Genomic DNA, 109480 nt, shown 5'->3' with positions numbered 1-109480 from the left:
GCACCATGAGCTTTCTGCGCCCCAACGACCTGGTCTGGGGTCCGGCCATCCGCAGCTATATGATGGGAGAGTCGCCGCCCGCCTTCGACCTGCTGTTCTGGAACGGCGACAGCACCAACCTGCCGGGCAAGATGGCGATGCAATACCTGCGCGGCTTGTGCCAGCAGAACGCCTTCGCCACCGGGGGCTTCGAGCTGATGGGCCACAAGCTGCATCTGTCCGACGTGACGACGCCGCTCTGCGCCATCGCCTGCGAAACCGACCACATCGCGCCGTGGAAGGATTGCTGGCGCGGCGTCGCGGGCATGGGGTCGAAGGACAAGACCTTCATCCTGTCGGAATCGGGCCATATCGCCGGGATCGTCAATCCGCCAACCAAGAAGAAATACGGCCACTATCTGGGCAGCACCGATTTCGGCGGCAGCTATCAGGACTGGAAAGAATCAGCCAGCTTCGCTCCGGGCACCTGGTGGACCCGCTGGGCCGATTGGCTGGCCGAACGGGCAGGGGGGATGGTGCCCGCCCGCGAACCCGAAGCGGGGCTGTGCCCGGCGCCGGGAACCTATGTCCACGAACGGGCGGCGTGAAGTCGGGTTGAAACAACAGGTTGCACGAAGCAACCCGATTTCAACCCGGATTTTTCTGCGGCGCAGCATAAAATACTTGAAATGCCGCGACGCAGCATTCATATTCCGGTCACGAGAATGGCTTTAGCTGCGGAAACCTCTCTCATCGAAACGTCCCTTCCGCTGCGCTGATAGGAGTGATGACATGGCAAAGACCCCCGATTTCGCAAAGACCTTCCAGGACATCCTGGCCAACTTCCCGGTCGACACCTCGTCGTTCCAGGAAGCCTTCAAATCCCAGAGCGTCCTGGGCGAGAAACTGGCCCGCGTGACCCTGAACGCCGCCGAGCGTTCGACCGAGATTTCGGCCCAGTGGGCCAAGGACACCATCGCCCGCGTCGGCGAACTGGCCGCCGTCAAGCAAGAGCCTGCGGACTATGCCAAGTCGCTGACCGATTTCGCCTCGGCTTCGGCTGAAGTCGCGGCCGAGCACCTGTCGGCCTTCGCCGAAGTGGCGAAGAAAGTCCAGGTCGACACCGTCGACCTGCTGCTGACCGCCGGCAAGGACGTTGCCGCCGACGCCCGCAACGTGGCGGAAAACGTCGTGCGCGAAAACCAGGCCGCCGTGAAGAAAGCCTCGGCCGCCGCGACCACCGTCGCCGCGCAGTAATCGCGATCGGCCGACGATCCGAAGAAAGGGGCGGTTTCGCCCCTTTTTTCATGGCTGCGGCCCAGGCCCTTGGCAGGTGCGGAAAATTGCTTTGCCTTTTGCGGATGCAGCACCCATCATGGGGCGAATTCGCATGACCGGGGTCAGCCATGCCCGCACCGACCACGCCGCTTCTGATCAAACGCTATGCAAGCCGGCGGCTTTATAACACCGAAACCAGCGACTATGTGACGCTTGACGACATCGCCGCCTTCATCCGCGCGGGGCGAGAGGTGAAGATCGTCGACCTGAAATCGGGTGACGACCTGACCCGGCAATACCTGTTGCAGATCATCGCCGAACACGAAGGCCGGGGCGAAAACGTCCTGCCGATCGACGTGCTGACCGATCTGGTCCGCAGCTATGCCACCAGTGCCCATTCCGTCGTCCCCCAGTTTCTGGCCGCCAGCTTCGAGATGCTGCGCGAAAGCCAGTCGAAGCTGATGGAGAACATGGCGGTCATGCCGAACCCGATGACACGGGTGCCGGGCTTCGACGCCCTGCACCGCCAGCAGCAGGCTTTCCTCAAGGCGCTGATGGGCGGGTGGAGCGGCAGTTCCGGTCCCGCACCCGAGGATCTGGACGACGCGGCCCCGGCCGCCGAAAACGCTCCCGCCCGCAAGCCCGATCCCAAGCGCGGCGCCGCAGCCGAGGAAACCGAGGACATGACCGAAATCCGTCGGCAGCTTGCGGAACTTCAGCAGCGTATCTCGAAGCTCTGACTTGCGCCTGCCGCGGACAAGAGCTAGACCCCGCGCACGGACAGTTGGCCGAGTGGTCGAAGGCGCACGCCTGGAAAGTGTGTAGGCGGGGAACCGTCTCGAGGGTTCGAATCCCTCACTGTCCGCCATCATCCCTGTTGCGAACACGGATAGGCGCCCATAGCGGCGCGGAAATAGTCGTGTTTTCAAAGGGCTTTGCCTCCCCCATGCGTACCTCTGAGACAGCGCGCCAGGCCCGTTCCGGGCTCTGAACGGCGCTCCGTCTCTGTTCGGGCGAACCTCGCCGTTTTCGGTTCGGTCGGAAATTCCCTCGCCTTTCCAATGACCTGACTTTCAACACCGCCAAAACTTCGGGCCTTGTGTCAATCGCCTTCGAGGGGACCAGAGCCGCAACACGCAGGAGGCGCAGCCGCTGGATGCGCTGGCCGGAAGGAGCGTAGCGGTACGGGTGGTTTGCAGAGTGGCTTTCGCTCGACAATGACTATTCTCGTCAGATCACTCCCAAGCGCATCGTCATCGCTTCGAGCCGTGCTCTTCCATCCAGCCCAGATCGCCCAAGCACAGCGCAGAACCTGAGCCCATGCTGCTCTGACGCGGCTGATCGAGATGGGGATTGCGGATACCAAGGCGTATGACGTTCGACGTTCCCAGCGCACCAAGCACCGAAGCCGTGGTGGTGAGCTGGGCGAATTCGACATCGGCACAGCTTAGATCCTCGCTCGACCCGCGTCTGACAGTCCCCAGTCAAACTAGCCAATACAAAGCATGTTGACATAGCCATTTCTTGGCTCATATAAGGGGTCACGAACCGGCTAAGGATGTCGATATGCGCACAGAACACATGGAACATCGGATGCGCCAGCGTGGCATCTCCGAGGAAGAGATCAGCGTGGTCCTCGAACTCGGTGAGTGGAACGCTCGCGCAGACCGCCTTGTCTTGTCCGGAGACGCATGTGCGCGGGCGGAAAGGGCGCTCAGGAAGGAAATCGCGGCGCTCGAACGCAAAGCCAAGGAGCAGCGTGACCTGTGGAGGAATGAAGGATGAACTGCGAAGAGATCGATCGGAAGCGGATGAGGCTGAAAGTCCTTGAACGTCTGCGTCGGGCTGGTGGAGCGACGCTGGCTATCGGGGATGACGGAGCAACCCAGATCACGGTTTTCCGCAACACCAAGAGGTTCCGTCACAACGCCAAGAGGTACTGCCGTGGCTGAAAAGCATACTCGATCCTTCACGACAAAGCGTGGGGAATTCACCGTGCGTGTTATGCAGGACAAACTTGCCGCGCATGCAGAAGAGGACGTCGGGCACGCCAAGAGCGACCGAAAGTTCAACATCCGCGTAAAGCAGGATGATGTGTGCCTGCTAGACGCACTCGCCAAGACTCACGGAGTGACGCGATCAACGCTGATCAATCAGATCCTGCATGACATCCTGCGCGATGAACTAATGAGCATCGAAGAGGGTGATGCGCGGGTCCTGTTGGCTCACGTCGCAGATCTGTCCGCATCGTACGACGATCTGTCTCTGCCTTGGGTCTATGACGCATTGGGTCCCAACTTTCGACACATGCTTCACAGCATGTTGGAGTACAGCAACCCGCATGGCCAACCACCGGACGTGAGTATGTCAGCAGGGTATCAGTACACGGAAGAAGACTATCGCAGCCCCACCTATCTCGGCCTGCGTGACAAACTGAAAGGTCTGGCCAAGTGACCAACGGAATCCTGTCCAAACTGATTAATGAAATCGGCGAAGCTCAAGCGGATGCACGCACCGAGAGTTACTCCATGGTCAACGTGCGGCCCGGCGATAAGGTCGCAGCGATGCTTGACCTCCTCTCCAAGCTGGCGGGCAAGAGCCCCTCCGCGCTGATTACAGATGAGATTTCGCGCCGCCTGGCTGACTATGCTGCATCTGCGACAATCAACGCGGATGCGATCATGGATGCTGCAGAGCATGCTCTTGAGCGCGAAAATGCTTACGGTTTCCAGGAAGGCAGTGCGCTCGACTATCTCCAGAAAGCTGGCATCCTAGAAATTGAAGACCCCATCAAGAAGCAAATGCGGGAAATCCTCATTTCTCCCAAAAAGAATTGATATCGGAGCGTATATTCCAATGATTCAGCGAGCAATTTATCCGCCTCTGGTAGAACATCCCAGGCTTCGCCAAATTCTAACTGAGGGGGAAAAGAAAGTCCTCGATGTCTTTAACGATCACCTGCCGAGTGATTGGGAAATCTACATCCAGCCACACCTCAATGGCCTAAGGCCGGACTTCGTGCTCATGAATCCAAATGGTGGCATCGGAGTATTTGAGGTTAAAGACTGGGACCTTCGCGCCATGCGATATTTCACCAAAAAGGACCAATGGGGCCATACACTGTGGGCTGAGCGTGATGGCAAGGAATTCTGCATTCAGAAAGAGAACCCCATTACGAAGGTCAACCTTTACAAGAAGGAAATATTCGATCTGTACTGTCCGAGGCTTCAGAAGGGGAATGGCTGGGCCGCGATCACGGCCGGCGCAATTTTTCCTTTTGCTCGGGCGGATGACGTGAAGAAGCTCTTCGAGCCGTTCCTCAAGTCGACATCCGGTGACAGATACGCCAGGTATCAGCCTGTGAGCGGGATAGAAGAGCTCTCCTCCGGAGACTTGGAAGCTATTTTCCCGGAGTTTTCGCGGACGGGCTCACGAGTAATGTCGGAAGATCGTGCGCAAGATTTACGGGGATGGCTGGTCGAGCCAGATTTCGCGTCGACACAGAGGAAACCATTGGTTCTGGATCGGAACCAGCGTACCTTGGCAGAAACTCGCACTGACACAGGATATCGCAGGATCAAGGGCCCTGCTGGTTCCGGAAAGTCCCTAGTACTCGCTGCACGCGCAGCACGTCTTGCGAATGAGGGGAAATCGGTACTCGTCGCCACCTTCAACATCACGCTGTGGCATTACCTGCGGGATCTCATCGTTCGTGATATCGAGGCCCCTCATCGCATCAGGAACATCCAGTTCACGCATTTTCATCTCTGGTGCAAACACGTCTGCCACGAGGTTGGCTGGGAGCATCGGTATGACGACCTGTGGAAGTCAGTATTTTCGGATGGACGGAAAGAAGATGTTCTGAACGTCGCGCTTCCTCGACTAGCGGAGGAAGCGATCAATCAGCCTGGCGCGAGCAGGTATGACGCGATCCTTGTTGATGAGGGGCAGGACTATCGCCCGCTCTGGTGGAACGTGTTGCGCCAGGCGTGCAAGCCTGACGGTGAAATGCTTCTAGTGGCCGACGCCACTCAGGATGTCTACGGCACAGCAAGGGCATGGACGGACGATGTCATGAAAGGTGCCGGGTTCCCCGGTGGCCGGTGGGCACAACTAAATGTCAGCTATAGGCTGCCCCCGGACGCTCTGAACCTAGCACGGAACTTCGCCGAGGCTTTCCTGCCGAAAGAAGTGATTGATCTTCCTGAGCCGGAGCAAGGATCGCTAGACCTCTACCCCTGCCATCTTCGCTGGGTGCAGTGCGACCCAGACAACGCGGAGAAGGTCTGCTCGGACGAGATCCTCTACTTGATGCGCGAGACCGGAAAGGACGGTTTAGCCAATGCGGATATTACGATGCTGGCTGGAGATATGAAGTCCGGAGCCAGCGTCGTAGAGCGCCTTTCGGAATATCGCATTCATGCAGTTGACACCTTCGGCGTGGATCATCGCCGCCGAAAAATGGGGTTCTACATGGGCGATGCCAGGATCAAGGCAACGACCTTGCACAGCTTCAAGGGTTGGGAAGCGCGCCTCCTTGTCGTCTACGTCACCGAGGCTGCGCACGCTGAAAGCTTGGCTTTGGTATACGCTGGCTTGACCAGGTTGAAGAGAAGCCAAGAGGGGAGTTGGCTAACAGTGGTATGCTCGGCGCCCGAGCTTTCAGATTACGGGCGGACGTGGGCGCAGCATAAAGACATCACGAAGCCAAAAGCATTGGAAGAAAATCCCTACATCCAAGCAATGGAAGGTCTCATCAGGATTGGTTCGAAGACTTAATCTCTTTCGATTGAACGCTCTCGTTTCGGTCGGTCGGCATTCAGTCGAACACCCGCCCCGGCTGCTCGTCCCACGGCAGGGAGGCCACGAAACACAAATCGTAGATGCTGATTGTCGAGGGCTCGCGGTGGACGACGAGCCGCTCGAGAACCTCTGGCGCAAGCCACGCGAGGCGCAGGAGGCGGCTGACGTAGCGGTCGGAGAGGCCCTCGTCGGCGGCGAGATCGGCGAGCGTGGCGACGTCGCCGCGTTCCAGACGCTGCCGCCAGCCCCATGCCCGGCCAATGGCGCGCAGCAGGTGAGGATCCTGCCCGCGGCCCATGGCGGCCTCGACATGCTTCGGCGGCAGGATCCGGGGACGTCCACCGCGGCGGCGCAGTTCCAGCGGGATGTGGACGCGCAGGGTTTCGGGCGCGGGCATCAGGCGACTTCCTTCTTCGGCGGGGCCATCAGGGTGGCGATGGCGCCGAGGCCGTCGTGGCGCAGGTCGATGGCGAGGCCGGCCTCGCTTACCGTGATGCGCGCGACCAGCAGCTGGACGATGCGCGCCTGCTCGGCCGGGATCAGCGCCTTCCAGAGGTCGTCGAACTGCGCCAGCGCGGCGACGACGGTGGTCTCATCGAGATCGGGCCGTTCCTTCCGGACCGCCCGCGCGGTGCGCGCCGCCACCTCCGGCGTGCGCAGCATCCGGCGGATTTCGCCGATGACGGCCTCCTCGACCATGGCACCCGGCAGCCGCTGCGGCCCGCGCAACTCGGCTGCAGGACGTTTCCGGATCACGTCCATGGACGTGTAGTAGCAGTAACGCTTGCCCTTCCGCTTGGTGTGGTGCGGCGTCATGGCGGCACCGGTCTCGGTGAAGATCAGCCCGCGCAGGAGCGCAGGTTGCGCCGTGCGCGCTACCGCCGCCCGCGCCACGCGGTTGTTGGCGATGACCTCGTGGACCTCGTCCCACAGCTTCTTGTCGATGATCGCCTTGTGCTCGCCGGGATGGACCTCGTCCTTGTGCACGGCGAGGCCGAGGTAGACCTTGTTGTGCAGGAACTTCAGCAGGTAGCCCCGGTCGAACACTGCGCCGCGCTTGGTGCGGATCCCGCGGGCGTGCAGCTCCTTCAGCACCTGCGCCGTGGAACTGGATCGCGCATAGAGGCGGAAGATCGTGCGGACCTGCTCGGCTTCGGCGGGCTCGATCGCCAGCTTGCGGTCCTTGACGACATAGCCGAGCGGTACCGGGCCGCCCATCCACATCCCCTTCCGGCGGGAGGCGGCGAACTTGTCGCGGATCCGCTCGCCGATCACCTCGCGTTCAAACTGGGCGAAGCTGAGCAGGATGTTCAGCGTCAGCCGCCCCATGGACGTCGTGGTGTTGAAGGACTGCGTGACTGAGACAAAGGTCACGCCGTGGCGGTCGAAGACCTCCACCAGCTTCGAGAAATCCATCAGCGCGCGGCTGAGGCGGTCGATCTTGTAGACCACGACCACGTCGATCAGCCCGGCTTCGATGTCGGCGATAAGCTGTGCCAGCGCGGGGCGATCCAGCGTGCCGCCGGAGAAGCCGCCGTCGTCGTAGCGGTCGCGCAGGGCGACCCAGCCCTCGGCGCGCTGCGAGGTGATGTAGGCCTCGCAGGCCTCGCGCTGGGCGTCGAGGCTGTTGAATTCCATGTCGAGCCCTTCCTCGCTCGACTTGCGGGTGTAGATGGCGCAGCGCAGGCGGCGGACGGGTTCGAGCTTGGCGCGGCTCATGGGCGGGCCTCCGCGCCATGGGCGAGCCCGAAGAACTTCCAGCCGTTCCAGTGACTGCCGGTGATCGCGCGCACCGCGGCCGAGAGCGACTTGAAGCGCCGCCCCTGCCATTCGAAACCTTCTGTCAGGACGGTGACGACCTGCTCCTCGCCCTGCCACTCGCGCACCAGCTTGGTGCCGGGGATCGGGCGGCGGGGATCCGCGATCAGCGGCCCCGGCGCGCCCGAGGCGACCTCGGCCGCCAGCGCGTCCAGCGTGCGCCGCGTCGCGGGCTTGATACGGCCATGGGCCAGTTCCTGGATGCGGTAGCCGATCCGCAGCTCCAGGTTCCCACGGCTGGCGTTCGGCGCGGGTTCCCCGAACATGACCCGCCACCTGGCCTGCAGCTCCGGCACCGTCATGGCCTTCAGCGCCGCCAGCTCGGTCAGGACGTCGATCCCCTCCGCCTGGCGCGCGAGCGCGGCCTTTGCTGCTGATTTTCTTGTGTTTTTCCTCATGCCTCGTCTCCAACTCGGTTTTGCACCTGTCTCCGACGACGGCGTCTGAGGGCGAGAATGTCCAGCGAACTGTCTCCGTCGATCGGAGAAATATCGTTCGTTTCCAGTGGGTTGGTGCGCGCGATGGCGCTGGCGAGGATGGCGGCCAGCTCCGCGAGCCGCTCATCGGTGGTGAGCGTCTCGGCGGGGGGCGCGAAGGCGATGTCGTCTTGCATGGGGAGCGAACCTACTGAGGCGGTTTGCTCCGTGTTCACCGTCTGCGGCGAGGGAATGCAAGTTAAAACAAGGGGTTGTCGTAGAAGCGCGAGGCCGCGAGTATGAGGTCGTACGAGACTATAGAAGGCTGAGGTTAGCTTGAGTTCGGCCGGAATCAAGCGCCGCTGTGTGGACTGCAGGACCAGCTATAGGGTCTGAAGCCTGTTCGCCGTTCTCGTAGATCGGTTCTATTTCTCCAAATCCGACGAAAAATGCACACGCCCATCATCATCGCAAACTAATTCACCAGTCTTGAAGGGATCTTCGGCTAGGCGGTCTTCATCCCCTTCAGCCAAAGCGTCCAAATAGTCAATCAGCCGGTCGGCGTCATCCGAGTAGTGTCCCTTCAGATCATCCTTCAGCACCAAGAAATCACGGTGAATACGCCTCAGAAGATCAGTCAGGTGGGCGACAGTATCGGTGGCGGACACGAACTCATTCCAAGTCAGGGAGATCGGAAGGATCAGTTGGTCGTAGTCGATGCCTTGGTCCGTTTTTGCCTGCTCCCGCGCGTATTGCTCGAAGTCTTCATTTCGGAAGACAACTTCGACACGGAAAAGGTCGGCAGCGATTCCCTGAACCGTAAGATCGGCAATTGTCCAAGGCGTGGTGCCAAAGCTTTGAAAGACGTCATATGCGTCGAATTTTTTTATAATCCGTTGATCCTCGAACCACTCGCTCTCGACTAGATGGAGTTCGTGTCGGAGGACCGCCTGCACATAGCCCGGGCGGAAGGTCGGCAACAACGCTTCGACGAAGGCCCCGAGATCTTCGTCGCGCCCCTTAGCGACGCCCTTAAGTATGTTCTCGTGGATGCGGAATTCACCCTCGACGGTCTGATCCAAGTAATCATCCTCGAATGAAATACGGATCATTCGGTCGTCTTCGTCCCCGTCTGCTCCCTCTGGCAGATCCACGGGCCAAGCCGAAAGGAATGGCACTTCCACCCCGACAAGCGCCTCGAGCTGCTTATCCACGGCCTGAAGCACGCATTCATAGATGCTGTAATCGGATAGTTCGTGCTTCGTCTCGGTCATGTCCGTAACGGTGTGCAACAGGTTGGAACAAGTTGAAACAGGAATATTTTCGGCATACCCTGACCGCAAGCCCTCACCAATCGTCGGTCAGTGTCGCAGCTCATTTTTTCCAAGGACTTACCTGACCTGTTAGGGGGGCGACCGCAGTCAGTGCCGCGTCGCCCCTCGCACCATCCCATCCGTCTCCAGCCGCAGCGCCGCCCGCCACAGCGGGGTCTTCATGAACACCGCGTCCTCGAACCGATAGCTAGGCGTTCCACGCTCCTGCTGCAGAAGTCCCGCCCAGCAGAGCGGGCGCAGCACCTGGATGTAGAGCTGGCCCATCACATCGTCATAGTGCGGGACCGGCCCTGCCTCGGGTTCGCCGAAAAGCACGCGGCGGAGGTAGGCGCCGGTCGCACCATCCTCGGTCTCGACATTCAGCACGTTCAGGAACACGTCCCAATTGCCGAGGATCGGGGCATCGTCGAAGCGAGACATACTGGCGTGGTTGATGCGGAACAGGAAGAACGGGACGACCGTGCCGAAGATCCGGCCGGGATGACCCGCCATCGCATGGCTCGCCTTGGTCAAGCGGAACTCGCCCTTGTAGTGCCGCCCGAGCTTCATCGCGATCATCAGGTCGTGCAGCACCATGAGCGGTGCGAAGTCGGGCTCGTTCAGGACCTTGTTGACGGCGAAAAGGTCCGCCTCGGTGTGGCCGGGCCAGTCGAACTCGGCCGCGGCCCAGTGCACGAATACCCGCTTGAAGGCCTTGGACGGCGTCAGGGGAATGCCGCCATTCTCGCCGATCCAGGCGAAGGTCTTCTCCATCCCGCGCACCAGCGGCGAGAACGCAAGCGCCGGATCGGCATCGTCGATATCCCGGAACGCGATCACCTCAGATCTCCCGCGCGAACCAACGGATGCGGCCGACGATGTGGATCTCGTCGGCCGTTCTTTCGTATTCGGGGTAGTGCTTGTTGTCTGAGATGACGCGCACTGCGGGCGGGTCGCTGTTCGGGATATGCTCGAGCCGCTTGGCCACCAGCCCCATCCCGTCGTCCAGCACGAAGATGCCCGGCGGGTTGGGCGCGCGGCGGGTCATGTCGACGAGCACGGCGTCGCCGCTGAGGAGTGTCGGCGCCATGCTGTCGCCTTCCACATGCATGATGCGCAGTTGAGACGGGCTGGCCTTAAGCTTGTGGCGGATCCACGACTGGCGGAAGTGATAGACACGGCCGGGGGTGTCACCGTCTTCGGTTACCACCGCGCCGCCGCCCATCGAGGGCCGAGGTGTGGCGTGGGCGATGGCCACGAAGGTATCGTCGGGGTTCTCGACGAAGGGGGGCGTGCCCTCGACCTCGCCGATGCCGTGGATCAGCCAGTCGCGGTCCACCTTCAGCACGCGCGCGACCTCGGCCAACCGGTCGAGGCCGGGGCGGGCGGAGCGGCCGCGCAGGATGTCGTAGACGAAGGAGCGGTGCACGCCGGCCATCTCGGCGACATGGGCGGGTGTCAGGCCGAGCTGATGGGCGCGGGCCCGCAGGCGGTCGGCCAGGGTGTGCTGCTCGGTCATGTTTTCCCCAAGGGTATGTGGATGAAATAGGATAAAACAGGATTGATGCGGACCCGTCAAGCGATTAGAACAAAACCTAAACAATCGCACATGGGAAATCGGGGGTCCGGATGGAGATCGAGAAGTCGTATTTCACCCTGCCGGAGATCCTCGAGCGCTGGTCAATGTCCGAGGCCGACCTCGTCTACCTGGCCGAGAACGACCAGCTGCGGCTATCGATCCGGGTGTTCAACCTGGCCGTCGAGCTCGGCGACTACGAGGAGACGCCGGAGGGGGAGCGATTCTCCGTCCCCTTCGAGCGGGGCCCGTTCAACGGGCTGCTCGACCTCCACGCCCATGACGTCTTCCAGCTGTTCCGGCATGGCGAGGTGAAGCTCAGCCGCTTCCGCTCGCACAAGGCCGACTATGCCTGCCTGACAGGGGAGCGAGAGCTCATCACCGTGCGGCAGCGCGATCTTTTCCTCAGGCGGGACGAGCGTGACCGCTTCGAGGCCGAGACGCGATTTGCCGGAGCGGCTGCCGGACCACGACCCGGGGCGTTCCATGCCTCCGCCGACTACCAGGATGTCCGCTGCAACGGTCAGCACTTCCGGCTGGGTGCGATCCAGGCGCAGGTCGTGCGCGCGCTGCACGAGGCTGCCGGGCGCGGCGAGCCTTGGCAGAGCGGCAAGGCGATCCTCGCCGCCGCGGGCTCGCGCAGCCTCAAGATGTCCGACGTCTTCAAGTCGAAGAAGAACTGGCGCCTCCTGATCGAGTCGGATGGCCGCGGCGCCTATCGCCTGCTCGGGCTCTGAGCCCGCGCCATCCCTCCCGTCCGCGCGCCCTCCCGATCCCCGCGGTGGGATGCGCCGGGGGATGAGTGGGGGATAGCGATCCCCCACGGAGCCATTCTCCCTTGGATTGAAAGGCTCCTGACAATCCCCCTCCGCATCCCACTCCAATCCTGACGACATCCCCTCGCGGGATTTCGCATCGTGCTCCCAGCAAACGACACCGGGAGACGACGATGCAGCAGAAGACCTGCCTCACACAGAAGGAGCTCGCGCGGCGCTGGACGATCTCGCACCGCACGCTCGAGCGCTGGCGATGGGCCGGGGAAGGCCCCGCCTACATGAAACTCGGCGGCCGGGTGGTCTACCGGCTCGAGGACATCCTGGCCTTCGAGAAGGACCAGCTCACGCACACCGCCGACAGCGTTCGGGGGGCGGCATGATGGAGCGCCGTTCCGCCATCCACGGCAGCCGGGTCGTGTCGATCTTCGGCGCCGCCGGTCCCGCGCTCGACGAGGTCGGGCTCTCTGCCTGGATCGCGCAGGCCGCCCCGGGCGAGGCGCTGGTCTATCACCGCGGCTTCCTCGCCGTGGACGCCACCGGCGCCGTCTCAAACCTCACGCCCGAGCGCCAGCGCAGTCTGCGCGGTGTCGCGGCCGCCGCATTGCGCGCCGCCGACCAGCGGCTCGTCCACCTCGTGCAGGCCCGGCTCGGGCCCGACCACTTCGCCTACATCGCCGTCGCCCGCCCGAAGCCCGGACCCGCCGGCGCCGCCCTTTCGATGCGCCTCCTCGAGGCCGCATGACCCCATCCCCACCACGGAGACCCTCATGCCGTTCCCTGAGAACACCCCCTCCATCGACGAGCTGATCAACCTGCCGGCGGGCGAGATCGCCCAGCTTCCGGTCGAGCTTCTGGCCGCGATGCAGCGCGAAATCGACGCAGCCACCAAGCAGATGAAGGCCGTCACCGCGCGGTTTTCCACCGCGCTTGCAGTCCGCTACGCCGCCCGTGCCGCCGAGGTCCGCCGCGCCTGCGGCAGGGACACCGGCACCGTCCGCCTCGCCGACGGCGATTTCACCGTGGTCGCCGATCTGCCGAAGCGCGTCGAATGGGACCAGACCCAGCTCGCCGCCATGGTCGAGCGCATCCGCGCCGCGGGCGAGGATCCGTCCGAATACGTCGAGATCAGCTTCAAGGTGCCCGAGCGCGCCTATGCAGCCTGGCCCGAGGCGATCCGCCAGGGCTTCGAGCCCGCCCGCACGGTGAAGACCGGCGCGCTGAAGATCGCGATCCTGCCGCAGGAGGACCGCGCGTGAGCCTCCCCATCATCACCGCCGATCAGCGGCTGGCCGAGACGCGGGGCGTCAAGGGCGTGATCTTCGGTCCGTCCGGGATCGGCAAGACCAGCCTGCTCTGGACGCTCGAAGCCTCGACCACGCTGTTCTTCGATCTCGAGGCGGGTGACCTCGCGATCGAGGGGCTGCACATCGACGTGGTCCGGCCTCGCACCTGGAAGGAGTGTCGGGACTTCGCGGTCTTCATCGGCGGCCCGAACCCGGCGCTCCGGTCCGACCAGCCCTACAGCCAGGCGCATTTCGACGAGGTGTGCGGCCGGTTCGGAGATCCGCGCGTCCTCGCCAAATACGAAACCGTCTTCATCGACTCGATCACCGTGGCCGGGCGGCTCTGCTTCCAGTGGTGCCGCGGGCAACCGGAGGCGCACTCGGAAAAGACCGGGAAACCCGATGTCCGCGGCGCCTACGGGCTTCACGGGCGCGAGATGATCGGCTGGCTGACCCACCTCCAGCACACGCGCGGCAAGAATGTCTGGTTCGTCGGGATCCTCGACGAGAAGCTCGACGACTTCAATCGCAAGGTCTTCGTCCCGCAGATCGACGGCTCGAAGACCGGGCTCGAGCTGCCCGGCATCGTCGATCAGGTCATCACCATGGCCAGCCTTCCGGACGAGCTGAACCGGCCTCAGCGGGCTTTCGTCTGCCAGACGCTGAACCCGTGGGGCTACCCGGCCAAGGACCGCTCCGGCCGCCTCGACCTGGTCGAAGAGCCCCATCTTGGCCGGCTGATGGAGAAGATCCGCGGCCCGCTGATCCCTGCGGAACGGCGGCTGACCTATTCGCCGCCGCAGCTGCCCCCGCCGCCCGGTCCGAAGGCAACCGACACCCATTCCTATCCCACCAACTGAAAGGACCCGAGCCATGTCCGGTCTCTGGAACGACTTCAACGATGCGCAGTCCAACACGAACCTCATCCCCAAGGGCACGCTCGCCAAGGTGCGGCTGACCATCCGCCCCGGCGGCTTCGACGACCCGTCGCAGGGCTGGACCGGGGGCTATGCCACCCGCGGCTCGACCGGCGCGGTGTACCTGAACGGCGAGTTCACGGTGACCGAGGGCCAGTATGCCCGGCGCAAGATCTTCACGCTGATCGGTCTCTACAGCCCCAAGGGTCCGGACTGGGCCAACATGGGCCGCAGCCTCGTGCGCGGCATGCTGAACTCGGCGCGCGGGATTTCGGACAAGGATCAGTCCCCGCAGGCGCAGGCGGCGCGGCGGATCGGCGGCTTCGCCGATCTCGACGGAATCGAGTTCGTCGCCCGCATCGACGTCGGCACCGACGCCATGGGCGAGGAGAAGAACGAGATCCGCGCCGCGGTCACGCCCGACCACCGCGACTATGCGCAGGTCATGGGGCTGGCGGCGCAGCACGGCCACCAGCCGCCCGCGCAGACAGCGCCCCAGCAGGCGCCGGTCCAGCAGCCCGCAGCATCGCCGGTGCCGGGCCGTCCCGCATGGGCGCAGTGAGGGCGCGATGCTTCTCCGTCCCCGTCAGAAACTCTTCGTGGAGCGCAGCCTCGCTGCGCTCTCGAAGCACGGCAACACGCTCGGCGTCGCGTCCACGGGCGCCGGCAAGACGATCATGCTGTCCGCGGTCACCGGCAAGCTGGTGGAGGAGACGGAGGCCAAGGCCTGCGTTCTCGCCCATCGCGACGAGCTGACCGGCCAGAACCGCGCGAAGTTCGCCCGGGTCAATCCGGAGGTGACCACGTCCCAGGTAGATGCCGGCTCCAAGTCTTGGAACGGCCAGGTCACCTTCGCCATGGCGCCGACGCTGTCCCGGTCAGCGAGCCTGAAGGCGATGCCGAGGCTCGATCTGCTGGTGATCGACGAGGCGCATCACGCGGTGGCCGACAGCTATCGTCGGATCATCGACCGCGTCCGCGACGCAAATCCGGATGCGCGCATCTTCGGCGTCACGGCGACGCCCAATCGCGGCGACCGGAAAGGGCTGCGCGAGGTCTTCGACAATGTCGGCGACCAGGTCACGCTGGCCGAGCTGATCGCCTCGGGCCATCTCGTGCCCCCGCGCACCTTCGTGATCGATGTGGGCGTGCAGGAGAAACTGCGCGCCGTCCGAAAGACCGCGTCCGACTACGACATGGGCGCCGTCGCTGAGATCATGAACCGCGCGCCGATCACGGACGAGGTAATCCGACACTGGCGCGAGAAAGCCGGCGACCGGCAGACCGTGGTCTTCTGCTCGACGGTCGCCCACGCCGAGAATGTTGCCGAAGCCTTCAATGGCCACGGGAGTCCAGCTGGCGTCATCCACGGCGATCTCGGCTCCGAGACGCGCCGACGGATCCTTACCGCCTACGCTGCCGGCGAAATCCAGGTGATCGTCAACGTGGCGGTGCTGACCGAGGGCTGGGACCACCCGCCGACCTCCTGCGTCGTGCTGCTGCGCCCTAGTTCCTGCAAGTCGACCATGATCCAGATGGTCGGGCGCGGCTTGCGCACCGTCGATCCGGCCGAGCACCCCGGCATCGTCAAGACCGACTGCATTGTGCTGGATTTCGGGATCTCGAGCCTGACCCACGGCACGCTGGAGCAGGACGTCGATCTCGACGGCCGCGATCCCACACCGTGCGACGCGCCGACGAAGACCTGCCCGGAATGCGAGGCGACGGTCCCGCTCGCAGCTCGCCAATGCCCGATCTGTGGATACGAGTTCCTCCGCGACGGGGCACCGCCGCTCGAAAGCGTGGTCATGTCCGAGATCGACCTCCTGAAGCGCTCCAGCTTCGCCTGGGAGGATCTGTTCGACGACGACTCCGCGCTCATGGCGAGCGGCTTCAATGCCTGGGGCGGCGTGTTCTTCCTCGAGGGGCGCTGGCATGCCGTGGGGGGTGCAAAGAACGATCGGACGCGTCTTCTCGGTGTTGGCGAGCGCACGGTCTGCCTCGCGCAGGCCGACGACTGGTTGAACGAACACGAGACCGACGAGAGCGCCTTCAAGTCCCGGCGCTGGCTAAGCCAGGCACCTACCGAAAAGCAGCTGCAATACCTCTCGCCCGAGCAGCGGCAGGATTACGGGATCACCCGCTACCGCGCCTCGGCGCTGATCACCTTCCTGTTCAACCGGCGCGACATTCGCCGCCTCGTCATGACGGCCGCACCCGAGCGGAGGGCGGCGTGAACCATGTCGCGCAAGTCCCATCCCCGCCCGCAGCGGCTCCGGATCGACCGGGCCGTGATCGCCTCTGGCATCCGCGCCCGGTGCTCTGCGCCGTCTGCACCGCGCGCACCCGCGGCTTCGGCTGGTTCGATCCCTACCGGCCGCGGCCAACCCGGACCCGCCGCTGGTTCTGCTCCATGGGCTGCCAGGCGGCCTTCACCCGCAAAGCGAAAAGAGGACTGAGCATGGTCGATTTCACCGAAGAGGAAACCCAGGCGCTGCCCGCCGTCATGCGCGCGCTCGCCCCCGAGATGGAACGGATTGGCTGGAACCGGCCGCTGGGCCAGCTGACGCAGAACGACATGCATCGGCTGATCGTCACCGCCATCGAAGCCTTCCGCGCCGAGATGGCCGAGATCGCCAGCCAGTCGGAGATCCCGTTCTGATGCTGGACTTCAACAAGCGCCCCTCCATGGCCGAGCGGATGAATGCAGCCATCGACGCTGCGCTCGAGGCTGAACGCGCGGCAACCCCGCCGCGCGACTATCTCGGGGCTTCCCGGCTCGGGCACGCCTGCGAGCGCGCGCTGCAGTTCGAGTTCGCGCGCGCGCCGAAGGATGATGGCGCGGATCTCCGCGGGCAGACGCTGCGGATCTTCGCGATTGGGCATGAGCTCGAGGATCTCGCCATCCGCTGGCTGCGGGCAGCGGGGCTCGATCTGGTCACCCAGAAGCGGGACGGCGGCCAGTTCGGCTTCTCCGTCGCGGGCGGACGCATCCGCGGTCATGTCGACGGGATCGTTGCCGAGGCCCCGGCGGCGCTGGGGCTGCGCATCCCGGCGCTCTGGGAATGCAAGACGATGAACGCGAAGAACTGGCGCGAGACGGTGGCCAAGGGCGTGACCGTCGCGAAGCCCGTCTATGCAGCGCAGATCGCGCTCTACCAGGCCTATATGGAAGCGACGGTGCCGGGCATCAGCGCGAACCCCGCGCTCTTCACCGCGATCAACAAGGACACGGCCGAGCTGCACCATGAACTGGTGCCCTTCGACGCCAATCTCGCACAGCGCATGTCGGATCGCGGCGTGCGGATCCTGCGGGCGACCGATGCGGGCGAACTGCTGCCGCGTATCGCTGCCAATCGCGACTTCTTCGAATGCCGGTTCTGCCCGTGGGCCGAGCGGTGCTGGAGCCAGCCGGCATGAGCGACGACAACATCATCCACTTCAACCCCTGGCGGGATTTCAACGACGCGGCGCCCCTGGACGATCCCTTCGCGGTCGAACCGGACGCGGACCAGATCGCCCGTTTCGTCGACGTGGTTTTCGGCTATTCCGAGGGCCTGATCCCGGTCCGCGGTTTCGTGGACAAGGGTCAGGGCAAGGATGGCCGCCCGCACAACATCTGGATCGACGCGGATGCCACCGCGCCGGAGAAGCTCGCCACCTTCGCGGGCTGGGCCGCGCGCGAGGGCGCGGCGGTCTATGTCATCCCCGGCACGGTCGCGGAAACCGGCCAGGCCCGCGCCGCGGATGTCCTGCAGATGCAGAGCCTCGTGGTCGATCTCGACTCGGGGGACATCCCGGCCAAGCTCGATCATCTCGTCCACCATCTCGGCCGGCCGACGCTGATCGTCGAGAGCGGCGGGCGCACGCCCGAGGGGGCGACCAAGCTCCACGTCTGGTGGAAACTGACCGAGCCCGCCGAGGGCGCCGATCTCGCCCGGCTTTGTCAGCTGCGGGGCGAGATCGCCCTGAAGGTCGGCGGCGACACACATTTCCGCTCGGCCCATCAGCCGATCCGCGTGCCCGGCACCGTCTATCACAAGGGCGGGCTCACCAGGCTGGTGCAGGTCCGCGAGGCGACCGCGCTCGAGGTCGATCTCGCCGAGATGGCCGAGCGCGTCGCCGACATGCCGCCCATGCCCGGCGTCGGCATGGCCACGGCCGAGCCCCGCGAGAAACCCGCCATCGACGACGTGCTGGTGACGCCGGTCCACGAGGGCGGCGCGGACGACTGGTCCCGCTTCGAGGGCGCCTCGGCCGCCATCGGCTATTTCCTGCGGCTGGTCCACGAGGGCCGGATGTCGATGGACGAGGGCTGGACGGCGATCTGCGGCTACAATGCAGCGATGCTGCGCCCCGCCTGGCCGCTCGGCCGGCTGAAGCGCGAGACGAACCGCCTGTGGGAGCTGCACATCAAGCGGCACGGACCGCCGCTGATCCGCCTCGACGGCGCAGCACCGGCGCAGACCGACCTGCCCACCTTCACGCTGGGTGCGCTGCTCGACGACACGAGCCCGATGCCCGACGACATCATCGGCCCGCGCGTTCTGACGCCGGGCGGGCTTCTGGTGCTCGGCGGCGCGCCCAAGGTGGGCAAGAGCGACCTGCTGATCGCACTGCTCGTGCACATGGCGGCGGGCGTGCCCTTCCTCGGCTTCACTCCGCCACGGCCGCTGCGGATCTTCTACCTGCAGGCCGAGATCCAGTATCACTACCTGCGCGAACGAATGCAGCAGATCGGCCTGCCGCCCGAGCTGATCGCCGCCGCGCGCGACAACCTGATCGTCACGCCGAAGCTGCGCATGCTGCTCGATGCCGAGGGCAGCGCCCGCGTGGCCGAGGCCATCAGGACCGCATTCCCAGACGAACCGCTCGACATCCTCTGCATCGATCCGATCCGGAACCTCTTCGACGGCGGGCCCGACGGCGGCGGCGAGAACGACAACGCCGCGATGATGTTCTTCCTCAAGGATCGGGTCGAGGTGCTGCGCGACCACGTCAACCCGGACTGCGGCGTGATCCTCGTCCACCACACCAAGAAGCTCTCGAAGCACCAGGTGAAGGAGGATCCGTTCCTCGCGCTCTCCGGCGCCAGCGCGCTCAGGGGCTTCTACACCACCGGCCTGATCCTGCACCGGCCAGAGGAGGACTCGACCCAGCGACGCCTCGAGATCGAGCTACGCAATGGCCCGGCGCTGCCTGCGAAGCTGGTGGACAAGGTCAAGGGCACATGGGTCGAGATCAACCCGATGAACGAGCGGCTTGTGCGCCCCGAAGTCGGCGCGAAGCATGACGCCGAGCGCGATCGCAAGCGGGACGTGATCCTCTCGATCCTGCTCGAGGAGGCGGCCGAGGGGCGGCTCTACACCATCAACCAGTTCGCCGAGGCCTTCGAGAACAAGGGCGGTCTGGGCGGCAAGGACACGATCCGCGACCGGATCGCCGTTCAAGCCACCAAGGGGGCGATCAAGTTCATCCGCGACGGCGCCCCCTACGGGCTTGGGCCGTCGCGGTCGCGCTTCGGGTACCTCTGCGTCGAGGGGATGGTCATGCCCACGGGCGGCGAGGATGTCGATCCGGCGACCGGCGAGGTCACCCTCGCCAGCATCGCAGTGCTGCCCACCCATTACAAATCGCCGCAGACCGGGGCGCTGCTCGAGGTCGAAAACCCTCAGGTCTGGGTCTACCCAGAGGGGGAACGGCCATGATCGCCCCCGCAGATCGCTTCGCGCAGAATTGCGCGCGGGCCAGTTTGAACCAGATGCGGGGCCTTGCCAAAACTGCCCCGCCACCCTCACGCAGAAGCGCGCATGCGTCCGACTTGGCCAGTTTCGGCCCGCATCCGAAACTGCCCCCGCAGGATTGCGCGGATGCCGCAACCGCTACGCTGCACCCAGTTTCGGGCGAGTTAGTCGAAAGCACCCTCCCGAAACTGGAATTCCCATTTCTTGTCAGCGTGTTGATGCGGTTTTCCAGTTTCGGGGGTGAAACCACCCCCTACGGGGGTGGGGGAGAACGCCGCACGCGGGTTCTCCCACGCCCACCCCCAGGAGGTTTCGCGCGCGTGGTCTGTCCTCGCCCGAACCACCTGATCCGACGACGGCGGCCCCGTACCGCCAAGCACCAGACCGCCGTCGTCTTCCACCCGAGCAGCCAACCAGAAGAGGAGACCACCCATGGCTGACCTGACTCTCGCCACACACCGCCGCGAGGCAATCCCCGATCTGCCACCCGCCGTCCAGGCCAACCGCGCGATGCTGGCGCTCGACCTCGGCACGACGACGGGATGGGCGCTGCACGGCATCGACGGGCTGATCACCTCCGGCACGGTATCCTTCCGCCCCGGCCGCTTCGACGGTGGCGGTATGCGGTATCTCCGCTTCACCAACTGGCTGACCGAGATCGATCGGCTGTCCGGACCCGTCGCCGCCATCTGGTTCGAAGAGGTCCGCCGCCACGCGGCCACCGACGCGGCCCATGTCTATGGCGGGCTGATGGCCACGCTGACCGCATGGGCCGAACTGCGCGGCATCCCCTATGAGGGCGTCCCGGTCGGCACCATCAAGCGCCACGCCACGGGCAAGGGCAACGCACCGAAGGAGGCGATGATGGCCGCGGCCCGGGCGCGCGGCTTCAGCCCCGCCGACGACAACGAGGCCGACGCCATCGCGATCCTGCTCTGGGCGCTGGAGACCAAGGGGGGCCTGCAATGAGGCGGTTTCCCCGTGGCTATGGCGGCGAGCGCCGCAACCCCGAACAGGTCAAGCGCGACGGCTGGAAGGAGCAACGCGTGTTCGCAGTTTCCCTTGACGACCAGAGACTTACTTGGCCTGAGCGGGAGCTGGTGCGGCAACTCGGCGAGCGTCTCTACGGCGCGCGCCCAACACAACGAGAGGTGAGGAAATGACCCATTGGACACCAGCCGACGTGGAAGCGCGGCTCTCCGAGGCGGGTATGATCCTGCGCCGTCTGCCGGAGCCCCGGCGCAACGGATACTTCAGCACATGGCCGGAGATCGTCCACGGTTTCGCCGACAAGGTGGGCCAGGAGCCGAAGCCCATGCGCGTCTCGCCCTCGCCGCGGGACATCGCGCGGATGGAGGAAACTCTGACCTGGACGAACTGCCTCGAGCCCATCGACGGCAAGATCGTCTGGATGAAGGCGCATGACGAGCGCTGGAAGAACATCTGCTGGCACGTCGGTCTCTGCCACGCCGCTGCGCATCAGCACTGGCGCTACGGGCTGTCGCTGATCGCTCTCAACCTCAACAGGCGGCCCTTCAACCGGAAACTGCCGATCCTCGAGATCATCAAGCTGGCGCGCAGCCAGTAGGAAAGTCTCGTGTAGAGGGTTTTCGCGCAGACAAAAACGCCTCTCCCGGGGTAGAAAGTGGATATACTCGGGAGAGGCGCGCGCGGCGCGGCCCCGAGCGAAACCATCCTTTCGTTGGCGGGTCCGTTGGAAAAGGAAAGGCGCTGATCCTTTCCTTGCGGGCCGCTGTCCGCCCCCGCCAGGCCCCCTGAGCCGACTTCGCGGTTCCTTCTGCGCGACATTCGTATGCTGGCGGGCGAAGCGCGACGCATCGCCAGCGACAGGGCCGATTTTTTGGGAAGCCACCCGGAAGCCAGCGCCGCCTGAACCCGCCTGAAACACCGCAAAATCAAGCCTTTGAAGCTGGACACCCTTGGTGGCCGCTGGACCCCGCGTGGAGTCCAGTCTGGACCCCGGAGACCGGAAGCCAAGGGAATCCACCCTGATCCGAAGGACCGACCTGCCGATGACGCTGAGCTTTGCCCCCGAGCGGATTGAGCAATGGCCGCTTGCGCGCCTGCAGCCTTACGCGAAGAACGCGAAGCTGCACGGTGCCGACCAGGTTGCGAAGCTCGCCGCCAGCATGGCCGAATTTGGCTGGACCGTGCCCTGCCTCGTCGGCGAGGACGGCGAGCTAATCGCGGGCCATGGGCGCGTGCTGGCCGCGACACAGCTTGGCCTGACCGAAGCGCCCGTCATCGTGCTCGGGCATCTGACCGAGGCGCAGCGCTGGGCCTATCGTCTGGCCGACAATAAATTGACTGAACTCGGGACATGGGACGAAGCGCTGCTGTCGGCCGAGTTGAACGAGTTGCTGGCCGAAGACTTCGACCTGTCGCTGGTGGGGTTCTCCGATGGCGAGCTCGACAAGCTGCTGGCCTACGTCGCGGAAGACGACGGTGAAGAAGGTGGCGCCGGGGGCTCCGTGCCGCCGGTGACCATCCCCGAGCCGCCGCGCAACCCGGCGTCGCGGACGGGCGACCTGTGGATCCTCGGCGACAATCGCCTCCTGTGCGGCGACAGCACCAGCGCTGCCGACGTGCGCCGCCTGATGAACGGCGAGCGCGCGATCCTGTTCGCCACCGACCCGCCGTATCTCGTCGATTACGACGGCTCGAACCATCCGACCCGCAACAAGGACTGGTCGGCGTCCTACGGCACGACCTGGGACGACAGCTCGCAGGGCGCCGAGCTCTACGACGGCTTCATCGCGGCGGCCGTGGCCGAGGCGATCACCGAGGACGCCGCCTGGTACTGCTGGCACGCCTCGCGGCGCCAGGCGATGCTGGAGGCCTGCTGGGAAAAGGCGGGAGCCTTCGTGCACCAGCAGATCATCTGGGTAAAGGACCGCGGCGTTCTGACCCGGTCGCATTACCTCTGGAAGCACGAGCCCTGCTTCATGGGCTGGCGCCGCCCGAACCGGCCGCCGAAGGTGGCCGAGGAAACGCTCCCATCGACATGGGCGCTGCCCAGCTTCGCCAAGGACGAGCGGCCCGACCACCCGACGCCGAAGCCACTCGACGCGTTCGGGATCCCGATGCGCCAGCATGTGGCGCGGGGCCGGCTCTGCTACGAGCCCTTCTCGGGGTCCGGTTCGCAGATCATGGCAGGCGAGGCCAACGGTCGGCGGGTCTTTGCGATGGAGATCAGCCCGGCCTATGTCGATGTCACCGTGGCGCGCTGGCAGGCCGAGACCGGCAAGGACGCGATCCTCGACGGCGAGGGCCGGAGCTTCGCTCAGGTGAAGGCCGAGCGGCTGGGCGACAAGGCCGACGCCGCCGCGTGATGTCCGTCTACTACAACGATGCCGATCCCGCCGCCTGCGCCTGGTTGCGGGAACTGATCGCCGCTGGGCTCCTGCCCAGGGGCGAGGTGGACGGGCGCTCCATCATGGACGTGGAGCCGGCCGATCTGCGCGGCTTCATGCAATGCCATTTCTTCGCCGGGATCGGCGGCTGGCCCTACGCGCTGCGCCTCGCCGGCGTGGCCGAGGATCTGTCCGTCTGGACCGGCTCGCCGCCGTGCCAGCCGTTCAGCGTCGCCGGACAGCGCAAGGGACAGGACGATGACCGCCATCTCGCCCCCGCTTTCCTGCAACTCGTCGCAGCCTGCCGGCCGAACATCGTCTTCGGCGAGCAGGTCGCGAGCGCGGCAGTGCTCGGACCGGTTTGCGGCGCGGCTCGCGCAGCGGCTGAGGGTCCGGCCGGCTGGGCGTGGTTCGACGCTCTGGCGGATGCGCTGGAAGCAGCATCTTACGCCGTCGCGGCGGCCGATCTGCCGGCTGCGGGTATCGGCGCCCCGCATATCCGCCAGCGACTGTTCTTCGGCGCCGTCGCCATGGAGGGAGGCGGGCTGGGCCACGGCTTCTGCGCGGGATCACAAGGACGGATCGGAATGCCCGGCGGTGCCGATCAACGCGCTGCTCGGCCGACAGGTCTGGCTGGCGGGCTGGTCGACCACGACGCCGACCTGGCCGGCGCCAGCGCGACGGACGGCGTCTGGCGAGATCCGGATTGGCTCCTCTGCCGCGACGACCGCTGGCGGCCCGTTGAGCCCGGAACATTCCCGCTGGCTGATGGGATACCCCGCCGCATGGGGCTGCTGCGGGGCTACGGCAATGCGATCGTGCCGCCGCTCGCGGCGGAGTTCGTGAGGGCGTTTCTGGAAAGCCTGCCGGAGAGGCTGAGATGAAGCAGAGCCGGATCATGTCTATGGTCGAGGCCGTGACGAATGTCGTGGTCGGCTATGTGCTGGCCATCGCCACGCAGATCATCGTGTTCCCGTGGTTCGGCATCGAGACCGGGCTCGCGGAGCATCTGACCATCGGCCTCGCCTTCGTCGGTGTCTCGCTGGCGCGCGGCTACCTGCTGCGGCGACTGTTCGAGGCGATCCGGATCCGGAGTGCAGAATGAGACACCGCCGCCCGAGGGTGGACGGCGGCCTTCAGTCCGTTTCGGTGCGGAGCGTCAGTCGCGGATGGTGTAGACGCGGCCCCTTCCGTCAACCTTCTCGGAGGTGATGGTCAGGCCGAGCTTTTGCTTGAGCGCGCCGGCAAGCGCACCCCTCACCGTGTGCGGCCGCCAGTCCAAGGCGGTGACGATCTCGTCGATGGTGGCGCCGCCCTCGGCGCGGAGCATCTCGATCAGCTTGGCCTGCTTCGTGCCCGTGCGCGGTTTGCGCGCCTCGGGCCCGGCGTCGGCCTCGCCGGGAGCGTCCTGCGCGGCTACGGCGCTCGGCGCCGCGTCGGCGCCCGCGGGCGCGCTGTCGCCGCCCTCCGGCTCGACGCCGATGGCGGCGAGCCCTGCGTCGTTGATGTGCAGGAGGATGGCACGGCCGTCCTCGTCGTTGCGCCAGATCCGATTGAGCGCGGCGTCGGCCTTGCTCTGGCTGTCGGTCGTCGTCTCGGCGATCAGCCCGCGCGAGAGCAGCGCGCCCACCACCTTGGTTGCGGCGCCACCGCGGAGCGAGCCGGGGAGCGGCAGGACGTTGCGGTCCTCGCGCTCCGCGGCGGCGCTGAGGATCACGAGCTGGGTATCGGAAAGTTTGGTCATCGTCGTCTCCGTCGCATCGGGGCGCGCGGAATGCGGGCCCTTCTACGAGGTCGAGCCCGCCAGTTGGCGGGCGGGACCGGGAGTTGGTCATGTCATTCGGCGTGTTCGCCTTCCCTGAAGGCCATGTCGGTGATCTCGCGTAGCTTGGCGCGGTAGTGGTTCACGGTGCCGACATCGCCCCAGTTGATCTCGTCCGGGCTGGTCTCGAAATGGTCCGCGCTGAGGACGGCCAGGCGTTCCAGCATCGCGTCGATCTCGGTCTTCGCGGCGAGGAAGGCGTCGAGGGCTTTCGTGTTGTCGGTCGCGCGGCGGGTCATTGTGGTGGCTCCGGGTGAGTTTCATCGTCCTTTCAGGATGGACGTTCGCTCCGCCGCCGAGGCTTATCAACTCGATAACCACCTGTTTGTGAATGATAATCGGAGCTGTCGATGCAGGGCATGAGCGAGCGCCAGTACGCCGCGCATGTCGGGCTGTCGCGGGGCGCGATCCAGAAGGCGAAGACGGCCGAGCGGCTGGTCCTCTATCCCGACGGCAGCATCAACGCGGCCGCCAGCGACGCCCGGCGGGCGGAAACGACGGACCCGTCGAAGACGAGGAAACCGCCCGCGCCGAGGCTGAAGCCCGTCCCCGAGGCGGCGGTTGCCGCTGTCGGCGACACGCTGCGCGAACAGGGACTGGCGGTCCCGGCCGTCGGGGGCGGCACGACCTTCCTGCAGGCCAAGACGGCGAACGAGGTGCTGAAGGCGCAGGAGCGGCGCATCCGGCTGCAGAAGCTGAAGGGGGAGCTGATCGAGCGCGCCCGCGCGCTGGCGCTGGTCTTCCGCCTGGCGCGGGAGGAACGGGACGCCTGGGTCAACTGGCCCGCGCGCGCCGCGGCGCTGATGGCGGCCGAGCTCTCTGCCTCGTGCAGCGACGCGACGGGCCAGCAGATCACCGTGGAGCCCGCCGCGATGCAGAAGGTCCTGGAGAGACATGTACGCGCCCACCTCGACGAACTCGCCGAGGTCCGGCCCGATTTCCGGTGACGATGACGCACTGACGGACTTCGACGGCGCGGGCGAGATCCTGCGCGCCTGGGGCAACGGGCTGCGGCCCGACCCCGACCTGACCGTTTCGGAATGGGCGGACCGGCACCGGATGCTGTCGGGCCGCGCCTCGGCCGAGCCAGGGCGGTATCGCACGGTACGCACGCCCTACATGCGCGAGATCATGGACCGGCTGAGCCCTGGCGATCCCACGCAGCGGATCGTGTTCATGAAGGCCGCGCAGGTCGGCGCGACCGAGGCGGGCAACAACTGGATCGGCTTCGCGATCCATCAGGCGCCGGGGCCGATGCTGGCGGTCCAGCCGACCGTGGAACTGGCCAAGCGCAATTCGCGGCAGCGGATCGATCCGCTGATCGACGAGAGCCCCGAGCTGCGGGAGCGGGTGAAGCCCGCCCGGTCCCGCGACGCGGGCAACACCATGCTGTCGAAGGAGTTCGCGGGCGGCATCCTGATCATGACCGGGGCGAACTCGGCGGTCGGGCTCCGCTCGACCCCGGCGCGCTACATCTTCCTCGATGAGGTCGACGCCTATCCGGCTTCGGCCGACGAGGAAGGCGATCCGGTCACGCTGGCAGAAGCGCGGTCGCTGACCTTCGCCCACCGGCGCAAGGTGCTGCTGGTCTCGACGCCAACGATCCGGGGGCTGAGCCGGATCGAGCGCGAGTATGAGGCCAGCGACCAACGGCGGTTCTTCGTGCCGTGCCCGCATTGCGGTGCGATGCAGTGGCTGAAGTTCGACCGGTTGCGCTGGCAGAAGGGCCGCCCGGAGACGGCGGAGTATCACTGCGAGGGCTGCGACGCGGCAATCGCGGAGCACCACAAGACGGCGATGCTCGAGTGCGGCGAGTGGCGCGCGACGGCGAGACCAAGCGATCCGGCCACGGTCGGCTACCACCTCTCGGCGCTCTATTCGCCGGTGGGCTGGCTCAGCTGGCAGCGGGTCGCGCGGGCGCATGAGGCGGCACGGGGCAGCGACGAGGCGATGCGGGCGTTCCGGAACACCATTCTCGGCGAGACCTGGATGGAGACCGGCGAGGCGCCCGACTGGCAGCGGCTGGCGGACCGGCGCGAGCCATGGCCCGCGGGCACCGTGCCCGAACGCGGGTTGTTCCTGACCGCGGGCGCCGACGTGCAGAAGGACCGGATCGAGGTCGATGTCTGGGCTTGGGGCCGCGGTCTCGAAAGCTGGCTCGTCGACCACCTCGTGCTCGAGGGTGGCCCCGGCGATCCGGGCTGCTGGCAGCAGCTGACCGAGTTGCTCGGGCGCACATGGGAACACGCCTCCGGCCAGCCGATGACGCTGGCGCGGCTCGCGATCGACTCCGGGTTCGAGACCAGCGCCGTCTATGCATGGTCGCGGCAGGTGGGCTTCGCGCAGGTGGCGCCCGTGAAAGGCGTCGAGGGCTTCACCCGGACGAGCCCGGTAACGGGGCCGACCTATGTCGATGCGACCGTTGCCGGCAAGCGGCTCCGGCGCGGGGCGCGGCTCTGGACCGTCGCCACCTCGACCTTCAAGGCCGAGACCTACCGCTTCCTTCGGCAGGAGCGGCCAGCGGCAGAGGAACGGGCCGAGGGCGCGGTCTTTCCGGCCGGCACGATCCACCTGCCGGACTGGGCGGCCAGCGAATGGCTGAAGCAGCTGACCGCCGAGCAGCTGGTGACGGTCCGCACGAGGCGCGGCTTCTCCAGGCTCGAATGGCAGAAGCTGCGCGAGCGCAACGAGGCGCTCGACACCCGCGTCTACGCCCGTGCCGCCGCATGGATCCTCGGGGCGGATCGCTGGCCGGAGGCACGCTGGGCCGATCTGGAAGCGCAGCTGGGCGTGTCGGCCGCGGATGCGACAATTGCGGACAGCCCGCTGGCGAGGCCGGCCGCGCCTCGACGAAGCCCGCAACGCCGGACCGTGCACTCCAGTTACATGAGGTGATCCATGGCCACGGCCGCAGAACTCCGTGCCCGCCGCGAGGCACTGGCCGTGCAGCGCGCCTCGGGCGTGGCGCGGGTCAGCTACGACGGCAAGACGGTGGACTATCGCAGCGTCGCCGAGATCGACCGGGCCATCGAGGCGCTGGACCGCGAGATCGCGGCGGCCGAGGGGCGCCGCATCGTGCGGCAGGTGCGCGTGACGACGGTGAAGGGGCTCTGACTCCATGGGCCTCTTCGACCGCTTTCGCCGCCCATCGCCGGGCAGCGCTGGACCAGCGGCGGTGCGCGCCCGCCTCGAGGGCGCCATGGCGAAGCGCCGCCTGCGCGGCTGGAACCCGCCGCTCGAGAACATCAACGCGCTGGTCGCCTCCGGCGGCCCGCGGCTGCTGGCGCGTTCGCGCGAACTGGTGGTCACCAACGGTTACGCGGCGAATGCCTGCGAGGCGTTTGCGTCAAACCTCGTCGGAGACGGCATCAAGCCATCCTCGCTGATCGAGGATGCGGCGGTTCGCGACTACGTTCAGCGGCTCTGGCTCGCCTGGACCGACGAGGCCGATGCCGACGGGCTGACCGACTTCTACGGCCTGCAGGCCATGGTGGCGCGCGAGATGTTCGTGGCGGGCGAATGCTTCGTCCGCCTGCGCCCGCGCCGGGCCGAGGACGGGCTCATGGTCCCGCTGCAACTGCAGCTGCTGCAGTCGGAGATGCTGCCCTTCGAGAAGACGGAGGTGCTGCCATCGGGCAGCCGTATCCGCTGCGGGATCGAGTTCGACAGCATCGGCCGCCGCGTGGCCTATCACTTCCGCCGCCGTCACCCGGGCGACAGCACCGATCAGGGCGGCCGGGTCATCGGCGACGTGATCCCGGAGACGGTGCGCGTACCCGCCGCGGATGTGCTGCACATCTATCGGCCCATCGACGCCGGCCAGATCCGGGGGCTGCCGCATGTCGCACCGGCGATGGTGCGGCTGTTCCTGCTCGACCAGTATGACGACGCCGAGCTGGACCGGAAGAAGACCGCGGCGATGTTCGCGGGCTTCATCACCAAGACCGCCCCGGAAGAGCCGATGCTGGGCGAGGTCGAAGCGGACCTCAATGGCGCGGCCATCGCCAGCCTCGAGCCCGGGACGATGCAGGTGCTGCTGCCAGGCGAGGACGTGAAGTTCTCCGCGCCCGCCGACGTGGGCGGCGGCTACGAGGCGTTCCAGTACCGGACGCTGCTCGCGGTCTCCGCCTCGCTGGGGCTGCCGTATCACCTGGTCACCGGGGATGTCCGGCAGGCGAACTATTCGAGCCTCAGGGCGGAGCTGGTCGAGTTCCGGCGCCGCATCGGCCAGCTGCAGCATGGCGTGATCGTGCACCAGCTCTGCCGGGCGGTCTGGCGGCGATGGCTGGAGGCGGCCGCGCTCTCCGGCGCGCTCGGTCTCGACGATCCCGCGGCGGCGCGGCCGGTGCAGTGGATCCCGCCGCGCTGGGACTGGGTCGATCCGCTGAAGGACATCCAGGCACAGGTGCTGGCGATGGGGGCGGGCATCACCTCGCGCCGCAAGGTGGTCGAGGCCACCGGCTACGACATCGAGGAAGTGGACCGCGAGAACGCGGCCGATGCGGCACGCGCCGCGGCGCTCGGTCTCAGCTACCGCACCGGCTCCGGCGAGACGCAGGGGGCACGGGCGACGCCCGCGACGCAGCCGGATCCCGGTGATGGGGCCCGCGAGCATGAGCACGGCGACGCCGCTGCGACCGAGTCCGCCACCGAACAGGAGTGAGAGCATGGCAAGCTGGTATGCGATCCGCGCCCGGGCCACCGGCGCGGAAGTGGCGATCTATGACGAGATCGGGGCCTGCGGGGTCTCGGCCAAGGGGTTCCTTGCGGAACTCGGCGCGCTGCCCGAGGGCACGCCCATCGATCTGCGGCTCAACAGCCCCGGCGGCTCGGTCTTCGACGCCGTGGCGATCCACAACGCGCTGAAGCGGCATGCGGGCACGGTCACCGTCTGGATCGACGGCGTCGCCGCCTCGGCGGCCTCCTATGTCGCCATGGCGGGCGACGAGATCGTCATGCCGGAAAACGCCTTCCTGATGATCCACGATCCCGCGGGGCTCGTGATGGGCACCGCCGCCGACATGCGGGCCATGGCCGAGGCGCTGGACAAGGTGGGTGGCAGCCTTGCTGCCGGCTATGCCGCCAAATCCGGCCAGTCGATCGACGAGATCGCGACGCTGATGGCCGCCGAGACCTGGCTGGATGCGCGCGAGGCGCTGGCGCTCGGCTTTGCCGACCGGCTTGCCGAACCGGTGCGGATCGCTGCGCGCTTCGATGTCGCGCGCTTCCGCAACGCGCCGCCGGCGCTGGCCGAAGCGGTCGCGGCTGCAACCGACAGCGGCGACGACAACGATGGTGACGACAACGACGGCGCCGGCACCGGCACCGATGCCGCCGAGACCACCGGCGCTGCCGCGGAGAGCGATGAGGCCTCTGGCGCCGGGGAAGAAGAGATCGGCGACACCGACGCCGAGCAGCCGCCGGTCGGGACGCCACCACCCGGCGGCGCACCGCCCGATCCCGCGGCGATCCGCGCCGAGGCCATCTCGCACGCCCGCGCCGTCGTCGACCTCTGCCGCCTTGCCGGACAGCCGCGGATGGCCGGCCGCTTCCTCGATGAGGACGCCGGCCTCGACCACGTCCGCGCGGCGCTCCTGGCCGCGAAAGCCGAGGCTGAGCCCGAGATCGCCGGCCATCACGCGCAACCGGGCCGCCCATCGGGCACCCGCCCCTGGAGCGAGATCGTCGCCCGCACCTTCAGGCTGAAAGGATGACTCATGACCACGCTCACCGAAACCCCGCACGCGGGCGGCTTCCTCGTCTGGGAGGCGTTCCGCGACTACACCCGCGAGACCATCACCATTGCAACCGGCACGCTCGATCCCGGCACCGTGCTGGGCAGGATCACCGCCTCCGGCAAATACGCCGCCCACGATCCCGCGGCCGTCGACGGCACCGAGACCGCCGTCGCGGTGCTCTGGGGCAAGGCGGATGCGAGCGCGGGCGATGCGCCTGCCGTCGCCGTGGTCCGCGGCCCCGCGATCGTCAACCGCCATGACCTCGTCTTCGCGGGCACCCTCAGCGCAGCCGAGATCGCGGCCGCCCATGTGGCGCTCCTCGCCGCGGGCATCCTCGTCCGCTGATCTCCGCCAGCGGTCCCACAAAATCCATGCACCGGAGGCATTCCCATGGCCACCATGGACATCTTCGAAGGCGATGCCTTCACCATCATCGAACTCACCCGCGCGCTGGAAAACATCCCCTTCCGGCCCGCGATCCTGTCGGGCGCTGGCCTGTTCTCGCCGCGTGGGGTGCGGTCCCGCACCGTCGTGATCGAGAGCCGCGACGGCACCCTCTCGCTGATCCCGTTCTCCGAACGCGGCTCGGCGTATGAACAGCAGGTACCCGAGCGGCGCGAGATGCGCGCTTTCGTCTGCCGCCAGTTCAAGAAGCAGGACGTGCTCTGGGCCTCCGAGATCCAGGGCATCCGCGACTTCGGCTCGGAAACTGCGGCCCAGCAGGTGCAGAGCGAGGTCGCGCGCAAGCTCGGCCGCCTGCGCCAGGATGCCGAGGCCACCTTCGAGTACCACCTGCTGAACGGCATTCAGGGCATCGTGAGGGATCCGAAGGACGGTGCGACGGTGATCAGCTACTTCACCGAGTTCGGCATCACGCCCAGCCCCGAGATCGACTTCGACCTCGACAATGCGAGCCCGACCTCGGGTGCGCTCCGGAAGCGCTGCCAGGCGCTGATCGAGGACGTCGAGGCGTCGATGGGCGGGCTTGCGGCAGGTGCGGTGCAGGTGCGCGCGGAATGCGGCTCGGCCTTCTTCGCCGATCTGGTGGCCCACAAGGAGGTGCGCGAGACCTATCTCAACACCGCTGCCGCAGCCGATCTGCGCGGCCGGGTGGCCGACGAGGTCAGCTTCGGCGGCATCACCTTCCGGCGCTACCGCGGTGGCGCGGGCTTCGGCGTGCCGACCGACAAGGCATTCTTCTATCCCGAAGGCGTCGAGGGGCTGTTCGAGATCTACCACGCCCCTGCGGACACCTTCGAGACGGTGAACACGCTGGGTCTGCCGCTCTACGCCCGCACCATCCCCGATCGGGATCGTGACGAATGGGTGCGGCTGGAGATCGAGAGCAATCCACTGCCGATCTGCACCCGGCCGCAGGTGCTGCGCTCGGCCCGGCGCACGTGATGTCCGCCTTTGCCGCTGCTGTCGACACGTTCTTCGCCGACCCGAACATCGGCCGGGATGCGGTCTATATCGCCGACGGCGGCGCGCCCCTGCTGGTGCGCGTCGTCGCCCGGCGGGCCGATGCCGTCACCGACCTCGGCGATGCGAGGCTCTGGTCCGAGACCACCCGGATCGACCTGCGCGTCGTCGAGGTGGCGGACCCACGCCCCGGTGACCGCGTCGAGATTTGCCACGAGGCCTTCCTCATCGAGGGCGAGCCGGTCCGCGACCGCGAACGGCTCGTCTGGACCGTCGATCTGAGGCCTGCATGAAGCTCGGCGTCAACATCATCGGCGACATCGCCCGGATCATGGAGACTGAGACCCGTGCCGGCGAGAAAGCCGTCACCACGGCGATGCGCGACGCCGGGAGCGGCCTCAAGACCGCCTGGCGCGCGCAGATCACCGGCGCGGGTCTCGGGGCGCGGCTCGCCCGCACCATCCGCTCGGAGCAGTTCCCGAAAGGCCGGGACAGCCTGAACGCCGCCGCGCTGGTCTGGTCGAAGGCTCCGGTCATCGTCGGCGCTCACGACACCGGCCCGCTGATCCGCTCCAAGGACGGGTTTTGGCTGGCGATCCCCACAGCCGCAGCCGGCAAGTCCCTCCGGGGTGGCCGGATCACCCCCGGCGAATGGGAGCGTCGCACCGGCCTGCGCCTGCGCTTCGTCTATCGGCGCACCGGACCGAGCCTGCTCGTGGCCGAGGGGCGGCTGAACACGAAAGGGCGCGCAGTGGCGTCGCGCTCGAAGACCGGCCGGGGGCTCACCACCGTGCCGATCTTCCTGCTGGTCCCGCAGGTCAGGCTGAAGAAGCGGCTGGACCTCGCGCGGGATGCGGAGCGGGCGCGAGATGCCGTGCCGGGGCTGATCGTGACGAATTGGGCTGGGGGCGGGTTTCCGGAATGAACTTGGCTGGCCAAGTCCCCATCACCCTTACAGACTGATGGGGGTGCTCCTGGCAAGCTTGATGTCCATCCGCTCAGCGTGCGCCAAGTTGATAACGACCGTATGGCCGAATGGATCGACACTGCTCGGCGCGACCAAGACATCCGACTGACCACGCCTAATCCAGTCGTCTCCTACTTGTCTTGAAGCCTCATAAGAATCATCAATCAGGATTTTCGAACGATCCCTCGGAAGGATCTCTGCAAGCGCTGAGACCCTAATTTCATGAAGAACAAAGTTTTTAAGAGAGTTGAGTGGTAAATGCGGACGAAGCTCTTCGATGGCCGTGAGAATGCTGTCCGATGTGTAGAGAAGGCGTGGACCGGGAGAGTTCCATCTACCACCGAAGCGAGAAGGCCCAAGACCATCTAAAGGATCGTATCGGGGGTGCGCAAGACGATAGACCCTGACGTCAATGTTCGTGATGCCTGCTGCGACAGTAATCATCTGTCCAACGGCTGGGGCTAGAATCGCATGTGGGTAGATTGGGTCAAGCCTTTCGGGACCTCGCTCTGGAAGAAATACAACCATCCTCTGGCCGAGCGCAATGGCAGTGTTCTCAATCACACCAATGTACGGCCGTGCATATTCAATACCGGCTCTAATTGGTGGTGACCAAAAATCAATGAGCCCGCTTATGCCCGGAGGCACAACAATGATTGCGATCAGAAGGCCGCGACGCGATTTCCACATCCACTTTTCGAGCCCCACTGTGCCAGCAATCCTCTCAAGCCACGACTCTCTTTCGACTACCTCTTCGGCACTCGGGATACGGTTAATAATCGGAACGTTCGCGCCAAATCGGCGCCGCAGCTCATCGACCTCTTGGTTGCTCGGTGCCAAGCAGCGCTTCCCTAAATCGAGTTGAGCACGCCTAAGACCTCGCTGTCCGAGCGTTTCGTCAGTCAAATTAGCCGATGATTTATCCCATGTCCCCCCGCGAAACCATCGTTGCCGCGCTGCACGCGCGGCTCTCGGCGCTGTCCGCCACCGCCCTGCGCGGCGAGGTGCTGCCCGAACGCGTGCCGGCCGCAGGTCTCCTGATCCTGCGCGACGGGGAGCCGGGGGAGCCGGAGGTCACGCTGTCGCCGCTCCGCTATCACTACCAGCACCGCGCCGAGATCGAGGCGGTCGTGCAGGGCGCGGCCCGGGACACGGCCTTCGACACGCTCTGCGCCGGCATCGGCGCGGCGCTTGCCGCCGACCGCACGCTGGGCGGGCTTTGCGACTGGGTCGAGGCTGAGGCACCGCAGCCGGTCGATCTGCCCGTCGCCGGGGCGGCCAGCCTGAAGGCGGCCGTGATCCCGGTCGTCCTGCATTATTCCACAGCCGACCCGCTCGGCTGATCCACTTCGACAAGGAGACCGACATGGCACGTGCCCAAGGGGCGCGGGCGCGGATGGCGCTCGCGTTCGAGACGACCTATGGAACGCGGCCAGCCGGCGGTTTCACTCGGATGCCGTTCGCCAGCACCTCGCTTGGAGCAGAACAGCCGCTGCTGAACTCGGAGCTTCTGGGCTACGGCCGCGATCCGCTGGCGCCGGTCAAGGATGCGGTGACAGCCGATGGCGACGTCGTGGTGCCGCTCGACGCAGAAGCGTTCGGCTTCTGGCTGAAGGCGGCGTTCGGCGCGCCGACCACGACGGGAAGCGCGCCGGGCCCGTTCACCCATACCTTCCAGTCCGGCGCCTGGACGCTGCCGAGCCTCTCCATCGAGACTGGAATGCCCGAGGTGCCGCGCTACGCCATGTATTCCGGTGTGGTGCTGGACCAGCTCAGCTGGCAGATGCAGCGCTCGGGCCTGCTGACCGCGACCGCGCTACTGGTGGCGCAGGGCGAGACGGTTGCCACGACCAGCAGCGCCGGCACACCGGCCGAACTGGACCTGATCCGTTTCGGGCATTTCAACGGCGCGATCAAACGCAACGGCACCGCCTTGGGCAACGTGATCTCGACCGAGATCACCTATGCCAACAATCTCGACCGGATCGAGACCATCCGCGCCGACGGCATGATCGACGGCGCCGATCCCTCGATTGCCGCGCTGACCGGCCGGACAGAGGTGCGCTTCGCCGACAGCACGCTGGTGACGCAGGCGATCAGCGGCACGCCCTGTGAACTGGAATTTTCCTACACGCTCGTCTCCGGCGAAAGCCTGACCCTCGCCGTCCACGCCGTATATCTGCCCCGCCCGCGCATCGAGATCGGCGGGCCGCAGGGCATTCAGGCCAGCTTCGACTGGCAGGCCGCCCGCGACGCCACGCTCGGGCGGATGTGCACCGTCACTCTCGTCAACGACATCGAGGAATACTGACCATGATCCGTCTCGAGCTTTCCGGCGACCCAAAATGGCTCGATCTTGGGGCCGGCCTGCGTCTGCACGTCCTGCCCGTCACCACCGCGATCATGGTCGCCGCGCGCAACGACCCGGCCATCGAGGCGCTACCCGAAGGGGCCCGGCAGGAGGACATGGCGCTGGCAATGGCCAAGGCCGTCGCCCGCCGCGTGGTCACCGGCTGGGAGGGCGTCGGCGATGCCGACGGCAGGCCCGTTCCCATCACGCCGGAAGGCATCGACGCCCTTCTGGACATCTGGCCGGTGTTCGAAGCCTTCCAGGCCCACTGCCTCGCGCCGCATCTGATGCTGGAAGCGGAAAAAAACGCCTCCACGCTCTCGCCGACTGGCACTTTGGCGGGGGCGACGCCTACTGCAAAGCCTGCGAGCCCTGCGAGGGCCGCGAACAAGCGTGCCCGGACTGCCCGGCGCGGCTGAACCGGCCCCTGACGTTTGAGGGCTGGCAGGTCTGGGATCTGGCGCAGCGCCTGACCGGACAGCTTCGCCTCGCGAGCGGCATGGGCGGCGCCACGGTGCTTGGCTGGGACATGACGGCGGCGATCGCCATGGCGCGGGCGCTCGGGATGGATCCGCTGATCGCTGCCGAATGCCTGCCCGAGATCGAGGCCGTGATGGTCCGCAAGCTCAACGAACAGATGGCGTCAGGCGACCGGTCCTCGCCGGGGCCGGAGCGATGAACCGGGCCCACAAGCCTCGATCCCTTCGTCAGGAACACTGATCCATGCCCCAGAAGAAGGTCTCCGTCCGCCTCGTCGCCGAGGGCGGGCGCCAGGTGAAGGCCGAGTTCCAGGGGATCGGCGACGCCGGCGAGGCAAGCTTCAGGCGCATCGAGCGGCAGGCTGATGTCACCGGCGCGGTGCTGCGCCGCCTTGCCGGCATCGTCGCCGGGGCACTGTCGGTTCGGCAGATCGTGGCCTATGCCGACAGCTGGACCGATCTGCGCTCGCGTGTCGATCTCGCCACCGGGTCGCAGGAGCGTGGTGCGGCGGTGATGGAGCGCCTCGCCGCCATGGCGCGGCGGACCTATTCCGGGATCGAGCAGACGACCGAGTCCTGGCTGGCCAACGCCACCGCACTGCGCGAACTCGGCCTTTCCACCCGCGAGAGCCTCGATTTCACCGAGGCGCTGAACAACGCCATGGTGGTCTCGGGCGCCAAGGGCGAGCGTGCCGTCTCGGTGCAGACCGCGCTGGCCCGCGCCATGGCACTGGGAAAGCTCTCGGGCGACAACCTCAACACCGTGATCGCGCAGGGCGGGCGCGTCGCGCAGCTCCTCGCAGCGGACCTCGGCACCACCGTCACTGGGTTGCGGCAGGCGGGCGCCGAGGGCCGCATCACCGGCGCGGTGATCCAGACGGCGCTGATCGGCAATCTCGAGCGGCTGCGCGAGGAAGCCGACGGCATGCCCGCCACCATCGGCGACGCCTTCACGCTGATCGGCAATGCCGCGATGCAGCTTGTCGGGACGTGGGATCAGGTGTTCGGGGCCTCGTCGCTGGTGGCCACGGCGCTGATCGCGGTGGCCGACAACATGGAACGCCTCGCCGCCATCGGCATCGCCTTCGCCGGCTTCATGGCCGGGCGCTGGGTCGCGGCGTTCCTCGCCGCCCGTGTCGCCACGCTGACGCTTTCCGGCGCATTGACCGTGCTGCGGGGCGCCATCGTGCGCACCGGCATCGGCGCCCTGATCGTGCTGGCGGGCGAACTGATCTACCAGCTGATGAATGTCGTGCAGAAGGTGGGCGGTTTGGCCGAGGCCTTCCGCCTCGTTGCCGAGTTCGCGGCCGAGGCATGGAACCGCATGGGACTGCGCCTCGACGCGGTGATGGCCCGCATCGGCGCCGCCTGGGAGGGGCTGAAGGCGACCATCTTCACCCTGCTCGACGAAACCGTCAGCGGCGTGGTGAGCTTCGGCGACCGCAGCATCGCAGTGTTTCAGGGTGCCTATGACGGTGCCGTGGCGATCTGGGGCAGCCTGCCCGGCGCCATCGGCGACTTCGCCTTCCAGGCCGCGAACGGCCTGATCTCGGGCGTCGAGGCAATGCTGAACGGCGTTGTCAGCCGGATCAACAGCTTCATCCGCGGGCTCAATGCCGCGCTGGAGCTGCTGCCTGACTGGGCGGTCGGCGACGGCGGGGTGCGGATCGGCACGCTCGATCCGGTGGCGCTGGGGCGGGTCGCGAACCCGTTCGAAGGGGCGGCGACAGCGGCCGGCACTGCGGCGGCCGATGCTTTCACCGCCGCCATGGGCCAAACCTATGTCACCGCGCCCGACACCGGACTGGGCGCGATGGCCGAGGCCGCGCGCGGACGTGCCGATGCTTATCGCGAGGCGGCGGGCATACTCTCTGACGCGGCCTCGCGGCCGATGGCCAGCTGGCAGGCGCTGAAGGATGCGGTGACCGGCACCGGTGACGAAGCCGGGGATGCGCTCGAGGATGCGACGGGCAGCGCCCTTGAGTTGGGCGATGCGCTGGACGGCGCGACCGGTGCCGCGGGTCGCGCCGGCGCCGCCGGTCGGCAGGCCGGGGCGGAGGCGGCTGCGGGGGCGGAAACGGCCGTCACCGGCTGGGCCGCCGTCAGCGCCACGCTCGCCGATTATGCCGCCAAGGCGCGCGAGATCGGCGGCGATATCGGCAATGCGCTGGTCGGCGCATTTCAGGGTGCCGAGAACGCCGTCGGCGAGTTCGTGAAGACCGGCAAGCTGAGCTTCCGCGACCTCGTGACCTCGCTCATCGCCGATCTGGCGAAGCTCGCGGCGCGGCGATTTATCCTCGGTCCCATCGCCAATGCGCTCTCCGGTGCGCTGAGCGGTGCGGGCGGGATCTTCGCCGACGTCCTGCATGCGGGCGGTGTGGTGGGCGCACCGGGTTCCGGCCGCATGGTCCCGGCACTCGCCTTTGCCGGAGCGCCCCGCATGCATTCCGGCGGCTGGGCGGGCCTCAGACCCGACGAGGTGCCCGCGATCCTGCAGCGCGGCGAGCGCGTGCTCTCGCGCCGCGAAGCCGCGGGCTACGGCGGGGCAAGCGCGCCTACGGTCCACGTCACGATCAACGCGCGGGATGCCGAGAGCTTCCGCCAATCCCGCACACAGATCGCGGCCGATATCGCCCGGGCAGTTTCGCTCGGGCGAAGGGGGATGTGAGGAGCAGTCATGGCGTTTCACGAGGTCCGGTTTCCGGACGATATCAGCCGCGGTGCGCGCGGCGGACCGGAGCGGCGCACCCAGATCGTCGAGCTCGCCTCTGGCGACGAGGAGCGCAACGCCAGCTGGGCCAACTCGCGCCGCCGCTACGATGTGGCCTATGGCATCCGCCGCGCCGACGATCTCGCCGCCGTCGTGGCCTTCTTCGAGGCGCGGAACGGGCGGCTGCACGGCTTCCGCTTCAAGGACTGGGGCGACCACAAGTCCTGCCTGCCCTCGCAGACGCCTACGCCGACCGACCAGCCAATCGGCACCGGCGACGGCACGACGACCGCCTTCCAGCTGCTGAAGCGCTACGCCTCCGGCGCGCAATCCTGGACGCGTGCGATCACCAAGCCGGTGGCAGGCAGCGTGCGCATCGCGCTCGCCGGTGTCGAGCAGCCCTCGGGCTGGTCGGCCGATACCACGACCGGTCTCGTCACCTTCGCTGCGCCCCCAGCCGCGGGCGTCGCCATCACCGCCAGCTTCGCGTTCGACGTGCCCGTTCGTTTCGACACCGATGCGCTCGACGTGACGCTCGACCTCGAGCGGTTCGGCTCGATCACCTCCATCCCGCTTCTGGAACTGCGCCGATGAAGATACTCGACCCCTCACTGCAGGCCCATCTCGACGACGGCACGACGACGCTCGCTTGGTGCTGGCGCATCAGCCGCGCCGACGCCGTCACCTTCGGCTTCACCGACCACGACCGGACGCTCGCCTTCGATGGGACCGACTTCGAGCCCGAGAGCGGATTGACGGCCTCCGAGGTGCGGTCGGGCTCGGACCTGTCGGTCGATGCGCAGGACGCCGAGGGCGTGCTGACCTCCGACCGCATCACAGAGACCGACATCCTCGACGGCCGCTGGGACAACGCCGAGGTCGAGGTCTGGCGGGCGAACTGGGCCGACCCCAGCCAGCGCGTGCTGATGCGCCGCGGGGCCATCGGCCAGATCCGGCGCGGCCGGCTGGCCTTCGTCGCGGAGGTCCGATCGCTCGCCCATGTGCTGGGCCAGACGGTCGGGCGGACATTCCAGGCGAGCTGCGACGCCGCGCTCGGAGATGCGCGCTGCGAGGTCAATCTGGAGGATCCCGCCTTCAAGGGCACTGGCAGCGTCATCGATCTCCTGCGCGATCGGGCCTTCACCGCCTCGGGCCTCGGTGGGTTCACCTCCGGCTGGTTCACCTTCGGCACGCTGGAATGGACGAGCGGCGCGAATGCGGGCCGGCGCACCGAGGTGCTGGGCCATGACGTCACGGACGGCGTGGCGATCCTGACCCTGCTCGAGGCGCCGGTGCGCGCGATCGCCGAGGATGATGCCTTCACCATCCGTGCGGGCTGCGACAAACGGATGGAGACCTGTGGCGCGAAGTTCGCCAACACCGCCAACTTCCGAGGCTTCCCACACATCCCCGGCCAGGATGCCGTGCTGCGCTACGCCACGAAGGATGGCGGCCACGAAGGGTCCGTGCTGTGACCTCCGCTGATCCCACCCGCGTCATCATCATCGGGCGGTCTTGGCTCGGCACGCCGTATCACGACCAGGCCAGCCTGCGCGGTGTTGGCTGCGACTGCCTTGGTCTCGCGCGCGGCGTCTGGCGCGAGGTCGTGGGTCCAGAGCCGTTCCCGATCCCGCCCTACAGCCGGGATTGGGGCGAGACCGGGCCGCGCGAGGTTCTGGCCGAGGGCGCACGGCGCATGATGATCGAAGTGGAACCCGCGGCGGCCGGTCCCGGCGGGCTGGTGCTCTTCCGCATGAAGCCGCGCGCCATCGCCAAGCATGTCGGGATCCTCACAGGGCCCGGCACCTTCCTCCACGCCTATGAGCGGCTCGGCGTGATCGAGGAACCGCTCACGCAACCCTGGCGGCGGCGCATCGCCTTCGCCTTCCTGTTTCCGCAAACCTGAGACCCACCCATGGCCACCCTCGTTCTCGGTGCCGCTGGCGCCGCCATTGGCGGCAGCATCGGCGGTGCGATCCTCGGCGTCAGCGCCGCGACCATCGGCGGCTTCATCGGCTCGACCATCGGCTCGGTCGTCGACAGCTGGATCATCTCGTCGCTGGCGCCCACCCAGCGCATCGAGGGCGCGCGGCTCGACACGCTGCGCATCACCTCGGCCACCGAGGGCGCGGTGATCCCTCGGCTCTACGGCCGGATGCGGATGGGCGGCAACATCATCTGGGCGACCGATTTCCGCGAGGAGACGAAGACCACCACCCAAGGCGGCGGCAAGGGCGGCGGGGGCGGCAAGGTCAAGACGACCGAGTATCTCTACTACGCGAGCTTCGCTGTCGCCTTGTGCGAAGGCCCGATCACCGGCATCGGCCGCATCTGGGCCGACGGCAAGCCGATGGACCTCTCCGGCGTCACGTGGCGCTGGCATCCCGGCGACGAAGCGCAGACCGCCGATCCGTTCATCGCCGCGAAGATGGGGGCGGTCAACACGCCCGCCTATCGCGGCACCGCGTATGTCGTCTTCGAGGAACTGGCGCTCTCGACCTACGGCAACCGCCTGCCGCAGCTCTCCTTCGAGGTGTTCCGGCCGCTCGCCGATCCCGACACCGCCGAGGGGCTGACCCGCGCCGTCACCATGATCCCGGCCTCGGGAGAGTTCACCTACGCCACGCAGGCGATCCGCAAGACCGATGGCGGCGCGACGCAGGCGGAGAACCTGAACGCGCTGGCCGATTCCACAGACATGGTGGAGGCGCTGGACCGGCTGAAGGCGATGGCGCCCGCGGTCGAGAGCGTTAGTCTCGTCGTGGCCTGGTTCGGCGACGATCTGCGCGCGGGATCGTGCAAGGTGCGGCCGGGCGTCGAGGTCTCGGCCAAGTCGACCACGCCCGCCAGTTGGTCGGCGAACGGCGTCAGCCGCGCCGATGCCTTCTTCGTCAGCCGCGACGACGAGGACCGCCCCGTCTATGGCGGTACGCCGGCCGACTTCGCCGTGGTGCAGGCGATCCAGGAGATGAAGGCGCGCGGGTTGCGCGTGACATTCTACCCCTTCATCCTGATGGACGTGCCGCCTAGCAACACGCTGCCGAACCCTTACAGCGACAACGCCGCAGAGACCGGCCAGCCGGTCTTCCCCTGGCGCGGGCGGATCACCTGTTCGCCTGCCGCAGGTTTCGCCGGGACCGTGGACAAGACCGCCACGGCCGCCACGCAGGTGGCGTCACTGTTCGGCACGGCCACGCCCGCGAGCTTCAGCGTCTCGGGTCAGTCGGTTTCGTGGACCGGCCGGGCCGGCGACTGGGGCCTGCGCCGGATGATCCTGCACTATGCCCATCTTTGCAAAGCTGCCGGCGGCGTCGATGCCTTTCTGATCGGGTCGGAGATGCGCGGTCTGACCACCATCCGCAGCGGCGCCGCGAGTTATCCCGCGGTGCAGGCCTGTCGCGAACTGGTGGCGGATGTCCGGACGATCCTCGGGACAGGCACGAAGATCGGCTATGCCGCCGACTGGTCCGAGTACTTCGGCCACCAGCCGGGGGACGGCAGCGGCGACGTGTTCTTCCACCTCGATCCGCTCTGGGCGGACCCGGAGATCGATTTCGTCGGCATCGACAACTACATGCCGCTCTCCGACTGGCGCGACGGGTTCGAGCATGCTGACGCCGCCGATGGCTGGCCCGCGATCTACGATCGGGCATATCTGCAGGCGAACATCGCGGGTGGCGAAGGCTTCGACTGGTTCTACGCCAGCGCCGCCGACCGCACCGCGCAGCTGCGGACCCCGATCACCGACGGTGCCGCCGGCAAGCCGTGGGTCTTCCGCTACAAGGATCTGCGCGCCTGGTGGTCGAACCAGCATTACAACCGCCCGGGCGGGGTGCAGAGCGCGACGCCGACGGAATGGGTGCCGCAGTCGAAGCCGATCCGGTTCACCGAACTCGGCTGCCCGGCCATCGACCGCGGCACCAACCAGCCGAACGTGTTCTTCGATCCGAAGTCCTCCGAGAGCTTCACGCCGTATTTCTCGCGGGGCTGGCGCGACGATGCGATCCAGCGCGCCTATCTCGAGGCGACCTATCTCTGGTGGGGCGTTCCGGCGAACAACCCGGTGTCCTCGGTCTACGGCGGCCGGATGGTGCATGTGCCCGAATGCGCCGCCTGGACCTGGGACGCGCGACCGTATCCGTTCTTCCCGGCGCTGACCGACGTCTGGACGGACGGTGCGAACTGGCGGCTCGGCCACTGGCTGACGGGGCGGCTCGGCGCGGTGTCACTGGCGGCGCTCGTGCGGCACCTCTGCCTGCGGGCCGGGATGCCCGGGTCGAGGATCGACGTCACCGGCCTCTGGGGCGCGGTCGAGGGCTACGCCATCACCGCGCTCGAAAGCCCGCGCGCCTCCATCACCACGCTGTCGCGGCATTTCGGCTTCGACGCCGTCGAGTCCGAGGGCGTGATCCGCTTCGTCATGCGCGGCCGGGCCGCGGTGGCGAGCGTGACGCCCGACGATCTGGTAGCGGCCCGCGAGGGCGACGTCCTCGAGCTGACGCGCGGCCAGGAGACCGAACTGCCGCAGGCGCTGAAATGGCAGGTCGCGCGCGCCGACGAGGATTACGGCGCGGCCCTCGTCGAGGCGCGGCGCATCACCGTGGACACGACGCGGATCGCGTCCGAGTCCTTCCCGATGGCCGTGCCGCCCGAGGAAGCTGAGCGCCGCTGCCGCCGCGCGCTGATGGAGGCGTGGGTGGGCCGGGAGACGGCGGCGTTCCGTCTGCCGCCCTCGCGTCTCGCGCTCGATCCGGCCGACGCGATCCGGCTGGAGCATGACGGACGGCTGGTCGATCTGCGGCTCGTCTCCATCGCCGACGCCGAGGCGCGCGGCATCGAGGCGGTCCGCCAGGACCGCGCGACCTACGATCTGCCGCCCGGCGATCCCTGCGCGGCATCGCTGACGCGGGCGGTGGTGTTCGGCGCACCGGATGCGGTGCTGATGGACCTGCCGCAGCTGACCGAGGACCAGCTCGCGCATCGGCCGCTGGTCGCGGCACACGCCGTGCCGTGGCCGGGCGAGATTGCAGTGTTCCGCAGCCCCGCGACCGATGGCTTCGAGCTGCTGACCACGTTCGGCAGCCGCGCCCGGATCGGGGCACTGGTCTCGGACTTCTACACGGGGCCGACGTCGCGCTTCGACCTCGGTAATGCGCTAGTGGTCGATCTGCTGACCGGAACGCTGGAGAGCGTGACCGACTTGACGCTGTTCGGCGGGGCCAACGCGCTCGCCATCGAGAGCGCGCCCGGCGTCTGGGAGATTGTGCAGGCGGGTGCGGCCAAATTGCTGGCGCCGGGCAGGTATCGGCTGACACGTCTCCTGCGCGGCCAGCGCGGCACGGAAGGCGCCATGGGCAACCCGGCGCCTGCGGGCGCGCGGGTCGTGGTCCTGGACACGGCGCTGGCGTCCCTACCAATCGCCGAGGCCGATCTCGGCATCCCGTGGAACTGGCGCATTGGTCCGGCGAGCCGCCCAATCAGCGACGAGACCTATGTGGCGCAGGCGTTCACGCCCACGGGCGTCGGGCTTCGGCCGTTCTCGGTCGCCCACGTCGAGCAGCCGTGGCGCAAGGCGCGCAGTCCCGGCGATCTGACGATCCGCTGGACCCGCCGGTCCCGGGCACTCGCGGCCGACAGCTGGGGCGGGTTGGAGGTGCCGCTGGTCGAGGAACTGGAAGCCTACGAGGTCGAGATCCTCGACGGCCCCATAGTGAAGCGGGTGCTGAGCACGGCCACGGCCAACGTGGTCTACAACGCTGCCGCCCAGACCGCCGACTGGGGCGCGCCGCTCGGCCTCGGCGACACGCTCGACATCCGCATCTACCAGCTCTCCGCCCTCGTGGGGCGGGGGGCGCCCAAGACCGTCACGCTGATACTTTGAAGGCCATCCCATGTCCGACGCCACGACCCATCTCCTGCTGCCCTACATCATGGCGGCGCAGGCCCAGAAGCACGTCACCCACAACGAGGCGCTGCGGCTCCTCGACGGGCTCGTCCAGCTTTCCGTCCTCGACCGGGATCTGACGGCCCCGCCCGGCAGCCCTGCGGATGGCGACCGCTACATCGTCGGCTCGGGCGCAACCGGCGACTGGGCGGGCTGGGACCTGAACGTCGCGCTCTGGACGGACGGCGCCTGGCTGCGCCTGCCGCCACGGACCGGGTGGCGTGCATGGGTCGAGGATGAGGGCCTGCTGCTGGTCTATGACGGCGCGGGCTGGGTCGGCACAACACCCACGGCGCTGCAGAACATGGCGCTGCTCGGGGTCGGCACGACGGCGGATGCGTCGAACCCGTTCTCGGCCAAGCTCAACGCCGCGCTCTGGTCCGCGAAGACCGTGGCCGAGGGCGGCACCGGCGATCTGTTCTACACCATGAACAAGGAGGCGGCCGGCGACGATCTCGGGCTGACCCTGCAGACCGGCTTCGTGACCAAGGCGCTGGTCGGCCTCTTCGGCTCGGATAGGTTCCGCCTCGCGGTCTCGGCCGACGGCAGCACCTTCTTCGACGGGCTGAGCGTCGACAACGCCAACGGCATCGTCGACCAGCCCCGTCTGCCCCGGTTCAAGGCTTACACCAACTACGACAATTACGTCGGCGTCGGGACCTGGACGAAGATCGGCCTGAACAACACCGACACCAACGATCAGGGCGCGTTCGACGCCGCGAACAACCATTTCGTGGCCCCGGTTGACGGCACCTACCTCTTCGGCGCGACGCTGCTCTACAAGATCAACGCCAGCGCCACGGCCCGCATGCGCGGGCGGCTCGTCCTGAACGGCACGACGGAAATCCGCGGCTCCCTCGGTGAAATCTCCGCCACCCATGTCTCGCTCGCCACCGCGATCTGGCTGCAGACCATGGTCCCGCTGACCGCGGGCGATACCGTCGAGCTGCAGGGGTATTTCCGGGTCGCGGACGGCTACTTCGCGGCCGATCACACGTCCTTCTGGGGCTGCAAAATCGGCTGAGCGGCGGAAGGAGGATCCGATGAACCCACCCCGATCCGAGGGCTTCGTGCGTATGCCCGACGCCGAGTTCGAGGCGATCCTGACGCGGGCCGCCGAGGAAGGCGCCAAGCGCGCGCTCGCCGATGTCGGTCTCGACGGCGACGAGGCCGCGCTCGACATCCGCGATCTGCGCTCCCTGGTGGACTGCATCCGGCTGGTGCGCCGCACGGCGATGCAGACCGCCGTCCGCATGATCACCACCGGCGTCATGCTGGCGCTGCTGGCGGGCATCGCCATCAAGCTCAGGATCTTCGGCGGCAGCCCGTAGCTGCACAACACCCCGAACCATCAGCTCAGCCACACCCGCCCTCGAGGCGGGTTCTTCATTTCTGGAGGCCCCCCATGACCACGACCTTCCACCGCCACTGGCGCGACGTGCCGAAGAATGCCTGGCGCTGGCCGAACTTCTCGCCCGCCGAGATCGCCTGCCGCGGCACCGGCAAGCTGCTGATCAACGAACCCGCGCTCGACAGGCTGCAGGCGCTGCGCGACCGGCTGGAAAAACCGCTGATCGTGCGCTCGGCCTATCGCAGCCCCGAGCACAACCGCGCCGTTGGCGGTGCACAGCGGTCGAAACATCTCGGCGGCGCCGCCTTCGACATCGCCATGGCGAACCACGACCCGGTGGCCTTCGAGGCCGCGGCGCGGGCGGTCGGATTCCTCGGCTTTGGCTTCTACCCGCGCTCGGGCTTCATCCATGTCGATCTCGGCCCGGCACGGCAGTGGGGCGAGCGCTTCCCGGTCCGGCCGACTCCCTTCGCTGCCGAAACCCCGCCGGCGCGCGAAGTGCTGGCGCAGAGCCGCACCATGAAGGGTGGCGGAGCGGCCGGTGTGGCGACGCTGGGCGCGGCGGGCGTCGAGGTGGCACAGAACGTTCTGGCCGAGACCCAATCCGCTATCCTGCCGCTCGTACCCTATCTCGGAACGCTGCGCTGGGTGTTCATCGCCGTGGCGCTCGGGGGCATCGCGGTCACGATCTACGCGCGGCTCGATGACTGGAAGCGGGGGCGTCGATGATCGCCGCGCTGCTAGGCGGCATTGCCGCCAGCCCATGGATGCGGGCCGCGCTGCGCTACGGCGCCGTTGGCTTCAGCGTGCTTTTCTTCCTGCTCGCGCTCCGGCGGTCCGGCGAGCGAGCCGGCCGCCTCGCCGAACGCTATGAGACCACGGAGAAGACCAATGACGTGCATCGCCGGATGCTGGAGGCTGCCGCTCGTCGTCCTCGGTCTCGTGACGAGCTTACTGAGCGGCTGCGCAACGGTCGGTTCTGAAAACGGCGGCCTCGCGATGTGCCCGCCGGCTGTGGAGTACAGCCGTGAGCTTCAGGGGCGGGCCGCCGACGAACTGGCGTGGTTGCCGGAAGGCTCGATCATCGCGGAAATGCTGAGCGACTACGCAGTGATGAGAGAGCAGGCTCGGGCCTGCTCTCTTGAGACAAGCTAGCAAGAGCCTGAGCGCCTGCGGTCTGCAATCCGCACCAATATGGCGGCAGGCAGCATGCCGATCGATCGCTGGACGCAGCGGCCAGGTGGTGTCCCTCACCGAACGAACCAGGACGATGCACCCGCCTCCAGGCAGGTCCGGCACCGTGATCGACCGCATCGCGCCATTCTGCTGGACCGCTGGCGGGCTCCGCCGCCCCGAGCTGCGCGGCCGAGCCCTTGTAATCGCCGGCGCTCCTCTGGCTTCTCGCCTTCTTGCTGATCCCGTTCCTTGTCGCCAGGATCAGCGTCGTGATCCCGAGGATCGCCGGGTCAGTACGTCCTCAATCTCGCGCGCCACGTCGTCGATGCCCTGCATTCCATCAACCGTAATGAGCTCATTCCTTCGGCGATAGTAGTCCAGTAGCGGCTCCGTCTTGTTCCGGTATGCGTCGAGACGTCTGACAAAGGTATCCCGATTGTCGTCGCTGCGAGCGGTGCCGCCAGCGGCCACCGTATCGGCGACGCGCTTTTCCATTCGCTCGACCAGCGAGGTCTCATCGACCTTCAGTTCGATGACTGCGTCAAGCCTGACACCCCTTTGCTCCAGCATGGCTGTCAGGGACTCCGCCTGCGCGACTGTCCGGGGAAAGCCGTCGAGAACGAACCCCTTGCGGCAATCCTCTTGATCGATCCGGTCGGATACCATCTGGTTGACCACATCGTCGGGTACGAGTTCGCCGCCATCCATGATCGTCTTGACCCGCCGCCCGGTTTCGGTGCCTTTGGTCACAGCAGCGCGCAGCATATCTCCTGTAGAAAGCTGCGGGATCGAGTGGCGTTCCGCCAGACGCTGCGCCTGCGTTCCCTTCCCTGCTCCCGGTGGTCCGAACACTATCAGTCTCATTGTCTCTTCTCACCTCTTGGATCGCCACGAGGGCGATGGCGGCGGCAATTCCGATGCACCCAGTACCGTTCGGAGAAGCCCTGCACTTGCGCGCAGACCGCCGCTGGCCGTGTAGGCGAACATGATATCCCTGCCTTCAGGTCTGACGCCGGAGCGGGACCGCTCCGGCGCCGAACTCCTTAGCGGCTCGATCCTCCGTAGACGATGCCATTGGGCCGATCGCCGACCGGCACCGTCCTGACCACGTTCTGGCTCTCGACGTCGATGATCGACACTGTGTCGTCCGCGATGTTGGTCACGAACACGTTAGCCCCGTCCGCCGACGCCGACACGCCATGGGCGCCCCCTCCGGTGGTGATCGTTTTCACGACCGCTCCGGTCGCCGTGTCGATCACGGACACCGTGTCGTTCGGCTCCGCGTCAGTGCCCTGGTTGGCCACGTAGACGTAGGCTCCATCGGGGGTCGCGAACATCTGAATCGGGTTCGGCCCGACGTCGATCCCGTTCGTCACCTCGCGGGAGGCGGTGTCGATGACGTCCACCCGGTTCTCGTCCCGCAGCGAGACGTAGACCTGATCGCCAGACGGCGTGAACCCGACCTGAACGGGGGCTGCGCCCACCGGAATGCGCGCAACTTCCGTCAGCGCCTGCGTATCGATAACGGAAACCGAGCCGTCCTCGACATTGGCCACGTAGAGCTCGCTCTCATCCGGGCTGAGGCGAAGGCCGTGCGGATAATCCCCCGTCGCGATGCGCCCGATGACCTCGGCTTGTTCGAGGTCAACCACGGCGATCTCGTCTCCGCCAGCCAGCGAGACATAGGCGCGGCCAAGCCGGTCAGCGACAACGTGGGCCGGGTGGGAGCCCACCGCCACGGTCGCCTTCGGCGTGGAGATGTTCTGCGGATCGAGAATGACCAGCAGACCTTCGGCCGCGTCTTCCGCGCCGTGCCCGTGGCCGTCCGATCCGTGATCCCCTTCCGTGGCAGGATCTCCGACTGCCAGCAGCAGCTTGCCGTCGGGCGTCAGATCGACGTTGTGGGGCGCGACTGGGATCGAAACCGTGTCGATCGCTCCGGTGCCGAGATCGATGGCGCTGATCGAATTGCCGCCTTCATTGGCGGAATAGACGATCCAGCCGGTCTGACCCAGCACTGCCGGCGCCTCGCCGGCGTTCGTCTCCAGCCATGCCTGCATTTCGGCGATCTCGCCTTCCTGCGCCGCGATGATCTGGTCCGCCCATGCCTTGGTCTGCGGATCGTCGCCGTATTGCTGGACGATCTTCGCCATGTCGATCGCACCCTGATGATGCGGGATCATGCCCCGCACGAAGGCGACGTCCGGATCGTCGGCCATGACGCCTTCCATCATCGGTCCGTGCATTTCATTCATCGAGGCGACGTAGGCCTGCGTGAAGTCGGGAGCGCCGGAAAGGCTCGTTGCGGCGCCGTCAGTGCCGGGTGCGGCCATTCCGCCGTGCATGCCCCCCTGCATCATCTGCTGCATCGCCTGCATCATGGCTTGGCCATGCTCGGGCATCCCCTGCATGCCCGGCATCTGAGGTCTGGGCACGGGAGCCGGTTCCGCCTGGGCGGGCGGGGTTCCCGGGTGGTGGGTGTCATGTTCGGCCTGGGCGAGAGCAGCGCCTGGCAGGCCCGCCAGCAGGCTGACGGAAAGAACAATTGCAGTTCGGTTCATGGGTTTTCATCCTTTGGCACCGGAGCGCCGGCGTCCCATTCGCGGACGCGGCCTCCGAAAGTTCGTCTGAGATCGAGATGCGCACTTTCCGGCGATTGCGCCGGAGCGGCCGTCACGCAGCGATCAGACGAGGCGGCCTCAGGATTCCTTCGGGGGATCGTTCCCAGGGGGCACGGTGCATGACCCTGAACGGTTCGCCATTCACGGACGGCCCGAACGTCGGCGGTTGGGCGGGAACGGCAGCGATCAGACAGGTCTGACAGCAGTCCGCCAGCATCTCGCCGCCGTCATCACTCTCGCAGCCTGCAGATGTCTCTGCCCCGTGATCGCCGGGCAGGTGATGTTGAGCGCATTGGCTCGCCGTAGCAGCGCTCTGGTGGAGAGCGTGTCCGGTCGGGCTGGCATGCGCCATGCCCTGCAGAACGAGGGAGCTGATGGCAAGCAACAGGAGGCCGACCGCGAACTGCCGCAATCGGCCGCACCTCTTCGCGAACGCAACTCTCGAGCGCCCGCTCATGAGCCACCTGCCTTCTCGGTATCGAGCCGGGGCAATGCGCCGCTGACGCGGGTCGGTTCGGTGGCAAGGTGGCCGGTCATCTGGAGGCGCCTGGCTCAGATTTCCTGCGCGCCGAGGTAGCGCCCGAAGGTCTGAGTGGTCGGGCCGAACAGGAGCACTTCATAGGCTCCGGGGTCGGCGCCGGAAAAATCCATGCCCGGCGAGCCGGCAGGCATTCCGGGAACGGCAAGTCCCGTCCCGGAGGGCCGCTCGGCCAGCAGGCGGCGGATCGCGGCAGCTGGCACATGACCCTCCACCACATAGCCCTCCACCTCGGCCGTATGGCAGGAGCTCAGCTCGGCCGGCACGCCGAGCCGCTCCTTGAGACTGAACACGTCGTCCGAGTCCACCACCCGGACCGGGAAGCCCGCGGCTTCGATATGCTCGATCCAGCCACCGCAGCAGCCGCAGGACGGATCCTTGGTGACGGTCACGAGCGGCAGGGCCTCGGGCCGCGCCCAGGCCGGCATCGACAGCAGGACCGGTAGTGCGGCAGCCGCCGCGAGAACGGCGCGCCGGCCGATGGTGTGATCGTTCCGCATCGTCAAACCTTTCTTCGTGGGCTCCATGATCTCACCGGCCCGTTCGGAACGCGACCCACGAACGGTTGAGAATGCGCCTGCGTGCCGCGGCATGATGTCGCCTGTCCGATGCGCTCGCGGGATCGGCCGGCGATGCCACCCGGTCATCACAGCTTCACCCCTCGCAGCCGTGACGCGTTCGCGATCACGCTGACCGAGGACAGCGCCATAGCAGCCGCGGCAATGATCGGCGACAGCAGGATGCCGAAGAACGGATACAGCAGGCCGGCCGCGATCGGGATTCCCAAAGCGTTATAGATGAAGGCGAAGAACAGGTTCTGGCGGATGTTGCGCATCACCGCCTGCGACAGTCGTCGCGCCCGGACGATGCCGGTGAGATCGCCCTTCAGCAGCGTGACGCCCGCGCTCTCCATCGCGACGTCGGTGCCGGTGCCCATGGCGATGCCGACATCCGCCGCGGCCAGCGCCGGCGCGTCGTTGACGCCGTCGCCCGCCATCGCCACCACCTCGCCCGCCGCCTTGTGCCGCTGCACGACCTCGCTCTTCTGGTCAGGCAGGACCTCGGCCTCGACCTCGTCGATGCCGAGCTGGCGGGCGACCGCCTTCGCTGTGGTCCAGTTGTCACCGGTGAGCATGACGACACGGATCCCTTGCGCCTTCAGCGCGGCCAGCGCCTCGGGCGTCGAGGGCTTGACCGGATCGGCGATCGCGAAGATCGCGGCGACCTCTCCGTCCACACCCATGAAGATCGCGGTCGCCCCGTCCTCGCGCAGCCGGTCGGCCTGCGCGGCCAGCGGCGCGACATCGACCCCCTGTTCGGCCAGGAACTTCGCATTGCCGAGGGGAATGCGCTTGCCCTCGACGGTGCCGTAAGCACCCTTGCCGGTCGGCGAGTCGAAGTCCTCGACTGGCGCCATCGCGATCCCGCGTTCCTCGGCTGCCCGCACGATGGCGAGCGCCAGCGGATGCTCGCTCGCCCGCTCGACACTCGCGGCAAGGCGCAGGACGTCCGCCTCGGCCCAGCCGGATGCCGGAACGATGGCGGTGACGGCGGGCCGGCCCTCGGTCAGCGTGCCGGTCTTGTCGACGATGATCGTGTCGACCTTCTCCATGTGCTCCAGCGCCTCGGCGTTCTTGATCAGGACGCCGTTCTGCGCGCCGCGCCCCACGCCGACCATGATGGACATCGGCGTTGCCAGCCCCAGCGCACAGGGACAAGCGATGATGAGAACGGAAACCGCGGCAATGAGACCGAAGGAGAAGCGCGGCTCCGGGCCCCAGATCGACCAGGCGATGAAGGCGACCACCGCGACCACGATCACGGCCGGCACGAACCACCCCGAGACCTGGTCGGCCAGCCGCTGGATCGGGGCACGGCTCCGCTGCGCCTCGGCGACGAGCTGGACGATCTGCGACAGCATGGTGTCGCGTCCGACCTTGCGGGCCTCGATCACCAGCGCGCCGGACTGGTTCATGGTGCCGCCGATCGCCTTGGCGCCGACCTCCTTGGTCACCGGCATCGACTCGCCCGTCACCATCGATTCATCGACGGCGCTGCGGCCTTCCAGCACCTCGCCATCGACCGGCACCTTCTCGCCGGGCCGCACCCGCAGCCTGTTGCCGACATGGACGGTGTCGAGTTGCACCTCTTCTTCGGTGCCGTCATCACGGATGACCCGTGCGGTTTTCGGGGCGAGATCGAGCAGCGCCCGGATTGCGCCGCTGGTGCTCTCGCGCGCCCGGAGTTCCAGCACCTGTCCGAGCAGCACGAGCACGGTGATCACCGCCGCCGCCTCGAAATAGACTGCGACCGACCCGTCCGCCTGCCGGAACGCATCCGGGAAGATGCCGGGCGCGAGCGTCGCCACAGTGCTGTAGATCCAGGCTGTCCCTGTACCCATGGCGATCAGAGTGAACATGTTCAGGTTGCGCGTGACGAGGGACTGCCAGCCGCGCTGGAAAAACGGCCATCCGGCCCAGAGGACAGCCGGCGTGGCGAAGACAAGCTGCCACCAGTTGGAGGTCCGCAGACTGATATAGTGGTGCAGACCGAAAAAATGGACGCCCATCTCGAGGATCACCACCGGGATCGTCAGCGCCAGCCCCACCCAGAAACGGCGCCGCATGTCGATCAGCTCAAGGTTGGGCTCAGCTTCGAGACTGACGAGGACAGGCTCCAGTCCCATGCCGCAGATCGGGCATGATCCGGGGCCGACCTGCCGGATCTCCGGGTGCATCGGGCAGGTGTAGATCGTCCCCTCGGGAACCGGCTCTGCCTTGGCCGCCGCGGCGGCCGGATCGAGATAGCGTTCCGGCTCTGCAAGGAACTTCGCGCGGCACCCGCCCGAGCAGAAGTAATAGGGATGGCCGGCATGTTCGGCCCTGTGCGCGGCCGTGTGAGGATCGACCATCATTCCGCAGACCGGGTCCTTGACCTTGTGCGTGTCGTCCTGGGCGACGGCCGCGTGATCATGCGCATGACCGTGGGCGAAATGAGCGGGAGTCTGGTTCTGGTGATCGTGTTCGGTCTTGCTGGTCATGTTCACGCCTCCTCGGCGCTTCCTGAGTTCGTGTTTTATCCGTTCTGCACTTTCCAATCGCTGGAAGGTCAGGGGGTGATCGGAAACCGGAGTTCCGGCCCGTCAGGGATTGCCATGGACCTTTCCGACGCTGGCCTGTCCTGGCTCGGCATGTGACCGCATGATGTCGATGTCGACGGCGGCCTCCTCACCGTCGAGACAGTATTCCTCGATCTGGATCGTCGAGAAGTAGATGTTGAATCGCTCGCGCAGGAGATTGTTCGCCTGCCGCAGCACCCGCTCGCCGTCCTGCCAGTTTCGAACGCAGATGTGGCTCGAGAAGACATTGCGCCCGGATGTCAGGCTCCAGGCATGGACGTGATGCACATCCGTAACTCCCTCGAGCTGTCGGATGGCCTCGATGGCGGCTTCCAGGTCGAGGTCTTCCGGCGTGCCTTGCAACAGGATGTGCAATGCCTCGCGCAGAATGCCCCAGGAGGCCCAGAGCAGCACCAGCCCGAAGGCCATGCCAAGCAGCGGGTCGATGGCCAGAAAGCCCGTAAACCGGATCACTAGTGCCGAAATGATGATGAGGAAGCTGCCGACGAAGGTCTGCAGGATGTGCCAGTAGGCCCCCCGCATGTTCAGGTTGCCCTTCTGGCGCTCGTAGAGCAGCCAGAGCGCGACAAGCTCGGTGGCGATCCCGCCCGCAGCGGCAAACAGCATCGGCGTCGTGGCCAGCTCGATCGGCTCCACGAGACGCATCGCACCCATCCACAGCACGAAAAGGGCCATCGCGACAAGAAACAGGCCGTTGAAAAGGGCGCCGAGGATCTCGGCCCGGACATAACCGAAGGTGCGCGCCGGGCTGGATTTCCGCTCGGTCAAGCGGAGCGCGACCAGCGCGATGAGCACGCCGCCCACGGCCGAGAAGGTGTGGAAGGCATCGGAGATGACGGCGACCGAGCCCGTCCAGATGCCGATCCCGAGTTCCACGATGAAGTAGAGACCGGTGAGCCAGCCCGAGATGACGAGCGCCTTGCGATCACCGCTCGCGGGCATGTGGCCCGTATGGCCGCCGTGAGACATCGACATGGGTTCAGTCTCCTGCTGACCGCGCACCATGCATCGTTGCGGTCGTTGAGGGCCGCCGCAGCTTCAAGCTCCGGCGGCCCGAGTCCTTACTGCTGGCCCGCGTTCTCCTCGACCCAGGCGGTCATCTCCTCGATTTCCGGGCCTTGGGCGTCGATGATCTTCTGAGCCATCGCCTTCGACTGCTCGTCATCGCCGTACTGGAGTTCGACCTCTGCCATGGCGATGGCGCCCGCATGATGCGCGATCATCCCGCAGTGGAAGGCGAGATCGGGGTCTTTGATGGTGTGGGTGGCCATCATCGGGCCGTTCATCTCCATCATGGCCCGCATGGAGGCCTGCTGGGCCTCATCCATGCCCTCCATGCCGCCCATCATGGCGGACATGTCCATGCCCTGCGTCATCCCCGGCATCCCGGACTGCTGGATCGCGTCCTGGCAGCCCTGCGGCAGGATCGACAGGTCGGTCATGGGACCTCCCTGTCCCGCCATGTGGCCTGCCTGCCCGCCTGTCGCGCTCTCCTGGGCGAAAGCCGCGGGCGCGGCGAGAAGGGCAGCAACGACGGCGGCGAGTTCAAACTTGCGCATAAGGGTTCTCCTTTGATGTAACTGGTTTCGGTCGCGGTCACGCGGCCATCTTCCGGCAGCTCTCGGCGCACCGGCGGCAAGCATCCACGCATTCCTGCATGTCGCCGATCTGCTCGCAGCTCCGGGCGCATTCCTCACAGATCTCGGCACACTCACGGCAGAGATGCTTGTGATGACTGGTGCCGATCAGCATGAAATTTGCCGCGGTCTGGCAAATTTCGGCGCAGGCGATCATGAGCCGGAAGTGCTCCGGCTCGACATGCCGGCCACCTGCCTCAAGACAATGGTTCATGGCCATGCTGAGGCAAGTGCTGTGGCAGCGCAGGCATTCGTCGATGCAGCCCTGCATTTCAGGGGACATCTGGTGCATCTGGATTCTCCATCTTCGGAAAGGCGCCGGGAAGAGAAGCAGCGAGCATGGCGCTCGGCACTCGCAGCCAGCGATGACACGAGACGACTTTCCTCGCGTCCACAGACCGTCTTCCCATCCCTCGGCGCGAGCGACGCCAGGCAGCAAGGCGCGACACGCGCTCTCGATGGGTAACGATCAGATCAGATGGACGTCCCGCGGGGGACGGCGCGGCCCATCCGGGGCAAGCCCGCTGAGCAGCGAGACCGGCATCACAAACTTCTGATCGTTCCTGCGCGGCTCTTTCAGATCAGGCGTTCGGCCGGGGATCAGCGCTGCCAGGCACGCATCTCCGCAACAGGCGAGCGTGTCATGGTTGTCATTGCTGGGCTCCTCCCCCACAGCCATCGAAGGAGCGTGATGCGGGACGGGGTCCGCCACGTTCGTCGCGGTCGGCGAAGATTCGGCGTGGACGGAGATGTGGGCATGACTGTGGGGCACCAGACTTCCGGCCGCCGCTCCATGGGCGATGAGCATGGCAGTTGCGAGAAGCGCCAGTGCACTCGCAAGCTTCTGCCAGACGAATCCGGCTTTCGTCCGGGGAGTCCACCGTTGCATCCTGTGGGAACGGCCGAGAGGGCGAAGTGTTCCGCTGATCATGGTGCTGCCGACATGCGTTCAGACCGTTTCTGCCTCCAGTTTGCCAAAGTCACCGGCGACGAACTGCGCGCGCGGATCGTGTTCCTGCAGGACTGGCTCGCCCAGCATGCCAAATGATGCTCCGGATACCAACCATCATCGGCCTCACCGCCTCCGCGCTCATCGCCACCTGGATCCTTGTCGAGTTGCGGGCGCACGCCGAGAATGCCGAGACGATGGCGCTGGGCCGCAGTATTTACGAGGCCCAGTGCGCCGCATGTCATGGCGCGGAGCTCGAAGGGCAGCCGGACTGGCAAATGCCTCTGCCCTCCGGGCGCCTGCCGGCTCCCCCGCACGACGCCACCGGCCACACATGGCATCATCCGGACGACATGCTGTTCCGGATCGTCAAGGAAGGCACCGCCGCCATCGTGGGAGGCGGATACGAGAGCGACATGCCCGGGTTTGCCGATGTCCTCAGCGACGCCGAGGTCCGGGCCGTGCTCGCCTACATCAAGAGCACGTGGCCGGAACGCGAGCGGAGCTATCAGGAGAAGATCACAGCAACGCGCTGAGAGGGAGGCGCCCTCGGGCGCAGGCAACTGGCATTCGTATCCGCACGGGGGAACCGCCGATAAGGTCGGCAGCTGGTTCATGTAGCCGTCCAGGCCGAGGAACTGCCCGCCCATCTCCAGATCGTTCCTTCGGGCGCCGGCTCGGCCGATGCCACCGTCACCGCCGGATCGAGATGACGCTCCGGCTCGGCCAGGAACTTCGCGCGGCACCCCGCCGAACAGGAGTGTCGGCCATCGCCGAGATGCTTGCCGACCACAGCGTCATGCGGGATCAGGCACGGGCTCGCGGGTGAGAAGCCTTCAACAGCACCGAAGGAGGATTGCGTCGTGTCCTTTATTTCTGATATCCACGAAATATGGAAGAAATGATTCCCTCCCGCCTGTCGACCTTGGGCCACCCGCAGCGTCTCGCCCTCTTCCGGCTGCTCATGCGGCGCTATCCGGACAGGGTGCCAGCGGGTGAGATCGCCGATGCGCTGGACCTCAAGGCGTCGACACTGTCGGCCTATCTCTCCGCGCTGATGCAGGCGGGGCTGGTGACGCAGGAGCGGGTGGGAACCTCGCTCCGCTATTCCATCGCCATGGCCGAGGTGCGCCGCACCTTCGACTATCTCATCCTCGACTGCTGCCGCGGTCGACCCGATCTCTGCGCGCCCGTCTCCCTGCCAACGATATCAGGAACCACCGGCATGTCCGACCGCAAGTACAAGGTGCTGTTCATCTGCACCGGAAACTCCGCCCGCTCGATCTTCGCCGAAGCCATCCTCCGCAAGGAGGCAGGCGATCGGTTCGAGGCATATTCCGCCGGTACCCGGCCCCACTCGGAGCTGAACCCGTTTGCCCTCGAGGTGCTGGAGCAGAAGGGGCACGATGTCTCGGTCCTGCGATCGAAGAATGTGGGTGAGTTTCAAGGGCCGGCCGCAGCGAGGTTCGATTTTGTCTTTACGGTCTGCAATCAGGCCGCGAACGAGGAGTGTCCGGCATGGAGCGGCCAGCCCGTCAGCGCGCATTGGGGCATGCCCGATCCGGTGAAGGCCGAAGGTACTCACGCAGAAAAGAGCCTCGCGTTCCAACAGACCTATGGGGCGCTGCACAACCGCATCAAGGCATTTTCGGCGCTGCCCGTCGCCTCGCTGGACCGCATCTCGCTGCAAAAGGCCGTGGACGACCTCGGCCGTAAGGATGCCGGAGCGCCCGCATGACCGTCTATGCTCTGAACGGCCTCGGCCGCATGGGAAAGCTTGCCCTCAAGCCGCTTCTTGAACGCGAAGCGGAGATCGCCTGGATCAATGACGCGGTGGGCGACCCAGCCATGCATGCGCATCTATTCGAGTTCGACACCGTGCATGGGCGGTGGGATGCGGCGTTCTCGCACGACGCGGAGAGCGTCACCATCGACGGCACGCGGCTGCCTTTCATCGGAAGGAAAGACCTGTCCGAGTTGCCGCTCGCGGGAGTTGATGTGGTCATCGACTGCACCGGCGTCTTCAAATCCGAAGCGAAATTGGCTCCGTATTTCGAGGCGGGGGTGAAGAAGGTGGTTGTCTCGGCCCCGGTCAAGGACGGTGGCGCGGCAAACATCGTCTATGGCGTCAATCACGACATCTACGATCCGGCCGAACACCGGATCATCACGGCGGCAAGCTGCACGACCAACTGCCTCGCCCCGGTCGTGAAGGTGATCCACGAAGCCATCGGCATCCGGCATGGATCGATCACCACGATCCATGACGTGACCAATACGCAGACCATCGTGGACCGCCCCGCCAAGGATCTGCGACGAGCGCGTTCGGCGCTCAATTCGCTGATCCCGACCACCACGGGGAGCGCCACCGCGATCACGCTGATCTATCCGGAACTGAAGGGCAGACTGAACGGCCATGCCATCCGCGTGCCCCTGCTGAACGCCTCGATCACCGATTGCGTGTTCGAGGTGGAGCGACCGACGACGCCGGAGGAGGTCAACGAACTGTTCAAGGCCGCCGCGAGAGGTCCGCTCAAGGGCATCCTCGGCTATGAAGAGCGCCCGCTTGTCTCCGCCGATTACACCAACGACACACGATCGGGCATCATTGACGCGCCCTCGACCATGGTCGTGAATGGCACCCAGGTGAAGATCTACGCCTGGTACGACAACGAGATGGGCTACGCGCACCGTCTGGTGGACGTGGCGCTGATGGTCGGGGCCTCGCTGTGACCGTTGCCCGACCGCGCCCGGAGGGCCTGTCAGCCTATATTGCAGTCACTGCCGCATATTGGGCCTTCATGCTGACCGACGGCGCCCTGCGGATGCTGGTCCTGCTGCATTTCCACAGGCTGGGGTTCAGCCCGGTGCAGCTGGCCTATCTGTTCATCCTTTACGAAATCGCGGGCATGGTCACGAACCTGTCGGCTGGATGGATCGCGGCTCGGTTCGGGCTGACCTCGACCCTTTATGCTGGACTGGGCTTGCAGGTCATCGCGCTGGTGGCGCTGGCGCAACTGGATCCCGGCTGGGCCATCGGGTTCTCGGTCGCCTATGTCATGATCGTGCAGGGCGGGAGCGGCGTAGCAAAGGATCTGGCCAAGATGTCCTCAAAATCTGCCGTGAAGCTGCTGGCGCCACGGGAAAATGGCGGGCTCTTCCGCTGGGTCGCGCTGCTGACCGGATCGAAGAACGCGGTGAAGGGGCTGGGCTTCCTGCTGGGTGCGGTGCTGCTCGCCACGCTGGGCTTTGTCCCGGCGGTCCTTGCGATGGCAGCGGAGCTTGCGGTCATTCTGCTAGCCGTCCTGATCGCCATGCCGCAAGGACTGCCCAAGGGACGCAAAGGAACGAAGTTCTCCGAGGTCTTTTCGAAGTCCGCGAACGTGAACTGGCTGTCGGTAGCGCGGGTATTTCTGTTCGGTGCACGCGACGTTTGGTTCGTCGTCGGCATTCCGATCTATTTCTACGCTGTGCTGTCGGACGGCACCGTCGAGGGCAACCGGGCCGCCTTCTTCATGATCGGTAGCTTCATGGCGGTCTGGACCGTCCTTTATGGAGCGGTGCAGGCGGCAGCACCCCGGCTCCTGCGTGCGGCGCAAAGATCCGACGGCGATTTGATCGACGCGGCGCGTGGCTGGGCGTGGTCGCTGGCCGCCATTCCGGCCGGGTTGACCGCCGCCGCCCTGATCTCGCCCGGGCCGCAGCCATGGCTGACGGCAACGCTGGTCCTGGGGCTGCTGGTCTTCGGCGCGGTCTTCGCGGTGAACTCATCCCTGCATTCCTATCTGATCCTCGCCTTTACCAAGGCCGAACGGGTGACGATGGATGTGGGTTTCTACTACATGGCCAATGCGGGCGGGCGCCTCCTCGGCACGCTGCTTTCGGGCCTGACCTATCAGATCGGCGGGCTGGTGCTGATGCTGGGAACGGCGGCGGCGATGGTGGCGGCGTCTGCGCTCGCTGTCGGCCGCCTCAGCCCGGACCGCCCGCAGGAGAGCCTGGCATGAGTGTCTTCGAACGTTATCTCACCCTCTGGATTGCACTTGCGATCGCCTTGGGTATCGGAATCGGGGCCACGGCGCCCGGGCTCGTCGAGGCCGTGGCAGCAGCAGAAGTGGCCAGCGTCAATCTGGTGGTGGCGGTGCTGATCTGGGCCATGGTCTATCCGATGATGGTCGGCGTCGACCTTCAGGCTGTTGCTGGCGTCGCCCGCCAGCCGAAGGGCCTTTTGATCACGCTGGCGGTGAACTGGCTGATCAAGCCGTTCACTATGGCGTTTCTGGCGGTTCTGTTCTTCGATTACGTGTTCGCGCCCTGGATCGAGCCGGAGGATGCCGCTCAGTATACCGCCGGGCTGATCCTGCTTGGTGCTGCGCCCTGCACGGCGATGGTCTTCGTATGGTCTCAGCTGACCCGCGGCGACGCGACCTACACGCTGGTGCAGGTCTCGGTCAACGATCTCGTCATGGTGGTCGCCTACGCGCCGCTCGTGGCCTTTCTTCTCGGCGTGACCGATATCGCCGTGCCTTGGGAAACGCTGGTGCTGGCGACGGTGCTCTACATCGTCCTGCCGTTGATCGCGGGCCTGCTGACCCGGCGCCGGCTTGGCTCGCCCGAGGCGATCGACGCGTTCTCGGCCCGGATCAAGCCGTGGTCGATGATGGGCCTGATCACGACCGTGGTGATCCTCTTCGGCCTGCAGGGAGAGAAGATCCTCGCGAACCCCGTGGTGATCGCCATGATCGCGGTGCCGATCCTGATCCAGAGCTATGGCATCTTCGCGCTGGCCTATGCCGCCGCCTGGACGATGAAGGTCCCACACCGGATCGCCGCACCCTGCGCCATGATCGGCACCTCCAACTTCTTCGAACTCGCGGTCGCGGTGGCGATCAGCCTCTTCGGCCTGGGCTCGGGCGCGGCGCTTGCCACGGTGGTGGGGGTGCTGGTCGAGGTGCCGGTGATGCTGACGCTGGTCGCGTTTGCGAACCGCACCCGCAAGCGCTTCCCGCAGTCCGAAGAAGACGTCGTGCATTCCAGTTCGAGAATTGTGGAATTAGATTGACAGGAAGGCTGTTCGGCGTCAATCTATTTCCATGGAACTCGAAACAGCAGCTCATCAGCTCGAGGCGCTCGGCAATCCGAACCGCCTGCAGATCTACCGGACGCTGGTGCGTGCCGGGCGAGCCGGTCTGGCGGTCGGTCAGGTTCAGGAACAGGTCGGACTGCCCGCCTCGACGCTGTCGCACCATCTGAAGCGATTGATCGACCGTGGACTTGTGCGACAGGATAGGGCGGGCAACAGCCTCATCTGCCACGCCGAGTATCCGGCCATGAGCGCGCTGCTGGGGTTTCTGGCCGACGAATGCTGCGCCGATGAAACGTGTGGACCGTCTTCGGATCGCGCGCCCGAGAAGGTGGCGGGGTGATCTCTCTTTTTGCCTTGCCCTCCCACGAATCTAGAACAATGGAATGAGGTGGCGATATGCTGATTTCCGAACTTCCAGTGGCCGTGATCGGCGCAGGTCCTGTGGGGCTCGCGGCAGCCGCCCATCTGCTTCGGCGCGGGCTCCAGCCTCTGATCTTCGAACGAGGCACCTCGGCTGGCGCGACGGTGGCCCAGTGGGCGCATGTCCGCGTGTTTTCGCCTTGGGAATACAACGTCGACGCAGAGGCGCGCGTGTTGCTCGAAGAGAACGACTGGATCGCGCCAGTACCCGATTACATGCCGACTGGCGCGGAGCTGATCCGCGACTATCTCGCTCCACTCGCCGCACATCCGGCGATCGCCCCGAACCTGCGGCTTGACGCCGAGGTTCTGGCGGTCACCCGGAAAGGGCATTCGAAGCTTTCGGGCGAGGGCCGCGACGCGGCGCCCTTCGTCGTTCTCTGGCGGGATGCTGCGGGAGAGCGGCGCCGTGCGCTGGCAAGGGCGGTCATCGACGCCTCCGGCACGTGGGTGAAGCCGAATCCGATCGGACTTGACGGGCTGCCCGTCGAGGGGGAGATCGAGAACCGCGACCGCATCCACTACGGCATTCCCGACGTACTCGGCGCAACGCGCGAGGACTATGCCGGCAGGCATACGCTCGTGATCGGCGCGGGCCATTCGGCGATCAACGCCGCCCTCGACCTGATGGATCTGCAGGAGCAGGAGCCGGGCACGCGGATCACCTGGGCCACGCGCTCGGGCGGCATCGAGCGCGTGCTAGGCGGCGGCCTCAACGACCAGCTTCCCGGCCGCGGCAGGCTCGGACTGCGGGCGGCCGAGGCAGTGCAGTCGCGACGGGTCAGCTTCCATTCGCCTTTCTCCGTCGAGCGGATTGCGGCCGAAGGCGAGGCCCTGCGGGTCCTCGGCACAGAGGACGGGCGTCCGGCAGAACTGACGGTGGACCGCATCGTTGTCGCCACTGGCTTCCGCCCCGATCTGACGCCGCTGTCCGAGTTGCGCCTGTCGCTCGACCCGTCGGTCGAAGCTACGCCGGCGCTGGCGCCGCTGATCGACCCTAACCTCCACTCCTGCGGAACCGTCCGGCCTCACGGGGTGGTCGAACTCGCACATCCCGAGCGCGACTTCTACATCGTCGGGATGAAGAGCTACGGCCGCGCCCCGACCTTCCTGATGACCACAGGGTATGAGCAGGTTCGCTCGGTCGTCGCCGAACTGGCCGGCGACGCCGTCGCTGCTCGGCAGGTGCACCTGAAGCTTCCCGAGACGGGCGTTTGCAGGACCAGGTCCACAATCGACGCAACGGCGGATGCTTGCTGCGCACCTCCGAAAGCGCCGGCGAAGGAGGCGACCTGCTGCGGCGGCCCGCCCAAGGCGAATGCCGCCGCGTGCTGCGTCGCCGACGAGCTCGCCAAGGCCGAGGGGGAAAGTGGCTGTGGCTGCAATACGGCTGCGCGGGCCAGCCTCCCGGCATGACCCTTCCTGCAAGGACCCGTACCGTCTCTGCCCTCGGTGTGATTGAGATCTTCGCTTGGGGCAGCACTTATTACCTGATGGCGGTTCTGGCGGGTCCGATTGCCGCTGACACGGGTTGGAGCGTCGGCATGCTATCCGCCGGCGTATCCGGCGGTCTCTTGGTGGCGGGCTTCGCCGCGCCGACCGTGGGCCGGCTGATCCAAATTACCGGCGGCCGGCGAGTGCTGGCGACCGGGATGGCGCTGATTGCAACGGGCCTGGTTTTGCTTGGCAGCGCCCGAAGCCTGCCGGTGTATTTCGCCGCCTGGGCCATTCTCGGTCTCGGCATGTCGGCGGGCCTGTATGATGCGGCTTTCTCGACGCTCGGGCGGCTCTTCGGGCGAGACGCGCGGGCGGCGATCACCCAGCTCACCCTGTGGGGCGGTTTCGCCAGCACGGTTTGTTGGCCGATCTCGGCATGGCTGGTCGAGATCGTCGGCTGGCGAGGGACATGTTTCGCCTATGCGGCGCTACATCTGACGGTGACGCTGCCGATCAGCCTCTGTCTCCTGCCGCGGAGACCGCCCGCGGAAGAGAAGGCGCAGTCGACCGGAGCAATGCTGCCCGACCTGCCGGGTCTTCTCGATTTGCGCTTCCTGTGCATCGTTGCGGCTGGCGTGAGCCTGTCGATGCTGGCGACCATCTGGTCGATCCATCTGATCAGGATCCTGACCGCCGAGGGATACGCATTGGCCACTGCGATTGCGCTCGGCACCTTGATCGGGCCGGCACAGGTCGGCGCCCGCGTCCTCGAGATGCTGGGCCGCGGGCGCCATCATCCGATCTGGACAATGGGTTCGGCGGTCGGTCTGGTGCTTCTCGGTTTTCTGGGTCTGCAGCTCGGAGCTCCTGCCTCCGCGGCGCTGGTCGCCTATGGGGCGGGAAATGGTCTTTGGTCGATCGCTCGCGGCGCTTTGCCGCTCACTCTCTTCGGGTCTGACCGCTACGCGCAGACGATGGGGCGCCTCGCCATGCCGATGCTTTTCGCCGCCGCCGCCGCGCCGATGATCGGTGCGTTTCTGATCGAGGCATTCGGAGCGGATGGCACCCTCGCGATACTTTCCGCCATGGCGGCCGTACCCTGCGTTGCCGCTCTGGTCCTCGCGGCCTCGGTTCATCGGCAACGAAGAATACCCGCTGTCTAGAAGATCAGACGGAGCATTCAAAGAATAATGCCCGGAGATGGGGGTGGATGCTGGCCCCCGTTTCGATCGGACACTGGGCATAGCCATGGAAGCTTGGGCATATGCCTGAGCACCTCGCCGACGAAGAGCGCGCCGAGCGTTGCCGCCAGCGTGATCAAGAACGCGACCGTGAGGGGCAGATCGTCGCGGGACAGGGCCTGTGCGTCAGTGTCGGTCAAGAACAGGCTCCTTTCGGCGGCGTGAGGAAAGAGAGGTTGCGAGGATGCACACCGCGCCCAGAGTGATCGCGATATCCGCGACATTGAACGTGGGCCAGTGCCAGTTGCGCCAGTAGAGGTCGAGGAAGTCGGTCACGGCGCCCTGCCGCAGCCGGTCGATGATGTTGCCAAGCGCACCGCCTACCACCAGGACGAAGCCTGCGCGCTCCAGCGGATGGCGCGCCCGAACTGCCATGACGGCGAAGATCAGGGTCAGTGCCCCGGTCAAGGCGGCCATCAGCAGCGGCTTACCTGCCATAACGCCGGACAGCATGCCGAAGCTCGACCCTTCGTTGAAGCCAAGCGCAAGCCCGAAGCCGGGAAGAACTGGAACCGCGTCACCCAGCGAAAGCAGCGAGAGGGCGGCCGCCTTGGTCAGCTGGTCGGCCAGCACCGTGGCGGCGACCAAGAGAAGCATCATGGGATTGGTCATGGCGCGGCCTTCCTCGGGATGCCGATCCAGCGCGGAACCGATGCGACATAGCGGTCATAGTCTGGCCCCAGGGCTTCGCGCAGCACAGCTTCCTCCGACCGGACCTGCGTGGCTGCCGACCAGAGGAACAGGATCGGCGCAAGGATCGTCGGGACGGCAGGCACCGCCAGGGCGACACCGGCCAGCAGCGCGAATTGCCCGACGAAGGTCGGGTTCCGGCTGAACTGATATAGCCCACCTGAGACGAGGCTTCCCGTTGCACCGCTCACCACACCGACGCGCCAGGATGAGCCCATCGACATCTGAGCTGCAAAGGCCACCATCGCGCCAAGGCCCGCGATGAAGATACCGATGATGCCAAGCGCAACGGCTCTTCCTTCGGTCCAGAAGGGATCGACCTTGTGCAACATCGGCCAAACTATCCAGAGGAGGGGTCCGAAAAAAGCGAGGATGAACGCGGCGCGGAACCCGAAAGCGGCCGCGCGGTCGCGTCCTGAGGCGCGGGCAAACAGCCAGACCGGTTTCCCTGCCGCCTGTGCCGCGACGGCGCTGCCCCAGAAAAAAAGCGCGAGATAGCCGAAAAGGACGGCGAGCGCCGACCAGCCGAACGGAGACAGCATCTCAGGTCTCCTCCGGATCGAAAGCGAGAAGCCGCAGTGCGTTAAGCGTGACGAGTACAGTCGCGCCCGTGTCGGCGAGAATGGCAATCCAGAGCCCGGTGATGCCAAGGATGGTGGTAACAAGAAACACCGCTTTGAGGCCGAGCGCGATCGCCACGTTCTGCCGAATGTTCGCCATGGTCGCCCGGGAAAGTCGTATTTTGCTGGCGACATCAGTTACCCGATTGCGCAGAATTGCGGCGTCGGCGGTCTCGAGCGCAACGTCGGTTCCGGAGCCCATCGCGACGCCCACATGGGCGGAGGCGAGCGCGGGGGCGTCGTTGATGCCGTCACCCACCATCATCACGTGACCCCTCGAGGTCATCTCGCGGATCGCTGCAACCTTGTCTTCGGGCATCAGCTCGGCGCGATAGTCAATGCCGAGACCGTCGGAAATGGCTGCCGCCGTGCGTCCGTTGTCTCCGGTCAGCATTACCGAACTGACGCCGAGCGCCTTCAGCTGCTTCACTGCGCGGGCGGCATCCTCTCGGGGCTCATCCCGGAGCGCGATGAGCCCGACAAGCTTGCTCAGACCGAAGACCGCTACGACCGTCTTACCCTCTTTCTCGAGGCTGGCCGCCCTCTGCCGCGCGCCATCGTCAAACACGCCGCGCTCCTCCGCGAACCGAGGAGAGCCCACCCAGGCGGGCTCGCCCTCGATGACCCCTTCGACCCCCCGGCCGGGGAGCGCCTTGGCGGCCGATGCGGCCAAGGACGTGATTCCCGCAGCTTCTGCGCGCGACAGGATCGCCTCCGCCAGTGGATGGCTCGATCCCGCTTCAACGGCCGCAGCTAGCGCCAGCACCTCCGTCTCCGATCCTGAGACCGACACCACATCCGTGATGCGCGGCCTCCCATGGGTCAGGGTCCCCGTCTTGTCGAATGCAACATGCGTGGTCGCCGCTGCGGCCTCGATCACGGCGCCTCCCTTCATCAGGAGGCCACGTCGCGAACCGGAGGAAAGCGCGGAAGCGATGGAAGCCGGTACGGATATCACCAGCGCGCAGGGGCATCCGATCAAGAGCAGCGCGAGCGCGCGGTAGATCCACGTGTCCCAGGCTTGACCGAATGCGAGGGGCGGGATGATCGCCACCAGCACCGCAACTCCGACCACGGCGGGCATGTAGATGCGGCTGAACCGGTCGATGAAGCGCTCCGTCGGCGCGCGGGCGCTCTCCGCTTCCTCGACCAGACGAATGATGCGGGCGATGGTGTTGTCCTTGGCCGACTTGGTGACCCGGACTCGCAGCGCCGCTTCAGAATTGATTGAGCCAGCAAAGACTGGCGCTTCGGGCACCTTCAGCTTCGGCATGCTCTCGCCCGTGACCGCGCTCTCATCGACGCCGGAGGTGCCCTCGATGACCTCGCCGTCTGCCGGGACCCGGTCTCCGGGGCGCACCAGAACGATCTGGCCCACCTGCAGCCGGTCGGCCGGGATCACTCGCGTCCTGCCATCCACTTCCAGTAGAGCCGTCTTCGGCACGAGGCGCGCGAGCGCACGGATCCCGTCGCGGGCCTTGTTCGCCGCGACGCCCTCGAGAACCTCCCCGACTGCGAAGAGGAAGACCACCAGCGCCGCTTCTTCCGCGGCATTGATGACAAGCGCGCCGGTGGCGGCGATAGTCATCAGCATCTCAATCGTGAATGGCATGCCCGATCGGGCGGACGCCACGGCGCGCCGCGCGATTGGCGCAACACCGATAATCGTGGCGAGGATGAAGGCCCAGTTCGCTACGTCCTCGGAGGCGAACAGATTCACGGCCCATGCCGCCGCGAGGAGGAGCCCGGTGCCGATCACCAGACTGCCCTTCGCGGTCCGATACCAACGCGAACCGGGCGCTGGGCCGCTGTCAGGCCTTGTCGATCCAGTGTCGGGCGCGACTCCTGCGGCATCCCGCGAGCCGTCCGTACGGGATTCTTGCTGGCCGTCCGGCAGCACGAAGGGTTTCCAATCCGGGCTCAATCCTTTCGCCGCGATCCCGTAGCCGAGCCGTTTGACGATCGCCTCAACCTGGTCGCGCTGGGTCTGCCCTTCGTCGAGGGTCAGCCGAAGCCGCTCGGTCATCAGCGCCACGTCGACGTCGCTCACGCCCGGCAGGTGTTGGACGGCGCCTCGCACCTTGCCGGCGCACGACGCACAGTCCATCCCGGAAACCGTCCACTCGTAGGTTGCACTGCCGTTCGCCGTCATCACGCCCTTCCACCCCGCTCAGCGGGCAACGTTGTATTCGCTCAGCCGGGAACGTAGTGTCTCTAGTAACTATAGCTTCAAGAGGGAATCTGATGCTCACCATCGGAAAATTGGGTGAAGCGGCCGGCGTGAAGGTTCCGACGATCCGCTATTACGAGCAGATCGGCCTCCTGCCGGAGCCAGAGCGCAGCGCCGGGAACCAGCGGCTCTACGGGGGCTCGGCGCTGGATCGGCTGGCGTTCATCCGCCACGCGCGCGAGCTTGGGTTTCCGCTGGACGCCATACGCGACCTTCTGAGCCTCTCCGATAAGCCGGATCAATCCTGCGCAGCCGCCGACGTCATCGCGAAGAAGCAGCTCACCGCGGTCAAGGCCCGGATCGCGCGTCTCACGGCGCTGAAGGCAGAGCTCGAGCGCATGATCACGCAGTGCGCACAGGGTACCGTGGCCGACTGCCGCGTGATCGAGGTGCTGAGCGACCATTCCCATTGCGCGCAGAACCACGGGGCGTCCGAGGCCGCCGGATGACAGCGCTGCCGACCCTGGCAGTCTATGCCGCCGCGGCTCTGGCCGAAATCGCGGGCTGTTTCGCCATCTGGGCGTGGTGGCGCCTCGGCGCCTCAGCGGTTTGGCTCGTTCCAGGCGTTGCGAGCCTGATCGCCTTTGGCTGGCTCCTGGCGCAGATCGACTCGGCCTTCGCCGGGCGCGCCTACGCAGCCTACGGGGGCGTCTACATCGTGGCGTCCGTCCTCTGGATGTGGCTGGCCGAAGGCGAGCGACCCGATCGCTGGGATCTCATAGGCGGCGTCGTTTGCCTTGCGGGGGCGGCCCTGATCCTGCTCGCCCCGCGCAGCGTCTAGACGTTAATCAGCGCGCAGCCCTTGAACCTCTAGCGACTACAGCGACTAAGATTATGTCTCGGCCGATTCTTGAGGCAGCAGGCTGCTTCTTTTCTGGCGAGGATCGAGTGCCTTTCGCATGCAGGGCAGATGAGGCCGCCTTGATCCGACGGGCAGCACAAATGGAGGCGAACCTGATGACCAAAGAACTGCCAAAGAATCCGGATGAACGTCAGCGCCGTACGCTCTGGACGGTTCTGCTGCTGAATGCGGCGATCGCCATCGGCTTTTTTGCGACAGGCGCATTGGGCGACTCCAGCGCGTTGATTGCCAACGGTCTGGACAACACCTCCGACAGCTTCGTCTACGCCATCAGCCTTTTTGCCCTGTCTCGTTCGGACAAATGGAAGCGCGGAGCCGCCAACGTGTCAGGAGGGCTGCTGCTGCTCTTCGCGGCTGGCATCCTGATCGACGCTGTTCGCCGCTACTACACAGGCTCCGAGCCGCTCGGCCCACTCATGATTTCCATGGCCCTCATTGCCGCGGTTGTGAACGGCATCTGCATCTGGCTCCTTGGTCGGCTCGAGGACCCGGACGTGAACGTCAGAGCGGCCAACACCTTCAGTCTGAACGACTTCATTTCGAACGGCGGTATTCTCGTCGCGGGCGGTCTCGTCTGGTGGCTGGGCAGCAATTGGCCCGATCTCGTGGTCGGTGTCGCGGTCGCCGGCGTCGCCGCTTGGGGCGGCATCGGAATCCTGCGCGACGCGCATGGCGAAGGCAGGAGGGCTCAAACAAATCAGTAGCTTGAGGTGGAGAAGGTTGTCTTTCAGGCCCTTCCCCTCCGCCATTTTTCCCTAATGGGTTGGATGGAATAGCGATCTGCATCAAAGGGTTAGGTGGAAGGCGGGGCCGCGGTAGGCGGAAAATCGCTCGGTTTTTGCTCGGTTTTTGCTCGGGCCGCTAAAAAATCAGATCGCCCTCTGCATCGGCTGAGTCGCAATCGATATCCCGCAAGAGCTCCTCCATTCGCGCCCACCGATCGGCGTCAAAGCCCACCAGGCTGACGCAAGGCCGCCCACCCTGGGCTGGGGGCTGCGGCGGGAGGGTTTTGCTCGTGGGCGTGCTCATGCCGCACCCCCTTCCAGCACCTCTTCCCGATGCAGAACAGTGTGCGCGACGTGGTTTATAGCCAGATCCACAAACCAATCGGTAGCGTCGCCCCAGGCCCGAGTGCCGACCTGGCGCCCATCGGCCAGGGTGCAAGACACCAGAACGCCCTCTCGCCCATCTTCATCCTTGATGGGGGATTGGTTGATGCGCGCGCGGATTTCCGCAATGCGCTGCTCTTTGGTTTTGTCGTCGATGTCTTCCTCCCTGCGGCCCATCGGCCATTGTTTTTCCTTCGCAGAGGGAAATAGGTCCAAAAACAGCCATGCAAAAATCGGGTGTCAATTAGGCGCCACGCCATAAAAAAAAGGGGCGCCCGAAGGCGCCCCATACTCGTTAAACACCCTGCGCCGCCTGCCATTGCTCCAATGCAACCCGCAGACAGACGATCATCTGCCGTTCATGCGACTTGGCGTCCTTGAACGCCGCTACGGTGCGCGGATCCTCGATGCCCAAAACGGTAGGCAAGCGGCTTGGGGGTAGACCGGGCACTGCCGCATCATCTGCGATTTTTCGGCGTAAGTGGCCCCGCGGTCGAACGCCAGCACCCGGTCGTGCATGTCCTGCCGACACGCCGCCGTCAAAGCCCCGCCTGTGTGCTCCCACGTCCGCCAAAGCAGCATCAAATCAGCCATCCGAAAATTCCTTTGCAATATCTACTATTTTTGGCACCTCCCTGTCGAATAGGGCAAGCGCCTCTGCGCTAGGCATACGCATGACCGGGGGCGTTTCTTCCACCGCCGCGCGCGAAACACGCCGGAGGGCGAAACGCACATCCAGCCGGCACTCCAGAGCGGCACCCAGGCGGCGCCACGGTGCGAGGCTACTCATCGTCCAGGACCCCTCGTCATTGTGCCGGCGGCGGCGGGGCGCGTGTCCCTGGACCTGGACATCGTAGATGAGCGCACGACCGGTGATCGCGGTGTAGAGCAGATTCACGATTTTCAGGGCGATGCGCAGCAGAATCACCAGAATCCAAACCAGCGCCAGAAGCTCCCAGGTTTGAGAAATGATGGCGATAAACGAACCGCCAAACGCGAAAATTGCCAGCAACGCGTTGATACGACCCCACCAAAACATGGCGGCCCTCCTATGATATGGGTGAAATAAGAAGTGCGACTCCATCGGAACCGCCCTCTCGCGCGACACTTCACTCATGCGTTCGCGCCAGCATGTCCGCCGCAAACCCGACGGTTGGTATGACACCCGGCGGGAACCGGGCTACTCGTCTCGTGAGCTACTCGCGCTTTCATCACTTGCCGCTAACATGGTGCGCTTGGGGCGCGGACTTCAGTGATGCTGGTTGAGCCAGGCGCTGTTTCCCGGCCAGAAAGGTGCCCCATGCATTGGTTAGAACGGGATTTCGTCCCGGTCGTATGGATCGGTGACCGCCGCCCCGTTGAAACCGGCCTGACGGCCTGTGTTTTGTGTGGGCCCGGGCTCGGTGGCGCGGCGGTCATCGGCCGTCGCTGCGCCACGAGGCCCGAGGTCGAGGCGATCGACGCGGATTTCGAGATCCTGCCGCTTTTCGCCCTGGTATTCGTATTCGCGTGTGCTGAACTCGCCGGTGAAGAAGATCAGGCCTCCCTTTTGCAGCAGGCCCTCCATCGTCCGGGCTTGCTTGCCCCATATGCCGAGGTTGAAAAAGTCGGTCTTCTTACGGTCGCCCCAGCCGTTATCGACGGCCACGCGGACATTCAGCACTTCGGTGTTGCCGGCGGCGCGGACTTCTCCCATGCGGGCGACACGGCCCATGGCGGTGATGGTTGCAGACATGCTCTCTCTCCTTGCTTGATAGGGAAATAGGTTCGTTCTGGCCGATCCAAAAAATTAAGCGGCCAGATCGACCTTTTCCTCGACGGCTTGGGAGGCCAGCAGGAAATCCGCCGCTTTTGTCGCTGCCGAAGCGGCAGTGAATATCGCGCGGGAGTCCGATTTCAGGACCTGCAGCCAATTCGCCACATATTCGGCATGGTCCATGCGGGGCTGGTTCGACACCCCCAGGTCAGCACAGAGGAACGCGGCGGTCAGTTCAGCGACGAGTTCTTCCACGGCGTATGCGGCGTCCCCGAACCTTTTGCCGAACTCCCTTTCCAAGCGGCTGGCATGGCCTGTCCAATGGGCGGCTTCGTGCAGCAGCACGCTCTGGAACGCGGGCACGCTCACGAAGTCGGCCAGCGGCGGCCTCTGCACATAGTCGAGCCGGGGATGGTAGAACGCCCGATCGCCACCAAAGCGGACATCCACGCCGGCAGCGGCCACCAGGCGCTCGGCCGCGCTTGGCTCGTGCGGCGGGGCATCCACGGCGCCGGGGGCCTCGTAGCCCTCTGTTTGGGCCAGGTTGAAAGCGTAACTGGTCTTCAAGACGAACCGCTTGCCAGCCTCTTCCTCATCGCCTTCCGCCCGGTCTTTCGCGGGAAGGTCTTTCCAGAAGACGATGAGGCTCGCTTTTTCCCCTTTGCGCACCTTGGCGCCGGCGGCTTGCCATTGCTTGAAGGTCCCCCACAGCGGGCTGGAAAAGCCCTTATCCTGGGCCTCCCCCCACAGCATTAAAACATTGATGCCACGATACGCCCGGCCCGAAGCCACATTGACGGGCCACCCGCCTTGGGAATGCCACGGCATCCCATACCCTTTGCCGGTTGACCTGCCACTGGTCTTTCATCCAGTTGCGACCGGAGCCCAGTGATCATTTGTGGGTGTCTTCGATGTAAAAGCAATGGCTCGGCTTGCATGGGCCTCCATTCGCGCAACGGGGCGGTCGATTGCGGTGATCAGAGCCCGGGCAAAGTCTGCCGGCGTCTGATAGCCGAGCGCCGAGTGGGGCCGCTCTGTGTTGTAGTCCCGGACCCAGGACGCGATCAGATGGCGAGCATGGGCCAAGCTATGGAACAGCGTTTCGTTGAGGAATTCGTCGCGCATCCGGCCGTTGAAGCTTTCGACGAAGCCGTTCTGCATGGGCTTTCCCGGCGCGATGTAGTGCCACTCGATCCGATGCTCGCCGCACCATTTCAGGATGGCATTCGAGGTCAGTTCCGTGCTGTTGTCGGAGACGATCATGCCCGGGCGCCCCCGCCGTTCGATCAGTGCCGTCAGCTCCCGCGCGACACGGCGGCCCGAGATCGACGTGTCGGGGATGGCGGCAAGGCATTCCCGGGTCACGTCATCGACCACATTCAGGATCCGGAACCGGCGCCCGCAGGCGAACTGGTCGTGAACGAAGTCGAGGGACCAGCGTGCATTGGCCCGCGGCTCGACCAGGATCGGCGCGCGGGTGCCAAGCGCCTTGCGGCGGGCGCTGCGTTTACGGACGGTTAACCCCTCTTCGCGGTAGAGCCGATAGATCCGGTTGATGCCAGACGGCTCTCCTTCCCGCCGCAGCAGCACGAACAGCCGCCGGTATCCGAACCTGCGCCGCTCGTTGGCAAGCTCGCGCAATCGTCCGCGCAGCGCCCCATCTGCCGGGCGCCGCGACCGATAGCGGACCATCCTGCGATCGGCGCCCGCGATCCGGCACGCCCGCCGCTCCGAGACCCCGAACCGGGCCTGCAGATGCGCGACCGCCTCGCGCTTCACGACGGGCGTCACCATTTTTTTGCCAGCAGATCCTTCATCGCGGCCATGTCGAGCATCTGCTCGGCCAAGAGCCTCTTCAGCTTGGCATTCTCATCCTCGAGCGCCTTCAGCCGCTTCGCCTCAGGCACCGTCATGCCGCCGAGCTTGGCTTTCCAGTTGTAGAAGGTGCCTTCCGACATCCCGTGCTTCCGACACAGATCGGCGCACTTCGCGCCCGCGTCGTGCTCGGCCAGAATGCCGATGATCTGCTCGTCCGTGAATCTCGTTCGCTTCATTGTCCGTCCTCAGGTTGGGCCGGACTCTAATCGACGGTGGAGGAAAAATCCCGTGGCAGGTCACGGTCGCCAAGCCGGACTCGATTGCGGCAACGATTTTCGCGGTGATGTCGTCGTAGGTGCTCATGTCGGCCTCCTGTTCCTCATCAGGGGGAACAGGGGCGACTGGGGGCCTATAGACTTACGGACTCCAACCTGGATACGATCCGGCACGCACTGCTGGAGAGAAGAATGCCGTTGCCTGATTTAAGCAAATTGACAGAATCCCAAATCAAATGGATTGAAGCGATGTGCGGACAGTTTGAACTCGAATCCACCAACCATCGCGAGGACGACTCCGACATCATTGACGAAACGGTCCTCGAAAGCATCAGCGATCTTATCAAGGTCCATCACGCATTCAGCCGGCAAGCGCTCTCGAAAGACCGATTTGAATATGCCTTGGAAGGGGCGGTCAAGGTCAGCAACAGGCGGGCAGAACTCGCGCCGCGCGGCAACGCCGGGCACGACATCACCATCGACAATGCACGGTTCTCGCTGAAGACAGAGGCGGCCGCGGCGTCGAAAGAGGACGTGATCCACATCTCTAAAATCATGGAGCTGGGCAAGGGCGACTGGACCCTGGAAGACCTGCGGGACAAGATGTTGGCCCATATGGAGAAGTACGAGCGCATCCTGGTCTTCCGATACCTGCCGAAGAAGGAAGGCAAGAAGGACAATCAGGTGGTGGTCGCCCACCGCTATGAACTGGTGGAAATCCCAAAAGAGCTGCTGATGCGCGCAAAGACCGCACAGCTCATTGTCTGCACGGACAGCAAACAGAACCCACAGCCTGGCTACGGTATTGTCTACGGCGATGACTGGACTGCCCCCACGGAGTGGTCCGGGTTGATTGTTAGTGCATCGTCGGCCGCTGGTCTATTGGGATGAGGGCTTCCGGTGCGGGCGGGCGGTATCCCAGGGAGCTGTGCGGCCTGACAGTGTTGTAGTGGCGGCGCCATCGCTCGATGAGGATCTGGGCCTCCCTAAGCGAATAGAAGACTTCTGCGTCCAGGAGTTCGTCGCGGAATCGAGCGTTGAAGCTCTCGCAATACCCGTTCTCCCAGGGTGAACCCGGCTCGATGAACGCGGTCTTGGCACCAACTGCGCCGATCCAGCCCTGCACCTTCTTGGCAATGAATTCCGCGCCATTGTCGGACCTTATGAACGCAGGCGGGCCACGCAAGATGAACAGCTCCGTCAGGGCGTCGATTACGTCGGTGGAATTGAGCTTGCGGTTTGCACGGATCACCAGCGCCTCCTTCGTGAATTCGTCGATGATATTGAGCGTCCGAAACAGCCGTCCGTCATGTGTCCGGTCCTGAACGAAATCATAGGACCAGACGTGGTTCGGGTGCTCCGGTCGGAGACGGACGCAGGACCCGTCGTTCAACCAGAGCCGACCCTTCTTTGCCTGCTTTTGTGGGATCTTCAGCCCTTCACGCCGCCATATCCGTTCCACGCGTTTATGATTTACATGCCAACCGGCGTTGTTCAGCAGTCCGGTGATCATCCGATAGCCATATCGCCCGTAGGTGCGAGCGAGCGCGATGATGTCCTCCGTCAGCCGTTCTTCGTCCGGGGCGCCGCAAGGAACCTTGCGTTGCGTTGAGCGGTGCTGCCCGAGGGTGCGGCAGGCGCGGCGCTCGGATATGCCAAGCGCCTGCCGCACATGATCGATGCACTTGCGACGGCGCGAAGGGCTTAGAAGTTTCCCCGTGCAGCCTCGCTCAGGATCATCTTGTCCAAGGTCAGATCTGACACCGCGCGCCGCAACCGCTGGTTCTCCGCCTCAAGCTCCTTGAGACGCTTCAGCTGATCCCGGTTCATGCCGCCATACTGCTTGCGCCAGCGATAATACGTCGGCTCGGTCACGCCGATCTGCCGCACCGCGTCGGAAATCGCCATTCCCTGTCCATGAAGCACTTCGATCTGTCGAAGCTTCAGAACGATGTCTTCCGGTTTGTCTCGCTTGCCTGCCATCTGATGGTCCTCCTGAACAGGATATTTGTATCCCAGTTGGCGGACCACTTCAGTGGGGGCACTCCATCACCGCCAGCGACACTCCCAGCAGAGATGGGGGGCTAGGCTGCGCGAGCGGCGACTAGCCCTGCGAAAGGCCCCACCTTACGGGTGGGGCTTTTTTTACTCGGCGGCGATCTGGGCGTTCAGATCGCCCAGCACAGCGTCGTCGCTCGTTGCGTGTGCGGCGGCGGCTTTTTCCAGTTCGATGAGCTGCTTGTAGAACGCGTCCCCGCCGAGCTCTTTCCGGATCTCGGGCTTGACCTGCGCCCAAGCCCAGTCGACGGTCTTCTCGGGGTCCTGGGTGACAGCAAGCAACCGTTCGCGCCACGCGTCGGCAGGGCCTTTACGCTCCACCACCAGCGGTTGGATCCGGTGCTCCTTCTTTTTCCCGCGCGAAACGGTGAGGTTCAGGCTGCGCGGGCCAGCGATGCCCTCGACGTGGGACACACGGATGCCGCCAACCGCCTTGCCGCCATACACCACCGTTTCGTCGCAGAAGACGGTGCAGGAAAGGCCGAGCCACTTCGACGGGTCATCGCCCCAGCAGGCCGCCAAAATGCGCAGCGCGGTCTTGGAAAGCACCCGCGGCCGTCCTTGGTCGCCGTCGTAGTTGAGCCGGATCCGGCCGTCCGCCTCGGTGCCGCCGGAAATGCGGATGGTGCGCGGGCCGGCGACAAGATCTTCAGCGTTGAGCTGGTCGCTCTTTGCTTGCATCGCGCGGCGGATGCTGTCGATGTTCATGTTCGTCATGGCCCTCACCTTCGCGCCCCAGAAGGACGTGTGATCGGCGGCGAAATAACCGTCTGCTGCGCGAAATGTACCCTGCAGCTCGACCGTGTCGCCCTGGACGAGCGGGACCATTGTCTGCAGCCAGAGTGCCGTGGCCTCGGAAGCATGCGCTCCGGAGACCTCGCCCCGCGATCCCCGGATTTCGGTTGACCCGTTTAACACCAGCCGCCCGCGCATGCGGGCATTGGTGCTGGAATTGAACTTGAAGAGCAGCGTCGCGCCGAAGTGGTAGGTGCCGACGACCGGCGCAACGAACCGGTTGTTGCCGGCATCGAACGCCCCTTGGTCGTTATAGTCGGTGTTGTTGATGCCGATCTTCGTCCAAGTGTCGACGGCGGCGTAGTTGTCGTAATTGGTGTAGCCCTTGAAGCGCGGCAGCCGGGGCTGGTCGACAATGCCGGTGGCGTTGTCGACGATCAGCCCGTCGAAGAAGGTGCTGCCGTCGGCCGAGACCGCCAGCCGGAACCTGTCCGAACCAAATAAGCCCATCAGTGCCTTGGTGACATAGCCGGTCTGGAGGGTGAGCCCGAGGTCGCGGCCGGCGGCCTCCTTGTTCATGGTATAGAAGAGATCGCCGCTGCCCCCTTCAGCGACGGTCCTGGCGGTCCAGAGCGCGGCATTGAGCTTGGCCGAGAACGGATTTGCCGGTGGTCTCGGACCGGGCGGCGGCGAAGCCTCCGCGCATGGCGTCGGGCCAGGCCCCGAAGCGGCGTTCCGGCACACGGTAGGCAATCTCGAGATACTGGGTCGGATCGTCGCCCGCCTCGCGGATCCGGGTCGCCATCGCGGCCAGCCGGTCCTGATCCCACGTGACCTTCTTCGGCAGATCGGCGATCACCACCACGCCCGCATCCTCGATCCGGACGGTGCCGGAGGTCTTGCCTTGGGCGGAACGCTCGGCCTCGGTCGCCGCGCCATAGCGCTGCGCCAGTGCCGCCTCGAAACGGTCCTTCAGGCGCTTGACCCCGGCGGTCTCGGCCGCTGCTTCGTCCTGCAGCGCGAGCAGCAGCGCAGGCGGCATGTCGGCGATCTCGCTGATCGACAACCGGTCGAGGTCATCGAACGTCGGCATGTTGCCGGCGCGCCCCTCGGTCGGCGCATCGGTGCTTGGGAACGGCATGGCCATCAGCGCCCCTCCCGCTTCAGGGCCGCATTGACGGCGCGGTCCGTGCCGAGTGCCCCGGCCTCGCGGGCCAGGCGGTGGAGCCGTTCGAGCGCCGAGGAGCGGCGGATCGCGGCCGACACGTCGGCATTCGCCGCCACGACGGCGAAGGCGATGTCGTCGATGGTCGCCATCTCGATCAGCAGCGGCTCGGTCTCGTTTCCCTCGCGCCAGGGCGCGGGGATCGCATCCGGCAAGTCGTCAAGGCTGTGGAAGGCACGGCGCAACCGCGTCATCAGGTTCGGCAGCCGGGCGGGGTGCGGCTCCGTTATGGCGGTCTCGGCCGGTTTTCCGGCGATGGCGAAGTAGAGGGACGGCGGGAGCCGATCCCCGATCCAGGCAAGCACGGCGCGCATCAGGCGGCCTCCTCTGTAGCGATGATTTGGGAAAGCGGGATCGGCGCATGGCGCGGTTTGGTCCGCGCGATGGCCAGATAGGCGAAGCGGTCGGGGCCGACCCGGACCTGCACCAGATGCACCAGCGCAGCCTCGAAGGCGCGGTGAGCGGCACTGGCCAGTGCCCCCAGCCTGCGGCGATCCGGTTCCGGAAGGGTCGAGATCACCGCCGTGGCATCAATGCCGAGGAACCCGCGATGATACTCGAGGCGGTCGCCCGACATGGCCTGACCGATCCACGCGCAGAACTCGATGTCGGTGAGCGGCCGGGGCTTGGCCGGGATGAAGGCGGTGGGGTGCATGACGAACATCTCCATGTCGGTCCTCTACTCACGCCGCCTCGGAACCGTCCCACCCGGCCCCGAACCCGCGCATCGCGAGGTCGAGCCGAAGGCGGGCGATGTGGCGGTAGAGGGCGGAACGGGAGATGCCGGTGCGGCTGACGATCTCGGGAACGGCACAGGCGCCAAGTGCTGCGCAGAGGCCACGCATGTCGTCAGGCAGATCGCCCAGCGCCCGGGCGAGATCGTGATGGGTCTCGGCATCATCCACGGCGGAGCGGTCCTGACCATGCCAAGCGGCCAGACCGTCGGCCTCTGCCAGCATGCAACCCAGCGGCTCGGTGCTGCCGGAGATAGATGCATCCAGCGAAAGCACGGCGCCACCCTGCGCGCGGCGCTGGCGGTGATGACGGATGGCGATGCGCGAGGACTGGTTGCGAAGGACGATGTTGGCGAAGGCACCGATGCTGCCACGGCGGGCGTCGAAACCGGGCAGCCGGCAGATCAGGTCGACCAGCAGGTCCTGGCGGAGATCGTCGAGATCGGCGGCAGGCAGCATCAGCTTGCGATGCAGGCGGCGCGCGGCAACGGCCGCCTCGTCGATCAGCGTGGCAAGGTCGTCGGGGGAAATTGGCGGAAACATTCGGGAGCACCTCGGAACATGTTGCTGTTGTTCCGAATGTGCCGCTCAGCGCGCCGCTGCCGGTGTGATTGCCGGAACTGGGGAAGGCCGATCAGCGGGCCGCTGACAAAGCGGGGCGGGGGTAGCCGGTTCAGGCCCGAGAATATCGCTCAGATCAGTGTTGATAATTGAACAGTCGTTCATTTACTCGGCCTCGTGAATTGAAAATTTTTGTGCAGACAAAAGCGTCGGGGTTCCGTGTCCCCGCGGCCCGGCCCCATAGGGAAGAACCTAGACCCCGCATCGCAGAAACCGATGATCGGCTGCGCTGCATCCCCGCGACCAGGGCCACGAAGCCCGGATGCCCATGATCCATCTGCCGCCCGCTTCCGCCCACCGGGAAATAGGTCGGGGAAATGGACCGGGGGAATGGACCGGGGAAATAGGTCGGGGAAATAGACCGGGGAAATGCGGCAGAAGCGATGATACGGCAGAAGCGAACGAGTCCCGGAGTCCCATGCTTTCCGTATGAAGCCCTTACGCGCATACGCGCGCCCGCGTGAGCGAGAGAACCGGAAGGGATGGGACCAGATGGGACTCGTTCAGCCAATCCTTTGCATTTCAATGGGTTGTCTTGGGTCAAGCGCCGTGCTGATGGGACTGGCGTTTTTCCGTGAAGATGGACAGCGATCAACGATGCGATAGACGCTATGATAGGCTGCGGCCTATGATGGACCGCAGCGCATTTGCTCAGTGGGTAAGACATTGCGTCACCTCATCACCTCGGGCGGGCAGATCGTCGAACGGATCACGAAGCGGCATGAGTTTCAGCCCGCGCCACCCACGCCCGCGCATCCCAGCCGTGTTCTGGATCGGATCAAAGCCGCGATCCTTCATCCGCTGCGGGAAGTCGCCGCGCTTATTGCCGGGTTCGTCACCATTCGACCGGGCATAAGATGACCAGGAGTCGAACAGGCTTTCGGTCGTCGCAGCGAAACCTTGACCAATGATGCAGCGATCAGCGATCCAATTTGCGAAGGTATCCTGTTCCTCAAAATAGGCTTCTGTCGTTTCCACCATGACAGCAGGGCGGATCAGCCCATGCCTTTGCCAATCGAGGCAACCTTGCACCGCCCAGGACAGGATGCCCGGAAACTCGGCTTCCAGTGCCCCTTTCAAGCCGAAGTCAGGCGCGGCAGGCTTCCGGTCGAACGGCATCACGTTGAACCGCCACTTGATCGCGCCGTCGACGTCGCTGAATGCCGGTTTGTTGTTCCCGACGATGACCAGCTTCAACTGTGGCTTGAACGAAAAGTCATCCTGCCGCATGAAGCGCGCGGTCATCACGTCGCCGCCTGTCAATTGCTTGATCCGGTTTTCCGCCCAGGCGCGGCCCGCTTCGGTTTCGTTGGCATAGGCCATTCGCGCGCCGTGCAGCCGGGCTATCTCGGTTGAATGGCGGGCGTGTTTCTGGGCGGTGATCGTCTCGGTATCGACAGCAACTGCATAATCAGCCATCAGCGCGCCAAGGGTGTTCATCGCAGTCGATTTGCCCGATCCGCCCGGCCCATGAACGAACAGCAGGGCTTCTTCGCGGGTGTCGCCGGTCAGGCCGTAGCCCGCCCATTGCTGAATGAAGCGGATCGCATCGGCATCGCCGCCCGTGGCATGGTCGAGGAAGGCCAGCCAGCGCGGGCAGTCGCGGGCCGGATCGAACGAATCCAGCGGCACGGGCGCGGCAGCCGTGACCTTGGTTATCATGTCGGTTTGCTGCGCAGGCCGCAGTTCCCCGGTGCGCAGGTCCACGGTGCCGCCTGGCGTCCCCAGAAGCCAGTGATCGCGGTCCCAAGCCTCGGCAGTCACGGCAAAAGCCCGGTCGGCTTGTGCGAAGCGTTCGACCGCAGAGGCCGTGGCAGCCTTCGCCAGCGCCTTGGCAGCCGACGAACGCGGATCGGACGCAGCGCGGGCGCGGCAGATTTCCCGTGCCCAGGTGAAGGCCAGCTTGGTTTCTTCCTTGCGCCAATGGGTGCCGGTCCAGACATGCCAGCGGCCCGACGAATGGCAGAACCGCAGCCGGTCGGCATGGGCCGCAGCGAAAGCGCGGGCGACTCCGTCCTCGGTCATCGGGAAGCCGTTGATGTCTTCGGGCACATCGTCAAAATCGGACAGGTCAACTTCCAACCCGCCTGCGTTGGCCCAGGCCCGCTGCACCTGCCGGGCATCCTTCGCCCAAGCGGCAAGGTCCGGGTCTTTCGCCAGTTCCGCCCGGAATCCGTCCAGGTCCATGCCCGCACGGCGGCATTCGCCCGCGATGCGGAAGGCCCGGCCCGAACGGGATTCGTCCTTCGGCGCTGCCTTGGGCGCGTCACTCTTGAAGCGTGGCCCGGCGTCTTCAATCAGCCAAGTCAGCGCGGCGCGGTCGACTGGCTGAATGGTGGCGGGCGCTTGGTCCAGGCGATCACCGGTCACGGTGAAGTAGCGGTTGCCCAGATGCAGGGCGATTTCATGGTGGCTGCCCCGCGAGAAAGACTTGCCCCATAGGGTGCCCATGATCGCCCGAACCGCGTCCAGATCGGCGGCGGCATAGCAGAAAAACACCTTCACGCCGGTTCCGCTGGGGCTGACCTCGGCATAGGATGCAAAGCGCGCCGCGATCTCCGCCGCCCACGGTTCAAGCTGTCCGGTCAGCAGGTCTATGCAGGAGTCCAGATCGACGCCGCCCAGCCGTTCAGCAGCATCGCCGCCCAGCATAAGCCCGACGCCGCCCTTCCGCCCGCCCGCCAGCAGGTCACGGGCCACAGCCTCTGCTTGCGGGCGTGTCAGCCACGTTGCCGGATCATTAGCCCGCGCCATGTGCTGCGGCGTGACATAGGGAACCTTTGTCGGGGTGCCCTTGCGATCATCTTCGCGCCACGCGACCCATTTTCGCGCCGCGTTCAGCGCAGCCCATACTTGATTCGGGTTGCTCGATTCGCTATATTCAGTGCAGGCGCTTTCGTGAGCCGCCGAAGTTTCAACGCCGTTCCGGGGACCAGCCGGGGCGGCGTTCTCCGTTTCAGCGCGCGGGGTCCAGCCCAGCAAGTCGCCCAAGTCCGTTGTCATATCGTTCATTGCAGTTCCTCGGTGTGAGGCCCCGCAAACGGTTTGACCTTAGCGGAAAATTTTCAAGGATTTCAGCGGAGGCATTTCGGGCTGTTTGACAGAGCAAGCAACTGATTTTGCTTGACTCCGACAGACCCTCACTGTCCGCCACTTGCCGTCGCGAAAGCGTTCTCCCCATCCGGCTGCGGCCGGATTTTTCCGTTGTTTTCGAGGGTTATCCGGGAGCGGCTGAGCACCGGCGCCAGCGTCAGGAGGCGCAAAGGCGGTCTGTCTGGGCCGATATTCTCCGGACCTCATGACTGCTCCTATTTGGTGAATTTCCACCAAGCTGTTGAGAATGCGTTGGATAATCACGTGTCAGCTGAACACTTCGATTTCAGGGGCACGTTTCGAGAAGGAACAGAAACCCAACTTCCACCAGTTCTGGATCGAAGTCTATGAAGTTGGATGCTGTGACGCCAGGGCGATTTCGGAACGGCCCCTGAGCGTGGCGTAGAGGTCCTGCAACTCGCCCAGATCGTCTTCGGAAAGGCCCCGCTCGAACAGCTGATGGAATCGGCTCCGAACAGGAACCTCTTTGAACTGGGATCTCTCAAGGCGATAGCCAGTCTTCAGGCGCTCTTCGCCGCCAAGCCAGGCGTTGACCTCTTCCAGTAGCTTGCCCGAGGGGTCCGTGTAGAGCAAATCCCACGCGGCAAGGCCCTGTGCCCAGCGAGATTCATCCGGAGACAGGCGCGCGCGATACTTTCGGCTGGGAATTTCGCGCAGCGGGCCGACATATGTCATCGCGGCGAGATAGTCGCGAACCAGTCGGAGATGGCCCCGACACCAATCGCCAGTGCCGCCAGGGCAAGGCCGATGTTGTCGCGCGCGTCGTGGGGATCGCGGCCGAGGCCATGACGGACGCGCAGGCCCGCCCATGTGTCGGGCATCACCTGCATCAATCCCATCGCCCCGGCCGATGATATGGCGCGCACATCGCCCGTGCTTTCGGCGCGCAGCACGGCGCGAATCCAGTGCTCGGGGATGCCGAAACGCTGCGAAGCCTCCGCGATGTGAGCCGCATAAGGATTGCGGCGACCGGGCGCTCGACCGACGCGGATTGCGCGACAGCGACGCCTGATCCGGCGCAGACGGAAGCCGCGCCCAGGATGCGCGTTCACGTGCCTCGTTCAGGCTCGTGGCAGGAAAATCTCCGACGGACACCCAGACCCGGCGCGGCATGCCGGCCTCCGCAAGAAGAAGAACCTGGAAGATCTTGCTCCCCGGGGATAGAGCCTGAGAAACAGGCCCGATCCATCGCCGAGGCGTTCCTTGCTCCTGCCGAATGTCGCGGCTTCGATCTGCTTTACTGTCAGTGGCATGGCTTTCCTTTCAGGAGCTACCCTGGTCAGGAAAAGGTAACAGGCGGCGGTGGGCTGGGCTAACGAGCCATGAGAGCCTGCGAGGGCCCATGGCCCATGATGAGGTCGGATGATACCCGGTTGGGGGCGATTGCTGACTTCTCACTGTCCGCTACTTGCCCCAGTCACGATTGCCGTTCTCAACGGCGTGGTCCTTGACCTGTTTGACAAGCCGTGGGGCGTGGAACCCTTTCGCGGGTTGGCGGTTGAGGGCGACGGTCTCTTTATGCGTCTTCCTGCAAAGAATATCGGCAAAGTTTTCAGAGCATTTTCCGCAAGGAATTTGCCTCACCAAGTGCAGAATTATTGCCAAATCGTTGATGGGGGTTTCTAATCCATGAACCAGTTCCGGGAGGAGTGCGCTCATGCCCTACGATTTTGCCTATAGGCAGCTGTTGACCCTGATTGCCGCGCGCAGCCAGCAATGGCTGCGTCATCGGATCGACCTGATGCCTCGGACCGCGATCCCCGAAGATCAGATCGACGATCTGGCGGACATGGTGGCCGCGGCCCATATCTGCTCTGGCTTGAGGGGAACGCCGGCGCCGTTGCAGGCTTTTGTCCAAAGCCGATTTACCCCGGAGTTTACAGATTCGTTTATCGCCAGATTTCAAAGCGATATGACAGAAGGCACCTATCGCGGCGGCGCCTTGCTGCGCTGTCTGCCGGCCGATCAGCGCGGCGGGATCGCGCTGCCCGAGACCCGGTCCCTGGCGGATCGCCTTGCGGCAAGCGACGCGCCCGACCCGGCGCTGTGGGCCGAGGTCGAAGCCGAACTGCGCCGCCCCATCCCCGAGGAGCGGCTGGACGACAGCGCCGTCGAATCCTATGCCGGGGTGCTGACGCTTGCCTATCGTTTCGGGGCCGAGCGGCCGCACTTTGCCAGTACGCAGACCTATGGCGACGCCTTCGCGAACTGCCTGCGCTTTGCCGACTGGGCGCAGCGGAAGGGCAGGCTGGTGCCGCTGGCGCAGATGATCTTCTGCCTGTGCCTGATCGACCCCGACCATGACGTGACGCCGATGCTGGCCGAGGCCATATCAAGCCAGCGGCCCGACGGATCATTTCCCGCGCGGATCGGTTTTGGAACCGCCGACCAGGACGGCGCGGCGCTGCGGCCGACGCTGGCGGTCCTTGTCGCGCTGCACATGGCGATCCATCGCCGTTGGCGCGCGCCGCGACCGACCATACCGATGGCGGCCTAGAACAGCCCCTCGATCTGGCCCAGGTCGTTCAGGCCGATGGTTTCGGCGGCAGGATGGCGGGGCAGGCCGGGCATGGTCATGATCTGCCCGCAGATCGCCACGACAAAGCCCGCGCCCGCGTTCAGGCGAACCTCGCGGACCGGGATGACATGGTCCTCCGGGGCGCCGCGCAGGTCAGGATCGGTGGAAAAGGAATATTGCGTCTTGGCGATGCAGACGGGGAGGGCGCCATGACCCTCGGCCTCCCAGGCCTCAAGTTGCGGGCGAACGCCGGGCAGGGCCTCGACATGGGCGGCGCGGTGGATGCGGGTGCAGATCGTTTCGATCTTCTGCCAGAGGGGCATCGAATCGGGATACAGGGTGTGGAAATCGGCCGTCCCGCTTTCGACCAGCTCCACGACGCGGCGCGCCAGATCCTCGGCCCCCGCGCCGCCCTGCGACCAGTGTCGGCACAGGATCGCGTCGACGCCATGGCGCGCGCAGTAATCCTGTAGGGCCGCGATCTCGGCGGGGGTGTCGCCGTCGAAATGGTTCAGGGCCACGACCAGCGGGACGCCGAAGCCGCGCAGGTTCTCGATATGGCGGCCCAGATTCGCGCAGCCGCGCGTGACGGCGCCCGCATCCTCGGACCCCAGCCGGTCCTTGGCCACGCCGCCGTTCATCTTGAGCGCGCGGATGGTGGCGACCAGAACCACGGCGGCGGGGGACAATCCGGCCAGGCGGCACTTGATGTCCAGGAACTTCTCGGCCCCCAGATCGGCGCCGAAGCCTGCCTCGGTCACGACGTAATCGGACAGCCGCAGCGCGGTGTCGGTGGCGATGACGCTGTTGCAGCCATGGGCGATGTTGGCGAAGGGTCCGCCATGGACCAGGGCGGGGTTGTTTTCCAGCGTCTGCACCAGGTTCGGCTGCAAGGCATCGCGCAGAAGGACGGTCATCGCCCCGTCGGCTTTCAGGTCGCGGGCGGTGACGGGGCGGCGGTCGTGGGTATAGGCCACGACGATCCGGCCCAGCCGGGCGTGCAGGTCGTCCAGGTCGCGCGCCAGACACAGGATCGCCATCACCTCGGACGCGACGGTGATGTCGAAGCCGGTCTGGCGCGCGAAGCCGTTCGACACTCCGCCCAGCCCCACCACGATGTCACGCAGCGCGCGGTCGTTCATGTCCATCACCCGCCGCCAGGTGATCCGGCGGGTGTCGATCTGCAAGGCATTGCCCCAATAGATATGGTTGTCAATCATCGCCGCCAGCAGGTTATGGGCTGCCGTGATGGCGTGGAAATCGCCGGTGAAGTGAAGGTTCATCTCCTCCATCGGGACGATCTGGGCGTGGCCGCCCCCCGCCGCGCCGCCCTTCATGCCGAAATTCGGCCCCAGGCTCGCCTCGCGGATGCAGATCGTGGCGCGCTTGCCGATGCGGTTCAGCCCGTCGCCCAGGCCCACGGTGGTGGTGGTCTTGCCCTCGCCCGCCGGGGTGGGGTTGATGGCCGTCACCAGCACCAGATGGCCGCGCGGGCGATCTGCCAGCCGGGCCAGAGTGTCATGCGAAATCTTGGCCTTGTCAGGGCCATGGCGCAGGATGTCGTCCTCGCCCAGGCCCAGCCGGCCGGCGATCTGGGCGATGGGCAGCTTGCGCGCGGCGCGGGCGATCTGGATGTCGGTCGTCATGCCGCCCCGGATGGCCCGGCCCGCAGCCCCTGTCAACAGGCAGGATGGCGGCGTCAGTCGTTGCGGGTCAGTTCGGCCCGGACGGCGGCGCGCAGGGCCGGCAGCAGATCGGCCTCGAACCAGGGATTGCGGCGCAGCCAGCCGGTGTTGCGCCAGGACGGATGGGGCAGGGGAAAGACCCCCGGCGCGTGATCCCGCCAGGACGCCACGGCGGCCGTCACCTCGCGCAGTCCAAGATGCCAGCGGATCGCGTGGCCGCCGACCAGCAGCGTCAGGCCCGGGCGCAGGGCCGCCAGCACGCTGGCCCGCCAGGTCCGCGCGCAGATCGGCGGCGGCGGCAGGTCGGACCCGCGTTGGTCATAGCCTGGAAAGCAGAAGGCCATCGGCACGATGGCGATCCGGTCGCGGTCGTAGAAGACGGAGTCCCCCACCCCCATCCAGTCGCGCAGCCGGTCGCCCGACCGGTCGGTGAAGGGCCGCCCGCTGAGGTGGACGCGCATTCCGGGCGCCTGTCCCACCACCAGGACGCGCGCCTGGGGCCGGAACCAGGTGACGGGCCGGGGTTCATGCGCCGTGGCGGTCGCGGCAAAGCGGGGCGCGCACAGGCGGCAGTCCTGAATGGATCGTTCCAAGGGCGACATGACGAACAGATAGTGAAAATACGCCGCGAATGAAGAGCGACAAATCTTTGTTGAACAAGCATCGCCAGAGGGGAAAACCGGACATGACGCGGCGCAAGCTGATCCTCGACCGGGCATCCTTTCGGGTCGAACCGGGCAATTCCCTGGGCATCCTTGCGCCGAACAAGCCGGTCCGCTATCTGTCGCTGTCGGCCGCCCCCGTCGCCCCGCATGAGGCGACCTATCCCAAGACGCTCCGGAATACCCTGCTGGCCTTTCCGATCTTTTCGGGTATCTATCTGATGCTGTCGCTGACGGCGTCCTTCCTTCGCGAACAGGTATCCACATGACCGAAGCCAAGCATATCCGCATCCGCGACCTGTCCTGCGGCAACGATCTGCCGCTGATGGTGATCGCCGGTCCCTGCCAGCTGGAAGCGCTGGACCATGCGCTGATGATCGGCGAACGGATGGCCGAGGCATGCGCGCGCGCCGGGGCGGGCTATGTCTTCAAGGCCAGCTACGACAAGGCCAACCGCACCTCTTTGTCCGGGCGCCGGGGCGTCGGCATCGACGAAGGGTTGAGGATTCTGGCCACCGTCCGCGAACGGCTGGGCTGCCCGGTGCTGACCGATGTGCATGATGCCGAACAGGTGGTGCGGGCGGCGAAGGTCGTGGACGTGATCCAGATCCCGGCCTTCCTGTCGCGCCAGACCGACCTGCTGCTGGCGGCGGGCCGGACCGGGGCGGTCGTCAATATCAAGAAGGGCCAGTTCCTGGCGCCCTGGGACATGGCGAATGTCGCGGGCAAGGTGGCCTCGACCGGGAACGGCAATATCCTGCTGACCGAACGCGGGGTCAGCTTCGGCTACAACACCCTGGTGGCTGACATGCGGTCGCTGCCGATCATGGCGCGCACCGGCTATCCGGTGATCATGGACGCCACCCATTCGGTGCAGCAGCCGGGCGGGCAGGGCGGATCGTCGGGCGGTCAGCGCGAATTCGCGCCGGTGATGGCGCGGGCGGCGGTGGCCCTGGGCGTGGCGGGGGTGTTCATCGAAACGCACGAGGATCCCGATTGCGCGCCGTCGGACGGGCCGAACATGGTCCCGCTGGACCGGATGCCCGCCTTGGTGGAATCGCTGATGGGTTTCGACCGGCTGGCCAAGGCCGACCCGGTGATGGGCTAATCCGCGCGGCCCGCGGCATCGGCCGAGGCCCAAGCCCACTGGAAATTGTATCCCCCCAGCCAGCCCGTCACATCGACGCATTCGCCGATGAAGAACAGCCCCGGCACCTGGCGCGCCTGCATCGTGCGCGCGTCCAGGTCGCGCGTGTCGATCCCGCCCAGCGTCACCTCGGCCGTGCGATAGCCCTCGGTTCCCACCGGGCGGACCTGCCAGCGGTTCACCCGCGCCCCCAGGGCATCCAGCCGCGCGTTCGGCTGATCGGCCAGCCGCGCCTGCGCCAGGCCCATCTCCTCGCAGATCGCGGCCGCCAGGCGGGCGGGCAAGGCATTGCCAAGGACGGACGCAACACCGGCCCGCCCCGCCCGCGTCCGCTGGGCCTTCAGAAGGGCGGCGATGTCGCGTCCCGGCGCAAGGTCGACCTGCAAGGTCTCTCCGGCTTGCCAGAAGCTGGAGATTTGCAGGATCACCGGCCCGCTGAGACCGCGATGCGTGAACAGCAGCGCATCGCGGAACCGCCCGCCATCGTGGCGGATCTCGGCCTCGACCGAGACGCCGGCCAGCGGGCGGCACAGCGCCAGTTCCTGTTCGGCGAAGGTCAGCGGAACCAGGCCCGCGCGCCTGTCCACCAGCCGCAGCCCGAACTGCGCCGCGATGTCATAGGCGATGCCCGTCGCGCCGATCTTGGGGATCGACTTGCCCCCCGTCGCCACGACCAGCCGCGCCGCGCGGATCGTTCCGCCCCCGGTATCCACCACGAACCCGGTCCCGTCATGGCGGACCGACTGCGGCGCGGATAGCATCCGCAAATCGGCGCCCCGCATCCGGTCCAGCAGCATCCGGGTGATCTGCGTGGCCTTGCCGTCGCAGAAAAGCTGCCCCTGGGTCTTTTCGTGCCAGGCGATCCCGGCCCGATCCACCAGCCGCACGAAATCCGGCGCCGTGAAGCGCGCGAGGGCACTGGCCGCAAAGCGCGGGTTCTGCGACAGGAACCGGTCCGGGGCGGTGGCGAGGTTGGTGAAATTGCACCGACCGCCGCCCGATATGCGGATTTTCTCGCCCGGATGGACGGCATGATCCAGAACCATCACGCGCCGTCCGGGCCGCAAGGCGGAGCCCGCGCAGAACAATCCCGCCGCCCCCGCGCCCACTATCAGAAGATCCACCTGTTCCATCCGGGCGGCATAAATCGGCCTGGCGCGGGGCACAAGTTTTGCGATTTTCGACTTGCACCCCCCCACGGCCTTGGCTATTCACCCCCTCACAGTTGGGGCGTGGCCAAGTGGTAAGGCATCGGTTTTTGGTACCGTGTACCGTAGGTTCGAATCCTACCGCCCCAGCCAAATCCGCAGACATCCTTGTTTTTTCGTAACTTTCGTTGCTTTCGGGCAGTTGAGGGGACTGATGTCCTCCATGACTGTCCATCAGATGCGCCGCGCCCCAACCTTAAGGGGCTTTCGAATGGGCATCGTCAACTTCGTCTTTCGTCGCGGCGCGATTTATACTTGGCGCCGCCGCGTCCCCGCTCGTGTTCAGTGCGAGGCGGTTCACCTGCAGGTCAGCCTGGGCACAGCGTGCCCGTGGACGGCGCGTCGTTTGGCGGGCATTGTGACCCAGGAAAGCGAAGAGGTTTTTGAAGCGATGGCTCTGGACGGTCTTCCGCGAGACGCGGCGAGAAAATGGCTTGAGCGCGTCGTGCGGGAGGAACTGCAGCGTATCGAACGCCGCAACCGCGCCCAATCGGACAGTTCCGAGCGTGGCTACGCCCGTGCCAATGCCGGTGAAGATCGCGCCATGGCTCATGCCTTGCGTCTTCTGGCGCGAGACGGCATCGGTGCCGATCTAAGCGAGGCAGAGTGCGCTGAACTCGCGTCGGAAGGTGTGCCCGACCGGGATTTGCCCAAAGTCGAAGCTTACATGCAGCAGGCCGCTGGCGAGGTCCTCAGCGAAACTGTCGAGCGCAAAATTCGCGAGGGCGCGTCAGAGGCCGCCAATCTCACTCATCTGGACGCACATCAGTTCCTCGATGCACGCCGCATCTATCTGCGGGGGCGTGCCGCTAGGCCGTGTTGACAAAAGGGATTCACAGGACGTGCTGAACGTGATTCAAGCTGGTATCTGCGATGGAGACCAGCTTGGCACGAGACCTGATGTCTGACGAGGAATGGGCGTTTCACGAACGCTTCATTCTGGCCGTCCGCGCACCGAACGGGCGCAAACCCATGAACCATCGTCTTGTTCTGGATGGGATTTTCTGGATAGCCCGCACAGGTTCGCCGTGGCGTGACCTGCCGGAAGAGTTCGGCAAGTGGTCGTCGGTCTACCGCCAGTTCCGGCGCTGGACCCTGGCCGGGCTGTGGGAAGGGATACTGGAGGCCCTGAACGAGAGCGGGGTGGTTCCAGCGGCCTTGCAGATGATCGACAGCACCGTGGTCCGCGCCCATCATCAGGCAGCGGGCGCTAAAGGGGGACTCCGCGACAGGGTTTTGGCCGTTCGCGAGGTGGCTTCACGACAAAGATCCACCTCCGCGTCAATGGCGCAGGCCTGCCCATGAGGTCGGACATCACGCCGGGCCAGACATCGGACTATCTGGGCTTTGACCTCATCATGGACGACAACCTGCCAGAGCCCTCCGTCCTGCTGGCGGATCGCGGCTATGACTCTGACAGGGTTCGAGAAACCATGGAGGCGCGCAACGTCGTGCCGGTGATCCCGATGCGAAAGTCCCGCAAGCTGCGCGTGGCCGTGGACCGAACCCTTTACCGGCTGCGCAACCTCGTCGAGCGCTGCTTCAACAAGCTCAAGAATGCCCGCCGCGTCGCCACCCGCTACGACAAAACCGCAGAGAGCTTCCTGGGCTTCATCGACATCACCTCGATCCGCATCTGGCTCCGCCATTTGTCAACATGACCTAGGTTCGTTACCAGCATACACCCCGCCGCAGAAGCCGTCGACGACGACCAGTTTTAGTTGACCTGAGAGAGGGCTCTTACACCGTTCATAAATGTAGCGCCTAAAATATTCTTCGAGGATTTTGTGCTTACGTTTCGAGTGCGTCCCGAGAGCCGCGCCCTCCTGCCATCGATAACCATCCGTTCTCGCCACGCCGTAATCTCCGCCATACTCACATCAGATAGGAGCCGGCATTTCATTCCAGACTTGCCCACGATAAGTTCGGCCATTCAATTTCTTGGAGCGGCGCTTGTTATCCTTGCCCCACGTTCCCCATTGCTTGAAGAAGAACGCCGTTCCAGATCGTCGGCAGGCATCATGAACTTCGTCGATCCAGCCTTCCAAAATCGGTCGAGCCTTGGGGCCACTTTCTCCGCCAACAATGGCCCAGTCAATCCCCGAGAGATCGACATCGCCCACCGGGCCAATCAGAGGTTCGAAGGAGATAAAGCGGATCGCTGCACTTACTTCACGGAGCGATTCAATTCGATGTAACACGGCGGCATTTTCAACGCTCGTCCCCAACCAGACATTCGGCAGTGTTCTGAATCCATCCAACGCTGCGAACTCTGCCATCCTGTCCGGGCGCTTTGTCAGGATCTGATAACTGTGATGGGGGGTTTGCGCCATCACATCCCAAACCTTGGAGACGAAGGAAGGTGAGACATCGCTATGGAAGAGATCGCTCATAGAGTTTACGAAGACCTTGCGTGGCTTTTTCCACCGGAGCGGGATATCCAGCGCGCGCTCGTCTTCGATGATCTTGCCGTTCCAGATCGTCCGGCTTCCGGATTGCCGCGTCAAGCCTGTGTATTTGTCGACGCCCATCGCTTCGAGGCGACGTGCCATCTGCATGGCATAACAATTGGTGCATCCGGCCGACATGATGGTGCAGCCAGCGACAGGGTTCCAGGTGGAATCCGTCCATTCTATTGCGGTTTCACTCATCACTCGGCCTCAGGCTTTTCGACCAGCTTACCTTGCCGCTGGCCCGGTCGCAATCGGCTCGTGTCTGCCGGATTTTCTTATGGGTCTGCACCTTTCGGACGAATTCTAAGCGGAGCGCCGCCTTCGCGTGATAGGCAATCGAGCGGACCTCTCGCGCGGTCAGTTTCCGGCTTCATCAGTCGGGACAGGATGGGGATAACCGCCTCAAAAAGCAGGTGCCCCTTGCTCGATCTCGTCCGCGAACGCCTGCGCCATGCCGTGCATCTTCAGGCTCCGCAGCATAATGTCGATGGCGCCGCTAGCGGGGTCATGACGCATGATGGCCTCCTGAGTCTTCCACGCCCCCTATTTTACCCACATGCTGGTGACCTGCGGTGTGCCTCAAGCAATTCGCATCTATCACCATCGTCTCGGGTGCGGCCGCTTCAGCAGCAAGTCCTTCCATGATCCGCGCAAAGACCCCCAGATAGCTCCTTCGTTTCCAGTGAGTGTGGAGCATCCTGGCAGGCCATACGCCCGCGGCGCTGCAAGCAATTGAGATTGATAAAGATTATGCCGCTCAGCACACGGCGGTCATCTACCTGCGGACCGCCGTTTGATTTCGGAAAATAGGGGCGCAGCCGCGTCATCTGCTCGTCGGTGGTTAGGAAGATCGTTCATCTAGACGAAACTCCTGATCATCGTTTGTTGTTGCGACTGAAATTATCTGCAATGATACAGTCATCCAAAGCGCGGCAATCTTTGTCTTCTGCGCCGGAAGTTACTGAAGTGCCAAGATGTTACGGATTTCGCTGGGGATCCTACCGCCCCAGCCAAGTCAATCTTCTCAAGGACTTACGCGGCTCTTTTCGGAGCCAGGGACAGATTGTCCAGAACCTGACGCGTCCCCGATCTGCCGGGAGCACGACATCTTGGGACTTTCTCCATTCCTCATCCGCCGCGGCCGCCGCTACTCTTGGCGGCGCGAGGTCCGCGGAATCACCATCCAAATCCCTCTCAACACGGACCAGCCCACCGGAGCCCGGGCCATAGCGGCGGCGGCCACTGCGACGTCCGTGTCCGCTTTCGAGGCCATCGCCGAAGCGCGGCTGGATCCGAAAGCCGCACGCGCTATGATTGAGCAGGCCGCCCGGTATGAGGCGGCCAGGCAGACAATGAGAAAGGGGCCGAGCCCATTGTTCTTTTTCTGGCATCCGCTGAAATCGCCTCGCGAGATGCGAGAAGAGGGCCTCACCACGGCATCGCCATCCACCGCGTCTCGGTCTGGCGATTCCTGCGCGGTCTCAGGCTGACACATAAAAAAAGACCTGCAAGCTCTCGAACAAAAGCGGCCTGAGGTCCGGCGGGCGCGCCATATCTGGATCACACGACGTCAGCCCTTCATGCGCAACCTGTCGCCACGCATCGGTTTCATCGACGAGACCTCGCTGAAGACGAACATGGCCAAGACCACGGGATGGTCCCCCAGAGATGCGCGTCTGATCGGCCCTGCGCCCTTCGGCCACTGGACTACCCAGACCTTCATCGCCGCCCTACGCCAAGACCGGCTCGACGCGCCCTGGGAGATCGAGGGCGCGTCGAGCCGCGCGTTGTTCGAGCTTTATGTCGAGACCCAACTGACCCCGACCTTGCTGCCCGGCGACGTGATCATCCTCGACAATCTGTCATCCCACAAAAGCCCCAAGGCGGCCGGGGCCATGAAGGCCGTTGGCGCGTGGTTTCTCTTCCTGCCGCCCGGCAGCCCCATCTGAACCCGATCGAAAGGGCCTTCGCCAAACTGAAGGCCCTGATTCGCAGGGCAGCGGCACGGACCTACGAAGACCTCTGGCGTGCTGTCGGCCATGTCTGCGGCCTCTTCACCGAGGACGAAGGCTACAACTTCTTCATCGCCGCAGGACATGAAACCGATTAGACGCAACACGCTCTATATTACCAACCGCGAATTCATCATTGCGGAAGAGGACTTTCCGTCGCATCGGACTTTTGCCAGGGGGCTGGACTTTCTCGCGCACAATCATGCCGCCGACCACTGACTGCTGCAGATTGAGACGTTCGATCCGCATGAACCCTTCCAGGCGCCGGATCGGTTCAAGGACGCCTTCCGCACCGGCTGGAACGGACCGATCCGGGACTGGCCGAGCTATGGCGGGGCAATGACGATCCGGGCCAAGCCGAAGAACTGCACGCCAACTATCGCGCCACGCTGGCGCATTGCGACCATCTTTGGGCCAGTTTCTCCCACTGGCCTGGTTTTACGCCGCCGCCTTGGCCGGATCTTGCTCCGCCTTTGACAGAATCGGCCGTGAACGACAGGATCAGGCGCCGCGTTGTTCCAGATAGTCGATGATCGCGTCGGACAGCCGGCCTTCGGCCGTGCGGTCGAAGGCCGCGAACATCGGCTGCGAGTTCAGTTCCAGAAACAGCGGCTCTCCCGAATCACCGGTCATGAAATCGGCCGCCGCGAAATCGAGGTTCAGCCGGTCGCACAATTGCACCAGCAGGTCGGCCAGATCGGCGGGGACCGGCGCCGTGGTCAGCGTGGCCGTCTGCGCCAGGCGATAATCGAGATCGGGCGAGGTCAGCCGGAACCCCATGACGGCGTCGCCGATGCGATAGACCCGCATTTCTGGCCGGTTCAGGCGAGGCTGGACGAATCGAGGGCAGCGGGAATCCGCCGGCAGGTCGCGCAACAGCGCGGTGTATTCGCCACCCGCGACCGGCTTCTGGATCAGCGAATCGTCATGGCGCAGGTCGGAAAAATCATTGGTCACAAGGGTATGGGGCACCGCAAGGCCGATCTGCCGGGCCGCCAGCAGGTTCTCGATCTTGTTGTTTTCGCGCATGATGGACTGGCGGTTGAACAGGCGGATGCCGGGCTGCGCCGCGCACCAGCCGCGAATCGCCTGATACCAGTTCAGCGCGCGGGAATGGGCCGCCGCCGGATCCGGCGTATCGTACAGGAACACGTCATGGCGGATGAAGCACCCGCCGGGCCGGATCACCCGTCCGTCGATCGACAGGCTGTTCGATTGCAGGTCGATCCGCAGGTCGAAATCCCGGTCCGACCCCAGCAGCAGGTTGAGATGTCCGGTCCCTCGCCGCGCCATCCTGTCCACAAGGACCGCCATGCTGGGATCCCCCTGTCCGCCCGCCACCAAGATCATCCGGGATTCCTTTTCTTTGGGACGCCGGGCCGGGGGCCTGCCCCGGCCCGGTGGGTTCACGCGCCCTGGCGCAGATGGAATCCTGCGTCCAGCAGCAGGCGCCGGTCACCGCCGTCTTCTTCGCCGACGGCCAAGGTGGTCGCCCAGCCTCCGTCCTCCTCGCCAAGGGCGAGCGTGGTGGCCGCCGGGGGGCGGCGGAGGGTGCCGCCGGCGACGCTATCGACCTCGGCGGTTTCCAGCGGGCGGATATCGTTGGTGTCGGTCGTCATGGGATCCTCGTTGGATTCAAAACACGCGGGATTGCGTGTGAAAAAAAGATCGCAACCGGTTCCCGCTGCGGCAATTCGGTCAGATGTGCTAGACGCAGGCCGGATCGAAAAAGCGGCGGGCGCCCCATCGGACGCCCGCCCCCTGCGATCGCGGAGCCCCAATGCCGGGGCAGAAGATGACGGTGCTACAGCGTGACGGACTGCTGCCGTTGCTGCGCGATGGTCCCGGCCGCCAGGGCGGCGGCCGCGGTCCGGGAACTCACGCTCAGTACGCGCAGCACGGCCGATACATGCACCCGCACGGTCGAGGGCGAGATATCGAGGCTGCGGGCGATGTCCTTGTTCGACCGACCCTCGACGAGAAGGGCGAGGACGGCGCGCTGACGCGGCGACAGCCGGTCGAAGCGGTCGTCGTCGGGCGCGGGCGCGAGGGCATCCCCGCCGCCGCCGGACGCAGGGGCCGCCATGACGATGACATCCGCGTCCGGCTTCAGCTGGCGGATGATCTCTCTTATGTCGTCCTGATAGGCTGGATTGGCGTTGGCGACGATGATGGTGGTTTTAGAGGCGCCGGTTTTAACAGGCGTTATCAAATCCTTCACCGGAAACTCCTTGAGGTTCTGCGGCTCTTGAATGTCAAGTTCCAGAGTGACACGAATCCGCAGGGCTGCAATCAGCGAATAGCCCGTGGGGACGCCTCTTGCGTGTTTCGGCGAATCCCTGCGCGAGCCGCCCCGCAGCGGACGCGGGTTCCCGCCGCACCCAAACAATTCCGTGCGTGTTTAGTGCACCTGTTCGAGGCGCTTAGATCATCCGTCCAGATTTTCCGGGGCCGGTTTCGGTGGCTTGATGCTGATGTTCGCAAGAACGAAATCCCGATCCGGGAAAATCCACAGCAATCCGAGGAGAAAACCATGTTTGCTGAAAAAACCGAACTGAAGCTGGTCGATGACCTGAACGAAACCGCCCTGGTCGAACTGAACGCCGCCGAGGTCGACGACGTTTCGGGTGGCTTCCTGCCGCTCGTCTTCGCTGCGGGTTTCGTGGCCGGCTACGTCGTCGCCAAGAACACCTGATACCGTGAAGGAAAGTCTCATGTTCGCTGAGAAGTTCGAACTGAAACTGGTCGATGATGCCAGTGAGAACGCGCTGGTGGAGCTGAATCCGGCCGATGTCGAGGACGTCTCGGGTGCCGCCATCCCGCTGATCGTCTGGGGCGCCATCGCGATCGCCTCGGGCGGCGCGGCCGGTGTCGGTCTCGGCTACCTGGTCAACCGCTGACGTAACCGAAAGGCAGGAAAAATGTTCAATCTCTCGTCCGAAACCATCATCTGGCTCGCTGTTCTGGCGGTGCTTTCGATGGTCTTGGGCTACGGGATCGGATCGGATCTGGCCGCTCGCTGAAACCAATCTCTGAAAGGATCAAGAAATGAACGCTCTTGAAAACGAACTGCAGTCCTTCGAACTGAACGACCAGGACATCGACGCCATCGCCGGTGGCGCCTTCCCGCTGATCCCGCTGCTGGCTCTGGGTGTGGCTTCCGCTGCCTTGGGCTATCAGGTCGGTCGTGACCTGGCCCAAAAATAAGAGGTCGGCCCGGTAAAGGGCCGACCCGCATCGCAGGCGTCAGAGGGTGCAACCTCTGACGCCACCTCTATCACAGGAGCAATGGTCAGGCAATGAGCGATAAGGACGCCCCGCTGTCTCCCGATCCCGTTCCGCTGTTTCGCAAGCAGGCCGTCGCCTATCAGTCCCGCTCCCTCGACGGAGAGGTTCTTGTGTCGCTCTCCATGCGGATGCGGGTGCTGATCGTGCTGGCGACCGTTGTCGTCTGCGGCGCGGTCATCTTTGCCGCCACGGCAAGCTATGCCCGCATCGAGACCGTCGTCGGATGGGTCGTGCCCGAAGGCGGGCTGATCCGCGTGACCGCGCCTCAGGGCGGGGTGATCCAGACGCTGTCGGTATCCGAGGGCGACGAGGTGCGGGTCGGGCAGTCGCTGGCGCAGTTGCGTCTGTCCGCCGATCTTGAGGACGGCAGCGCCGGGCAGGCGCTTCAGCTTCAGCTGTCGGCCCAGATCGAGGCCGTCCGCGCCCAGGCTGAAGCCGAGCGCGAAAAGCTGCTGGCCGAGGAAGCCAGCCTGGAAACGCAACGCGCCGCTCTGCTGCGCGAACTGGAGCAGGGCCGCAGCCGTATCGAGACGATGACTCGCCATCTTCAACTGGTGCAGTCAAACGCCGAACGGGTCCGCACCGTCGCCGGTCGCGGCTTTGCCAGCACCAAGAGCGTCGAGGAAAGCGAGATGAGCGTGCTGTCCGCCCAGCAGGAACTGTCGAACGTCCGCAGCAGCGTGATGTCGATAGAACGCCAGATCAGCGACATTGACGCCCAGTTGCGCAGCCTGCCGATCTCGATCCGCGCGGCCGAGGCCGCCGCCAGCGCCAGCCAGGCGCAGCTTGCCCAGCAAGGCACCGAAATGGCGACCCAGAACGTCTATCACGCGGGCGCCACCGTGGCGGGGCGCGTCGTCGCCGTGCCGGTATCGCGCGGCCAGACCGTCGCCCCGCAATCCGTCGTGGCCGTCGTCACGCCCGAGGGATCCACGTTGCAGGCCGAGCTTTACGTCCCTTCGCGCTCCGCCGGGTTCATCCAGAAGGGGCAGGAGGTGCAACTGATGTACCAGGCCTTTCCCTATCAGAAATTCGGCACGGCCCCCGGCGTGGTGCACAGCGTGTCGCGCACTGTCCTTGCCCCGGCCGAGGTCGCCATTCCCGGCCTGGACATTTCCGAGCCGGTGTTCCGCGTCAAGGTCCAGATGGAAAGCGACCAGATCCGGGCTTACGGCCAAGGCATCCAGATCCAGCCCGGCATGCTTCTGACCGCCGGGATCGTCATCGACCGGCGGACGCTGGTCGAATGGCTTCTCGATCCGATCTATGCCGTGGGGCGCCTGGGATGAGCATCACTGAGCTGAACTTTTCCGGGCATCGCCGCCTGCCCGAGATCCGGGCCGCCGAAGCCGCCGAATGCGGCCTGGCCTGCATGACGATGATCGGCCGCTATCACGGCCATGACATCGACCTGAACGGGTTGCGGCAGCGATTTTCCCTGTCGCTCACCGGGGCCACGCTGCGCAACCTGATGCAGCTGGCGGAACAGCTGTCGCTGGCGCCCCGCGCGCTGAGGGTCGGGATACAGTCGCTGGGGCAGGTCAAGCTGCCGGCGATCCTGCACTGGGATCTGAACCATTTCGTGGTGCTGAAGTCGATCAGCCGCCACAAGGCGGTGATTCACGATCCGGCGCGCGGCGCCCGCACCCTGTCGATGGAGGATCTGTCCAACCATTTCACCGGGGTGGTTCTGGAACTGTCGCCGATGGGCAACTTTCAGAAGGCGCAGGCCCGGATGCCGGTCAGACTGTCCAGCCTCTGGTCAAAGACCCAGGGGATGGGCGCCGCGATCTTTCAGGTGCTGGCCCTGTCGCTGGTGTTCCAGGTCGTGACCTTCGCCATCCCCTTCCACATCCAGCTTGTCGTGGACGAGGCGATCAGCCGGTCCGACCGCGACCTGCTGACCGTGCTGGCCCTGGGGTTCGGCGCGCTGAGCGTGCTTCATGCGGCGCTTGAGGCGCTGCGGAACTGGGTGCTGAGGCTGCTGGGGTCGATGATGTCCTTCCAGATCGTCGGCAACATCGTCCGCCACCTGCTGCGCCTGCCCGTTTCCTTCTTTGAAAAGCGGCATGTGGGGGACATCATGTCGCGCATCGAATCCACCTCGGCCATTCAGGACGCGCTGACGCGGGGCATGATCTCGGCCATCGTGGACGGGTTGATGGCGGTGGTCGCGGCCTTCATCCTGTTTCTTTACTCGCCACTTCTGGGGGCGGTCGTCGTCGGCTCGCTGCTGATCGTGCTGGGTCTGGGCTTTGCCTTTTACCCCTTCACCCGGTCCTCGACCGAGGAAAACATCGTCGCCATGGCGTCCGAGCAATCCCATCTGATCGAGACCGTGCGCGCCATGCCCACGATCCGACTGATGGGGGGCGAAACCGACCGCGAGGGGAAATGGCGCAACCGCTATGCCTCGGTCATCAACAGTTCGGTCAGGGTGGGGAAGTACGAAATCAGCCTCGGCTTCCTGCAAACCGCCGTCATCGGGATCCAGACCGTGCTGGTGATCTATCTGGGCGCCAGGATGATCCTGAACGCGGACGGGCTCTCGGTCGGGATGCTGATGGCGTTCCTGTCGTTCCGGCAGACCTTCAGCGACCGCGCCCTGTCGCTGGTGGGCGAGGTGATGCAGTTCCGGTTGCTGAAGCTGCATCTGGAACGCCTGTCCGACATCGTGACCGCCGAGGCCGACATCAGCGAAACCAACGACGCGCCCCCGCGCATGATCGACGTGCAGGGCGGCATTTCGGTGCGCGGCGTCAGCTTCCGCTATGGCAATGCCAGCCCGCTGGTGCTGGACGACGTGTCGCTGGAGATCGCGCCGGGCGACTTCCTGGCGGTCACCGGCCCCTCGGGCGGGGGCAAGACCACGCTGGCCAAGCTGCTTCTGGGGTTGAACGCGCCGGAAAACGGCCAGATCCTGCTGGACGGCCAGCCGGCCTCGCCCGAGCTGTGGCGCGCATGGCGCGGGCAGGTCGGTGTGGTCGCGCAGGACGACCAGCTTCTGTCGGGCTCGATCGCGGACAACATCGCCTTCTTCGACCCGGACATGGAGATGGAGCGCGTGGTCGCCGCAGCCGCGGCCGCGCAGATCCACAACGACATCACCCGGATGCCGATGCAATACCTGTCGCTGGTGGGCGACATGGGATCGGCGCTGTCGGGCGGCCAGCGCCAGCGGGTGTTGCTGGCCCGCGCGCTGTACCGCCAGCCGCGCCTGTTGTTTCTGGACGAGGGGACGGCGAATCTGGACGAACAGACAGAACGCGCCATCGCCGATCTGATCGCCGAACTGCCGATCACCCGCATCGTGATTGCCCATCGCCCGGCCCTGATCGAACGCGCAACGCGCCGCCTGCTGGTGCATGGCGGCGGGATCGAGGAACTTCCCACCGGTCCGCGCAGGACGGTGTATTCAGCCAGCTAGAGCTTATCGTGGGCATTGAGATTCCGATTCCCAGATTCGATCTGCGGTGATTCCCTTCTGTTAGAGCGGTTTGCCATTGATGTGAATCGGGATTCACAGGACCGGGGAGGCCTGCTTCACTCCCTGTAGGAGGTGGATCATGGGCGAGCCCTACTCGTTGGACCTTCGGGAGCGGACCGTGGCCTATGTCGATGCGGGTCATTCGGCGCGGGCGGCGGGCCGCGTGTTGGGTGTGAGCGCCAGTACTGCGGTGCGCCTGGTTTAAGACACTTAAGTGATTGTTTGAAAGCGATAATTTGTTGCATTGTCTGGTCTCTGCAACCGTCAGAAACAACCAGCAGGAGGCAGCACGACCATGCGCCAGCCAGACCGTATCGCCCGCCTGAAGACGTTCTCGCCCGCACTGGCATGTCCCGGTCCACCATCTACCGCAAGATCAACGAGGACACCTTCCCGCCCCAGATCAGGATCAGCACCAACGGCGCGGGATGGAAGGAATTCGACATCAATCGCTGGGTCACCAACCCCGCCGGATGGCGGCAGCGTTCGTTAAACGAATTGGACTTCCTCGATGGCTTCTGACCGTAGCGACGACCATAAGTTGCTGACGGCATCCCGTTCCCGGCGCACAAAACGACCGCCTACGACGTCGGAACAGCCCGGTTCATGGAGGGGTGAGGTCGTGATCGGTCCCCGGAGGCTCGGCCTGGCTCGTCCCCTGCCGGTTTCGTTCTTTCGCCATCGGCAGGTGCATCCATCGTCTGAGAGTCCCTTGCCCGAGGGAAAACCGTCGCTGCCGCCGTCACCGACATCTTCGACGCCCTCGTCGCGACGCTCTGCGACACCCGCCTAGGGCCCGATCTCGAAGAGCTGCTCTGGGGGACCGTCATCTCTTCCACCGTGCCACCGGCCGGGTAGAGCGCGACTTCGACGACAACGAGCAGGCGCAGCGCCGGATGCAGCGGGAACAGGACGGCAGCGAGGTGAAGTCGGTCGAACTCAAACGCCTCACGGCCGAGGGGCAAACCCTTATCGAACGGCGCGCCAGCATGGAACGCTTCCGCGACCTCGTCGCCGAAGCGTTCGAGCACCACACCGGCAGCGCCTGGCGGGGCTCGATCCTCGACGCCTTGAGGGCGGGACGGGCCGAAATGGCGGCACGGGTGCTCGCTCGGCACGTTCAGATGAGCGGGCAGAAAAAGCCGAAATAGTGCGGCAACAGCTTGTTCAACCCGGACCGGAAGCAGCGTCACGAGCGAGGCTATTGCCATGATCATGGTTCTGTGGATTCATTTAGCGATAGATTCGAAAAATTATCTATAATATGGCGCTAAGGAGAAACAACATGAATGATGCCGCCACGAGACCCGTCGAGACCGGATTTGCACAATCGGCCCGCACGGCGCTGACCATCATCGCCGGTACGGCGCTGATGACCATTGCCGCCAAGGTGCAGATTCCGTTCTGGCCGGTTCCGATGACCCTGCACACGATGGCCGTCATGGCTTTCGCCGTGGGGTTCGGGCCGCGCATCGCTGTCTCGATCTTCCTCGCCTATCTCGCGGCCGGTGCTGTCGGCCTTCCAGTATTCTCGGGTTCGCCCGAGCGCGGCGTAGCCTTTGCCTATATGGCCGGACCGACTGGCGGCTATCTGCTCGGCTATCTCGTCGCCTCATGGCTGGTCGGCATGCTGGCGGCCGGCAAAGGCACGCTCGGACGGATCGGTGCGATGCTCGCCGGAATGGTGCCGATCTATGCCATCGGCATGGCATGGCTGGCGGTCTATGTCCCGGTCGGCCAACTTCTCGCTGCCGGCGTCGTGCCCTTCCTTCTCGGTGATCTGGTCAAGATCGGTTTCGTGGCGGCGGGCAGCATGGCTCTTCCGGCATCTTTCACTCGGCTGCGGGGCAAAGTCGAATGATTGCCGCCGAGGGGGGAATCCGGCACGATTGGACGATCGACCAGATCGTCGCGATCCACGAACTGCCGTTGCTTGAGCTGGTGGGACGGGCCAATGCCGTCCACTGCCAGCACCACGACCCGAATAAGGTGCAGAAGGCGAGCCTGCTTTCCATCAAGACCGGGGGGTGCCCGGAGAATTGTGCCTATTGCCCGCAGTCGGCGCATCATCGCGAGGTCGATCTGACCCGCGACAGGCTGATGGACCCGGCAAAGGTTATCGCAATGGCGGCGACCGCCAAGGCGGCGGGGGCCGAACGCTTCTGCATGGGTGCGGCATGGCGTCAGGTGCGCGACGGCGGGGAGTTCGATGCGGTGATCGAGATGGTCGAGGGCGTTCGCGCCCTCGACATGGAAGCCTGCGTCACGCTCGGCATGCTGAAACCGCATCAGGCCGAACGCCTCGCAGCCGCCGGCCTAACTGCCTATAACCATAACCTCGATACCAGCCCGGAGTTCTACGGGCGGATCATCACCACCCGCACCTATGAGGACCGACTGGACACGCTCGCAACGGTGCGATCGTTCGGCATTGACCTGTGCTGTGGCGGCATCATCGGCATGGGCGAGACCGTCCGGGATCGGGCTTCCATGCTGCAGGTTCTGGCCGGAATGGACCCGCATCCCGAAAGCGTGCCGATCAATGCGCTGGTCCCTGTCGAAGGCACGCCGCTCGCCAATCGGCCACGCATTGATTCGCTGGACCTGGTGCGGATGGTGGCGACGGCTCGTCTCGTGATGCCGGCCTCGACCCTGCGCCTATCGGCAGGACGCTCCGCTCTCAACCGCGAGGCGCAGGTTCTTTGTCTCGTGGCTGGCGCTAATTCGGTCTTCTACGGCGACACGCTGCTGACCACATCCAACGCCGGCATCGGCGAGGATGCCGAACTGTTCGCGGCGATCGGCGAACCGGAGCGTATCTGCATGTCTGAGTCTGCTTCCTGAGCACGAGAGCAACCAGCATGGCACTCGACATGGCGAGTCCGTATTCTCGCGCTGAACTGGCAGGTCGTTCTCCCGCTTCCAAGGCGAAAACTCGATAGCTTGCGCCGGCTGCTCGCGCCCGGTTTGTCCGATACCCAAAGCGTGCGCTGCCCGATGGCGTCGAAAACGGATTGGGCAACCTCGCGCTTGTCCTCGGGGCCGGCGGCGAGAATGACCAGCTTGCCTTGCTCGGCCGGTTGGCGTGTTCCCTGAACGGGAGCATCGTAGAAAACGATGCCATTTTCTTCGGCGAACGCGGCGAGCTTGTCTGTCGCCTCATCGCCCACGGTCGAGAGCTGCAACCAGATAACCCCTTTCCGAAGACCGGGCAGCGCAGCGGCAACTGCTTCGGTGACGGCGGGGCCATCCTTGAGCATGGTCACGATGATGTCGGCGTCGCGGGCCGCATCGGCCGGTGTATCGAAAGCCTGGATGCCATCGGTTTCGAGGGCCTGCGCCTTTTCCGCTGTGCGGTTCCACGCGCGAACCGAGAAGCCCTTGCGGGCGAGATCAGCCGATGAAAAGGTCTTCGCAGCACCGCCCCAGCCAAACAATGGGGGAAGCAGCCGCCGCTTACACATGGTTTTCCTTTCAGGGATTCGATCCGGCCGAGACTGGATCGCCCTTTTTGGATGGGAGGCCAGGCACGTGGTCAGCGCGTTGACCTATCCAGATGCTCCCGATCTCGAGCACGACGCCGTGGACATGATACACCTTCATGCCGCTCTCATCGGCGCGCTCGATCAGCCGCTTGGCGTTTGCCAGCGCCTTCTCGCCATCCGGGATCGGCATCCTGCCGGTGAAATATTCGTTCTGGAAATCGATCGCGAGAACGGCGGTTCTGCACGGATCAAGGCTCTGCGGTGCACTCGCGCCGGAAAGTGCGCGGATCGTTGGATGCTGTGTCATTCGATGCTCCTTTCGCATTGTTTGGCAACGGCGCCAAAAAACGAAAAGCGCCGCATGGCGAAAGTGGCCTGAATGACAATATATGACAGGTTCTGGCCAATCTTGTCTGACCAGGAGCGCCAGCCCGATGCACACCATCGCCGTCATCGCCTTCGAGGGGCTCAGCCCCTTCCATCTGTCCGTACCCTGCATCGTGTTCGGGGATGACCTGCTGAAGCTTGGAGCGCCGCGCTACCCACTGCTTATCTGCGGCGAGCGGACGGGGCCGGTGCGCACGATGTCGGGCTTCAACATCGATGTGGAACACGATCTCAGCCTTCTCGATGAAGCCGACACCGTGATCCTGCCTGCCTGGCGCGATCCGCACGAACGGCCGTCAAAGGCGCTGACGGAGGCGCTGACAGCAGCTCATGCGCGGGGCGCACGGATCCCGGTTCATGCAAAACGCCCCCAGCGGCCTCGGAGGTCGGGCGTCAGGCTGGCAAGATCATGCTCCTATGCTTCCGGGAACGGATCGATCTGGTCTCCAATCGGGGCCTATCGTAGACCTTAGGCAGAGCGTTTTCAGGGGATTACGGCAGGCCTGCCCACAGGCGGGCCCTCTGCGGGGCTGGCACAGCATTGCCATCGTCGCCGGGGCGGCGCATCTCATCGCCGCAGCGTCACCACGTTGCTGCCACTCGTGATCTCGACCGCCACGATCCGCGACAGTTGCACCGACGAAATCGCCATCGCCGCCGTGATGTCATCGACGCCGGGGCGGGCGGGCAGGGCGGCGGCGCTGCCGGGCGCGGGTGGGACGCCCACCAGCCGCAGGCGCAGCACCCCGTCCGCATCGGGCGCAAGCCGGTCGCCCGGTTGCGGGCGCGCCGTCACAAGCGCGACCGAGGAATAGCCGCGCATCGGCGCGAAACCGGTCACGACCAGCAAGCGGCCTTCGTTCAGCGGCTCCCAGCGGGCGGCGGTGATCTGGGGAATGGCGGGGCGGGTGTCCGAGATCCGGGCATAGCCGCCCTCGGGCTCCAGCGTCCGGGTGGGGGCGGATCCCCAGGACAGCGGGTTCCAGCGGCTGTCGCCAAGCCGTCCGCAGCCGACAAGGACCATCGTGGCGATCAACAACGGCGCGGTCAGTTTGCTCATGTCACCATCCCTTGGGCGTTTCGGCCCGTGTTAGGCGAAATCCGCGCGCGGATAAAGGCACTTTGACCTTGCCGCCCCGGCGCGCTAACCACAGGCAAAAGGACCGCGCCATGGCAACCCAAGCCTTCGAAGACATCGCCGACACCTTCGACTTCCTCGACGACTGGGAGGAACGCTATCGCCATGTGATCGAGCTTGGCCGCGCGATGCCGCCCATGGACCCGGCGCTGCAAGTGCCGGCCACCAAGGTCGAGGGTTGCGCCAGCCAGGTCTGGATCATGCCGATGATCGAGAACGGCCGCTTCGACTTCCAGGGCGACAGCGACGCGATGATCGTGCGCGGGCTGATCGCGGTGCTGCACGCGCTGTATTCCGGCGTGCCGGTGGCCGAGGTCGGCAAGATCGACGCCCAGGCCGAACTGGCGCGGCTGGGCCTGGACGAACACCTGTCCTCGCAACGCTCGAACGGGCTGCGGGCGATGGTGCAGCGGATCAGGCAGCTTTCCGACGCCGCAGCGTGATCCAGCCGCCGCCCAGCACGCGGGTGCTGTCGGGGGCGTAGAAGACGCAGGCCTGGCCGGGGCTGACGCCTTCCTCGGGGTCCAGAAGCTCGACCTCGGCGCGGGTGGCGTCGATGGGGCGAAGGATCGCGGGGCGCGGCGGCCGGGTGGAGCGGATGCGGACCATCACCGGGATCTCGCCGGCGAAGGGCTGATCGCCCAGCCAGTTGACCTCGCTGATCGGGACGACCGTGGTGGCAAGCGCCGATTTCGGGCCGACGACGACGCGGCGCGCCTCCGGGTCCAGCCGCACGACATACAGCGGATCGCCCAAGCCGCCGATTCCCAGCCCGCGCCGTTGGCCGATGGTGTAATGAATCACACCCCGGTGCTGGCCCAGGATGTTGCCCTCCATGTCCGCGATCTCGCCCGGTTCGGCGGCGTTCGGGCGCAGCTTTTCGATCACGGCGGCATAGTTGCCGTTCGGCACGAAGCAGATGTCCTGGCTGTCCGGCTTGTCCGCCACCGCCAGCCCGTATTCCGCGGCCAGGGCGCGGGTTTCCGCCTTGCTGGCCAGATGGCCCAAGGGAAAGCGCAGGAAATCAAGCTGTTCCTGCGTGGTCGAGAACAGGAAATAGCTTTGATCGCGATTCGGATCGGCCGCCATATGCAACTCGGCCCGCGCAACGCCGTCCTTGCGCTGGATATAGTGGCCGGTCGCCATGCAGTCGGCGTCCAGGTCGCGCGCGGTCTCCAGCAGGTCGCGGAACTTGACCCGTTCGTTGCAGCGGATGCAGGGCACCGGAGTCGCGCCCGCCAGATAAGCATCGGCGAATTCGTCGATCACCGATTCGCGGAACTTGTTTTCGTAATCAAGGACGTAATGCGGAAAGCCCATGCGCTCGGCGACCCGCCGGGCGTCATGGATGTCCTGTCCGGCGCAACAGGCACCCTTCTTGGCAAGCGCGGCGCCGTGGTCGTAAAGCTGCAAGGTGACGCCGATCACGTCATAGCCCTCGGATTTCAGCTTGGCGGCGACGACCGAACTGTCCACGCCGCCCGACATCGCCACCACCACGCGGGTCTGCGCGGGCGGCTTGGCAAAGCCCAGGCTGTTCAACGAAGGCGCGCCCGCCGTGGCGCGGTGATGAAGGGTCATGGCAGGTCCAAGGATAAAGATTGCATCGAAATATAGGCAAATGCCGCCTATTCTCAAGCGGCCAGCCCCGGAAAAACCTGTCACGCTAGGCCGTGTTGACAAAAGGGATTCACAGGACGTGCTGAACGTGATTCAAGCTGGTATCTGCGATGGAGACCAGCTTGGCACGAGACCTGATGTCTGACGAGGAATGGGCGTTTCACGAACGCTTCATTCTGGCCGTCCGCGCACCGAACGGGCGCAAACCCATGAACCATCGTCTTGTTCTGGATGGGATTTTCTGGATAGCCCGCACAGGTTCGCCGTGGCGTGACCTGCCGGAAGAGTTCGGCAAGTGGTCGTCGGTCTACCGCCAGTTCCGGCGCTGGACCCTGGCCGGGCTGTGGGAAGGGATACTGGAGGCCCTGAACGAGAGCGGGGTGGTTCCAGCGGCCTTGCAGATGATCGACAGCACCGTGGTCCGCGCCCATCATCAGGCAGCGGGCGCTAAAGGGGGACTCCGCGACAGGGTTTTGGCCGTTCGCGAGGTGGCTTCACGACAAAGATCCACCTCCGCGTCAATGGCGCAGGCCTGCCCATGAGGTCGGACATCACGCCGGGCCAGACATCGGACTATCTGGGCTTTGACCTCATCATGGACGACAACCTGCCAGAGCCCTCCGTCCTGCTGGCGGATCGCGGCTATGACTCTGACAGGGTTCGAGAAACCATGGAGGCGCGCAACGTCGTGCCGGTGATCCCGATGCGAAAGTCCCGCAAGCTGCGCGTGGCCGTGGACCGAACCCTTTACCGGCTGCGCAACCTCGTCGAGCGCTGCTTCAACAAGCTCAAGAATGCCCGCCGCGTCGCCACCCGCTACGACAAAACCGCAGAGAGCTTCCTGGGCTTCATCGACATCACCTCGATCCGCATCTGGCTCCGCCATTTGTCAACATGACCTAAACCTGGCCTTAGGGGATTTGGGCCAAGTTGCCTGGAACGCGACATAGGACAGGTGGGATGTTCTTGAAAAAAACCGACGCACCTCGCACCGTAATCCTGCCCGACGGCAGGATCCTGACCCTGGCCGACCTGCCGCCCGACACGACGCGATGGGTGGCCAGCCGCAAGGAAACCGTGGTCAACGCCGTGATCCACGGCCTGATCACCAAGGACGAAGCCCTGCGCCGCTATGGCCTGTCCGAGGAGGAGTTCGACGGCTGGATCAAGGCGGTGCAGGATCATGGCCCGGCCGCCCTGAAAGTCACCTCGATTCAGAGATTCCGGCAACCATAAGTTGCGCAGGATCAATCAATAGATCATGGTAACACCATATTAACCTTATGGGTCGATGGTTGATCGCAGCGAATACACGAATCGGGGCTTACATAGATGAGAATTCTGTTGGTTGAGGATGATCCCAGCACCGCTCGGGCCATCGAATTGATGCTGACCGCCGCCAGCTACAATGTTTTTCGGACGGATATGGGCGAGGAGGGGATCGACCTTGCCAAGCTCTACGACTATGACCTGATCCTGCTGGATCTGGACCTGCCCGACATGCACGGGATGGAGGTTCTGCGTCATCTGCGCCTGGCGCGCGTCGATACGCCGATCCTGATCCTGACCGGTTCGGACGACACCGAAAGCAAGCTGCGCGGCTTCGGATTCGGCGCCGACGACTACATGACCAAGCCCTTCAACCGCGAGGAATTGCAGGCCCGCATCCAGGCGATCATCCGCCGGTCCAAGGGCCACAGCCAGGCGATCATCAAGACCGGCGAGATCGTGGTGAACCTGGATGCCCGTTCGGTCCAGGTCAAGGGCAAGGCCGTCAACCTGACCGGCAAGGAATACCAGATCCTGGAACTGCTCAGCCTGCGCAAGGGCACGACCCTGACCAAGGAGATGTTCCTGAACCATCTCTATGGCGGCATGGACGAGCCGGAGCTGAAGATCATCGATGTCTTCATCTGCAAGCTGCGCAAGAAGCTTTCCGAAGCCATCGGCGGCGACAGCCATATCGAGACCGTCTGGGGCCGGGGCTATGTCCTTCGCGAACCGACGCCCAATGCCGAACGCCTGGCGGTCGGCGCCTGACCGGGCGGCTGCCGCGCGATCCTTGCGGCAGCCCCTGTAAAACCCTTCGCCGAACGTCGTATAGAAAGGACAGACGGAAGGCGGAGGCGGCGATGACGGATGCAAGGCAGGATGACGGCGTGACGGCGCGGCCCGACCCGGCCGTGCTTGACGAACGGCGCGCGGGCGATGAAATCGCCGATCTTTCGGCCCGCATCGC

The 109480-nt window shown here is 65.4% G+C and carries 124 protein-coding genes, 2 tRNA genes and 2 pseudogenes (2 of these 128 running past the window's edge); 81 read left to right on the top strand and 47 right to left on the bottom strand.

Going from position 1 to position 109480, the window contains the following annotated elements:
* The 8 genes from phaC to PXD02_RS08415 all read left to right on the top strand — a co-directional run.
* On the top strand, positions 1 to 587 hold the end of the coding sequence (gene phaC, locus PXD02_RS08450; protein WP_473092076.1) for a class I poly(R)-hydroxyalkanoic acid synthase. The gene continues 1201 nt to the left of window position 1, outside the view; 587 of the gene's 1788 nt are visible here — the last part of the coding sequence; its start codon lies beyond the left edge, outside the window; its stop codon occupies positions 585 to 587.
* Positions 588 to 771: 184 nt separating this feature from the next.
* Positions 772 to 1236, top strand: a complete 465-nt coding sequence (locus tag PXD02_RS08445; RefSeq protein ID WP_275103485.1) for a Phasin — start codon at positions 772 to 774, stop codon at positions 1234 to 1236.
* A 149-nt stretch (positions 1237 to 1385) separates the two neighbouring features.
* Positions 1386 to 1997 carry a polyhydroxyalkanoate synthesis repressor PhaR gene (phaR, locus tag PXD02_RS08440; RefSeq protein WP_275103484.1) on the top strand — a complete coding sequence of 204 codons (612 nt, stop codon included), beginning with the start codon at positions 1386 to 1388 and terminating at the stop codon, positions 1995 to 1997.
* Positions 1998 to 2035: 38 nt separating this feature from the next.
* Positions 2036 to 2125: transfer RNA gene (locus tag PXD02_RS08435), tRNA-Ser, on the top strand.
* A 698-nt stretch (positions 2126 to 2823) separates the two neighbouring features.
* Positions 2824 to 3042 (top strand): DUF4258 domain-containing protein, encoded by a 219-nt coding sequence (locus PXD02_RS08430; protein ID WP_275103483.1) that lies wholly within the window; start codon positions 2824 to 2826, stop codon positions 3040 to 3042.
* 159 nt (positions 3043 to 3201) lie between these two features.
* Positions 3202 to 3711 carry a hypothetical protein gene (locus PXD02_RS08425; protein ID WP_275103482.1) on the top strand — a complete coding sequence of 170 codons (510 nt, stop codon included), beginning with the start codon at positions 3202 to 3204 and terminating at the stop codon, positions 3709 to 3711.
* The gene (locus PXD02_RS08420; RefSeq protein WP_275103481.1) at positions 3708 to 4094 is read left to right on the top strand and encodes a hypothetical protein; all 387 of its coding nucleotides are present in this window, start codon (positions 3708 to 3710) and stop codon (positions 4092 to 4094) included. The genes PXD02_RS08425 and PXD02_RS08420 overlap by 4 nt, the downstream gene beginning before the upstream one ends.
* 19 nt (positions 4095 to 4113) lie before the next feature.
* Positions 4114 to 6036, top strand: coding sequence for a UvrD-helicase domain-containing protein (locus tag PXD02_RS08415; RefSeq protein ID WP_275103480.1), 1923 nt, complete (start codon positions 4114 to 4116; stop codon positions 6034 to 6036).
* Positions 6037 to 6076: 40 nt separating this feature from the next.
* On the opposite strand, the gene PXD02_RS08410 is transcribed toward PXD02_RS08415, so the two are convergent.
* The 7 genes from PXD02_RS08410 to PXD02_RS08380 all read right to left on the bottom strand — a co-directional run bounded on the left by PXD02_RS08410 (position 6077) and on the right by PXD02_RS08380 (position 11126).
* Positions 6077 to 6457 carry a hypothetical protein gene (locus PXD02_RS08410; RefSeq protein ID WP_149590033.1) on the bottom strand — a complete coding sequence of 127 codons (381 nt, stop codon included), beginning with the start codon at positions 6455 to 6457 and terminating at the stop codon, positions 6077 to 6079.
* Positions 6457 to 7779 (bottom strand): recombinase family protein, encoded by a 1323-nt coding sequence (locus tag PXD02_RS08405; RefSeq protein ID WP_275103479.1) that lies wholly within the window; start codon positions 7777 to 7779, stop codon positions 6457 to 6459. Before PXD02_RS08405 ends, PXD02_RS08410 begins: the two co-directional genes overlap by 1 nt.
* Entirely contained in the window at positions 7776 to 8276 is a 501-nt protein-coding gene (locus tag PXD02_RS08400; RefSeq protein ID WP_275103478.1) for a DUF2924 domain-containing protein, read from the bottom strand. The genes PXD02_RS08405 and PXD02_RS08400 overlap by 4 nt, the downstream gene beginning before the upstream one ends.
* Positions 8273 to 8491, bottom strand: coding sequence for a hypothetical protein (locus PXD02_RS08395; protein WP_275103477.1), 219 nt, complete (start codon positions 8489 to 8491; stop codon positions 8273 to 8275). The genes PXD02_RS08400 and PXD02_RS08395 overlap by 4 nt, the downstream gene beginning before the upstream one ends.
* Positions 8492 to 8719: 228 nt before the next feature.
* A complete protein-coding gene (locus PXD02_RS08390; RefSeq protein ID WP_275103476.1) occupies positions 8720 to 9568 on the bottom strand; it encodes a hypothetical protein in 849 nt (282 codons plus the stop codon).
* A 147-nt stretch (positions 9569 to 9715) separates the two neighbouring features.
* A complete protein-coding gene (locus PXD02_RS08385) occupies positions 9716 to 10447 on the bottom strand; it encodes a hypothetical protein (protein ID WP_275103475.1) in 732 nt (243 codons plus the stop codon).
* A gap of 1 nt (position 10448) precedes the next feature.
* Positions 10449 to 11126: an XRE family transcriptional regulator gene (locus PXD02_RS08380; RefSeq protein WP_275103474.1), complete on the bottom strand. Its 678-nt coding sequence runs from the start codon at positions 11124 to 11126 to the stop codon at positions 10449 to 10451.
* A gap of 110 nt (positions 11127 to 11236) precedes the next feature.
* Between PXD02_RS08380 and PXD02_RS08375 the strand changes: the two genes are divergently transcribed.
* The 15 genes from PXD02_RS08375 (at position 11237) to PXD02_RS08300 (ending at position 24382) form a co-directional block, all read left to right on the top strand.
* Positions 11237 to 11920, top strand: coding sequence for a hypothetical protein (locus PXD02_RS08375; RefSeq protein WP_275103473.1), 684 nt, complete (start codon positions 11237 to 11239; stop codon positions 11918 to 11920).
* A 212-nt stretch (positions 11921 to 12132) separates the two neighbouring features.
* Positions 12133 to 12339: a helix-turn-helix transcriptional regulator gene (locus tag PXD02_RS08370; protein ID WP_036707919.1), complete on the top strand. Its 207-nt coding sequence runs from the start codon at positions 12133 to 12135 to the stop codon at positions 12337 to 12339.
* Positions 12336 to 12701: a hypothetical protein gene (locus PXD02_RS08365; protein ID WP_275103472.1), complete on the top strand. Its 366-nt coding sequence runs from the start codon at positions 12336 to 12338 to the stop codon at positions 12699 to 12701. The genes PXD02_RS08370 and PXD02_RS08365 overlap by 4 nt, the downstream gene beginning before the upstream one ends.
* 25 nt (positions 12702 to 12726) lie before the next feature.
* A complete protein-coding gene (locus tag PXD02_RS08360) occupies positions 12727 to 13215 on the top strand; it encodes a hypothetical protein (protein WP_275103471.1) in 489 nt (162 codons plus the stop codon).
* Complete coding sequence (locus PXD02_RS08355) at positions 13212 to 14102, top strand: ATP-binding protein (protein WP_275106330.1); 891 nt, start codon at positions 13212 to 13214, stop codon at positions 14100 to 14102. Before PXD02_RS08360 ends, PXD02_RS08355 begins: the two co-directional genes overlap by 4 nt.
* Before the next feature lie 13 nt (positions 14103 to 14115).
* Entirely contained in the window at positions 14116 to 14721 is a 606-nt protein-coding gene (locus PXD02_RS08350; protein ID WP_275106329.1) for a hypothetical protein, read from the top strand.
* 7 nt (positions 14722 to 14728) lie between these two features.
* Positions 14729 to 16396 (top strand): DEAD/DEAH box helicase, encoded by a 1668-nt coding sequence (locus PXD02_RS08345; RefSeq protein WP_275106328.1) that lies wholly within the window; start codon positions 14729 to 14731, stop codon positions 16394 to 16396.
* Positions 16397 to 16620: 224 nt separating this feature from the next.
* Positions 16621 to 16821 (top strand): DUF6511 domain-containing protein, encoded by a 201-nt coding sequence (locus tag PXD02_RS08340; protein ID WP_275106327.1) that lies wholly within the window; start codon positions 16621 to 16623, stop codon positions 16819 to 16821.
* Complete coding sequence (locus PXD02_RS08335) at positions 16821 to 17579, top strand: PD-(D/E)XK nuclease family protein (protein ID WP_275106326.1); 759 nt, start codon at positions 16821 to 16823, stop codon at positions 17577 to 17579. The genes PXD02_RS08340 and PXD02_RS08335 overlap by 1 nt, the downstream gene beginning before the upstream one ends.
* A complete protein-coding gene (locus PXD02_RS08330) occupies positions 17576 to 19867 on the top strand; it encodes an AAA family ATPase (RefSeq protein ID WP_275106325.1) in 2292 nt (763 codons plus the stop codon). The genes PXD02_RS08335 and PXD02_RS08330 overlap by 4 nt, the downstream gene beginning before the upstream one ends.
* A gap of 468 nt (positions 19868 to 20335) precedes the next feature.
* Complete coding sequence (locus PXD02_RS08325; protein ID WP_275106324.1) at positions 20336 to 20872, top strand: hypothetical protein; 537 nt, start codon at positions 20336 to 20338, stop codon at positions 20870 to 20872.
* A gap of 190 nt (positions 20873 to 21062) precedes the next feature.
* Positions 21063 to 21491 carry a DUF6362 family protein gene (locus PXD02_RS08315; protein WP_085378160.1) on the top strand — a complete coding sequence of 143 codons (429 nt, stop codon included), beginning with the start codon at positions 21063 to 21065 and terminating at the stop codon, positions 21489 to 21491.
* Positions 21492 to 21936: 445 nt separating this feature from the next.
* Entirely contained in the window at positions 21937 to 23256 is a 1320-nt protein-coding gene (locus PXD02_RS08310) for a site-specific DNA-methyltransferase (RefSeq protein ID WP_275106323.1), read from the top strand.
* Positions 23256 to 24161 (top strand): DNA cytosine methyltransferase, encoded by a 906-nt coding sequence (locus PXD02_RS08305; protein ID WP_272857931.1) that lies wholly within the window; start codon positions 23256 to 23258, stop codon positions 24159 to 24161. The genes PXD02_RS08310 and PXD02_RS08305 overlap by 1 nt, the downstream gene beginning before the upstream one ends.
* Positions 24158 to 24382, top strand: coding sequence for a DUF7220 family protein (locus PXD02_RS08300; protein WP_272857930.1), 225 nt, complete (start codon positions 24158 to 24160; stop codon positions 24380 to 24382). The genes PXD02_RS08305 and PXD02_RS08300 overlap by 4 nt, the downstream gene beginning before the upstream one ends.
* A gap of 54 nt (positions 24383 to 24436) precedes the next feature.
* Here the strand turns inward: PXD02_RS08300 and PXD02_RS08295 are convergent, their stop codons facing one another.
* On the bottom strand, positions 24437 to 25021 hold the full coding sequence (locus tag PXD02_RS08295) for a DUF3489 domain-containing protein (RefSeq protein ID WP_275106322.1): 585 nt from the start codon (positions 25019 to 25021) through the stop codon (positions 24437 to 24439).
* 92 nt (positions 25022 to 25113) lie between these two features.
* The gene (locus PXD02_RS08290) at positions 25114 to 25338 is read right to left on the bottom strand and encodes a hypothetical protein (RefSeq protein ID WP_275106321.1); all 225 of its coding nucleotides are present in this window, start codon (positions 25336 to 25338) and stop codon (positions 25114 to 25116) included.
* A gap of 111 nt (positions 25339 to 25449) precedes the next feature.
* Between PXD02_RS08290 and PXD02_RS08285 the strand changes: the two genes are divergently transcribed.
* Genes PXD02_RS08285 through PXD02_RS08245 form a run of 9 tightly spaced genes read left to right on the top strand, consistent with a single transcriptional unit; the run spans position 25450 to position 33184 of the window.
* Positions 25450 to 26046, top strand: a complete 597-nt coding sequence (locus PXD02_RS08285; RefSeq protein ID WP_275106320.1) for a hypothetical protein — start codon at positions 25450 to 25452, stop codon at positions 26044 to 26046.
* Complete coding sequence (locus PXD02_RS08280; RefSeq protein ID WP_275106319.1) at positions 25994 to 27994, top strand: phage terminase large subunit family protein; 2001 nt, start codon at positions 25994 to 25996, stop codon at positions 27992 to 27994. The genes PXD02_RS08285 and PXD02_RS08280 overlap by 53 nt, the downstream gene beginning before the upstream one ends.
* Before the next feature lie 3 nt (positions 27995 to 27997).
* Positions 27998 to 28213: a phage head-tail joining protein gene (locus PXD02_RS08275; protein WP_114077109.1), complete on the top strand. Its 216-nt coding sequence runs from the start codon at positions 27998 to 28000 to the stop codon at positions 28211 to 28213.
* A gap of 4 nt (positions 28214 to 28217) precedes the next feature.
* Complete coding sequence (locus tag PXD02_RS08270; RefSeq protein WP_114077108.1) at positions 28218 to 29762, top strand: phage portal protein; 1545 nt, start codon at positions 28218 to 28220, stop codon at positions 29760 to 29762.
* Between the two features lie 4 nt (positions 29763 to 29766).
* Complete coding sequence (locus PXD02_RS08265; protein ID WP_275106318.1) at positions 29767 to 30813, top strand: head maturation protease, ClpP-related; 1047 nt, start codon at positions 29767 to 29769, stop codon at positions 30811 to 30813.
* A 3-nt stretch (positions 30814 to 30816) separates the two neighbouring features.
* Positions 30817 to 31182 carry a head decoration protein gene (locus PXD02_RS08260; protein WP_272857924.1) on the top strand — a complete coding sequence of 122 codons (366 nt, stop codon included), beginning with the start codon at positions 30817 to 30819 and terminating at the stop codon, positions 31180 to 31182.
* A gap of 45 nt (positions 31183 to 31227) precedes the next feature.
* On the top strand, positions 31228 to 32241 hold the full coding sequence (locus tag PXD02_RS08255; RefSeq protein ID WP_275106317.1) for a major capsid protein: 1014 nt from the start codon (positions 31228 to 31230) through the stop codon (positions 32239 to 32241).
* A complete protein-coding gene (locus PXD02_RS08250) occupies positions 32241 to 32552 on the top strand; it encodes a head-tail joining protein (RefSeq protein WP_275106316.1) in 312 nt (103 codons plus the stop codon). The genes PXD02_RS08255 and PXD02_RS08250 overlap by 1 nt, the downstream gene beginning before the upstream one ends.
* Entirely contained in the window at positions 32549 to 33184 is a 636-nt protein-coding gene (locus tag PXD02_RS08245) for a DUF6441 family protein (RefSeq protein ID WP_275106315.1), read from the top strand. The genes PXD02_RS08250 and PXD02_RS08245 overlap by 4 nt, the downstream gene beginning before the upstream one ends.
* Before the next feature lie 27 nt (positions 33185 to 33211).
* Here PXD02_RS08245 and PXD02_RS08240 read toward each other — a convergent pair whose 3' ends face one another.
* The gene (locus tag PXD02_RS08240) at positions 33212 to 34066 is read right to left on the bottom strand and encodes an RES family NAD+ phosphorylase (RefSeq protein WP_275106314.1); all 855 of its coding nucleotides are present in this window, start codon (positions 34064 to 34066) and stop codon (positions 33212 to 33214) included.
* Positions 34067 to 34152: 86 nt separating this feature from the next.
* Between PXD02_RS08240 and PXD02_RS08235 the strand changes: the two genes are divergently transcribed.
* From PXD02_RS08235 to PXD02_RS08175, 13 genes are all read left to right on the top strand, one after another.
* On the top strand, positions 34153 to 34569 hold the full coding sequence (locus PXD02_RS08235; protein ID WP_275106313.1) for an acyl-CoA transferase: 417 nt from the start codon (positions 34153 to 34155) through the stop codon (positions 34567 to 34569).
* A 23-nt stretch (positions 34570 to 34592) separates the two neighbouring features.
* On the top strand, positions 34593 to 35537 hold the full coding sequence (locus tag PXD02_RS08230; protein ID WP_275106312.1) for a phage tail tube protein: 945 nt from the start codon (positions 34593 to 34595) through the stop codon (positions 35535 to 35537).
* A 2-nt stretch (positions 35538 to 35539) separates the two neighbouring features.
* Positions 35540 to 35995: a hypothetical protein gene (locus PXD02_RS08225; RefSeq protein WP_275106311.1), complete on the top strand. Its 456-nt coding sequence runs from the start codon at positions 35540 to 35542 to the stop codon at positions 35993 to 35995.
* Between the two features lie 80 nt (positions 35996 to 36075).
* Entirely contained in the window at positions 36076 to 36255 is a 180-nt protein-coding gene (locus tag PXD02_RS08220) for a DUF7697 family protein (RefSeq protein ID WP_275106310.1), read from the top strand.
* 44 nt (positions 36256 to 36299) lie between these two features.
* Positions 36300 to 38723, top strand: a complete 2424-nt coding sequence (locus PXD02_RS08215) for a tape measure protein (protein WP_275106309.1) — start codon at positions 36300 to 36302, stop codon at positions 38721 to 38723.
* Positions 38724 to 38732: 9 nt separating this feature from the next.
* Positions 38733 to 39359, top strand: a complete 627-nt coding sequence (locus tag PXD02_RS08210; RefSeq protein WP_275106308.1) for a DUF2460 domain-containing protein — start codon at positions 38733 to 38735, stop codon at positions 39357 to 39359.
* Positions 39356 to 40240, top strand: a complete 885-nt coding sequence (locus tag PXD02_RS08205) for a DUF2163 domain-containing protein (protein ID WP_275106307.1) — start codon at positions 39356 to 39358, stop codon at positions 40238 to 40240. The genes PXD02_RS08210 and PXD02_RS08205 overlap by 4 nt, the downstream gene beginning before the upstream one ends.
* Positions 40237 to 40671: an NlpC/P60 family protein gene (locus PXD02_RS08200; RefSeq protein WP_275106306.1), complete on the top strand. Its 435-nt coding sequence runs from the start codon at positions 40237 to 40239 to the stop codon at positions 40669 to 40671. Before PXD02_RS08205 ends, PXD02_RS08200 begins: the two co-directional genes overlap by 4 nt.
* Positions 40672 to 40680: 9 nt before the next feature.
* Positions 40681 to 44646, top strand: a complete 3966-nt coding sequence (locus tag PXD02_RS08195) for a baseplate multidomain protein megatron (RefSeq protein ID WP_275106305.1) — start codon at positions 40681 to 40683, stop codon at positions 44644 to 44646.
* 10 nt (positions 44647 to 44656) lie between these two features.
* Positions 44657 to 45733, top strand: a complete 1077-nt coding sequence (locus PXD02_RS08190) for a DUF2793 domain-containing protein (RefSeq protein WP_275106304.1) — start codon at positions 44657 to 44659, stop codon at positions 45731 to 45733.
* A gap of 19 nt (positions 45734 to 45752) precedes the next feature.
* A complete protein-coding gene (locus PXD02_RS08185; protein WP_275106303.1) occupies positions 45753 to 46040 on the top strand; it encodes a DUF6127 family protein in 288 nt (95 codons plus the stop codon).
* Between the two features lie 74 nt (positions 46041 to 46114).
* Positions 46115 to 46789 (top strand): YcbK family protein, encoded by a 675-nt coding sequence (locus tag PXD02_RS08180; protein ID WP_275106302.1) that lies wholly within the window; start codon positions 46115 to 46117, stop codon positions 46787 to 46789.
* A complete protein-coding gene (locus PXD02_RS08175) occupies positions 46786 to 47043 on the top strand; it encodes a hypothetical protein (protein WP_275106301.1) in 258 nt (85 codons plus the stop codon). Before PXD02_RS08180 ends, PXD02_RS08175 begins: the two co-directional genes overlap by 4 nt.
* Before the next feature lie 454 nt (positions 47044 to 47497).
* Here the strand turns inward: PXD02_RS08175 and PXD02_RS08165 are convergent, their stop codons facing one another.
* From PXD02_RS08165 to PXD02_RS08135, 7 genes are all read right to left on the bottom strand, one after another.
* The gene (locus PXD02_RS08165) at positions 47498 to 48100 is read right to left on the bottom strand and encodes an adenylate kinase (RefSeq protein ID WP_275106299.1); all 603 of its coding nucleotides are present in this window, start codon (positions 48098 to 48100) and stop codon (positions 47498 to 47500) included.
* A 179-nt stretch (positions 48101 to 48279) separates the two neighbouring features.
* Positions 48280 to 49797 (bottom strand): CopM family metallochaperone, encoded by a 1518-nt coding sequence (gene copM, locus PXD02_RS08160; RefSeq protein WP_275106298.1) that lies wholly within the window; start codon positions 49795 to 49797, stop codon positions 48280 to 48282.
* Between the two features lie 612 nt (positions 49798 to 50409).
* Positions 50410 to 50922 carry a DUF411 domain-containing protein gene (locus PXD02_RS08155; protein ID WP_275106297.1) on the bottom strand — a complete coding sequence of 171 codons (513 nt, stop codon included), beginning with the start codon at positions 50920 to 50922 and terminating at the stop codon, positions 50410 to 50412.
* Between the two features lie 119 nt (positions 50923 to 51041).
* Positions 51042 to 53435: a heavy metal translocating P-type ATPase gene (locus tag PXD02_RS08150; RefSeq protein WP_275106296.1), complete on the bottom strand. Its 2394-nt coding sequence runs from the start codon at positions 53433 to 53435 to the stop codon at positions 51042 to 51044.
* Between the two features lie 102 nt (positions 53436 to 53537).
* Complete coding sequence (locus PXD02_RS08145; RefSeq protein WP_275106295.1) at positions 53538 to 54509, bottom strand: cation diffusion facilitator family transporter; 972 nt, start codon at positions 54507 to 54509, stop codon at positions 53538 to 53540.
* A gap of 86 nt (positions 54510 to 54595) precedes the next feature.
* Positions 54596 to 54976, bottom strand: coding sequence for a CopM family metallochaperone (copM, locus tag PXD02_RS08140; protein WP_275106294.1), 381 nt, complete (start codon positions 54974 to 54976; stop codon positions 54596 to 54598).
* 154 nt (positions 54977 to 55130) lie between these two features.
* Entirely contained in the window at positions 55131 to 55463 is a 333-nt protein-coding gene (locus PXD02_RS08135) for a four-helix bundle copper-binding protein (RefSeq protein ID WP_036700231.1), read from the bottom strand.
* 399 nt (positions 55464 to 55862) lie between these two features.
* Here PXD02_RS08135 and PXD02_RS08130 point away from each other — a divergent pair, with 399 nt between their 5' ends.
* The 9 genes from PXD02_RS08130 (at position 55863) to PXD02_RS08090 (ending at position 64226) form a co-directional block, all read left to right on the top strand.
* Positions 55863 to 56219, top strand: coding sequence for a hypothetical protein (locus tag PXD02_RS08130; protein WP_162784795.1), 357 nt, complete (start codon positions 55863 to 55865; stop codon positions 56217 to 56219).
* Positions 56216 to 56656 (top strand): c-type cytochrome, encoded by a 441-nt coding sequence (locus tag PXD02_RS08125; RefSeq protein WP_114077099.1) that lies wholly within the window; start codon positions 56216 to 56218, stop codon positions 56654 to 56656. The genes PXD02_RS08130 and PXD02_RS08125 overlap by 4 nt, the downstream gene beginning before the upstream one ends.
* Positions 56657 to 57012: 356 nt before the next feature.
* A complete protein-coding gene (locus PXD02_RS08120; protein ID WP_114077098.1) occupies positions 57013 to 57858 on the top strand; it encodes an arsenate reductase/protein-tyrosine-phosphatase family protein in 846 nt (281 codons plus the stop codon).
* On the top strand, positions 57855 to 58853 hold the full coding sequence (locus tag PXD02_RS08115) for an ArsJ-associated glyceraldehyde-3-phosphate dehydrogenase (protein ID WP_114077097.1): 999 nt from the start codon (positions 57855 to 57857) through the stop codon (positions 58851 to 58853). The genes PXD02_RS08120 and PXD02_RS08115 overlap by 4 nt, the downstream gene beginning before the upstream one ends.
* 68 nt (positions 58854 to 58921) lie before the next feature.
* Positions 58922 to 60127, top strand: coding sequence for an organoarsenical effux MFS transporter ArsJ (gene arsJ, locus PXD02_RS08110; RefSeq protein ID WP_473092065.1), 1206 nt, complete (start codon positions 58922 to 58924; stop codon positions 60125 to 60127).
* Positions 60124 to 61182, top strand: coding sequence for an ACR3 family arsenite efflux transporter (gene arsB / locus PXD02_RS08105; protein ID WP_114077095.1), 1059 nt, complete (start codon positions 60124 to 60126; stop codon positions 61180 to 61182). The genes arsJ and arsB overlap by 4 nt, the downstream gene beginning before the upstream one ends.
* Positions 61183 to 61213: 31 nt before the next feature.
* Positions 61214 to 61546 (top strand): ArsR/SmtB family transcription factor, encoded by a 333-nt coding sequence (locus tag PXD02_RS08100; RefSeq protein ID WP_114077094.1) that lies wholly within the window; start codon positions 61214 to 61216, stop codon positions 61544 to 61546.
* Between the two features lie 56 nt (positions 61547 to 61602).
* The gene (locus PXD02_RS08095) at positions 61603 to 63042 is read left to right on the top strand and encodes an FAD-dependent oxidoreductase (protein WP_275106292.1); all 1440 of its coding nucleotides are present in this window, start codon (positions 61603 to 61605) and stop codon (positions 63040 to 63042) included.
* Positions 63039 to 64226 carry an MFS transporter gene (locus PXD02_RS08090; protein ID WP_275106291.1) on the top strand — a complete coding sequence of 396 codons (1188 nt, stop codon included), beginning with the start codon at positions 63039 to 63041 and terminating at the stop codon, positions 64224 to 64226. Before PXD02_RS08095 ends, PXD02_RS08090 begins: the two co-directional genes overlap by 4 nt.
* 17 nt (positions 64227 to 64243) lie before the next feature.
* Here the strand turns inward: PXD02_RS08090 and PXD02_RS08085 are convergent, their stop codons facing one another.
* The 4 genes from PXD02_RS08085 to PXD02_RS08070 are packed head-to-tail and all read right to left on the bottom strand — an operon-like array spanning position 64244 to position 67766.
* A complete protein-coding gene (locus tag PXD02_RS08085; protein ID WP_162784794.1) occupies positions 64244 to 64444 on the bottom strand; it encodes a hypothetical protein in 201 nt (66 codons plus the stop codon).
* A complete protein-coding gene (lspA, locus tag PXD02_RS08080; protein ID WP_114077091.1) occupies positions 64431 to 64916 on the bottom strand; it encodes a signal peptidase II in 486 nt (161 codons plus the stop codon). The genes PXD02_RS08085 and lspA overlap by 14 nt, the downstream gene beginning before the upstream one ends.
* Positions 64913 to 65536: a methyltransferase family protein gene (locus tag PXD02_RS08075; RefSeq protein WP_114077090.1), complete on the bottom strand. Its 624-nt coding sequence runs from the start codon at positions 65534 to 65536 to the stop codon at positions 64913 to 64915. Before PXD02_RS08075 ends, lspA begins: the two co-directional genes overlap by 4 nt.
* A 1-nt stretch (position 65537) precedes the next feature.
* Positions 65538 to 67766 carry a heavy metal translocating P-type ATPase gene (locus PXD02_RS08070; protein ID WP_241963298.1) on the bottom strand — a complete coding sequence of 743 codons (2229 nt, stop codon included), beginning with the start codon at positions 67764 to 67766 and terminating at the stop codon, positions 65538 to 65540.
* Between the two features lie 92 nt (positions 67767 to 67858).
* Between PXD02_RS08070 and PXD02_RS08065 the strand changes: the two genes are divergently transcribed.
* From PXD02_RS08065 to PXD02_RS08055, 3 genes are all read left to right on the top strand, one after another.
* Positions 67859 to 68293, top strand: a complete 435-nt coding sequence (locus tag PXD02_RS08065) for a MerR family transcriptional regulator (protein WP_114077089.1) — start codon at positions 67859 to 67861, stop codon at positions 68291 to 68293.
* Positions 68290 to 68625 (top strand): YnfA family protein, encoded by a 336-nt coding sequence (locus tag PXD02_RS08060; protein WP_114077088.1) that lies wholly within the window; start codon positions 68290 to 68292, stop codon positions 68623 to 68625. Before PXD02_RS08065 ends, PXD02_RS08060 begins: the two co-directional genes overlap by 4 nt.
* 176 nt (positions 68626 to 68801) lie before the next feature.
* Positions 68802 to 69410 carry a cation efflux transmembrane domain-containing protein gene (locus PXD02_RS08055; protein WP_114077614.1) on the top strand — a complete coding sequence of 203 codons (609 nt, stop codon included), beginning with the start codon at positions 68802 to 68804 and terminating at the stop codon, positions 69408 to 69410.
* Between the two features lie 321 nt (positions 69411 to 69731).
* Here PXD02_RS08055 and PXD02_RS08050 read toward each other — a convergent pair whose 3' ends face one another.
* The 5 genes from PXD02_RS08050 to PXD02_RS08030 all read right to left on the bottom strand — a co-directional run bounded on the left by PXD02_RS08050 (position 69732) and on the right by PXD02_RS08030 (position 73625).
* Entirely contained in the window at positions 69732 to 69992 is a 261-nt protein-coding gene (locus PXD02_RS08050; RefSeq protein WP_275106290.1) for a hypothetical protein, read from the bottom strand.
* 409 nt (positions 69993 to 70401) lie between these two features.
* Positions 70402 to 70854, bottom strand: coding sequence for a hypothetical protein (locus PXD02_RS08045; RefSeq protein ID WP_275106289.1), 453 nt, complete (start codon positions 70852 to 70854; stop codon positions 70402 to 70404).
* Between the two features lie 270 nt (positions 70855 to 71124).
* Positions 71125 to 71550 carry a single-stranded DNA-binding protein gene (locus tag PXD02_RS08040; RefSeq protein ID WP_275106288.1) on the bottom strand — a complete coding sequence of 142 codons (426 nt, stop codon included), beginning with the start codon at positions 71548 to 71550 and terminating at the stop codon, positions 71125 to 71127.
* Between the two features lie 54 nt (positions 71551 to 71604).
* Positions 71605 to 72399 carry an ArdC family protein gene (locus PXD02_RS08035; protein ID WP_275106287.1) on the bottom strand — a complete coding sequence of 265 codons (795 nt, stop codon included), beginning with the start codon at positions 72397 to 72399 and terminating at the stop codon, positions 71605 to 71607.
* Between the two features lie 36 nt (positions 72400 to 72435).
* Positions 72436 to 73625, bottom strand: a protein-coding gene (locus tag PXD02_RS08030; protein ID WP_275103585.1) for an IS3 family transposase whose coding sequence is annotated in 2 segments (ribosomal slippage) — positions 72436 to 73373 and positions 73373 to 73625 — 1191 coding nt in all. Because the reading frame shifts where the segments join, the coding sequence is not laid out codon by codon here.
* A gap of 231 nt (positions 73626 to 73856) precedes the next feature.
* On the opposite strand from PXD02_RS08030, the gene PXD02_RS08025 reads away from it, so the two are divergent.
* Positions 73857 to 74555: a hypothetical protein gene (locus PXD02_RS08025; RefSeq protein ID WP_275106286.1), complete on the top strand. Its 699-nt coding sequence runs from the start codon at positions 73857 to 73859 to the stop codon at positions 74553 to 74555.
* Here the strand turns inward: PXD02_RS08025 and PXD02_RS08020 are convergent.
* From PXD02_RS08020 to PXD02_RS07980, 9 genes and pseudogenes are all read right to left on the bottom strand, one after another.
* Positions 74521 to 75647, bottom strand: a protein-coding gene (locus PXD02_RS08020; protein WP_275103593.1) for an IS3 family transposase whose coding sequence is annotated in 2 segments (ribosomal slippage) — positions 74521 to 75383 and positions 75383 to 75647 — 1128 coding nt in all. Because the reading frame shifts where the segments join, the coding sequence is not laid out codon by codon here. The genes PXD02_RS08025 and PXD02_RS08020 overlap by 35 nt on opposite strands.
* A gap of 162 nt (positions 75648 to 75809) precedes the next feature.
* Positions 75810 to 77036: a complement C1q domain-containing protein gene (locus PXD02_RS08015; RefSeq protein ID WP_275106285.1), complete on the bottom strand. Its 1227-nt coding sequence runs from the start codon at positions 77034 to 77036 to the stop codon at positions 75810 to 75812.
* 28 nt (positions 77037 to 77064) lie between these two features.
* Positions 77065 to 77604 (bottom strand): hypothetical protein, encoded by a 540-nt coding sequence (locus tag PXD02_RS08010; protein ID WP_275106284.1) that lies wholly within the window; start codon positions 77602 to 77604, stop codon positions 77065 to 77067.
* Complete coding sequence (locus tag PXD02_RS08005) at positions 77604 to 77996, bottom strand: hypothetical protein (RefSeq protein WP_275106283.1); 393 nt, start codon at positions 77994 to 77996, stop codon at positions 77604 to 77606. The genes PXD02_RS08010 and PXD02_RS08005 overlap by 1 nt, the downstream gene beginning before the upstream one ends.
* Positions 77996 to 78352: a hypothetical protein gene (locus PXD02_RS08000; protein WP_275106282.1), complete on the bottom strand. Its 357-nt coding sequence runs from the start codon at positions 78350 to 78352 to the stop codon at positions 77996 to 77998. Before PXD02_RS08000 ends, PXD02_RS08005 begins: the two co-directional genes overlap by 1 nt.
* Positions 78353 to 78365: 13 nt before the next feature.
* On the bottom strand, positions 78366 to 78959 hold the full coding sequence (locus PXD02_RS07995; RefSeq protein ID WP_275106281.1) for a sigma factor: 594 nt from the start codon (positions 78957 to 78959) through the stop codon (positions 78366 to 78368).
* Positions 78960 to 79688: 729 nt separating this feature from the next.
* Positions 79689 to 82049 (bottom strand): phage/plasmid primase, P4 family, encoded by a 2361-nt coding sequence (locus PXD02_RS07990; RefSeq protein WP_275106280.1) that lies wholly within the window; start codon positions 82047 to 82049, stop codon positions 79689 to 79691.
* A 426-nt stretch (positions 82050 to 82475) separates the two neighbouring features.
* Entirely contained in the window at positions 82476 to 82826 is a 351-nt protein-coding gene (locus PXD02_RS07985; protein ID WP_275106279.1) for a hypothetical protein, read from the bottom strand.
* Between the two features lie 71 nt (positions 82827 to 82897).
* Positions 82898 to 83193: pseudogene (locus PXD02_RS07980) on the bottom strand (lytic transglycosylase domain-containing protein); the annotation flags it as partial.
* 870 nt (positions 83194 to 84063) lie between these two features.
* On the opposite strand from PXD02_RS07980, the gene PXD02_RS07975 reads away from it, so the two are divergent.
* On the top strand, positions 84064 to 84648 hold the full coding sequence (locus PXD02_RS07975) for a hypothetical protein (protein WP_275106278.1): 585 nt from the start codon (positions 84064 to 84066) through the stop codon (positions 84646 to 84648).
* On the opposite strand, the gene PXD02_RS07970 is transcribed toward PXD02_RS07975, so the two are convergent.
* Entirely contained in the window at positions 84645 to 86315 is a 1671-nt protein-coding gene (locus PXD02_RS07970; RefSeq protein ID WP_275106277.1) for a formate--tetrahydrofolate ligase, read from the bottom strand. The genes PXD02_RS07975 and PXD02_RS07970 overlap by 4 nt on opposite strands.
* A 53-nt stretch (positions 86316 to 86368) precedes the next feature.
* Positions 86369 to 86956, bottom strand: coding sequence for a uracil-DNA glycosylase family protein (locus PXD02_RS07965; protein ID WP_275106276.1), 588 nt, complete (start codon positions 86954 to 86956; stop codon positions 86369 to 86371).
* An 83-nt stretch (positions 86957 to 87039) separates the two neighbouring features.
* Between PXD02_RS07965 and PXD02_RS07960 the strand changes: the two genes are divergently transcribed.
* Both PXD02_RS07960 and kdsA read left to right on the top strand, forming a co-directional pair.
* A complete protein-coding gene (locus tag PXD02_RS07960) occupies positions 87040 to 87285 on the top strand; it encodes a hypothetical protein (RefSeq protein WP_473092064.1) in 246 nt (81 codons plus the stop codon).
* Entirely contained in the window at positions 87282 to 88124 is an 843-nt protein-coding gene (kdsA, locus tag PXD02_RS07955; RefSeq protein WP_275106275.1) for a 3-deoxy-8-phosphooctulonate synthase, read from the top strand. Before PXD02_RS07960 ends, kdsA begins: the two co-directional genes overlap by 4 nt.
* On the opposite strand, the gene PXD02_RS07950 is transcribed toward kdsA, so the two are convergent.
* Positions 88121 to 89296 (bottom strand): BaiN/RdsA family NAD(P)/FAD-dependent oxidoreductase, encoded by a 1176-nt coding sequence (locus PXD02_RS07950; RefSeq protein WP_275106274.1) that lies wholly within the window; start codon positions 89294 to 89296, stop codon positions 88121 to 88123. The genes kdsA and PXD02_RS07950 overlap by 4 nt on opposite strands.
* A gap of 93 nt (positions 89297 to 89389) precedes the next feature.
* Here PXD02_RS07950 and PXD02_RS07945 point away from each other — a divergent pair.
* From PXD02_RS07945 to PXD02_RS07935, 3 genes are all read left to right on the top strand, one after another.
* Positions 89390 to 89464 (top strand) — tRNA-Gln (locus tag PXD02_RS07945).
* Positions 89465 to 89582: 118 nt separating this feature from the next.
* Positions 89583 to 90194, top strand: coding sequence for a DUF6538 domain-containing protein (locus PXD02_RS07940; RefSeq protein WP_275106273.1), 612 nt, complete (start codon positions 89583 to 89585; stop codon positions 90192 to 90194).
* A 50-nt stretch (positions 90195 to 90244) separates the two neighbouring features.
* A protein-coding gene (locus PXD02_RS07935; RefSeq protein ID WP_275103592.1) for an IS5 family transposase occupies positions 90245 to 91032 on the top strand; the annotation gives its coding sequence in 2 pieces (ribosomal slippage) (positions 90245 to 90584 and positions 90584 to 91032; 789 coding nt in all).
* A gap of 219 nt (positions 91033 to 91251) precedes the next feature.
* On the opposite strand, the gene PXD02_RS07930 is transcribed toward PXD02_RS07935, so the two are convergent.
* A complete protein-coding gene (locus tag PXD02_RS07930; RefSeq protein WP_275106272.1) occupies positions 91252 to 92022 on the bottom strand; it encodes a phage Gp37/Gp68 family protein in 771 nt (256 codons plus the stop codon).
* 1382 nt (positions 92023 to 93404) lie between these two features.
* On the opposite strand from PXD02_RS07930, the gene PXD02_RS07920 reads away from it, so the two are divergent.
* Positions 93405 to 93773: a transposase gene (locus PXD02_RS07920; protein ID WP_275106271.1), complete on the top strand. Its 369-nt coding sequence runs from the start codon at positions 93405 to 93407 to the stop codon at positions 93771 to 93773.
* 132 nt (positions 93774 to 93905) lie between these two features.
* Here the strand turns inward: PXD02_RS07920 and PXD02_RS07915 are convergent, their stop codons facing one another.
* From PXD02_RS07915 to PXD02_RS07900, 4 genes are all read right to left on the bottom strand, one after another.
* Positions 93906 to 94085 (bottom strand): hypothetical protein, encoded by a 180-nt coding sequence (locus PXD02_RS07915; RefSeq protein ID WP_275106270.1) that lies wholly within the window; start codon positions 94083 to 94085, stop codon positions 93906 to 93908.
* Between the two features lie 252 nt (positions 94086 to 94337).
* Entirely contained in the window at positions 94338 to 95186 is an 849-nt protein-coding gene (locus PXD02_RS07910; RefSeq protein WP_275106269.1) for an ATP-grasp domain-containing protein, read from the bottom strand.
* A gap of 56 nt (positions 95187 to 95242) precedes the next feature.
* Positions 95243 to 95455 (bottom strand): hypothetical protein, encoded by a 213-nt coding sequence (locus tag PXD02_RS07905; RefSeq protein WP_275106268.1) that lies wholly within the window; start codon positions 95453 to 95455, stop codon positions 95243 to 95245.
* 185 nt (positions 95456 to 95640) lie between these two features.
* A complete protein-coding gene (locus tag PXD02_RS07900) occupies positions 95641 to 96057 on the bottom strand; it encodes a helix-turn-helix domain-containing protein (RefSeq protein ID WP_275106267.1) in 417 nt (138 codons plus the stop codon).
* A 312-nt stretch (positions 96058 to 96369) separates the two neighbouring features.
* On the opposite strand from PXD02_RS07900, the gene PXD02_RS07895 reads away from it, so the two are divergent.
* The 10 genes and pseudogenes from PXD02_RS07895 to bioB all read left to right on the top strand — a co-directional run bounded on the left by PXD02_RS07895 (position 96370) and on the right by bioB (position 103455).
* On the top strand, positions 96370 to 96531 hold the full coding sequence (locus PXD02_RS07895) for a class IIb bacteriocin, lactobin A/cerein 7B family (protein ID WP_275106266.1): 162 nt from the start codon (positions 96370 to 96372) through the stop codon (positions 96529 to 96531).
* A gap of 19 nt (positions 96532 to 96550) precedes the next feature.
* The gene (locus tag PXD02_RS07890; protein ID WP_275106265.1) at positions 96551 to 96736 is read left to right on the top strand and encodes a hypothetical protein; all 186 of its coding nucleotides are present in this window, start codon (positions 96551 to 96553) and stop codon (positions 96734 to 96736) included.
* 148 nt (positions 96737 to 96884) lie between these two features.
* On the top strand, positions 96885 to 97043 hold the full coding sequence (locus PXD02_RS07885) for a hypothetical protein (protein ID WP_275106264.1): 159 nt from the start codon (positions 96885 to 96887) through the stop codon (positions 97041 to 97043).
* A gap of 92 nt (positions 97044 to 97135) precedes the next feature.
* On the top strand, positions 97136 to 98413 hold the full coding sequence (locus PXD02_RS07880) for a beta-barrel domain-containing protein (RefSeq protein WP_275106263.1): 1278 nt from the start codon (positions 97136 to 97138) through the stop codon (positions 98411 to 98413).
* Positions 98410 to 100551 carry a peptidase domain-containing ABC transporter gene (locus tag PXD02_RS07875; RefSeq protein WP_275106262.1) on the top strand — a complete coding sequence of 714 codons (2142 nt, stop codon included), beginning with the start codon at positions 98410 to 98412 and terminating at the stop codon, positions 100549 to 100551. Before PXD02_RS07880 ends, PXD02_RS07875 begins: the two co-directional genes overlap by 4 nt.
* A 139-nt stretch (positions 100552 to 100690) precedes the next feature.
* Positions 100691 to 100816, top strand: coding sequence for an IS630 transposase-related protein (locus PXD02_RS16860; RefSeq protein ID WP_473092063.1), 126 nt, complete (start codon positions 100691 to 100693; stop codon positions 100814 to 100816).
* A 143-nt stretch (positions 100817 to 100959) separates the two neighbouring features.
* Entirely contained in the window at positions 100960 to 101133 is a 174-nt protein-coding gene (locus PXD02_RS07870) for a helix-turn-helix transcriptional regulator (RefSeq protein ID WP_275106261.1), read from the top strand.
* Positions 101134 to 101322: 189 nt separating this feature from the next.
* A pseudogene (locus PXD02_RS07865) lies at positions 101323 to 101663 on the top strand (hypothetical protein); the annotation flags it as partial.
* Positions 101664 to 101896: 233 nt separating this feature from the next.
* Positions 101897 to 102472, top strand: a complete 576-nt coding sequence (locus PXD02_RS07860; protein ID WP_275106260.1) for a biotin transporter BioY — start codon at positions 101897 to 101899, stop codon at positions 102470 to 102472.
* Complete coding sequence (gene bioB / locus PXD02_RS07855; RefSeq protein WP_275106259.1) at positions 102469 to 103455, top strand: biotin synthase BioB; 987 nt, start codon at positions 102469 to 102471, stop codon at positions 103453 to 103455. The genes PXD02_RS07860 and bioB overlap by 4 nt, the downstream gene beginning before the upstream one ends.
* Here the strand turns inward: bioB and PXD02_RS07850 are convergent.
* Together PXD02_RS07850 and PXD02_RS07845 are read right to left on the bottom strand one after the other, a co-directional pair.
* Entirely contained in the window at positions 103344 to 104075 is a 732-nt protein-coding gene (locus PXD02_RS07850; protein ID WP_275106258.1) for an NAD(P)-dependent oxidoreductase, read from the bottom strand. The two genes, bioB and PXD02_RS07850, sit on opposite strands and share 112 nt — an antisense overlap.
* Before the next feature lie 10 nt (positions 104076 to 104085).
* Entirely contained in the window at positions 104086 to 104403 is a 318-nt protein-coding gene (locus PXD02_RS07845; protein WP_275106257.1) for an isochorismatase family protein, read from the bottom strand.
* A 127-nt stretch (positions 104404 to 104530) separates the two neighbouring features.
* On the opposite strand from PXD02_RS07845, the gene PXD02_RS07840 reads away from it, so the two are divergent.
* Positions 104531 to 104956 (top strand): type 1 glutamine amidotransferase family protein, encoded by a 426-nt coding sequence (locus tag PXD02_RS07840; RefSeq protein ID WP_275106256.1) that lies wholly within the window; start codon positions 104531 to 104533, stop codon positions 104954 to 104956.
* Between the two features lie 95 nt (positions 104957 to 105051).
* Here PXD02_RS07840 and PXD02_RS07835 read toward each other — a convergent pair whose 3' ends face one another.
* Complete coding sequence (locus PXD02_RS07835) at positions 105052 to 105543, bottom strand: hypothetical protein (RefSeq protein WP_275106255.1); 492 nt, start codon at positions 105541 to 105543, stop codon at positions 105052 to 105054.
* Positions 105544 to 105653: 110 nt separating this feature from the next.
* Here PXD02_RS07835 and PXD02_RS07830 point away from each other — a divergent pair, with 110 nt between their 5' ends.
* Positions 105654 to 106064, top strand: coding sequence for a SufE family protein (locus tag PXD02_RS07830; protein WP_275106254.1), 411 nt, complete (start codon positions 105654 to 105656; stop codon positions 106062 to 106064).
* Here the strand turns inward: PXD02_RS07830 and mnmA are convergent.
* Positions 106036 to 107202: a tRNA 2-thiouridine(34) synthase MnmA gene (gene mnmA, locus PXD02_RS07825; protein WP_275106253.1), complete on the bottom strand. Its 1167-nt coding sequence runs from the start codon at positions 107200 to 107202 to the stop codon at positions 106036 to 106038. The genes PXD02_RS07830 and mnmA overlap by 29 nt on opposite strands.
* A 149-nt stretch (positions 107203 to 107351) precedes the next feature.
* Between mnmA and PXD02_RS07820 the strand changes: the two genes are divergently transcribed.
* The 4 genes from PXD02_RS07820 to ligA all read left to right on the top strand — a co-directional run.
* Positions 107352 to 108139, top strand: a protein-coding gene (locus PXD02_RS07820; protein WP_275103592.1) for an IS5 family transposase whose coding sequence is annotated in 2 segments (ribosomal slippage) — positions 107352 to 107691 and positions 107691 to 108139 — 789 coding nt in all. Because the reading frame shifts where the segments join, the coding sequence is not laid out codon by codon here.
* A gap of 62 nt (positions 108140 to 108201) precedes the next feature.
* Complete coding sequence (sciP, locus tag PXD02_RS07815) at positions 108202 to 108477, top strand: CtrA inhibitor SciP (RefSeq protein ID WP_275106252.1); 276 nt, start codon at positions 108202 to 108204, stop codon at positions 108475 to 108477.
* A gap of 96 nt (positions 108478 to 108573) precedes the next feature.
* Complete coding sequence (gene ctrA, locus PXD02_RS07810; protein ID WP_126155114.1) at positions 108574 to 109281, top strand: response regulator transcription factor CtrA; 708 nt, start codon at positions 108574 to 108576, stop codon at positions 109279 to 109281.
* 92 nt (positions 109282 to 109373) lie between these two features.
* A protein-coding gene (gene ligA / locus PXD02_RS07805; protein ID WP_275106251.1) for an NAD-dependent DNA ligase LigA crosses the window boundary here: on the top strand, positions 109374 to 109480 show its beginning. It continues 2080 nt past the right edge of the window; the window shows 107 of its 2187 coding nt (coding positions 1-107); it begins with the start codon at positions 109374 to 109376; its stop codon lies beyond the right edge, outside the window.

The sequence above is a fragment of the Paracoccus sp. S3-43 genome (assembly GCF_029027965.1).
Lineage (GTDB): Bacteria > Pseudomonadota > Alphaproteobacteria > Rhodobacterales > Rhodobacteraceae > Paracoccus.
This window is presented reverse-complemented; position numbering and strand designations above follow the sequence as displayed.

Coding starts and splice junctions, on each gene's coding strand:
- PXD02_RS08215 (WP_275106309.1), top strand. CDS start 36,300: ATGCCCCAGAAGAAGGTCTCCGTCCGCCTCGTCGCCGAGGGCGGGCGC.
- PXD02_RS08380 (WP_275103474.1), bottom strand. CDS start 11,126: ATGACCGAGCAGCACACCCTGGCCGACCGCCTGCGGGCCCGCGCCCAT.
- PXD02_RS08125 (WP_114077099.1), top strand. CDS start 56,216: ATGATGCTCCGGATACCAACCATCATCGGCCTCACCGCCTCCGCGCTC.
- PXD02_RS08190 (WP_275106304.1), top strand. CDS start 44,657: ATGTCCGACGCCACGACCCATCTCCTGCTGCCCTACATCATGGCGGCG.
- PXD02_RS07920 (WP_275106271.1), top strand. CDS start 93,405: ATGCGCAACCTGTCGCCACGCATCGGTTTCATCGACGAGACCTCGCTG.
- PXD02_RS08400 (WP_275103478.1), bottom strand. CDS start 8,276: ATGAGGAAAAACACAAGAAAATCAGCAGCAAAGGCCGCGCTCGCGCGC.
- ctrA (WP_126155114.1), top strand. CDS start 108,574: ATGAGAATTCTGTTGGTTGAGGATGATCCCAGCACCGCTCGGGCCATC.
- PXD02_RS08305 (WP_272857931.1), top strand. CDS start 23,256: ATGTCCGTCTACTACAACGATGCCGATCCCGCCGCCTGCGCCTGGTTG.
- phaR (WP_275103484.1), top strand. CDS start 1,386: ATGCCCGCACCGACCACGCCGCTTCTGATCAAACGCTATGCAAGCCGG.
- PXD02_RS07960 (WP_473092064.1), top strand. CDS start 87,040: ATGACGCGGCGCAAGCTGATCCTCGACCGGGCATCCTTTCGGGTCGAA.
- PXD02_RS08185 (WP_275106303.1), top strand. CDS start 45,753: ATGAACCCACCCCGATCCGAGGGCTTCGTGCGTATGCCCGACGCCGAG.
- PXD02_RS08405 (WP_275103479.1), bottom strand. CDS start 7,779: ATGAGCCGCGCCAAGCTCGAACCCGTCCGCCGCCTGCGCTGCGCCATC.
- PXD02_RS08365 (WP_275103472.1), top strand. CDS start 12,336: ATGATGGAGCGCCGTTCCGCCATCCACGGCAGCCGGGTCGTGTCGATC.
- PXD02_RS08335 (WP_275106326.1), top strand. CDS start 16,821: ATGCTGGACTTCAACAAGCGCCCCTCCATGGCCGAGCGGATGAATGCA.
- PXD02_RS08010 (WP_275106284.1), bottom strand. CDS start 77,604: ATGGCCATGCCGTTCCCAAGCACCGATGCGCCGACCGAGGGGCGCGCC.
- copM (WP_275106294.1), bottom strand. CDS start 54,976: ATGACCGACCTGTCGATCCTGCCGCAGGGCTGCCAGGACGCGATCCAG.
- PXD02_RS08230 (WP_275106312.1), top strand. CDS start 34,593: ATGGCACGTGCCCAAGGGGCGCGGGCGCGGATGGCGCTCGCGTTCGAG.
- PXD02_RS08015 (WP_275106285.1), bottom strand. CDS start 77,036: ATGAACAAGGAGGCCGCCGGCCGCGACCTCGGGCTCACCCTCCAGACC.
- PXD02_RS08310 (WP_275106323.1), top strand. CDS start 21,937: ATGACGCTGAGCTTTGCCCCCGAGCGGATTGAGCAATGGCCGCTTGCG.
- PXD02_RS08000 (WP_275106282.1), bottom strand. CDS start 78,352: ATGGAGATGTTCGTCATGCACCCCACCGCCTTCATCCCGGCCAAGCCC.
- PXD02_RS08415 (WP_275103480.1), top strand. CDS start 4,114: ATGATTCAGCGAGCAATTTATCCGCCTCTGGTAGAACATCCCAGGCTT.
- PXD02_RS07885 (WP_275106264.1), top strand. CDS start 96,885: ATGAACGCTCTTGAAAACGAACTGCAGTCCTTCGAACTGAACGACCAG.
- PXD02_RS08155 (WP_275106297.1), bottom strand. CDS start 50,922: ATGGAGCCCACGAAGAAAGGTTTGACGATGCGGAACGATCACACCATC.
- PXD02_RS08270 (WP_114077108.1), top strand. CDS start 28,218: ATGGGCCTCTTCGACCGCTTTCGCCGCCCATCGCCGGGCAGCGCTGGA.
- PXD02_RS07940 (WP_275106273.1), top strand. CDS start 89,583: ATGGGCATCGTCAACTTCGTCTTTCGTCGCGGCGCGATTTATACTTGG.
- PXD02_RS08245 (WP_275106315.1), top strand. CDS start 32,549: ATGAAGCTCGGCGTCAACATCATCGGCGACATCGCCCGGATCATGGAG.
- PXD02_RS08035 (WP_275106287.1), bottom strand. CDS start 72,399: ATGCCGTGGCATTCCCAAGGCGGGTGGCCCGTCAATGTGGCTTCGGGC.
- PXD02_RS08225 (WP_275106311.1), top strand. CDS start 35,540: ATGATCCGTCTCGAGCTTTCCGGCGACCCAAAATGGCTCGATCTTGGG.
- arsJ (WP_473092065.1), top strand. CDS start 58,922: ATGCTGACCGACGGCGCCCTGCGGATGCTGGTCCTGCTGCATTTCCAC.
- PXD02_RS08060 (WP_114077088.1), top strand. CDS start 68,290: ATGACAGCGCTGCCGACCCTGGCAGTCTATGCCGCCGCGGCTCTGGCC.
- PXD02_RS08445 (WP_275103485.1), top strand. CDS start 772: ATGGCAAAGACCCCCGATTTCGCAAAGACCTTCCAGGACATCCTGGCC.
- PXD02_RS07985 (WP_275106279.1), bottom strand. CDS start 82,826: ATGACATATGTCGGCCCGCTGCGCGAAATTCCCAGCCGAAAGTATCGC.
- PXD02_RS08275 (WP_114077109.1), top strand. CDS start 27,998: ATGGCCACGGCCGCAGAACTCCGTGCCCGCCGCGAGGCACTGGCCGTG.
- PXD02_RS08175 (WP_275106301.1), top strand. CDS start 46,786: ATGATCGCCGCGCTGCTAGGCGGCATTGCCGCCAGCCCATGGATGCGG.
- PXD02_RS08095 (WP_275106292.1), top strand. CDS start 61,603: ATGCTGATTTCCGAACTTCCAGTGGCCGTGATCGGCGCAGGTCCTGTG.
- PXD02_RS07890 (WP_275106265.1), top strand. CDS start 96,551: ATGTTCGCTGAGAAGTTCGAACTGAAACTGGTCGATGATGCCAGTGAG.
- arsB (WP_114077095.1), top strand. CDS start 60,124: ATGAGTGTCTTCGAACGTTATCTCACCCTCTGGATTGCACTTGCGATC.
- PXD02_RS07845 (WP_275106257.1), bottom strand. CDS start 104,403: ATGACACAGCATCCAACGATCCGCGCACTTTCCGGCGCGAGTGCACCG.
- PXD02_RS07915 (WP_275106270.1), bottom strand. CDS start 94,085: ATGCGGATCGAACGTCTCAATCTGCAGCAGTCAGTGGTCGGCGGCATG.
- PXD02_RS07860 (WP_275106260.1), top strand. CDS start 101,897: ATGAATGATGCCGCCACGAGACCCGTCGAGACCGGATTTGCACAATCG.
- PXD02_RS07950 (WP_275106274.1), bottom strand. CDS start 89,296: ATGGAACAGGTGGATCTTCTGATAGTGGGCGCGGGGGCGGCGGGATTG.
- PXD02_RS08295 (WP_275106322.1), bottom strand. CDS start 25,021: ATGACCAAACTTTCCGATACCCAGCTCGTGATCCTCAGCGCCGCCGCG.
- PXD02_RS07930 (WP_275106272.1), bottom strand. CDS start 92,022: ATGAGTGAAACCGCAATAGAATGGACGGATTCCACCTGGAACCCTGTC.
- PXD02_RS08255 (WP_275106317.1), top strand. CDS start 31,228: ATGGCCACCATGGACATCTTCGAAGGCGATGCCTTCACCATCATCGAA.
- PXD02_RS08375 (WP_275103473.1), top strand. CDS start 11,237: ATGGAGATCGAGAAGTCGTATTTCACCCTGCCGGAGATCCTCGAGCGC.
- PXD02_RS07995 (WP_275106281.1), bottom strand. CDS start 78,959: ATGTTTCCGCCAATTTCCCCCGACGACCTTGCCACGCTGATCGACGAG.
- PXD02_RS07975 (WP_275106278.1), top strand. CDS start 84,064: ATGACAGAAGGCACCTATCGCGGCGGCGCCTTGCTGCGCTGTCTGCCG.
- PXD02_RS08330 (WP_275106325.1), top strand. CDS start 17,576: ATGAGCGACGACAACATCATCCACTTCAACCCCTGGCGGGATTTCAAC.
- PXD02_RS07895 (WP_275106266.1), top strand. CDS start 96,370: ATGTTTGCTGAAAAAACCGAACTGAAGCTGGTCGATGACCTGAACGAA.
- PXD02_RS08195 (WP_275106305.1), top strand. CDS start 40,681: ATGGCCACCCTCGTTCTCGGTGCCGCTGGCGCCGCCATTGGCGGCAGC.
- PXD02_RS08075 (WP_114077090.1), bottom strand. CDS start 65,536: ATGCTGTCTCCGTTCGGCTGGTCGGCGCTCGCCGTCCTTTTCGGCTAT.
- PXD02_RS08070 (WP_241963298.1), bottom strand. CDS start 67,766: ATGACGGCGAACGGCAGTGCAACCTACGAGTGGACGGTTTCCGGGATG.
- PXD02_RS07965 (WP_275106276.1), bottom strand. CDS start 86,956: ATGTCGCCCTTGGAACGATCCATTCAGGACTGCCGCCTGTGCGCGCCC.
- PXD02_RS08260 (WP_272857924.1), top strand. CDS start 30,817: ATGACCACGCTCACCGAAACCCCGCACGCGGGCGGCTTCCTCGTCTGG.
- PXD02_RS08005 (WP_275106283.1), bottom strand. CDS start 77,996: ATGCGCGCCGTGCTTGCCTGGATCGGGGATCGGCTCCCGCCGTCCCTC.
- PXD02_RS07875 (WP_275106262.1), top strand. CDS start 98,410: ATGAGCATCACTGAGCTGAACTTTTCCGGGCATCGCCGCCTGCCCGAG.
- PXD02_RS08345 (WP_275106328.1), top strand. CDS start 14,729: ATGCTTCTCCGTCCCCGTCAGAAACTCTTCGTGGAGCGCAGCCTCGCT.
- PXD02_RS07990 (WP_275106280.1), bottom strand. CDS start 82,049: ATGAACGATATGACAACGGACTTGGGCGACTTGCTGGGCTGGACCCCG.
- PXD02_RS08050 (WP_275106290.1), bottom strand. CDS start 69,992: ATGGGCCGCAGGGAGGAAGACATCGACGACAAAACCAAAGAGCAGCGC.
- PXD02_RS07905 (WP_275106268.1), bottom strand. CDS start 95,455: ATGACGACCGACACCAACGATATCCGCCCGCTGGAAACCGCCGAGGTC.
- PXD02_RS08265 (WP_275106318.1), top strand. CDS start 29,767: ATGGCAAGCTGGTATGCGATCCGCGCCCGGGCCACCGGCGCGGAAGTG.
- PXD02_RS07970 (WP_275106277.1), bottom strand. CDS start 86,315: ATGACGACCGACATCCAGATCGCCCGCGCCGCGCGCAAGCTGCCCATC.
- PXD02_RS08090 (WP_275106291.1), top strand. CDS start 63,039: ATGACCCTTCCTGCAAGGACCCGTACCGTCTCTGCCCTCGGTGTGATT.
- PXD02_RS08410 (WP_149590033.1), bottom strand. CDS start 6,457: ATGCCCGCGCCCGAAACCCTGCGCGTCCACATCCCGCTGGAACTGCGC.
- PXD02_RS08220 (WP_275106310.1), top strand. CDS start 36,076: ATGGGCGGCGCCACGGTGCTTGGCTGGGACATGACGGCGGCGATCGCC.
- PXD02_RS07835 (WP_275106255.1), bottom strand. CDS start 105,543: ATGAGCAAACTGACCGCGCCGTTGTTGATCGCCACGATGGTCCTTGTC.
- PXD02_RS07880 (WP_275106263.1), top strand. CDS start 97,136: ATGAGCGATAAGGACGCCCCGCTGTCTCCCGATCCCGTTCCGCTGTTT.
- PXD02_RS08280 (WP_275106319.1), top strand. CDS start 25,994: ATGTACGCGCCCACCTCGACGAACTCGCCGAGGTCCGGCCCGATTTCC.
- sciP (WP_275106252.1), top strand. CDS start 108,202: ATGTTCTTGAAAAAAACCGACGCACCTCGCACCGTAATCCTGCCCGAC.
- kdsA (WP_275106275.1), top strand. CDS start 87,282: ATGACCGAAGCCAAGCATATCCGCATCCGCGACCTGTCCTGCGGCAAC.
- mnmA (WP_275106253.1), bottom strand. CDS start 107,202: ATGACCCTTCATCACCGCGCCACGGCGGGCGCGCCTTCGTTGAACAGC.
- PXD02_RS16860 (WP_473092063.1), top strand. CDS start 100,691: ATGGGCGAGCCCTACTCGTTGGACCTTCGGGAGCGGACCGTGGCCTAT.
- PXD02_RS08065 (WP_114077089.1), top strand. CDS start 67,859: ATGCTCACCATCGGAAAATTGGGTGAAGCGGCCGGCGTGAAGGTTCCG.
- PXD02_RS08210 (WP_275106308.1), top strand. CDS start 38,733: ATGGCGTTTCACGAGGTCCGGTTTCCGGACGATATCAGCCGCGGTGCG.
- PXD02_RS08045 (WP_275106289.1), bottom strand. CDS start 70,854: ATGTTTTGGTGGGGTCGTATCAACGCGTTGCTGGCAATTTTCGCGTTT.
- PXD02_RS08395 (WP_275103477.1), bottom strand. CDS start 8,491: ATGCAAGACGACATCGCCTTCGCGCCCCCCGCCGAGACGCTCACCACC.
- PXD02_RS08120 (WP_114077098.1), top strand. CDS start 57,013: ATGGAAGAAATGATTCCCTCCCGCCTGTCGACCTTGGGCCACCCGCAG.
- PXD02_RS08300 (WP_272857930.1), top strand. CDS start 24,158: ATGAAGCAGAGCCGGATCATGTCTATGGTCGAGGCCGTGACGAATGTC.
- PXD02_RS08285 (WP_275106320.1), top strand. CDS start 25,450: ATGCAGGGCATGAGCGAGCGCCAGTACGCCGCGCATGTCGGGCTGTCG.
- PXD02_RS08150 (WP_275106296.1), bottom strand. CDS start 53,435: ATGACCAGCAAGACCGAACACGATCACCAGAACCAGACTCCCGCTCAT.
- lspA (WP_114077091.1), bottom strand. CDS start 64,916: ATGACCAATCCCATGATGCTTCTCTTGGTCGCCGCCACGGTGCTGGCC.
- PXD02_RS08040 (WP_275106288.1), bottom strand. CDS start 71,550: ATGTCTGCAACCATCACCGCCATGGGCCGTGTCGCCCGCATGGGAGAA.
- PXD02_RS08135 (WP_036700231.1), bottom strand. CDS start 55,463: ATGCACCAGATGTCCCCTGAAATGCAGGGCTGCATCGACGAATGCCTG.
- PXD02_RS08100 (WP_114077094.1), top strand. CDS start 61,214: ATGGAACTCGAAACAGCAGCTCATCAGCTCGAGGCGCTCGGCAATCCG.
- PXD02_RS07910 (WP_275106269.1), bottom strand. CDS start 95,186: ATGATCTTGGTGGCGGGCGGACAGGGGGATCCCAGCATGGCGGTCCTT.
- PXD02_RS08165 (WP_275106299.1), bottom strand. CDS start 48,100: ATGAGACTGATAGTGTTCGGACCACCGGGAGCAGGGAAGGGAACGCAG.
- PXD02_RS08180 (WP_275106302.1), top strand. CDS start 46,115: ATGACCACGACCTTCCACCGCCACTGGCGCGACGTGCCGAAGAATGCC.
- PXD02_RS08325 (WP_275106324.1), top strand. CDS start 20,336: ATGGCTGACCTGACTCTCGCCACACACCGCCGCGAGGCAATCCCCGAT.
- PXD02_RS08235 (WP_275106313.1), top strand. CDS start 34,153: ATGTCCCCCCGCGAAACCATCGTTGCCGCGCTGCACGCGCGGCTCTCG.
- PXD02_RS07830 (WP_275106254.1), top strand. CDS start 105,654: ATGGCAACCCAAGCCTTCGAAGACATCGCCGACACCTTCGACTTCCTC.
- copM (WP_275106298.1), bottom strand. CDS start 49,797: ATGAACCGAACTGCAATTGTTCTTTCCGTCAGCCTGCTGGCGGGCCTG.
- PXD02_RS08290 (WP_275106321.1), bottom strand. CDS start 25,338: ATGACCCGCCGCGCGACCGACAACACGAAAGCCCTCGACGCCTTCCTC.
- PXD02_RS08390 (WP_275103476.1), bottom strand. CDS start 9,568: ATGACCGAGACGAAGCACGAACTATCCGATTACAGCATCTATGAATGC.
- PXD02_RS08340 (WP_275106327.1), top strand. CDS start 16,621: ATGGTCGATTTCACCGAAGAGGAAACCCAGGCGCTGCCCGCCGTCATG.
- PXD02_RS07850 (WP_275106258.1), bottom strand. CDS start 104,075: ATGTGTAAGCGGCGGCTGCTTCCCCCATTGTTTGGCTGGGGCGGTGCT.
- PXD02_RS08130 (WP_162784795.1), top strand. CDS start 55,863: ATGCGGGACGGGGTCCGCCACGTTCGTCGCGGTCGGCGAAGATTCGGC.
- PXD02_RS08205 (WP_275106307.1), top strand. CDS start 39,356: ATGAAGATACTCGACCCCTCACTGCAGGCCCATCTCGACGACGGCACG.
- PXD02_RS08360 (WP_275103471.1), top strand. CDS start 12,727: ATGCCGTTCCCTGAGAACACCCCCTCCATCGACGAGCTGATCAACCTG.
- PXD02_RS08250 (WP_275106316.1), top strand. CDS start 32,241: ATGTCCGCCTTTGCCGCTGCTGTCGACACGTTCTTCGCCGACCCGAAC.
- bioB (WP_275106259.1), top strand. CDS start 102,469: ATGATTGCCGCCGAGGGGGGAATCCGGCACGATTGGACGATCGACCAG.
- PXD02_RS08315 (WP_085378160.1), top strand. CDS start 21,063: ATGACCCATTGGACACCAGCCGACGTGGAAGCGCGGCTCTCCGAGGCG.
- PXD02_RS08145 (WP_275106295.1), bottom strand. CDS start 54,509: ATGTCGATGTCTCACGGCGGCCATACGGGCCACATGCCCGCGAGCGGT.
- PXD02_RS07840 (WP_275106256.1), top strand. CDS start 104,531: ATGCACACCATCGCCGTCATCGCCTTCGAGGGGCTCAGCCCCTTCCAT.
- PXD02_RS08025 (WP_275106286.1), top strand. CDS start 73,857: ATGCCGTTGCCTGATTTAAGCAAATTGACAGAATCCCAAATCAAATGG.
- PXD02_RS07870 (WP_275106261.1), top strand. CDS start 100,960: ATGTCCCGGTCCACCATCTACCGCAAGATCAACGAGGACACCTTCCCG.
- PXD02_RS08350 (WP_275106329.1), top strand. CDS start 14,116: ATGTCCGGTCTCTGGAACGACTTCAACGATGCGCAGTCCAACACGAAC.
- PXD02_RS08055 (WP_114077614.1), top strand. CDS start 68,802: ATGACCAAAGAACTGCCAAAGAATCCGGATGAACGTCAGCGCCGTACG.
- PXD02_RS08115 (WP_114077097.1), top strand. CDS start 57,855: ATGACCGTCTATGCTCTGAACGGCCTCGGCCGCATGGGAAAGCTTGCC.
- PXD02_RS08430 (WP_275103483.1), top strand. CDS start 2,824: ATGCGCACAGAACACATGGAACATCGGATGCGCCAGCGTGGCATCTCC.
- PXD02_RS08370 (WP_036707919.1), top strand. CDS start 12,133: ATGCAGCAGAAGACCTGCCTCACACAGAAGGAGCTCGCGCGGCGCTGG.